Origin of the sequence: Sporolactobacillus shoreae (genome assembly GCF_004684935.1) — a bacterium.
In the GTDB taxonomy this organism is placed as follows: Bacteria; Bacillota; Bacilli; order Bacillales; family Sporolactobacillaceae; genus Sporolactobacillus; species Sporolactobacillus shoreae.
Genome location: NZ_SRJD01000012.1, coordinates 1 through 115,343, shown reverse-complemented (window position 1 = coordinate 115,343; position 115,343 = coordinate 1). Strand labels below are relative to the sequence as shown.

General features: G+C 42.8%; 119 protein-coding genes, 2 pseudogenes and 1 riboswitch. Of the genes and pseudogenes, 86 read left to right on the top strand and 35 right to left on the bottom strand.

Translation table 11 applies throughout. From position 1 onward, the window contains the following. Positions 1-440 precede the first annotated feature (440 nt). The 5 genes from rpe to E4665_RS11415 all read left to right on the top strand — a co-directional run bounded on the left by rpe (position 441) and on the right by E4665_RS11415 (position 5,875). A complete protein-coding gene (rpe, locus tag E4665_RS11435) occupies positions 441-1,100 on the top strand; it encodes a ribulose-phosphate 3-epimerase (RefSeq protein ID WP_135348918.1) in 660 nt (219 codons plus the stop codon). Positions 1,101-1,488: 388 nt separating this feature from the next. Beyond that, positions 1,489-2,241 (top strand): alpha/beta hydrolase family protein, encoded by a 753-nt coding sequence (locus tag E4665_RS11430; RefSeq protein ID WP_241654827.1) that lies wholly within the window; start codon positions 1,489-1,491, stop codon positions 2,239-2,241. A gap of 171 nt (positions 2,242-2,412) precedes the next feature. Next, complete coding sequence (locus E4665_RS11425; RefSeq protein ID WP_135348917.1) at positions 2,413-3,006, top strand: DJ-1/PfpI family protein; 594 nt, start codon at positions 2,413-2,415, stop codon at positions 3,004-3,006. 283 nt (positions 3,007-3,289) lie between these two features. Beyond that, positions 3,290-4,201 (top strand): proline-specific peptidase family protein, encoded by a 912-nt coding sequence (locus E4665_RS11420; protein WP_135348916.1) that lies wholly within the window; start codon positions 3,290-3,292, stop codon positions 4,199-4,201. Between the two features lie 285 nt (positions 4,202-4,486). Further along, positions 4,487-5,875: a L,D-transpeptidase family protein gene (locus tag E4665_RS11415; RefSeq protein ID WP_174845484.1), complete on the top strand. Its 1,389-nt coding sequence runs from the start codon at positions 4,487-4,489 to the stop codon at positions 5,873-5,875. Between the two features lie 101 nt (positions 5,876-5,976). On the opposite strand, the gene E4665_RS11410 is transcribed toward E4665_RS11415, so the two are convergent. Further along, on the bottom strand, positions 5,977-7,155 hold the full coding sequence (locus E4665_RS11410) for a CDP-glycerol glycerophosphotransferase family protein (RefSeq protein ID WP_167815191.1): 1,179 nt from the start codon (positions 7,153-7,155) through the stop codon (positions 5,977-5,979). A gap of 245 nt (positions 7,156-7,400) precedes the next feature. On the opposite strand from E4665_RS11410, the gene E4665_RS11405 reads away from it, so the two are divergent. After that, positions 7,401-9,008 (top strand): S53 family peptidase, encoded by a 1,608-nt coding sequence (locus tag E4665_RS11405; protein WP_241654826.1) that lies wholly within the window; start codon positions 7,401-7,403, stop codon positions 9,006-9,008. A gap of 69 nt (positions 9,009-9,077) precedes the next feature. Here the strand turns inward: E4665_RS11405 and E4665_RS11400 are convergent, their stop codons facing one another. Continuing rightward, positions 9,078-9,236, bottom strand: coding sequence for a Fur-regulated basic protein FbpA (locus E4665_RS11400; protein ID WP_422067257.1), 159 nt, complete (start codon positions 9,234-9,236; stop codon positions 9,078-9,080). A gap of 95 nt (positions 9,237-9,331) precedes the next feature. Continuing rightward, positions 9,332-9,435, bottom strand: a riboswitch (SAM riboswitch). Between the two features lie 184 nt (positions 9,436-9,619). Between E4665_RS11400 and E4665_RS11395 the strand changes: the two genes are divergently transcribed. Both E4665_RS11395 and E4665_RS11390 read left to right on the top strand, forming a co-directional pair. After that, positions 9,620-10,231: a flavin reductase family protein gene (locus tag E4665_RS11395; protein ID WP_135348913.1), complete on the top strand. Its 612-nt coding sequence runs from the start codon at positions 9,620-9,622 to the stop codon at positions 10,229-10,231. Positions 10,232-10,432: 201 nt separating this feature from the next. Further along, positions 10,433-12,586, top strand: a complete 2,154-nt coding sequence (locus tag E4665_RS11390; protein ID WP_135348912.1) for an ArnT family glycosyltransferase — start codon at positions 10,433-10,435, stop codon at positions 12,584-12,586. Positions 12,587-12,672: 86 nt separating this feature from the next. On the opposite strand, the gene E4665_RS11385 is transcribed toward E4665_RS11390, so the two are convergent. Continuing rightward, positions 12,673-13,326: a superoxide dismutase gene (locus tag E4665_RS11385; RefSeq protein ID WP_135348911.1), complete on the bottom strand. Its 654-nt coding sequence runs from the start codon at positions 13,324-13,326 to the stop codon at positions 12,673-12,675. Between the two features lie 172 nt (positions 13,327-13,498). Here E4665_RS11385 and E4665_RS11380 point away from each other — a divergent pair, with 172 nt between their 5' ends. The 5 genes from E4665_RS11380 (at position 13,499) to E4665_RS11360 (ending at position 16,150) form a co-directional block, all read left to right on the top strand. Continuing rightward, on the top strand, positions 13,499-13,942 hold the full coding sequence (locus tag E4665_RS11380; RefSeq protein ID WP_135348910.1) for a MarR family winged helix-turn-helix transcriptional regulator: 444 nt from the start codon (positions 13,499-13,501) through the stop codon (positions 13,940-13,942). Between the two features lie 37 nt (positions 13,943-13,979). Continuing rightward, on the top strand, positions 13,980-14,498 hold the full coding sequence (gene tpx, locus E4665_RS11375; RefSeq protein WP_135348909.1) for a thiol peroxidase: 519 nt from the start codon (positions 13,980-13,982) through the stop codon (positions 14,496-14,498). Positions 14,499-14,697: 199 nt separating this feature from the next. Continuing rightward, on the top strand, positions 14,698-15,138 hold the full coding sequence (locus tag E4665_RS11370) for a LytTR family DNA-binding domain-containing protein (RefSeq protein ID WP_135348908.1): 441 nt from the start codon (positions 14,698-14,700) through the stop codon (positions 15,136-15,138). Positions 15,139-15,150: 12 nt separating this feature from the next. Beyond that, the gene (locus tag E4665_RS11365; protein WP_135348907.1) at positions 15,151-15,603 is read left to right on the top strand and encodes a DUF3021 domain-containing protein; all 453 of its coding nucleotides are present in this window, start codon (positions 15,151-15,153) and stop codon (positions 15,601-15,603) included. Between the two features lie 115 nt (positions 15,604-15,718). Beyond that, on the top strand, positions 15,719-16,150 hold the full coding sequence (locus tag E4665_RS11360) for a CBS domain-containing protein (RefSeq protein WP_135348906.1): 432 nt from the start codon (positions 15,719-15,721) through the stop codon (positions 16,148-16,150). Between the two features lie 274 nt (positions 16,151-16,424). Here the strand turns inward: E4665_RS11360 and E4665_RS11355 are convergent, their stop codons facing one another. Then, positions 16,425-16,754, bottom strand: a complete 330-nt coding sequence (locus E4665_RS11355; RefSeq protein ID WP_241654825.1) for a winged helix-turn-helix transcriptional regulator — start codon at positions 16,752-16,754, stop codon at positions 16,425-16,427. A 131-nt stretch (positions 16,755-16,885) separates the two neighbouring features. On the opposite strand from E4665_RS11355, the gene E4665_RS11350 reads away from it, so the two are divergent. From E4665_RS11350 to E4665_RS11340, 3 genes are all read left to right on the top strand, one after another. Beyond that, positions 16,886-17,593 (top strand): SDR family oxidoreductase, encoded by a 708-nt coding sequence (locus E4665_RS11350; protein WP_422067256.1) that lies wholly within the window; start codon positions 16,886-16,888, stop codon positions 17,591-17,593. A gap of 37 nt (positions 17,594-17,630) precedes the next feature. Beyond that, the gene (locus tag E4665_RS11345) at positions 17,631-18,197 is read left to right on the top strand and encodes an NAD(P)H-dependent oxidoreductase (protein WP_135348904.1); all 567 of its coding nucleotides are present in this window, start codon (positions 17,631-17,633) and stop codon (positions 18,195-18,197) included. A 522-nt stretch (positions 18,198-18,719) separates the two neighbouring features. Further along, the gene (locus E4665_RS11340) at positions 18,720-19,988 is read left to right on the top strand and encodes an MDR family MFS transporter (RefSeq protein WP_135348903.1); all 1,269 of its coding nucleotides are present in this window, start codon (positions 18,720-18,722) and stop codon (positions 19,986-19,988) included. 34 nt (positions 19,989-20,022) lie between these two features. On the opposite strand, the gene E4665_RS11335 is transcribed toward E4665_RS11340, so the two are convergent. The 3 genes from E4665_RS11335 to E4665_RS11325 form a co-directional block, all read right to left on the bottom strand. Beyond that, a complete protein-coding gene (locus E4665_RS11335; RefSeq protein WP_135348902.1) occupies positions 20,023-20,361 on the bottom strand; it encodes an ArsR/SmtB family transcription factor in 339 nt (112 codons plus the stop codon). Next, entirely contained in the window at positions 20,354-20,773 is a 420-nt protein-coding gene (locus tag E4665_RS11330; protein WP_135348901.1) for an SRPBCC family protein, read from the bottom strand. Before E4665_RS11330 ends, E4665_RS11335 begins: the two co-directional genes overlap by 8 nt. Before the next feature lie 118 nt (positions 20,774-20,891). Next, complete coding sequence (locus tag E4665_RS11325; protein WP_135348900.1) at positions 20,892-21,584, bottom strand: hypothetical protein; 693 nt, start codon at positions 21,582-21,584, stop codon at positions 20,892-20,894. Positions 21,585-21,839: 255 nt separating this feature from the next. On the opposite strand from E4665_RS11325, the gene uppS reads away from it, so the two are divergent. From uppS to E4665_RS11270, 11 genes are all read left to right on the top strand, one after another. Then, positions 21,840-22,526 carry a polyprenyl diphosphate synthase gene (uppS, locus tag E4665_RS11320; protein WP_135348899.1) on the top strand — a complete coding sequence of 229 codons (687 nt, stop codon included), beginning with the start codon at positions 21,840-21,842 and terminating at the stop codon, positions 22,524-22,526. A gap of 218 nt (positions 22,527-22,744) precedes the next feature. Next, the gene (locus tag E4665_RS11315; protein WP_135348898.1) at positions 22,745-23,545 is read left to right on the top strand and encodes a DUF5700 domain-containing putative Zn-dependent protease; all 801 of its coding nucleotides are present in this window, start codon (positions 22,745-22,747) and stop codon (positions 23,543-23,545) included. Between the two features lie 30 nt (positions 23,546-23,575). Next, positions 23,576-24,001 carry a GNAT family N-acetyltransferase gene (locus E4665_RS11310; protein WP_135348897.1) on the top strand — a complete coding sequence of 142 codons (426 nt, stop codon included), beginning with the start codon at positions 23,576-23,578 and terminating at the stop codon, positions 23,999-24,001. Positions 24,002-24,033: 32 nt separating this feature from the next. Continuing rightward, a complete protein-coding gene (locus E4665_RS11305) occupies positions 24,034-24,543 on the top strand; it encodes a GNAT family N-acetyltransferase (protein ID WP_167815189.1) in 510 nt (169 codons plus the stop codon). A 35-nt stretch (positions 24,544-24,578) separates the two neighbouring features. Then, positions 24,579-25,277 (top strand): HAD family hydrolase, encoded by a 699-nt coding sequence (locus tag E4665_RS11300; RefSeq protein ID WP_135348895.1) that lies wholly within the window; start codon positions 24,579-24,581, stop codon positions 25,275-25,277. A 39-nt stretch (positions 25,278-25,316) separates the two neighbouring features. Further along, complete coding sequence (locus tag E4665_RS11295; protein WP_135348894.1) at positions 25,317-26,024, top strand: ABC transporter ATP-binding protein; 708 nt, start codon at positions 25,317-25,319, stop codon at positions 26,022-26,024. Further along, positions 26,011-27,150, top strand: a complete 1,140-nt coding sequence (locus E4665_RS11290) for an ABC transporter permease (RefSeq protein ID WP_135348893.1) — start codon at positions 26,011-26,013, stop codon at positions 27,148-27,150. The genes E4665_RS11295 and E4665_RS11290 overlap by 14 nt, the downstream gene beginning before the upstream one ends. Before the next feature lie 150 nt (positions 27,151-27,300). Further along, entirely contained in the window at positions 27,301-28,128 is an 828-nt protein-coding gene (locus E4665_RS11285) for a GNAT family N-acetyltransferase (RefSeq protein WP_135348892.1), read from the top strand. A gap of 108 nt (positions 28,129-28,236) precedes the next feature. After that, positions 28,237-29,091: a DUF2785 domain-containing protein gene (locus tag E4665_RS11280; RefSeq protein ID WP_135348891.1), complete on the top strand. Its 855-nt coding sequence runs from the start codon at positions 28,237-28,239 to the stop codon at positions 29,089-29,091. A gap of 118 nt (positions 29,092-29,209) precedes the next feature. Then, positions 29,210-30,073: a PhzF family phenazine biosynthesis protein gene (locus E4665_RS11275; RefSeq protein WP_135348890.1), complete on the top strand. Its 864-nt coding sequence runs from the start codon at positions 29,210-29,212 to the stop codon at positions 30,071-30,073. 64 nt (positions 30,074-30,137) lie between these two features. After that, a complete protein-coding gene (locus E4665_RS11270; RefSeq protein ID WP_135348889.1) occupies positions 30,138-30,860 on the top strand; it encodes an SDR family NAD(P)-dependent oxidoreductase in 723 nt (240 codons plus the stop codon). A 47-nt stretch (positions 30,861-30,907) separates the two neighbouring features. Here E4665_RS11270 and E4665_RS11265 read toward each other — a convergent pair whose 3' ends face one another. The 3 genes from E4665_RS11265 to E4665_RS11255 are packed head-to-tail and all read right to left on the bottom strand — an operon-like array spanning position 30,908 to position 32,554. Then, positions 30,908-31,027 carry a nuclear transport factor 2 family protein gene (locus tag E4665_RS11265; protein ID WP_135348888.1) on the bottom strand — a complete coding sequence of 40 codons (120 nt, stop codon included), beginning with the start codon at positions 31,025-31,027 and terminating at the stop codon, positions 30,908-30,910. After that, positions 31,024-31,572, bottom strand: coding sequence for a GNAT family N-acetyltransferase (locus E4665_RS11260; RefSeq protein WP_135348887.1), 549 nt, complete (start codon positions 31,570-31,572; stop codon positions 31,024-31,026). Before E4665_RS11260 ends, E4665_RS11265 begins: the two co-directional genes overlap by 4 nt. A gap of 55 nt (positions 31,573-31,627) precedes the next feature. Beyond that, the gene (locus tag E4665_RS11255) at positions 31,628-32,554 is read right to left on the bottom strand and encodes a helix-turn-helix transcriptional regulator (RefSeq protein ID WP_135348886.1); all 927 of its coding nucleotides are present in this window, start codon (positions 32,552-32,554) and stop codon (positions 31,628-31,630) included. Between the two features lie 641 nt (positions 32,555-33,195). On the opposite strand from E4665_RS11255, the gene E4665_RS11250 reads away from it, so the two are divergent. The 9 genes from E4665_RS11250 (at position 33,196) to E4665_RS11210 (ending at position 40,203) form a co-directional block, all read left to right on the top strand. Next, complete coding sequence (locus E4665_RS11250; protein ID WP_135348885.1) at positions 33,196-34,665, top strand: ATP-binding cassette domain-containing protein; 1,470 nt, start codon at positions 33,196-33,198, stop codon at positions 34,663-34,665. A gap of 119 nt (positions 34,666-34,784) precedes the next feature. Next, the gene (locus E4665_RS11245; protein ID WP_135348884.1) at positions 34,785-35,270 is read left to right on the top strand and encodes a GNAT family N-acetyltransferase; all 486 of its coding nucleotides are present in this window, start codon (positions 34,785-34,787) and stop codon (positions 35,268-35,270) included. A 25-nt stretch (positions 35,271-35,295) separates the two neighbouring features. Next, complete coding sequence (locus tag E4665_RS11240; protein ID WP_135348883.1) at positions 35,296-35,904, top strand: dienelactone hydrolase family protein; 609 nt, start codon at positions 35,296-35,298, stop codon at positions 35,902-35,904. A gap of 37 nt (positions 35,905-35,941) precedes the next feature. Beyond that, on the top strand, positions 35,942-36,649 hold the full coding sequence (locus E4665_RS11235; RefSeq protein ID WP_135348882.1) for a YjjG family noncanonical pyrimidine nucleotidase: 708 nt from the start codon (positions 35,942-35,944) through the stop codon (positions 36,647-36,649). Positions 36,650-36,684: 35 nt separating this feature from the next. Continuing rightward, positions 36,685-37,455 (top strand): HAD family hydrolase, encoded by a 771-nt coding sequence (locus E4665_RS11230; RefSeq protein WP_135348881.1) that lies wholly within the window; start codon positions 36,685-36,687, stop codon positions 37,453-37,455. A 49-nt stretch (positions 37,456-37,504) separates the two neighbouring features. Next, positions 37,505-38,359 (top strand): ABC transporter permease subunit, encoded by an 855-nt coding sequence (locus E4665_RS11225; RefSeq protein WP_135348880.1) that lies wholly within the window; start codon positions 37,505-37,507, stop codon positions 38,357-38,359. Next, positions 38,360-39,364 (top strand): ABC transporter permease subunit, encoded by a 1,005-nt coding sequence (locus E4665_RS11220; protein ID WP_135348879.1) that lies wholly within the window; start codon positions 38,360-38,362, stop codon positions 39,362-39,364. 67 nt (positions 39,365-39,431) lie between these two features. Then, positions 39,432-39,749 carry a divalent cation tolerance protein CutA gene (gene cutA, locus E4665_RS11215; protein WP_135348878.1) on the top strand — a complete coding sequence of 106 codons (318 nt, stop codon included), beginning with the start codon at positions 39,432-39,434 and terminating at the stop codon, positions 39,747-39,749. A 100-nt stretch (positions 39,750-39,849) separates the two neighbouring features. After that, a complete protein-coding gene (locus E4665_RS11210) occupies positions 39,850-40,203 on the top strand; it encodes a GNAT family N-acetyltransferase (RefSeq protein ID WP_241654830.1) in 354 nt (117 codons plus the stop codon). Between the two features lie 164 nt (positions 40,204-40,367). Here E4665_RS11210 and E4665_RS11205 read toward each other — a convergent pair whose 3' ends face one another. Beyond that, positions 40,368-41,153 (bottom strand): alpha/beta fold hydrolase, encoded by a 786-nt coding sequence (locus E4665_RS11205; protein ID WP_174845483.1) that lies wholly within the window; start codon positions 41,151-41,153, stop codon positions 40,368-40,370. A 160-nt stretch (positions 41,154-41,313) separates the two neighbouring features. On the opposite strand from E4665_RS11205, the gene E4665_RS11200 reads away from it, so the two are divergent. Beyond that, entirely contained in the window at positions 41,314-42,009 is a 696-nt protein-coding gene (locus E4665_RS11200) for an alpha/beta hydrolase (RefSeq protein ID WP_135348877.1), read from the top strand. Here the strand turns inward: E4665_RS11200 and E4665_RS11195 are convergent. Next, a complete protein-coding gene (locus tag E4665_RS11195; protein ID WP_135348876.1) occupies positions 41,960-42,466 on the bottom strand; it encodes a GNAT family N-acetyltransferase in 507 nt (168 codons plus the stop codon). The genes E4665_RS11200 and E4665_RS11195 overlap by 50 nt on opposite strands. Before the next feature lie 351 nt (positions 42,467-42,817). Here E4665_RS11195 and E4665_RS11190 point away from each other — a divergent pair, with 351 nt between their 5' ends. The 10 genes and pseudogenes from E4665_RS11190 to E4665_RS11145 all read left to right on the top strand — a co-directional run bounded on the left by E4665_RS11190 (position 42,818) and on the right by E4665_RS11145 (position 50,716). Beyond that, positions 42,818-43,270 (top strand): GNAT family N-acetyltransferase, encoded by a 453-nt coding sequence (locus E4665_RS11190; RefSeq protein WP_241654821.1) that lies wholly within the window; start codon positions 42,818-42,820, stop codon positions 43,268-43,270. Between the two features lie 133 nt (positions 43,271-43,403). Further along, positions 43,404-44,258 carry an alpha/beta fold hydrolase gene (locus E4665_RS11185; RefSeq protein WP_135348875.1) on the top strand — a complete coding sequence of 285 codons (855 nt, stop codon included), beginning with the start codon at positions 43,404-43,406 and terminating at the stop codon, positions 44,256-44,258. Between the two features lie 74 nt (positions 44,259-44,332). Then, complete coding sequence (locus tag E4665_RS11180; protein ID WP_135348874.1) at positions 44,333-44,803, top strand: GNAT family N-acetyltransferase; 471 nt, start codon at positions 44,333-44,335, stop codon at positions 44,801-44,803. A gap of 98 nt (positions 44,804-44,901) precedes the next feature. Beyond that, positions 44,902-45,510 carry a transglutaminase-like domain-containing protein gene (locus E4665_RS11175; protein ID WP_135348925.1) on the top strand — a complete coding sequence of 203 codons (609 nt, stop codon included), beginning with the start codon at positions 44,902-44,904 and terminating at the stop codon, positions 45,508-45,510. Positions 45,511-45,749: 239 nt separating this feature from the next. Then, positions 45,750-46,736, top strand: a complete 987-nt coding sequence (locus E4665_RS11170) for a S66 family peptidase (RefSeq protein WP_135348873.1) — start codon at positions 45,750-45,752, stop codon at positions 46,734-46,736. Between the two features lie 64 nt (positions 46,737-46,800). Next, positions 46,801-47,682, top strand: coding sequence for an aminoglycoside 6-adenylyltransferase (locus E4665_RS11165; protein WP_135348872.1), 882 nt, complete (start codon positions 46,801-46,803; stop codon positions 47,680-47,682). Positions 47,683-47,709: 27 nt separating this feature from the next. Next, positions 47,710-48,177 carry an ASCH domain-containing protein gene (locus E4665_RS11160; protein WP_241654820.1) on the top strand — a complete coding sequence of 156 codons (468 nt, stop codon included), beginning with the start codon at positions 47,710-47,712 and terminating at the stop codon, positions 48,175-48,177. 50 nt (positions 48,178-48,227) lie between these two features. Then, positions 48,228-49,430, top strand: a complete 1,203-nt coding sequence (locus tag E4665_RS11155; RefSeq protein WP_167815188.1) for an MFS transporter — start codon at positions 48,228-48,230, stop codon at positions 49,428-49,430. Positions 49,431-49,619: 189 nt separating this feature from the next. After that, complete coding sequence (locus E4665_RS11150) at positions 49,620-49,967, top strand: GNAT family N-acetyltransferase (RefSeq protein WP_338326007.1); 348 nt, start codon at positions 49,620-49,622, stop codon at positions 49,965-49,967. Between the two features lie 30 nt (positions 49,968-49,997). After that, positions 49,998-50,716: pseudogene (locus E4665_RS11145) on the top strand (SAM-dependent methyltransferase). A gap of 279 nt (positions 50,717-50,995) precedes the next feature. On the opposite strand, the gene E4665_RS11140 reads toward E4665_RS11145, so the two are convergent. Next, positions 50,996-51,349: a nuclear transport factor 2 family protein gene (locus E4665_RS11140; RefSeq protein ID WP_135348870.1), complete on the bottom strand. Its 354-nt coding sequence runs from the start codon at positions 51,347-51,349 to the stop codon at positions 50,996-50,998. 100 nt (positions 51,350-51,449) lie between these two features. Between E4665_RS11140 and E4665_RS11135 the strand changes: the two genes are divergently transcribed. Next, positions 51,450-51,749, top strand: coding sequence for an ArsR/SmtB family transcription factor (locus E4665_RS11135; RefSeq protein ID WP_135348869.1), 300 nt, complete (start codon positions 51,450-51,452; stop codon positions 51,747-51,749). Positions 51,750-52,032: 283 nt separating this feature from the next. On the opposite strand, the gene E4665_RS11130 is transcribed toward E4665_RS11135, so the two are convergent. Together E4665_RS11130 and ilvD are read right to left on the bottom strand one after the other, a co-directional pair. Next, entirely contained in the window at positions 52,033-53,010 is a 978-nt protein-coding gene (locus E4665_RS11130; protein ID WP_135348868.1) for a bile acid:sodium symporter family protein, read from the bottom strand. A 128-nt stretch (positions 53,011-53,138) separates the two neighbouring features. Further along, entirely contained in the window at positions 53,139-54,869 is a 1,731-nt protein-coding gene (gene ilvD, locus E4665_RS11125) for a dihydroxy-acid dehydratase (RefSeq protein ID WP_135348867.1), read from the bottom strand. An 805-nt stretch (positions 54,870-55,674) separates the two neighbouring features. On the opposite strand from ilvD, the gene ilvB reads away from it, so the two are divergent. The 12 genes and pseudogenes from ilvB (at position 55,675) to E4665_RS11070 (ending at position 68,865) form a co-directional block, all read left to right on the top strand. Next, positions 55,675-57,393 carry a biosynthetic-type acetolactate synthase large subunit gene (ilvB, locus tag E4665_RS11120; RefSeq protein ID WP_241654817.1) on the top strand — a complete coding sequence of 573 codons (1,719 nt, stop codon included), beginning with the start codon at positions 55,675-55,677 and terminating at the stop codon, positions 57,391-57,393. Between the two features lie 4 nt (positions 57,394-57,397). Then, positions 57,398-57,637 carry an ACT domain-containing protein gene (locus tag E4665_RS11115; RefSeq protein ID WP_135348866.1) on the top strand — a complete coding sequence of 80 codons (240 nt, stop codon included), beginning with the start codon at positions 57,398-57,400 and terminating at the stop codon, positions 57,635-57,637. 104 nt (positions 57,638-57,741) lie between these two features. Beyond that, positions 57,742-58,776: a ketol-acid reductoisomerase gene (gene ilvC / locus E4665_RS11110; protein ID WP_135348865.1), complete on the top strand. Its 1,035-nt coding sequence runs from the start codon at positions 57,742-57,744 to the stop codon at positions 58,774-58,776. A 187-nt stretch (positions 58,777-58,963) separates the two neighbouring features. Next, on the top strand, positions 58,964-59,932 hold the full coding sequence (gene ilvA, locus E4665_RS11105) for a threonine ammonia-lyase (RefSeq protein WP_135348922.1): 969 nt from the start codon (positions 58,964-58,966) through the stop codon (positions 59,930-59,932). Between the two features lie 28 nt (positions 59,933-59,960). Beyond that, positions 59,961-60,737, top strand: a complete 777-nt coding sequence (locus E4665_RS11100) for an ABC transporter ATP-binding protein (protein ID WP_135348864.1) — start codon at positions 59,961-59,963, stop codon at positions 60,735-60,737. Between the two features lie 587 nt (positions 60,738-61,324). Then, positions 61,325-62,470: pseudogene (locus tag E4665_RS11095) on the top strand (2-isopropylmalate synthase); the annotation flags it as partial. A gap of 33 nt (positions 62,471-62,503) precedes the next feature. Continuing rightward, on the top strand, positions 62,504-63,601 hold the full coding sequence (gene leuB / locus E4665_RS11090; RefSeq protein ID WP_135348862.1) for a 3-isopropylmalate dehydrogenase: 1,098 nt from the start codon (positions 62,504-62,506) through the stop codon (positions 63,599-63,601). Positions 63,602-63,673: 72 nt separating this feature from the next. After that, complete coding sequence (leuC, locus tag E4665_RS11085; RefSeq protein ID WP_135348861.1) at positions 63,674-65,083, top strand: 3-isopropylmalate dehydratase large subunit; 1,410 nt, start codon at positions 63,674-63,676, stop codon at positions 65,081-65,083. 16 nt (positions 65,084-65,099) lie between these two features. After that, a complete protein-coding gene (gene leuD / locus E4665_RS11080; RefSeq protein ID WP_135348860.1) occupies positions 65,100-65,690 on the top strand; it encodes a 3-isopropylmalate dehydratase small subunit in 591 nt (196 codons plus the stop codon). 697 nt (positions 65,691-66,387) lie between these two features. Continuing rightward, a complete protein-coding gene (locus E4665_RS11075) occupies positions 66,388-67,812 on the top strand; it encodes an MFS transporter (RefSeq protein WP_135348859.1) in 1,425 nt (474 codons plus the stop codon). A 327-nt stretch (positions 67,813-68,139) separates the two neighbouring features. Further along, positions 68,140-68,268, top strand: coding sequence for a hypothetical protein (locus tag E4665_RS18695; RefSeq protein WP_277752223.1), 129 nt, complete (start codon positions 68,140-68,142; stop codon positions 68,266-68,268). Positions 68,269-68,349: 81 nt separating this feature from the next. Beyond that, positions 68,350-68,865 carry a GNAT family N-acetyltransferase gene (locus E4665_RS11070; protein ID WP_135348858.1) on the top strand — a complete coding sequence of 172 codons (516 nt, stop codon included), beginning with the start codon at positions 68,350-68,352 and terminating at the stop codon, positions 68,863-68,865. A gap of 107 nt (positions 68,866-68,972) precedes the next feature. On the opposite strand, the gene E4665_RS11065 is transcribed toward E4665_RS11070, so the two are convergent. After that, positions 68,973-69,791, bottom strand: a complete 819-nt coding sequence (locus E4665_RS11065; RefSeq protein ID WP_135348857.1) for a hypothetical protein — start codon at positions 69,789-69,791, stop codon at positions 68,973-68,975. Positions 69,792-69,985: 194 nt separating this feature from the next. On the opposite strand from E4665_RS11065, the gene E4665_RS11060 reads away from it, so the two are divergent. Genes E4665_RS11060 through E4665_RS11050 form a run of 3 tightly spaced genes read left to right on the top strand, consistent with a single transcriptional unit; the run spans position 69,986 to position 72,683 of the window. Next, on the top strand, positions 69,986-71,548 hold the full coding sequence (locus E4665_RS11060; protein ID WP_135348856.1) for a class I adenylate-forming enzyme family protein: 1,563 nt from the start codon (positions 69,986-69,988) through the stop codon (positions 71,546-71,548). A 31-nt stretch (positions 71,549-71,579) separates the two neighbouring features. Continuing rightward, positions 71,580-72,065: a GNAT family N-acetyltransferase gene (locus E4665_RS11055; RefSeq protein WP_135348855.1), complete on the top strand. Its 486-nt coding sequence runs from the start codon at positions 71,580-71,582 to the stop codon at positions 72,063-72,065. Positions 72,066-72,101: 36 nt separating this feature from the next. Next, positions 72,102-72,683, top strand: a complete 582-nt coding sequence (locus tag E4665_RS11050) for a GNAT family N-acetyltransferase (protein ID WP_422067255.1) — start codon at positions 72,102-72,104, stop codon at positions 72,681-72,683. Between the two features lie 37 nt (positions 72,684-72,720). Here E4665_RS11050 and E4665_RS11045 read toward each other — a convergent pair whose 3' ends face one another. Then, a complete protein-coding gene (locus E4665_RS11045; RefSeq protein WP_135348853.1) occupies positions 72,721-73,602 on the bottom strand; it encodes a DMT family transporter in 882 nt (293 codons plus the stop codon). Between the two features lie 335 nt (positions 73,603-73,937). On the opposite strand from E4665_RS11045, the gene E4665_RS11040 reads away from it, so the two are divergent. Then, a complete protein-coding gene (locus E4665_RS11040) occupies positions 73,938-75,182 on the top strand; it encodes an MFS transporter (protein ID WP_135348852.1) in 1,245 nt (414 codons plus the stop codon). A gap of 157 nt (positions 75,183-75,339) precedes the next feature. Here the strand turns inward: E4665_RS11040 and E4665_RS11035 are convergent, their stop codons facing one another. Next, positions 75,340-76,104, bottom strand: coding sequence for a nuclease-related domain-containing protein (locus tag E4665_RS11035; protein ID WP_241654816.1), 765 nt, complete (start codon positions 76,102-76,104; stop codon positions 75,340-75,342). 525 nt (positions 76,105-76,629) lie between these two features. On the opposite strand from E4665_RS11035, the gene E4665_RS11030 reads away from it, so the two are divergent. Then, positions 76,630-77,826 carry an MFS transporter gene (locus E4665_RS11030; RefSeq protein WP_135348851.1) on the top strand — a complete coding sequence of 399 codons (1,197 nt, stop codon included), beginning with the start codon at positions 76,630-76,632 and terminating at the stop codon, positions 77,824-77,826. 136 nt (positions 77,827-77,962) lie between these two features. Beyond that, positions 77,963-78,394, top strand: coding sequence for a phage holin family protein (locus E4665_RS11025; protein WP_338326006.1), 432 nt, complete (start codon positions 77,963-77,965; stop codon positions 78,392-78,394). Positions 78,395-78,528: 134 nt separating this feature from the next. Here E4665_RS11025 and E4665_RS11020 read toward each other — a convergent pair whose 3' ends face one another. Further along, entirely contained in the window at positions 78,529-78,807 is a 279-nt protein-coding gene (locus E4665_RS11020; protein ID WP_135348849.1) for a DUF3243 domain-containing protein, read from the bottom strand. A gap of 154 nt (positions 78,808-78,961) precedes the next feature. Between E4665_RS11020 and E4665_RS11015 the strand changes: the two genes are divergently transcribed. Next, entirely contained in the window at positions 78,962-79,201 is a 240-nt protein-coding gene (locus E4665_RS11015) for an NUDIX hydrolase (RefSeq protein WP_135348848.1), read from the top strand. A 191-nt stretch (positions 79,202-79,392) separates the two neighbouring features. On the opposite strand, the gene E4665_RS11010 is transcribed toward E4665_RS11015, so the two are convergent. Continuing rightward, positions 79,393-80,643 carry an MFS transporter gene (locus tag E4665_RS11010; protein WP_135348847.1) on the bottom strand — a complete coding sequence of 417 codons (1,251 nt, stop codon included), beginning with the start codon at positions 80,641-80,643 and terminating at the stop codon, positions 79,393-79,395. Positions 80,644-80,757: 114 nt separating this feature from the next. Here E4665_RS11010 and E4665_RS11005 point away from each other — a divergent pair, with 114 nt between their 5' ends. Then, positions 80,758-81,705, top strand: a complete 948-nt coding sequence (locus E4665_RS11005; protein WP_167815187.1) for a helix-turn-helix transcriptional regulator — start codon at positions 80,758-80,760, stop codon at positions 81,703-81,705. Between the two features lie 163 nt (positions 81,706-81,868). Continuing rightward, entirely contained in the window at positions 81,869-82,804 is a 936-nt protein-coding gene (locus tag E4665_RS18690; protein WP_135348845.1) for an NlpC/P60 family protein, read from the top strand. Positions 82,805-82,996: 192 nt separating this feature from the next. Here E4665_RS18690 and E4665_RS10995 read toward each other — a convergent pair whose 3' ends face one another. Then, a complete protein-coding gene (locus E4665_RS10995) occupies positions 82,997-83,905 on the bottom strand; it encodes an AEC family transporter (protein WP_135348844.1) in 909 nt (302 codons plus the stop codon). A 156-nt stretch (positions 83,906-84,061) separates the two neighbouring features. Continuing rightward, the gene (locus E4665_RS10990) at positions 84,062-84,484 is read right to left on the bottom strand and encodes a GNAT family N-acetyltransferase (RefSeq protein ID WP_241654828.1); all 423 of its coding nucleotides are present in this window, start codon (positions 84,482-84,484) and stop codon (positions 84,062-84,064) included. A gap of 509 nt (positions 84,485-84,993) precedes the next feature. On the opposite strand from E4665_RS10990, the gene E4665_RS10985 reads away from it, so the two are divergent. The 6 genes from E4665_RS10985 (at position 84,994) to E4665_RS10960 (ending at position 89,613) form a co-directional block, all read left to right on the top strand. Beyond that, positions 84,994-85,893 carry an ABC transporter ATP-binding protein gene (locus tag E4665_RS10985; RefSeq protein WP_135348843.1) on the top strand — a complete coding sequence of 300 codons (900 nt, stop codon included), beginning with the start codon at positions 84,994-84,996 and terminating at the stop codon, positions 85,891-85,893. Next, the gene (locus E4665_RS10980) at positions 85,886-87,130 is read left to right on the top strand and encodes an ABC transporter permease (protein WP_135348842.1); all 1,245 of its coding nucleotides are present in this window, start codon (positions 85,886-85,888) and stop codon (positions 87,128-87,130) included. Before E4665_RS10985 ends, E4665_RS10980 begins: the two co-directional genes overlap by 8 nt. A 172-nt stretch (positions 87,131-87,302) precedes the next feature. Next, the gene (locus E4665_RS10975; protein WP_135348841.1) at positions 87,303-87,632 is read left to right on the top strand and encodes a PadR family transcriptional regulator; all 330 of its coding nucleotides are present in this window, start codon (positions 87,303-87,305) and stop codon (positions 87,630-87,632) included. After that, positions 87,629-88,183, top strand: coding sequence for a DUF2812 domain-containing protein (locus E4665_RS10970; protein WP_135348840.1), 555 nt, complete (start codon positions 87,629-87,631; stop codon positions 88,181-88,183). Before E4665_RS10975 ends, E4665_RS10970 begins: the two co-directional genes overlap by 4 nt. Before the next feature lie 159 nt (positions 88,184-88,342). Further along, a complete protein-coding gene (locus E4665_RS10965; protein ID WP_135348839.1) occupies positions 88,343-89,041 on the top strand; it encodes a class I SAM-dependent methyltransferase in 699 nt (232 codons plus the stop codon). Beyond that, a complete protein-coding gene (locus E4665_RS10960) occupies positions 89,038-89,613 on the top strand; it encodes a DJ-1/PfpI family protein (protein WP_135348838.1) in 576 nt (191 codons plus the stop codon). Before E4665_RS10965 ends, E4665_RS10960 begins: the two co-directional genes overlap by 4 nt. Positions 89,614-89,662: 49 nt before the next feature. On the opposite strand, the gene E4665_RS10955 is transcribed toward E4665_RS10960, so the two are convergent. The 3 genes from E4665_RS10955 to E4665_RS10945 all read right to left on the bottom strand — a co-directional run bounded on the left by E4665_RS10955 (position 89,663) and on the right by E4665_RS10945 (position 91,489). Further along, positions 89,663-90,139 (bottom strand): flavodoxin domain-containing protein, encoded by a 477-nt coding sequence (locus E4665_RS10955; protein WP_135348837.1) that lies wholly within the window; start codon positions 90,137-90,139, stop codon positions 89,663-89,665. 5 nt (positions 90,140-90,144) lie between these two features. Continuing rightward, positions 90,145-90,726 carry a TetR/AcrR family transcriptional regulator gene (locus tag E4665_RS10950; RefSeq protein ID WP_167815186.1) on the bottom strand — a complete coding sequence of 194 codons (582 nt, stop codon included), beginning with the start codon at positions 90,724-90,726 and terminating at the stop codon, positions 90,145-90,147. Positions 90,727-90,871: 145 nt separating this feature from the next. Then, positions 90,872-91,489, bottom strand: coding sequence for a LysE/ArgO family amino acid transporter (locus E4665_RS10945; RefSeq protein ID WP_135348835.1), 618 nt, complete (start codon positions 91,487-91,489; stop codon positions 90,872-90,874). Between the two features lie 179 nt (positions 91,490-91,668). Between E4665_RS10945 and E4665_RS10940 the strand changes: the two genes are divergently transcribed. Both E4665_RS10940 and E4665_RS10935 read left to right on the top strand, forming a co-directional pair. After that, complete coding sequence (locus E4665_RS10940) at positions 91,669-93,105, top strand: aminotransferase-like domain-containing protein (RefSeq protein WP_135348834.1); 1,437 nt, start codon at positions 91,669-91,671, stop codon at positions 93,103-93,105. 77 nt (positions 93,106-93,182) lie between these two features. Next, on the top strand, positions 93,183-93,755 hold the full coding sequence (locus E4665_RS10935) for a DUF2087 domain-containing protein (protein ID WP_135348833.1): 573 nt from the start codon (positions 93,183-93,185) through the stop codon (positions 93,753-93,755). A gap of 277 nt (positions 93,756-94,032) precedes the next feature. Here E4665_RS10935 and E4665_RS10930 read toward each other — a convergent pair whose 3' ends face one another. From E4665_RS10930 to E4665_RS10900, 7 genes are all read right to left on the bottom strand, one after another. Next, entirely contained in the window at positions 94,033-94,851 is an 819-nt protein-coding gene (locus E4665_RS10930; protein WP_135348832.1) for an energy-coupling factor ABC transporter ATP-binding protein, read from the bottom strand. Continuing rightward, positions 94,838-95,686, bottom strand: coding sequence for an energy-coupling factor ABC transporter ATP-binding protein (locus tag E4665_RS10925; protein ID WP_135348831.1), 849 nt, complete (start codon positions 95,684-95,686; stop codon positions 94,838-94,840). Before E4665_RS10925 ends, E4665_RS10930 begins: the two co-directional genes overlap by 14 nt. After that, the gene (locus E4665_RS10920; RefSeq protein ID WP_135348830.1) at positions 95,683-96,447 is read right to left on the bottom strand and encodes an energy-coupling factor transporter transmembrane component T family protein; all 765 of its coding nucleotides are present in this window, start codon (positions 96,445-96,447) and stop codon (positions 95,683-95,685) included. The genes E4665_RS10925 and E4665_RS10920 overlap by 4 nt, the downstream gene beginning before the upstream one ends. 57 nt (positions 96,448-96,504) lie before the next feature. After that, positions 96,505-97,113, bottom strand: coding sequence for an ECF transporter S component (locus E4665_RS10915; RefSeq protein WP_135348829.1), 609 nt, complete (start codon positions 97,111-97,113; stop codon positions 96,505-96,507). 440 nt (positions 97,114-97,553) lie between these two features. Next, a complete protein-coding gene (locus E4665_RS10910) occupies positions 97,554-98,588 on the bottom strand; it encodes an SDR family oxidoreductase (RefSeq protein ID WP_135348828.1) in 1,035 nt (344 codons plus the stop codon). Positions 98,589-98,620: 32 nt separating this feature from the next. Beyond that, complete coding sequence (locus E4665_RS10905) at positions 98,621-101,830, bottom strand: MMPL family transporter (RefSeq protein WP_135348827.1); 3,210 nt, start codon at positions 101,828-101,830, stop codon at positions 98,621-98,623. Further along, positions 101,827-102,276: a MarR family winged helix-turn-helix transcriptional regulator gene (locus tag E4665_RS10900; protein ID WP_135348826.1), complete on the bottom strand. Its 450-nt coding sequence runs from the start codon at positions 102,274-102,276 to the stop codon at positions 101,827-101,829. The genes E4665_RS10905 and E4665_RS10900 overlap by 4 nt, the downstream gene beginning before the upstream one ends. A gap of 280 nt (positions 102,277-102,556) precedes the next feature. On the opposite strand from E4665_RS10900, the gene E4665_RS10895 reads away from it, so the two are divergent. Next, on the top strand, positions 102,557-103,540 hold the full coding sequence (locus E4665_RS10895; protein ID WP_135348825.1) for a YeiH family protein: 984 nt from the start codon (positions 102,557-102,559) through the stop codon (positions 103,538-103,540). A gap of 102 nt (positions 103,541-103,642) precedes the next feature. On the opposite strand, the gene E4665_RS10890 is transcribed toward E4665_RS10895, so the two are convergent. Continuing rightward, positions 103,643-104,851: a YhgE/Pip domain-containing protein gene (locus E4665_RS10890; protein ID WP_135348824.1), complete on the bottom strand. Its 1,209-nt coding sequence runs from the start codon at positions 104,849-104,851 to the stop codon at positions 103,643-103,645. Positions 104,852-104,902: 51 nt separating this feature from the next. Next, a complete protein-coding gene (locus E4665_RS10885) occupies positions 104,903-105,490 on the bottom strand; it encodes a TetR/AcrR family transcriptional regulator (protein WP_135348823.1) in 588 nt (195 codons plus the stop codon). Positions 105,491-105,712: 222 nt separating this feature from the next. Here E4665_RS10885 and E4665_RS10880 point away from each other — a divergent pair, with 222 nt between their 5' ends. Then, a complete protein-coding gene (locus tag E4665_RS10880) occupies positions 105,713-106,429 on the top strand; it encodes an HAD family hydrolase (RefSeq protein ID WP_135348822.1) in 717 nt (238 codons plus the stop codon). A gap of 30 nt (positions 106,430-106,459) precedes the next feature. Here E4665_RS10880 and E4665_RS10875 read toward each other — a convergent pair whose 3' ends face one another. Beyond that, the gene (locus E4665_RS10875; protein ID WP_167815185.1) at positions 106,460-107,644 is read right to left on the bottom strand and encodes an MFS transporter; all 1,185 of its coding nucleotides are present in this window, start codon (positions 107,642-107,644) and stop codon (positions 106,460-106,462) included. A 293-nt stretch (positions 107,645-107,937) separates the two neighbouring features. Between E4665_RS10875 and E4665_RS10870 the strand changes: the two genes are divergently transcribed. From E4665_RS10870 to E4665_RS10840, 7 genes are all read left to right on the top strand, one after another. Then, complete coding sequence (locus tag E4665_RS10870; protein WP_135348820.1) at positions 107,938-108,837, top strand: aminoglycoside phosphotransferase family protein; 900 nt, start codon at positions 107,938-107,940, stop codon at positions 108,835-108,837. 96 nt (positions 108,838-108,933) lie between these two features. Continuing rightward, positions 108,934-109,149: a DUF6366 family protein gene (locus E4665_RS10865; protein ID WP_135348819.1), complete on the top strand. Its 216-nt coding sequence runs from the start codon at positions 108,934-108,936 to the stop codon at positions 109,147-109,149. A 148-nt stretch (positions 109,150-109,297) separates the two neighbouring features. Beyond that, positions 109,298-110,299 (top strand): NAD-dependent epimerase/dehydratase family protein, encoded by a 1,002-nt coding sequence (locus E4665_RS10860; protein ID WP_135348818.1) that lies wholly within the window; start codon positions 109,298-109,300, stop codon positions 110,297-110,299. Between the two features lie 232 nt (positions 110,300-110,531). Further along, positions 110,532-111,773 (top strand): MFS transporter, encoded by a 1,242-nt coding sequence (locus E4665_RS10855; RefSeq protein ID WP_135348817.1) that lies wholly within the window; start codon positions 110,532-110,534, stop codon positions 111,771-111,773. A 325-nt stretch (positions 111,774-112,098) separates the two neighbouring features. Beyond that, complete coding sequence (locus tag E4665_RS10850; protein ID WP_135348816.1) at positions 112,099-113,247, top strand: NAD-dependent epimerase/dehydratase family protein; 1,149 nt, start codon at positions 112,099-112,101, stop codon at positions 113,245-113,247. 21 nt (positions 113,248-113,268) lie between these two features. Then, positions 113,269-114,414, top strand: coding sequence for a glycosyltransferase family 4 protein (locus tag E4665_RS10845; protein WP_135348815.1), 1,146 nt, complete (start codon positions 113,269-113,271; stop codon positions 114,412-114,414). A gap of 121 nt (positions 114,415-114,535) precedes the next feature. Then, positions 114,536-114,961 (top strand): GtrA family protein, encoded by a 426-nt coding sequence (locus tag E4665_RS10840; protein ID WP_135348814.1) that lies wholly within the window; start codon positions 114,536-114,538, stop codon positions 114,959-114,961. Positions 114,962-115,343 lie beyond the last annotated feature (382 nt).

Below are 115,343 nucleotides of genomic sequence, written 5' to 3'. Positions count from 1 at the left end.
AGAATGGCTCAAAAGTTGTTCTGCCCGACAAACATCGTGTGATCTGTCAGAACTCCTCGGTGTGCAGGGGCCACCGTCAGTCGCTCAAATCTTACCAAAGCTGAGTACAAAAAAAGCAGCAGCTGAAACCTTGAGTGACGATCTGCCCTATCTCAAACAGTCCGCCGGGATGCCCATTTACCAAGCCTTGAAAGGTTTAGCCGGTTACTGACTTTTGACTCAGAAAGGATAACGTGGCAAGGATTGAGAGAGACATTCGATGATCCTGAGTCATTTACAAAATTCATTTTTTATCCAAAGGGATACCCACAATCGCTTGACTTACCCACTGTTTCACTGATTTTTGACATGATTCTAAGGTGAGCTTAAACTTTTTGACTGGCAACGCTTACAATTATATTGATAATTAATCAAATGAGATATGAGAAGAGGTGGCTGGTATGATTAAAATTTTGCCGTCCATTTTATCTGCCGACTTCGCTAGGCTGGCAGATGAAATTCATGAGGTGGAAGAAGATGTTGATCTGATTCATGTGGATGTCATGGACGGGCACTTTGTTCCAGAAATTACCCTTGGTGCAGGTGCCGTCCATGCTATTCATCAGTCTAATTTGGTTGCCATGGACGTTCATCTGATGGTAAACGAACCGATTCATCTTTTGCCATCCTTTATAAAAGCTGGCGCAGAATACATTTCTGTCCATGCCGAGGCATGTACCCACTTGCATAGAGTCGTGCAGCTGATCAAGGAGGGCGGTGTCAAAGCAGGTGTGGCGCTCAATCCGGCGACTCCAGTTTCGGCCATTGAACCAATTCTCAACGATATTGATTATCTGCTCATTATGACTGTCAATCCGGGTTATGGAGGGCAGACCTTTATTTATAACATGGTGAATAAAATCAAACAGGCACATGAACGGATTGTTTCACAGAATTTGCCGGTTACCATTGAAGTAGATGGAGGGATTAATTCAGAAACGCTCCCGCTATGTTTAAAGGCCGGTGCATCGATGTTTGTGGCGGGATCTGCGGTGTTTGGGCGCAAAAACCGCCATCAGGCAATCGAAGAGCTTGTCCGGTCGGCCGGTACTCACAATTAAACGGATCGCCTGATGATTAGTAAACAAGGCGCTGTTCCAAAAGGTCAGTGTGTAGCGAAAAACGAGAGGGTATTATTGAAAGTGACATGGGCACTCCTCGAAAGAAGAATACCCATGTCATTTGCTTAAGCGAATATAATATATAGGTAAATACCCCTGCTTATTTCAAAAAGCATAAAGATGGTGCTTGTGTTTCCAAGTCAGCCATTATTAATTTGCAAATAATGTGTAAAAGGGATGACAATAAAAAGTAGATGGGGAAATGCGCAATAGATAATAATATCAAATGGCAAGAAAGGTAACTCGAATTATATAGGAGGTTTTTACACTGGTATCTATTTCTTCGATTCATATATCATATGGAGACCACCCGGCACAATTCGGAGTATTGCGTATACCCGAATCGTCTGAACGTTGTCCCGTTGTTGTTACGATTCACGGAGGGTTTTGGAAATCAAAATATGGACTTGAAGAAATTGATCGACTTGATGAAGATTTAGTTCGCCGTGGTTACGCTACTTGGAACATCGAGTATCGCCGCGTCGGAGAGAATGGAGGGGGTTGGGCAGGGACATTTCATGATGTAGTAGATGCTGTTAATCACTTGTCTCAGATCGATGAACACTTTCCGCTTGATCTTTCTCGTGTGGTCATTCTTGGGCATTCAGCGGGTGGACACTTGGCCCTCTGGATGGCGTCCCGAATCAGCAAAATTCAGAGGGATGAGATGGGTAGTCCTCTGCTGATACCTATACAGGGTGTAATAAGTTTGGCAGGGGTTTCGGATTTGCAGAAGATGTGGAAAATTCATGTCAAAAAAGGAATTAGTAGTCCCGTAGCATCATTTATTGGTGGAACACCGAAAGAAGTACCTGATCGTTATCGCTTAGCTTCACCTATTGAATTGTTACCCTTGAACATCGAGCAGATTTTAGTCCATGGTGATCTTGACTGCGATGTTCCAGTCGAGTTGAGTGTTGAGTATCATCGCAGGGCGATCGAACTAGGGGATAAAGTCAATTTGGTAGTGATCCCAGGGGCGGAACACTTTAAGATTATCGATCCGTTGTCATCGGCATGGGGCTCAGTGACCGATTCACTGGAAACTTTATTATGGCGAAAAAGTCGCTCTCGTCCTTGAACCTGTTACTTTAGATATTAAATAGTAATCCGTCTTTTGAAAAAAGAAATTAATTGATTCGCCGAGTTGATGATTCTACTTCAAATCAATACTTCATAGTGCGTGTTTTACTGTGAAGTAGACGAAAACGGTGCAGCTAAAAAAATAAGGGATCAAGCGGGGGACAAAACTATGGATGTAAATATTCTTTTATTTCCAGAATTTGAAACACTGGATGTATTTGGCCCAATTGAAGTACTAGGGCATATTAAAGAGTATTCGTTGCATTATTTCTCTCTAAATGGTGGAATTATAAAAAGCAGACAAAATGGATTAGTAGTCACTGAACCAATCGAAAAAGCTGATGAATTGGGGATTATTCTAATTCCAGGTGGCCAAGGGACTCGTTCTTTAATTAATGATGGAGAGTTTATCAAACAATTAGAAAAATATGCAGCTAGTGCCACATACTGTTTGACGGTTTGTACAGGTTCTGCACTTTTAGCAAAGACTTCACTTCTAAATGGAAAAAAAGCAACCTCAAATAAAAAAGCCTTTGCCTGGGTTCAAGGTATTAATTCAAACGTAAAATGGATGAGAAAAGCCCGATGGATCAAAGATGGAAAATATTACACTTCATCTGGTGTATCAGCCGGGATAGATATGTCACTAGGCTTTGTAGCAGATCAATTTGGCCATACAATGGCAATGGATATTGCTAAAAGCATTGAATATCTTTGGAATAGCGATAAGAACAATGATCCTTTCTCAGAGAATGGTCATTGAGATACATACATTTTTTTAATACGTAATGACTGCTGCTACGTAGACAGAAGTTGAAGAGATACTCGCAAAAATGGTCCATTCGGATCAAACCAGAGAGCGCGACATCTATGATTCCAATAACAGCAACGGAGCTTCCAAGAATGAAAGGTGTGCTGATCCTAAAGGGAAAGAAACTGCTTTTTTTGAAATGATAAGTTTTTGTTACAAATTAAAGTCATTTTAATACCAATCCGATAGGAGTAAGTGATAGGATAGGAACAGAATAAAAAATCAGGTGATTATGATGAAACAAGGAACAACGATTCTCACTCTTGACAATGGCTATCACCTCTGGACGAACACTCAGGGAACAGGGGCGATCCACTTACTTTGCTTGCACGGCGGTCCCGGAGGCACGCATGAATACTATGAAAATTTTGCGAGGGAACTTGCGGCGCGGGGAATGAACGTGCAGGTTCACATGTACGATCAGTTGGGTTCATTTTACTCTGATCAGCCCGATTACTCGGATCCTGTAACAGCAGGAAAGTATCTGACTTACGATTACTTCCTTAATGAGGTTGAGGAAGTACGTCAGAAGCTGGGCCTGGAAAATTTTTATCTTATTGGCCAGAGTTGGGGCGGCGCACTTGTTCAGATGTACGCTTTGAAATACGGCAGGCATTTAAAAGGAGCGATCATTTCATCCATGACGGACAACATTAATGAATATGTCGCCAGTATTAATGCCATTCGCGAACAGGCGCTTCCTGCTGATGCTGTTGCATTTATGAAAGAGTGCGAAGCAAGGAATGATTATGATAATGAACGTTATCAGGGTTACGTCGACATTCTGAATCAGGGGTATGTTGATCGTAAACAGCCACCGGCGATTTCACATCTGATCAGCACAATGGCCACACCCGTCTATAATGTATTCCAAGGTGACAATGAATTTGTGGTTACCGGCAAATTAAAAGACTGGGATGTACGTGATCAGCTTAAAAATATCACAGTGCCGACTCTGATTACTTTTGGTGAACATGAAACGATGCCGCTCGCAGCAGCCCGACGCATGGCCCGTACGATTCCGCACGCCAGGCTGGAGACCACACCAGGTGGCGGCCATCATCACATGATTGATAATGCTCCGGTATATTTCGATCATCTGGCTTCATTCATTAAGGATGTCGACAGCGGAAATTTTAAAGATTAACAAACTTTTGATCATTAAACCAATGAGCGATGCTGAGTGATTTCATTCGCACGGCCATGAAAAAAATCGAGAGGAACCCCTCTCGACTTTTTTCATAGCTACAACCACCTCATGAGATGCAGGAGCGTCATTTTTCGATCTGCGCTGCGAGACCGTTCTTTTAACATAAATCATTCTTCAAGCTTGTTAATTATTTCCTATTCATTTATTGTGTAGTTAATTAATATAAGTCAAAGGACTTTCATATCATTAACCGTTAAATTATTATTTTTCTTTCTGAGGTGAATGACCATTCGAAAGCTTGGTATCTTTATTATTGGCGGAGCCGTTGTGCTCGTTACACTTATTATTACAGGAATCAGTTATTATCAGGCAACACATTTTAATCGTTCTGTCTCGATAAATGGTACAAATGTTGGAGGAATGACTGCTGAAACAGCGCTAAAAAAACTTCAGGCACTTGTGTTAAAAAATAAGGTTTATATCGGGAATACGCTTGTACTGAATGAAAAGGATACAAAAACGGGTTTCTCAAGCAGTGATCTGTCTGAAATAAGGGGATTATTAAAAAAACAGTGGACCTGGTGGCCATCCGCTGCCGAAAAAAGCTATGTATTGGTACCATCCAAAGTGGACCAGTACAGAAGAAAGATACTAAAAAACAAGGTTGCGGCAGAGATAGCAATGTTGGATAAAAAGCTGAAAGCGCCAAAAGATGCACAGGCACTTCTGAGTAACGGCCGAATTCTCGTTTCCAAGAGTGTAAACGGAGATCAGCTTGATCCGGTTGAACTTCTGAAGGATTACAGCCGCCAGGAATTTAACAGTGAAATCCACTTGAAGGCTGTCCGTCTGAAACCCCTCGCGGAGAACAGTCAGACAGTGGAAAACGAGAAGAAAAAATTGCAGGAACTGATGCAGCGCAAAGTGAATTACAAGGTTCAGAGTACAACATATACTCTGGCAGCCAGCCAGTTCATCAAGAATGCCGCCGTGTCAAAAAACATGAAATACAGTGTGGATCCATCTGATATTGCGTCTAAAATTACGGCGATCAATCGATCGCAATCGACGCTGAACAAGAATTTTTTATTTAAGACCCACTCAGGATCCGTTATTTCAGTACATGGTCAGTCTTACGGTTGGGCACTTGATGTCCAGGCAGAAACCAAACGTATCCGGAATGCTTTTGAAAGAGGAGAACAATCCATTTCGGCCTATAATGTTTACGGTGTTGGGTACAGCACTTATGGTATCGGGTATCATACAACGGCGAATCATGGTATCGGAAATACCTATGCCGAGGTATCGATTAAGGATCAGCGCATCTGGATTTATCAAAATGGCAAACTAAAGGTCACAACCAATGTGGTTACAGGAAGGCATAATACCCATGAGGATACGCCGAAGGGACTCTGGTATATTATGTATAAGCAATCGCCTTCAACGCTTGTAGGCAGTGAAGTCGGGAGCCCGCATTATTCGGTCAAAGTTTCCTATTGGGCGCCCTTTACTCTGAGCGGCTGCGGTTTCCACGATGCGTACTGGCGGAAAAACTGGGCGCCAGATGCTTATATCAACCAGGGATCAGGCGGCTGTGTCAATACTCCTCCTAAAGTGATGAAACAAGTGTATGATACTCTGACGCAGAACGAACCGGTTGTTATCTATTAATCTATGACATACAAAAAGCCAGGAGTTTCGTCTGAAATTAAGATGAACCCCTGGCTTTTTACAGGAATTAATGCAAGGCGTGCAGCCGTATGGACCATTCTTCATGAACGGGGTAGCGTGTACTTGATGACACGCTGGCAATTATCTGTATCGTAAAAATCAAAGTGGTCCTTTTGGCTGACCTGATGACGGTAGTAATCTTCCGGTTTTTTCAGAGACAGAATCTGATCAAGGTGTTTGACGGTCTCTTTCTCATGAAATGTGACAGAACCGAACAGGTCTTTTGAAAAATCGAGATATGCCCCACGTTTTTCAAGATACTCCGTCTGATCGAACTGGAAGAAGAGTACAGGTTTGCTCAGATAGTAAAAATCCCATGAAACGCTTGAATAATCAGTGATCAGCATATCGCTTGCAAGGATCAGCTCCTGAATATTCTGGCCCGGTCTGCAAAATGTGATCGAGCTTAAAGAACGGTTTTTTCCCGCAAACTCACTAAATACAGAATGCAGGAAGGGGTGGAGCATGACGTTCAACTGATAGCCATGTCTCTTAAGTACAGTATCCAGTTCATGGCTGTTCAAGAATCCGGAAACGTGCTGATAAAAACTGCTGGAAAAAAATGATGGATCTGCGTTCAGCCATTCCCGCCAGGTCGGCATGTAAAGTATCGTTCGGGAGGGCCGATGCATCCGCTTCAGATAAAGTGTATCGTACCGGGGCATACCGGTGACCATCAGTTTCTTTTCCGGAATTCCCCAATATTTGTTTTTGATTTGCTTTTCCCGCTCTGAAGAACAGATGAAGAAAGTACTGCGCCGCGTGTCGAAGATAAAAAGATTCCGTTTCAGCCCGTCAATCCCGTGTCCCAGATAGACCTTTGTAAGTTTTGGATTGGCTAAGCGTGTAAAATCAATTTCCGGTGCTACATCAGATTCAAGAGAGTGAGAGTAGTAACAGGCGACAGCATGATCATAAAGAAGATAGTTCCAAATCGTGCCGAGCTGGAAAACCGGACCGCCGATTGTTTCGGCAATGGGGTCATGGCGGTGATTGAGGCCAAAATACACAGTGTAGCTCGGACCATTTTTGAGCAGAAATTGATGCAATGCGGCGGCATTATCAGCATATTTTTCACCACAATGTCCTCCGATCAGTACAATTTTCTTCTTCCTGAAATAAAAATAAAAGAACGACCGCAGTATTTTCGCAAGAACCATAGCCGGTAAATAACGAATCAAGCCTTTTCTGCGGGATAGAAATGAATGTTTGGCCAGCATGTATTGTTCCATCCCCAATAGTGTTTTTTAATCAAGACCCTCCGGTGCTAAGAAGTGTTTTCCTCGGATCCTTTACTTGTATCACTCAGTATGAGTAATACAACCGCGAAAGGTCAAATAGATTGCTTGAATCGGGAAACTACTTTGTTTTAGAAGATTGAAACCGAACTACGAAAACACTTTTTACATGAAAAAATAAGAAGATTGTGATAAATTGGGGTCAAGCAAAAATGAAGGGAAGGACCATGATGAAGAGGAGTGACCAGTTGTTAGACGGAAAAGATGGACAGAAATCTTCTGGAGTACTTTTGCCGTACAGTGAGCGCTCTCAGGCGGCAGATGCTCTTAATGCGGGGCCGGCAGATCCAGAGGCAACAATGACAGTCACTGTACTTCTACGAAGACCTGCGATTAAGCATTTGCTTGAATCAGGGAATCACCTGAGCCGTGAAGCATTTGCCCGGAGTTACGGAGCAAAAGCGGAAGATATCAAAAGGGTGGAAACTTTTGCGGATGAGCATCATTTGATTGTAAAAGAGGTGAATGTTGCCGCAGGCACAGTAATTCTCTCGGGAAAAACAGCAGCCTTTAATGAAACTTTTGGCGTACACCTGCAGAAATACAAACATCCGCACTTTACCTATCACAGCCACAGCGAACCGATCAGAATTCCTGAAACGATTGCGGAAGTCATTGAAAATGTATTCGGACTGGATAATCGTCCCCAAGCGAAAACTCATTTTCAGATACGACGAAACATCGATGGTGCGGTGCAGAGCCGGCAAACGTCCAAATCTTTTACGCCGCCCCAGGTTGCACAGCTTTATCGCTTTCCCGAAGACAGCCAAGCAAGTAGCCAGTGCATCGGTATTATTGAATTGGGCGGCGGTTATCAATCGGATGAGCTGAAGAACTATTTCGCTGAATTGAACAGGGCCATGCCGGCCGTGGTTGAAGTACCGGTGAATGGTGCCGGCAATCAACCGACTGGAGATCCCAATGGTCCGGATGGTGAGGTTGTTCTTGATATTGAAGTAGCTGGCGCAGTTGCTCCGGGCGCAAAGATAGCTGTTTACTTTGCCTCCAATACGGATGCGGGATTTCTGAATGCCATCAACAAGGCGGTTCATGATTCGGTCAATAAACCGTCTGTGATTTCGATTAGCTGGGGCAGCGCTGAGAGCAGTTGGACGCAGCAGGCAATGAAAGCGATGGATCGCGCCTTTCAGGATGCACGTGTTCTTGGCGTAACCATTTGCAGTGCTGCGGGTGATCGCGGGTCGGCCGATGGCGTTGATGACGGTCTTGCTCATGTCGATTTTCCGGCGTCCAGCCCGAATATGCTGGCCTGCGGCGGCACACGTTTAGAAGGAAGTGGATCTGTTATCACAAATGAAACGGTCTGGAATGACGGTCCGGACAGCAGCACCGGGGGAGGTATCAGCCAGTACTTTGATCTGCCTGACTGGCAGAAAGCGTCTCAAGTTCCACCTTCCGCCAACCCGGGTGCCAAAATAGGACGCGGTGTTCCCGATGTTTCCGGAAATGCAGATCCGGAGACAGGCTATCAGATCTTAGTTGACGGCCAGCAGACAGTGATCGGAGGAACCAGTGCCGTTGCTCCGCTTTGGGCGGGTCTTATTGCATTGATGAACCACAAACAGGGGCACTCTGTCGGGTTCTTGAACCCAACCCTATACTCATCTGCGGCGCGGTCTGCTCTTCGCGATATTACGCAGGGAAACAATGATTCAAGCCGGGAAGCGAATGCTTATAATGCCCGGCCAGGTTGGGATGCCTGCACTGGTTTAGGAAGCCCCGACGGAACCAACCTTTCCGGAATTTTTCAGTAGGTGCCTCATGTATAATTTGAATCAAGCAAAAACAATTTATCATTCGGAGTAAAATGCGGTTTCAGATCATTAATGACCCGACTGGTTTCTTGCACGAACCAATCGATATTCACTCTCGAGTTCTTGCAGTGTCAGTTCGAATAATTGTTTGCCATCCTTTTTAAATACCTCTGCGTCAATCAATTGATCAATGAGTTCCTGACGTTTGCTCTCAAGCGTCTGTCGCAAAGCATTCAATCTTATCGTCTCCTTTGCCGGTAAAGCAAAATAAACCTTCTCTTCAAGAATAAGAAGAGAAGGCGTTTTTTTTTCGAAATCCTCTCAACTTATCTTCAAAGCAAAATGCTTATTGGAATTAGCACCGTGTCTTTATTGATCGGTTGCTGAGGCTTCATCGGGCCAATCCCTCCGCCTCTCTAGATAAGGAGAAACATTATTTATTTAACTACATAATAAACATATTAATAACATGTGTCAACTTGGATATTATTAAGGCAAACGTTTATCATGAAAATTTTCCAATGGTGTCATGTATAATAAGAATTAATTCAAAGCTGCCTCTGACTCGGAACTCATTGATCATGAGGCCATACATGATAGGAGGAAACAAATTGATCAGTATAGATCCAACAGTGCTCTCTATACGTGAGAACTACAAGTTCTTATCAGGCAGCATTATTCCGAGACCGGTTGCATTTGTAACAACACAGTCATTAGAAGGCGTATTGAATGCCGCTCCATTTAGCTATTTTAATATTGTCACAGAAGAACCGCCGATGATCTCTGTCTCCATCCAACATTTAAATGGAAAAATGAAGGACACCTCAAGAAATGCGGTAGAGCAGAAGGAATTTGTTGTCCATATATCCGATGAAACCTATGTTGATCGAATAAATGAAACAGCGAAGCCCCTCCCATCAGACGAAAGCGAGGTACAATACGCCGGACTGACTCCTGTCACCAGCACAAGGATCAGTGTCCCTGGGGTGAAAGAAGCAAGTATCAGGATGGAGTGTGTCCTTGAAAAAGCGATTCCACTCGGAGGGAAAAAGGACAGTCCTTCCTGCGATTTGCTCATCGGCCGTATTGTTTATTATCACATTCGGGATGACTTATACCAGAATGGGCGAATTGATCCCAATGGATTAAACCCTGTCAGCAGACTCGCGGGGAGCTCCTATGCAAAATTGGGCGAGATCTTTGAACTGACACGTCCTTCGTAAGTTAAAAATCGGCCGTTCGCAGTCCTTACTGTTTTCCTCCAGTCTCACGGCTTCTAGTTTTTAATCCTAGTGTGTTCCTATGCTGTCACTTGCTTTTTGCAGTGGCAGCTTTTACTTTGCCTGACAGAAGAAAAGTTAAGCTTATTTTAAGGCAAGCAGCGCACAATCAGAGTAACGGTTGGTTACGAGGAGGTACGACGATTGAACAGATTTAAAAAATGGTCCATTGACTATTATTTTGTGGGTGTTGCAGCGCTTTCCTTAATATTAAATTTTTCCTTTCTGAATCAGGCTGGAACGAATGAGTACTACACGGTAGCGGTTAAGAGCATGATGAAAAATTTCCATAATTTCTTTTATGCTTCGTTTGATCCGGCAGGATTTATCACTGTGGATAAACCGCCTGTTGCGCTCTGGCTTCAGGTCTTGAGTGCAAAGATCTTCGGTTTCAGCAATTTCAGTGTACTGTTGCCTGAAGCGGCGGCGGGAGTCATCTCATGCATGATCCTCTATCAGATGGTTAAAAAGAAAGCAGGCCTGCTTGCGGCGGTGATCAGTGGGGCAGCGCTTGCGCTGACACCGATTTTTACTACAGTTGCCAGAACGAATAATGTAGACAGCATTTTAATCCTTGCATTGATGCTCGCTGCCGGGGCGGTCATTAAGGCGACTGACAGCGGAAAAGTGCGCTGGCTGATTGTCAGTACCCTGTTAGTCGGTATCGGATTTAATGTCAAAATGCTCGAAGCATTCATGGTGCTTCCGGCTATCTACCTTTTTTACTGGCTGGCTATGAAAGTGAATTGGAAGAAAAAGATACTGCATCTGGCCGTGGCAACGATTGTGCTGGCTGTGGTGTCTCTTTCCTGGGCAGTGACCGTTGATTTAATACCGGCGAGTGATCGTCCGTATATCGGAAGCAGTCAGACGAATTCTGTGCTCGAACTTGCTTTTGGTTATAATGGAATCTCGCGTCTCACGGGGCAGCATAATACAGGATCGGCAGCGTTCACTGGTAATACGGCTAATCACTTAAGCAGGACAGGCAACACTTTATCAACTGAGACAAACGGGACTGGTACGGAAAATGGAACGCCTCCGTCACTGACGAATGCCGGGGCTGGAAACACCATGCCAAAATTCAGTCAGCGAGGCGGACAAGGAGGAGGCATGTTCGGCACAGGACAAGCGGGACCGCTGCGACTCTTTTCGGCAGCGCTCTCCGGTCAGGCGAGCTGGCTGCTTCCATTTGCCTTGTTCGGTCTTATTGGGTTGGTTGTTGATTTTATACGACGCAGAAAATTGACTCAGGAACACACTTTTGCCATCTTCTGGCTCGCCTGGCTTGTTCCGGCCATGGCCTTTTTCAGTGTCGCCGGATTTTTCCATCAGTATTATCTCAGCCTGATGGGACCGCCGATTGCGGCACTTACTGGTATCAATGCTTCGATCCTCTGGACCTATTATCTGAAAGAGCGAGATTTCTGGACGAGCCTGATTCTTCCTGTGGCCGCCTGTATGACACTGCTCTTTGAGGCACTGATATTTTATCAGAACAGCATCTCCGCGATTTGGACAACACTCACGGCGGCCGCCGGAATCCTTTCCCTCGTGTTAGGACTGGGTTGGCGGACGGGCGGGCAAAAGCTTAAGCGAGGGCTTGCACTGGCGGGCCTGTGCGCACTGCTTCTCCCACCGCTATACTGGACCATGCCAGCGGTGATGAATCAGACAAACAGTTCAATTCCATCGGCCGGTCCGGTCTCGACAACGGCCGGCGCAATGGGCGGAGGAGGACAAATGACTGGCCATCCGATGAGTTTTGCGGGAGGCACAGCTGGACGGACAGGAACGTTCAGTCAAAACGGTGAAAATAATAAGCTAAGCGGAGAAGGATTCTCTCAATGGAGGACGGGAACGGCAAAGCAGTGGATGAAAACAAATAACCGGATAACAGCCGGAAATTTTGGATCCACCATGGGTACTCAGGAAAATACCAAACTGCTCAGTTACTTGGAAAAGCATGATCATGGCCAAAAGTATATTCTTGCTGTTCAGAACGCACAATCGGCCTATTCGATTATGCTTAAAACAGATTATGCGGTCATGGCGATGGGCGGATTTCAGGGGAGTGATCCGGCGATGAATGTGGCCAAACTTGAAAACATGGTTAAGGCCGGGGAGGTCAAATATTTTCTGATATCCAGTGACCGTTTTGGCGCTCAGAATTCAAGCGTCACCGCATGGATTCAGAAGAACTGTGTCAAGGTGCCGGACAATCAGTGGTCGACTCAGAACTCTGGCAGCCAGGCGGGACCGGGCGGACAGTCCGTACTCTATGTTTATAATGGATGATTGCTAAAAAAATAGGATGTCAATAGCCCGGCCGGATTCATACGGCCGGGCTATTTTACAGGGGAAAGGTGGCTCATTTCAAACGGTTATGACTGACTTTCCAGAGGCTCCTCGATGGTCCGTGTGCGGACAGCCTGATCATATCTTGAGGAGATCATGTCCCAGTTAAAGAGGTGAAAACTATTTTTGATATATTCAGGTCTCCTGTTCTGATACTTTAAATAATAGGCATGTTCCCAGACATCGAGTCCGAAAATCGGATATTTACCAACCATCAGGGGATTATCCTGATTGTTCATACTGGTCACTCCCAGGCGTCCCTGCCGGTCTAAAACAAGCCAGGCCCAGCCAGATCCGAACTGACTTTCAGCGGCATGGGAAAACTGTTTGCTGAAAGCTTCAAATCCGTTCAGCTCACGATCCACGGCCTGCTTCAGTTTTCCCTGAGGTTCCTTTGAACCCCCCGGAATCAGAATCTTCCAGAAAAGACTGTGGTTGTAATGGCCGCCGCCATTGTTACGGACGGCTGTCCGGATATCTTTAGGAATAATCGTTAAATTTGAGAGCATTTTGGTTAAGGACAGATTGCTCAATCTGGGGTGTTTTTCCAATGCTTCATTCAAGTGATCGACATAGGCCTGATGATGCTTGGTGTAGTGAATTCTCATTGTCTCTTCGTCAATATAAGGCTCTAAGGCATTGAAGGGGTAATCGAGCGGTGGCAGTACAAACTTGACCATTTATCTTCCTCCTCATTCGTTGTCTGAATTATGATATTACACATTCCGTTTTAAGGTTCTGAAGTCCAATCAATTGACAGCTGCCATTAATATTGTGTACATTTTAATTGTGCACAATATAAATAGCCGATTGCCAGTGATTGATTTTTTGTGAGATCAAAAAAGAGGGATAATGTTGGAAAAGTTTCTGAACCTGCAGGATCATCTTTGTTTTTCTCTATACGCTTGTTCCCGTGCCATCTCGCGAATGTACCGGCCATTACTTAAAAAATTGGACCTCACCTACCCGCAATATCTCGTTTTACTTGTTCTTTGGGAGAAAGAGCAGCAGACGGTAAAAGAATTGGGGGAGCTGCTAGATCTGGACTCAGGAACCCTGACTCCGCTGCTGAAACGGATGGAAGGAAAAAAGCTGATCCGACGAGAACGTCCAAAGACAGACGAGAGGGTTGTGATGGTGAGCCTGACAGAAGAGGGAGAAGCGCTTCGGGAAGAAGCGGTATGTATCCCAGCATCTTTGTTTCAATCCAGCGGCATGTCTGCTGAGGAGATCGGAGCGCTGAATGAGACCGTCAAATCCTTGACTGAACGTGTTTCCCGGTTTAACAGCATTTAGCTGTCACGACCTGTTAAAAAATAAGGAGGAATAAAAAATGACAGAAGAACGCACTGGAGTTGCGACAATTAAAGGAAATCCGATTACATTGATTGGGCCGGAACTGAAGGTTGGCGACCAGGCTCCGGATTTTACAATTAATAAAGACCTGACAACGGGAGCGAGTTTGTCCGATTACGAAGGGAAAATCAAACTGATTTCCGTGGTGCCTTCGCTGGATACAAGTGTTTGTGACGCACAGACCCGCCGTTTCAATGAGGAGGCGGCTAAGTTGGGTGATCATGTGGCCGTTCTGACGATCTCTGTGGATTTGCCTTTTGCACAGAGCCGTTTTTGCTCCGTCGCAGGCATTGAGAATATGGACACTCTGTCAGATTATAAATTTCGCTCATTTGGTCAAAGCTATGGTGTTTTGATTAAGGAACTTCAGCTGGATATGCGTTCGATTTTTGTAGTTGATGAAAAAAACACGATCCGATATGTGGAGTATCTCAAAGAAATGACCGAACATCCGGATTATGAAGCGGCTCTGAGTGCTGTCAAAGCACTGATTTAAAAAATACTGGACCGATTTTGAATCAATGGTTAGAATCATAGCCCTGGCCGGGCTATGATTTTTTTTAATCATTTGGTACGTGGGCTCCTTGTTATCCCATGAATTTAGCCTCTGAATCTAAAAAATCAACGTGTCACAAAGAAAAGAGTTCTTATCTGTTAAAAACTGCTAAAATGCAGGTGAAGGGGGGAAGAAACCGGTGAAGTTGAATATGGATATAGACCCTGAGATCAAAGAGGAATCAGTCACAGTGCGTGCACGGCAAATAACGGAAGAAGTGGAACAGATCAGGAGAATCGTTGAGGAAGGCGGATCAATTACTAATATTCCGGTCATAAAGGAAGACAGACAATACATATTGCTGCTGCAGCATGTGTCTCATGTGCTGACTGAGAGCGGAAAGACCTTGGCTGTTTCCGGGAAAGAAAAATACGTCTATAAATATTCCTTGAAATACTTTGAAACTCATGTTGATTCGGGCTGTTTTGTACGTATCTCAAAATATTGCCTGGCCAATATCGCATGGATGGATTACTTTGAGGCGGGATTCAGCGGTAACCTGCTGCTGAATTTCAAAAATGGCTGGAAAGAGACTGTGTCGAGAAAATATGTCGCAGGTTTGAGAAAAAGACTGTTTTAAGGAGGAAAATCAATGCACTGGTTTAGTCAAATCATAAAGCTGATCAGAAATGTGATGATTGGATTTGGTATGGGTGCTATTGCCACTGCTGTTTATTTATTCATTGCGCTTCGCCTGCAGCTTCCGATGCTCAGTACGGGATTGATGCTGAAAGAATTACTTGGGTCAATGGCCTTTGGCGCTTATTGCGGAACCATCTCATTGATCTTTGAGTGGGGGATGCAGAAAGTGCGAAAAGATAATGTTGTCTCTTTCCTGTTTTGGCGGACGGCGCTGAACTTTCTATTGATGATCACCGGATTCTGGATTGCCGGAAAATGGCTCGGCTGGTTTGAAACAGATCTTTCCACGCTGTTCTGGCTCTTAGGATCGTTTTTGTTTGTCTATATCCTGATCTGGCTTTTCTCTTACCTGTACCAGAAAAAACTAGCCAAACAATTAAACGAAGGCCTGAAGAAGTTATAGTATTAAAGGCAAGCTCTCTAAAATAAAACGTTTTCATTACTAATGGACATAACGTATACTATGATTGCGAAAAGATATTAGTGTTGAGATTGATGCAAATCAGGAGTGGATAAGTATGAACGCAGCTTTTCTGATCACACCCAAAAGCGACGTCAAGTTTGTATACGACTATTGGACGGTAAGGCAGGCGCTTGAAAAGATGGAGCATTATCGTTATTCAGCGATTCCCATTCTGAATAAAGAAGGAATGTATGTCGGGACGCTGACGGAAGGAGATATTCTGTGGGAATTAAAGAAAAATGATGACCTTGATTTTAAGGATACTGAGAAAATTTCTCTGAATGATGTTCCCAGGTACCGGGATATTAAGGCGATATCCATTGATGTTGAAGTGGATGACATTATAGAGACTTCTTTATCACAAAACTTTGTGCCGATTGTCGATGATCTAGGTGTATTTATCGGAATCATCCGGAGACGTGAGATTATTTCTTATTTATTAGAACTGCGGAATAAGAAAACCTATGAAACGCTAAGTTTGGATTAATGGGAGAAAGATCTTTCAAATAAAGGCTTTGTTAAACTTGTCTGTTGTTTTTCGCTTCAAACGCTCGCTTTCCGCGGGCGATCCGTGAGCCTCCTCGCTCGGTACCCTCGCTGCGGGGTCTCACTTGGTTGCTGATCCCGCAGGAGTCTCGCGCCTTCCGCTCCAATCAACGAAGGGCAAAAACAACATTGAATTTAAACAGAGCCTAAATAAAAGAAAACGTAATGAAGCCGGAATGAAGAGTCAATTCGCATCTTCTATTCCGGCTTTTTGATTAGTTTTGAAGAGTCAGTCCAAAATTTTTTAATTCTAAAAAAATGGGTTCCAGTTTCTCACCAAATTTTGTCAGTGAATATTCGACGCGAGGTGGAACCTCCGGGTACACTTTTTTTGAAATAATATTTGACTGCTCAAGCAGTTTTAACTTGGCTGATAATGTCCTCGGACTAATACCTTCCAGATTCCTCTGAATCTCACTATATCTTAAGGTTCCGTCAATCATCAATTCCCTGATGATTAAAAACGACCATTTTGAACCAATTAAATTGAGTGATGCTTCAATCGGGCAATTCTTCGAAGGACTTCTGGTTAATCTGGTGAACAAAAAACATCCCCCCATTCATTGTTAAAATCATTTTATACAAAAAGTATACTTACTTCAATAAAAATCCATACTTTACTAAGTAAATTTTTGCGGTGATAATGACTTCATCGAGGATGAAGGAGGAATCATTCGTGAAAAATAAAAAAATTGTGATCATTGGCGGTAGCTCCGGTATCGGTTTTGAAATTGCAAAAACAGCCTTGCAAAAAGAAGCCGAGGTCATTATCGCCAGCCGAAGCCTGAATAAATTGAAGGCCGCACAGCAGCAACTGGGCAATGTGACTTATGAACAGCTTGATATTGAAGACGAGCAAGCGGTTAAAGACTTTTTTCAAAAAATCGGCGAATTTGATCACTTGGCTGTCTCCGCGGCGAAAACAGGCGGAGGCAAGTTTTTAGAGACAGACACTCATGAAGCCAAACAACTTTTTGACAACAAATTCTGGGGGCAGTTTTACGCCGCTAAATATGGAACGCCTCACATTAGAAAGGATGGCTCGATCGTTCTGTTTTCAGGAGTTGTGGCGTTTAAACATATGATTGGCGCATCCGTTTTGGGCGCGTTAAATGCAGCCATTGCAAATTTAGGGCAGACACTGGCACTGGAACTGGCACCCATTCGTGTCAATGTCATCTCTCCCGGGATCATTGATACACCCGCTCGTGCTTCGATGAATGAAAGCGAGAGAGCATCCTACTATCAAAGTGTAGCGTCAAGTCTGCCTGTTAATCGAGTGGGATTGGCTGAGGATGTGGCAAAAAGTGCGCTGTATGCCATGGAGAATGAATTTGTTACAGGAACGGTTCTTCATGTGGACGGCGGGCATCATCTTATTTAAGTTCCCGATAAAAAAAACAATTATGGAGGGTTAATGAATGAAAAGTCCGACGGTATTAATTATTAATGGAACGGACAATCAATACGATTACGCTTCCAAGGGAAAATTAAACACATTATTATCCAATACAACAGCCGAATATCTGCAAGATAAAGGGTTCGAAGTGTTGAGAACAACCGTGATCGATGGATATGAGGCGACAACTGAAGATGAAAAATGGGACAAAGCTGATTTTATCATTTTTCAATTCCCGATTTACTGGTTCTCCGCACCGGCTGTTTTAAAACGCTATTTTGAAGATGTGTATAACGGCAAGCAGTATTACAGAAGGGGGACTGAATATGGAAGAGGAGGACTTTTGACTGACAAAGCTTATTTAGTATCAACCACTTGGAATGCTCCGACTGAAGTTTTTAATAAACGAGATACATTTTTTAACGGGCAATCTGTAGATGAGGTGCTTTCGGCGTTTCATTATACGCATGAATTTATAGGATTAAAAAAATTACCGAGTATTTCATTTCATGATGTCGTCAAAAATCCTGATGCGGATGCTTATGTGCAAAAACTGAAAGAACATCTGGAAAAGGTCTTTAAACTGTAATCAAATTCAAATAATCAAGGATTTATTGAAGGGAAGCAGGCCTGCGAAGCAATGATATTCGTGGTTCTCCGCTCCCCTTTTCTGATTCTTCTTTCAAAGATCTTATCATTCGCTTATGGTAGTGATCTCTAACGATTTAATGATTGACTACTTAAATTTGCATTTCTGCTGGAGATTTAACCTCGATTTTATTTTTCGTAAAAATGCCATCATATGTTCGCCTTATGCATAATGAAGATTTACTATAATAGGAATTACCGCTTTGTTCATAGATCCGAAATTCGTTACCGGTGCTCATCTTTTTAAAGACACTAGGTGAGGGCTCCCCCGACTTGTTTTTTTCAGTGAATCACGACATGAATCAATTTTCGTATTGTTCAATGAAGAAAACAGATCCGAGGATGCCCTTTATGATATACTGGAATCTCATGACATTTGTTTTAACATCCGGTTATTCATGGAATACCCTAAGCGCTCTTAAATAATTCGATCCATCGCTTTGATGCAGAAAGAAGGCACATCATGAGATTCAGAGACTTTCACAAGAATATCAAAATAAGAATTATTGAGACGTTTACCAGCCGCTTTGTCGGCGGCATGATATTCCCCTTTATGACTATCTATCTAGCACAGCACTTTGGTGCCAAGACAACAGGTATGCTACTCTTGATCACTGTCTTTATTGGTATCGTCAACTCCTTCCTGGGCGGTTACCTGTCCGACCAGTTTGGACGCAAAAAAGTGATGCTCTGGGCGGAAATCGCACGCCTGATGGCCTTTATTATCATGATGCTGTGTAATTCGCCGTTTTTGGTATCACCGTCAATCACTTTCATGATGATGATTGTCAACAGTATTTCCTGGGGACTTGCCGGTCCGGCGAATGACGCAATGCTGATTGATGTCAGCACACCGGAGCAGCGGAAACTTATGTACTCGATTACCTATTGGGCGAATAATCTTTCCATCGCAATCGGTGGGATACTAGGCGCTTTGCTCTTTCAACATTATCTTTTTGAATTATTTGTTGCTTTGTGTATTGTTGAATGTGAAGTAGTTATTCTTGTAGCATTTTTTATTCAAGAGAGCCATAGCCGTCAGGTTGGAACCATCGGTATTTCAGAACATCTGGCTCAGCTGTTCTCGAACTACCAGACCGTTTTTCGGGATAAACTCTTTGTCATGTTTGTTATCGCAGGCGTACTCGTCTTCTCAATGGAGCTGCAGCTGACAAATTATATAGGCATCCGGTTAAGCAGGGACATGCCGACTCAGACCGTTTTATTCTGGCCGGTCAACGGACTGACGATGATGGGATTTCTCCGGAGTGAAAATACCATTTTGGTTGCGCTGCTTGTCCTGTTTGTATCAAAGCTCGGGGGCCTAATGAAAGACAAGACAACCTTAATTCTCAGTTGTACCTTATTTTCAATCGGTTACGGCGTTCTTTCCTATACCAATAATATCTGGCTGCTTATCGGATTTATGCTTATTCTTACAGTCGGTGAAGTTTTCCGGGTGCCGGTTGAGCAGTCGTATACGGCAGCCATTCCGCCGGATGATGCCAGAAGCACTTATATGGCGATTAATGGACTGAAATATAATACGGCAATGCTCATTGCATCATTAACCATCACCATTGGAACCTATCTGCCCACACTCGCGACCTCGCTTATTATTACCGGTATCGGCCTGACTGGGACAGTGATTTATTATCTGATCATTCCGAGTCTCGAGAATCGCATCGCTTTAAAAAATAGTGAACCTGGTGGGGTACAAGCGAAGGCGTAAAAGGCCTGCCTTGCTAATGAAAAAAAGAAGGAAGTCAGTCTTCCTTCTTTTTTTCATCATTTTCTACGTAATCTTTTAGAGCTAGAAGCTGCTCGTCCCAGTAGCGCTCATAGAACGAAACCCACTTCTGAATTTCATACAAAGATTCGGGCAGCAGTCTGTATCTGACTTCACGGCCTGACTTATGAGCGAGGATCACTCCTGCGTCAGTCAGAATATTAAGGTGCTTGTTCACCGCTGTTCGGGAAATTGAAAAATGCTGAACAATGCCTGTGATTGACCGCTCCTCATCTGCGAGCAGTCTGACCATTTTACGTCTGTTAGGATCGGCAATAGCCTGAAACACATCATGTTTACGGGCAAGTTTATTCATCGTGATCAACCAGTCGCGGCAGATCGACTTTTACATGGCTTTCCCAGCCTTTATCCATAAAGCTGTGGATGAGCGGATGCGGCTGTCCGAACTCTGTCTTTTTCTCTGAATCCCAACCGGAATGGATTAAGGTAAACTCAGTTTGACCGTTTGCTTCTCTTAATTCAAATGCCAGATTCCAGTCTTTGCCCCAATTAAAGCTCAGACGATGGGGTGGATCAAGTTCAGTGACTTTGCAGGGAGAATCTCCGTATTGTCCGGCTTTGAGAACGAACTCATAATCTAAGACAGGTTTGAACGTGTTGGGCATCCACCAGGCTTCAATTCCCTCGGACGTGGCGACAGCCCGCCAGACTTTTTCAATTGGTGCATCAAGGAGAATCGTCTTTCGGATATCAGCTAATTTTCCCAAGTAAAGAACCTCCTATAATTAATCCAACACCAAAAGGTGTTGAATTAATTATAGCACCATTTGGTGTTATAATCGAACAAAATTTCCATCCATTATGAATGAATATCTATTTTTATTTTCAGGAGTTTCGGTCCATCTTCCAAATGTAGGGGCAGAATAACGCTGGATTATCAGGAGAAACAAAACCGCAAATCTCATTTGCTTCTTTCTTTGAAATGGATCTGTCGAACCGATGAGACAGCCATTTCTCCATATGCGTATCAAAAAGGACAGAACTGTTTTTCACATTTTTAAATTCATAATGAAAGTCCAGCAGTAAGATCAAAAAGAGAAAGTTAGCTTTTTTATCACTGATTCCTGAAACTTCTTTTACATTTGAGATAAAAACGTTATAATCTGATGCACTCCTCAGAAGGCCGCTTGCAGAAGCGTATTTATTTTTAATAACGCCTGACAAGGAAAAAATGAAATCAGTGATTTTTTGCGGAAAGCGGTGAAGCGCTGGTTTTGCAGCGATTGCATCTTTGAGTTCTTCAGCATGACTGAGGATCCAATCCGGATTGAAATGATCGTTCCCGATCCGTTTGCTTAGTTCAAACGGCAAATTCCATGCGATTTCCGACTTTACCGACTGATCGGCGACTACCGCAATTAACAAAGCAAAACCATCATTCTCTACAAGGTGTCTGCTGGTTGGAGACATGTGAATGGCATTCAGTATGGATTCAGGCCGGTTGTCCTGGAAACTTTTCTTAAGTTCTTCTAATTCAATAGATAGCATCACACTTGCTGCTTCATTGTTACTGTTCATGTTTCATACCCCCATAGATCTATCAGCGTTATAAGAATTTTAGCACAAGAGAAAAGAAAAAATGTTTCAACAGCCATCCTGTTTGTGTGAATCTGTTAAAAAGGTAATTGAGTTGATGTTAATCTTTTTATTTACCTATGAGTACAGAAATTAACAAAAAAAAGCCTCTTTGATAAAATGAATCATTTGTAATAGACAGAAAGGGGAAATAGTGTAATAAATGAAGAGTCAAAATATTAAAAAAGGGATGACATAATGAATCACGTGCCCACTCACGTCGCTATTATGATGGATGGTAATGGCCGATGGGGAAAACAAAGAGGATTAACAAGAAGTCAGGGCCATTTTGCTGGCTCTCAGGCTTTGGAAAAAACAATAGACGCAGCAATGGATCTGGATATCAAAATACTAACTATATACGCTTTCTCTACAGAGAACTGGAAACGTCCAAAAGCTGAAGTGGACTATCTCATGAAACTTCCTGTAAAATTTCTGCATCAAAAACTATCCAAATTTGTTCAAAAGGATATTAAGTTGATTTTTTCAGGAAATATCAGTGGTCTCCCAAAACAAACGCAAGACGCTGTTAAGCTAGCAGCGGATGAGACTAGCAATAACAGTAAACTCGTTGTCAATTTTGCATTGAATTATGGAGGAAAGAATGAAATCCTGACTGCAATCAAGGTACTGATCGATGAGATCAATCATTCAACGATATCGTTTGATGATATCAGTGAAGAGACGATTGAAAAACATTTGTTTACGAAGGATCTCCCTCACCCGGACCTATTTATCCGAACTGGTGGAGAGAAACGATTAAGCAATTTCTTATTATGGCAGTTAGACAAGACAGAGTTATGGTTTACCGACATCTATTTCCCTGATTTCAACAAGCAGCTGCTCATTAAAGCAATTAATGAGGTAAATCAAAGAAGGGCATAGGAGGGCATCTATTCTCAAATTTAAGTTTTAACAGGAGTCGGTCTTCATGGAAAAAAATCGTTCTTCACTGCGAGTAAATCGGTCTTCGTGAGAAAATATCGTTCTTCCTGCGAATAAATCGGTCTTCACAGAAAGAAATCGGTTTTCGGAGATTTTTAATGATTAAATCGACTCAATCAAGTCATTGAATAATTTCAATCTTTCAGGAGATGCACGTTATGAAAATAAACGCTGCCATTGTGGACGATTATTTAAATGGTGTTTCCTCCGACAGATACTCTGATTCATGGGTTTTTAATGAAATAGAAAAAGGAGAGCATCTGTTTGATGAGCCAGACAGAGATTTAGCACCTAAAGTTCAGGAGATTCGAGATCGTGTCGATCAGGTGGTGAATTCATTCATCCCCTTCAACTACAAAATCTGGAGTGGTCTGTTTCCTGAATCACAAAAACGGTTGGAGTCTGTCTTTGTTCAATTAGTTGTAGGCTGCCCTTCCCCATATGAAGCAATGGTCAGAGAGGATCTTAATCATAGAGAAGTGATCATCTTTGATTTAATCCGATTTAACCGATATGGCAGCCTTCGCGCTTCAGAAATTGTCAGGGCGATGTTGACTCATGAGTGCGCACATATTCTGCTGCATCAGGACTATCCGGAAAATAGTGCTGCATCCTATAAGGACAAAATGAAATTTTTACTTTTTGATGAAGGACTTGCCCACTTTCTCGCACTGAGCGAAGATGTCGAACAATACGACTGGAACAACAAAGAATCAATGGCCCGTAAGAAAGAGTCATTCCACATCTTTAATGAAGTGATTCAAGAACAGGATAAGAACAGACAAAAAATTTTTTTAAGGAATGCCTGCTCAGGTCATTTCTGGGAGAAGTTTGCATGCATTACCGGGATGTTCCTATGGTCAGATACATACGCTTCTTCGGGGATTAAAGGGGTGAAAACGGTGTATGAAAAAGGGTGGAAAAACTTCAGCAATACGATCTGTTGGCGGAAATATTAAGAAAAAATTGCCTTCGAGGTGAATATTAAAATGATTAGGACGGCCAGAGTGTCTGACTTTGAAGAATTAAGTGAACTTTGCCTACAGTTAGGTTATGAAGTAAACAAAGAAGAAATCAAAAAACGACTTCAATACATTCTTGAAAATAAGGATCATGCAATCTTTGTCTATGAAGATAAAAACGGCTTAGTTTCTGGCTGGGCACATATTTTTGGTAAACATCTGCTGGAAGGCGTATACGCAGAACTTGGCGGAATAGTCGTTGACACCGGACACAGACGTCAGGGTATAGGGAAAATGCTTATCAATGAATGCGAAAAATGGTCAACGGAACAAGGATATTCAGAAATCAGAGTACGTTCTGGTGGCCAAAGGGAGAAAGCACATCAATTCTATAGTCAAATTGGTTATGAAAATACAAAATGGCAAAAAGTATTTAGGCGTTCGCTGAATTAAACTTATTGAACAGATGAGGTGTGGCTATGTGTTTGGTCGAAACTGAAAGGTTGAGGATACGAGAGTTGGCGTTAAGTGATTCATCGTTAATTTACAAATATAGTATTGAGAAGACGATGCAAGAAGAACTGCCGGATCAAGTGTACGAAAGTGAAAATGAGGCCCGGGAAGTCATCCAATTTTTAACCACAAAATACCGAACCAGCCCTCAATCCTATCCGCTCGTTTATGGAGTTGTTTTAAAAACATCGAACACGTTGATTGGTCACGTTGGTTTGAGTGAAATATCAGCCGGCATTGAGATTGGATATGCAATTGGCATGAATTTTCAAGGTCATGGTTATGCAACCGAGGCGGTCGGGGCATTTACAGAATGGGCCAGAAATAGTCTTGAGATAAACACTATTTACGGAATTGTTAAGACAAGCAATAAGGGTTCGCAAAAAGTTTTGAGTAACAACCATTTCATCTTCAAAAAGGAAGAATTCGCAAAGAGTTTTGGCGGTCAATATTTGAACAAGGTTTGCGTTCTATCGTTGTAAAAGCTTTAAAAATGTAGACAGATAGGAGGGTGCTTATGACAAATAATAACTCGGAAGTGCTGTTTTTTGATCTGTTTTTTACACTTGTGACGCCTAAGTATAGTGGAATGAGAAAAGAAAATGATGTACTAGGTCTTTCGCGTGAAGAATGGGAACGATATGCAGAGGACGATCATTTATATTTTCAAAGAGCAACCGGAAAAGTGAATCATCCACATATGATTATCCAAAGTATCATAGATAAGATGAATGTATGCGTCAGTAAAGAAACAATCTACGAAATCTTAACGCTTAGGGAAAATAGAATGGAACAGGCTTTAACTGACGTTGATCCAAAAATCCTTGAGATTCTGGAGGATTTAAAGAAAAGCGGAAAGAAATTGTGTTTAATAAGTAATTCAGATGTTATTGACGCGATGTATTGGAAAGAATCACCTCTAAGTCATTTATTTGATCATGCAGTATTCTCGCACAAAGTGGGGTACTTAAAGCCTCAGACGGATATTTACAGAATTGCGTTAGAACAAATGAATGTTTCTCCGAAATGTTGTATTTATATTGGGGACGGTGGTTCTGAAGAGTTAAGAGGCGCAAAAGAATCCGGAATCAGGACCATTTTAACGGGTTACCTGTTAAAAAGAGAAAAGACACAGCTGAGCAGGCTTAAAAAGTTTGCAGATTATTACATAGAAGACTTTGCGGAAATTAAAAACTTAGTAAATTCAAGTACATGATAGATTAACTTTTTTTGGAAAATCAGAGGAGGTCTGCTCATGCTTTTATCGGTTAATATAGATGAAGCTGGATACTCTCCAGATTCAACAGTCCTGAAAAACATTCATTTTTCAGTAGATTCCGGGGAACTGGTCGGTTTGATCGGGCCAAACGGTGCGGGTAAGAGTTCAACAATCAAATCGATTCTTGGTATTATGAAAAATGTAAAGGGGGACTGTCAGGCTAGCAATTATGCCTATATACCTGAGCGTCCCATCCTTTATGAAAAATTGACCCTCTGGGAACACATAGAATTTCTGTTGACGACGCTGCAAACGGATGAAAAATTATACATGACCCGGGCTAATGAACTCCTGAAGCAGTTCCAGCTGTCTGAGTTTATACACCGGTACCCGGAGAGTTTTTCAAAGGGCATGCAGCAGAAAGTCATGCTTGTCCTCGCTTTCCTCAGACAACCAGACTTATATATTGTTGATGAACCTTTCATGGGACTTGATCCGAGAGCCGTGAAAAGGCTTTTGCAGTCTCTGCAGAGTGAAAAAGAGCGTGGAGCGGGAATTTTGATGTCTACTCACATATTGGATACAGCTGAAAAAATCTGTGATCGCTTCGTTTTAATTTCCAACGGCCGGCTCATTGTCCAAGGAACGCTGGATGAAATTCGTGAACGCAGCGGGATAAGAGGCGGATCACTATTGGATTGTTTTGATGTTCTGACAGAGGGTGTATCCGATGTCCGGAAATAAGCTATTTATAAAAAGGTTCCTTCAGCAACTTCACGATCAGTGGAACGTCATCCGATCGGTTCTCGATTGGTCCATTATGCTTTATATCGCTATACCGGCGGCAGCTATTGCTCCCTTTCTTTACGCCGATATTTGGCGGAACATACATAGTTACTGGGATACTCACCTACCTGTTTCATTGCTTTTAACATTGATCCTTTTGCTGTCTGGCCGGGGAAACATAAGAACCTATCTCATGGATGCCGACCTGCTTTTTCTAATACAAAAAAGAAGACAGACTCACCAGCTCAAACGGTGTGGTTTTTTGACTTCGCTTCTTTCTCTTTTCTTATTTGAAATTGTGCTGTTCGTTCTGGCATTACCTGTGCTGACCCAAATCTATCATTATCCACTCGTACAGGTCTTGTCTTTGTATCTGGCTGTCAGTGCATTCAAGCTGTCCCTCATGACTATAAAAAAAATAACAGATTCGGTGATCACTCGCTGGTTATTCATTATACTGGCATACAGTTTAGCAGACATTCTGCTGCTCACTGTGGCTCCTGCTCTATGGGCCATTTGTAGCGCTTTCTGCTCTATCATCATGATTTATTTGAACGTCACTCAGTTGAAGAAAACGAATCGATGGGTCAAGGATCTGGAAATTGAAAGCACAGAGCAAACCAAATATATAAAATTGATTCTGAATTTCTCAACAGGAATTGAAAAGCCATCGGTTACTCGCAGGAAAAAGCCTCTCATTCTTTTTCACCGATCTGCACGGATTTTTAAAAAGCGGACCAAAGAAAACGGCCTACTGGAGCTCTTGCTGAAAACTTTTTTAAGAAGCGGGCCAAACGTTCTGTCATGCATTCAGCTTGTATCCGTCACCTGCATCGCAGTTTTCCTACTGCCGGTCTGGTTAAAATGGTCGGTTTATGCCCTTTTTATCTGGTTCATGAACGTTTGGCTGAAAATTCTGTTCAGAAAAATGTCTGGCAATGTTTTCTTTAACGTTGTTCGTTTTGATCCAACGATCGCCGATCCTGTCCTCCTTCGATTCCAAAGATGGCTGGCCGTTCCACCCATTATTTTTACTGGAATTGTAGTGCTTTTATCTACAATTTATAAAATCAGTCTCCGTTGAAGACTGCCTGAACACAAGGTGATGACAGAGACCATACAGGGATTACTTAATTTTTCAAAATGATAAGAATAAACCACAAAGTATAAAGGGATATTGCTTTGAGGGAATAATTTCTTAGTTGACGCATTAAAACACTTTGGAGGCAACTTGATGAGTATAAAAATAATTAATCCTCAAGAAGACCAATACGGAAATAGTAAAGAAAATATTTTTTTAGCCTTCGACGAGACAGAAAAATTTCTGGGAAGTTCATATGCGTATTCAACAATTAACTTTCATCAGACACATGAAACGCCTTACTTAATTATGATAAACGTCAGTTGTGCAGATGACTTGGAATTAACATTGAAAAATGTAGTCAGACAAAAGCTATTTGATAAAGTGCTTTCCAGAGCGAGAGAACTCCGGGAGCAAAGAGCGGATTTAAAGGCTAGAATATACGCTGGTTTTGAATATAACAGAGATAAATTGGATTTTTATATTACTAATGGATTTGACCCGGATTATAGCATTATTATGGAAGCAGATATTCCAACGAGTTTTACATATACCTTACCGAAAAATGTAAGAGTACAAGAATTAAAAATTAGTTCTGACAAAGAGTTTTTGGAATACAAGTCGATGTATGATGAAATTTTTGTGACGCCTCTTGATAGAGATGTATTTATAGAGCAAGAGAGTGAAAGGCATTTTAAAAACTTGTCCTTTTTTTCTGATGATAAGCTAGAAGGTGGATGTACTATTTTTGAAAAAGACGGATTGGGATACGTCGAAACACTATTTGTTTTACCCGAAAAGCGTGGGCAAGGATTATCAAAATGTATAGTAAAGTATATATTAAATTATTTTCTTTCAATTGGGATTGATAAAACAAGACTTGAGGTTTGGAATCTAAATAAACGAGCAGTGAAGCTATATCAATCCTTTGGTTATCATGAAATGAAAAAGAGCTTAATGTTTCCGGGGATAACCCTTTAATCAAATAATGAAGCACGTAGATGGTATGTTGTTGCACAGTATGTATTTTATTATACCAATAGGGTGTGTACAGTATCGCGTTAAATACGGTTAACTGAGGTGTCTGCTATGGAACTTAAAAATCGGTTGTTGGAAATTCAGAAGAATGGCTACGTTCTGCCGAAAGGACTCAGTGAATTTGAAGCGGTTCAGCTTGTGATGCGTTCGTTAAGTTCACCGGACGGGGAACTTCGTGATGCGTTGGGATATACTATACTGTCGAAATGGTTGGTGGAGGAACATCTTCTTAATGGTCGTCAATTAAAGGAAATTCTCAAACAGGCAGTTTCGGAAGATATGCTTTACTTCAAAATCGGCAAGTCAGAGAGTGATAGTGTCTTTCTAAGATCATTCTCTTCGCTGCTCATTGCGCTTATCCTATTTCGTGATAATCAGGAAAAATTCCTGAATAAAAACGAATTTCAAGAAAATATGAATCAATTAACACATTATTGTGAACTGGAAAAAGATTATCGGAGTTTCGTAGTTGAAAAAGGCTGGGCGCATGCTCCGGCACATATTAGCGATGCTCTTGATGAATGTGTCAGAAGCCGTTTCGCAGGTTTCAATGAATGCCAGGCGCTGTGGGGCAGTCTTCAAACGATGCTGCGGAATGCTCCAAACGTTTTTGATGCAGAAGAAGATGAACGATTCGCTATTCCTGTCCTTGCGATGGTCGAATTAAAAAAAGTTACTTTGGCTGATTTGTTTGGATGGCTGGAAAAAGTCGACATACAAGATCCTGAAGACATTCCTGTCTATTCCGCAGTAAATAGAGTGAACTTAACGAAAAGAGTAAACATGAAACATTTCATACGGTGCCTTTATATGAGAATGAAAGAAAAGTCATTGCTTGGAAAAGAACAAGTGGAGCAATTAATCCAACTTGAGCACAAATTTAATCCGTATTTCTACAATATCTAAAAATATTTTTTTCTGTACACAGGTAGAGGTATCTTTTTTTAAGGTCACAAGTGGATTTTTTAGATTTAGTTTGAACCTAAATTGGTGCAGATTAACTCGTGATAGGGGTGGGGCCTTTATGAATATTCAAGTATATACGCTCAGTGCTTTCACAAAAAATGGAAGTGGGGGAAATCCGGCCGGAGTCGTTTTAGATGGTGATTTACTCAAGAAATCAGAGATGCAGATTGTTGCTCGTAAAATTGGTTTTTCGGAGACTGCATTTGTTCAACACTCGAATCGTGCTGATTTTAAGTTAAGCTACTTCACCCCGAATAGCGAAGTTGATTTGTGTGGTCACGCAACCATTGCAACATTTTCCTTGATGTTCTCATTAAAGAGAGTACACGTGGGTTCATATAAAATAGAAACAAAGGCGGGTTTACTAGCGGTAACCATTTGTAATAACAATCAGGTGTATCTTTCTCAGGCACTTCCTGATTTTTATGAAAAACCAAATAAAGAAGAAATCATGCGTTCATTAAATCTGACCTGTTCGGATCTCGATCACAATCTTCCCATTGAGATCGTTTCGACCGGTCTAAAAGATATACTTGTCCCCATCAAAAATGTACATACTTTAAACAATGTCAAACCTGACTTTTCGAGAATTTCTGATGTGAGCAAAAAATATCGGGTTATTGGTTATCATTTGTTCACACTAAATACTGAAAATGACATGATTGCTTGCTGCAGGAATTTTGCACCCTTATATGATATTCCTGAGGAAAGTGCAACCGGGACATCAACGGGTGCACTGACATGCTATCTCTTTAAATATAATAAAATTCAAGGTAACGAGGTGTTATCATTCGAGCAAGGCTACAGTATGAAATGTACCTCGATACTCTTTTCAAAGTTAACCGTCAAAAATAGAAATATTACCCGTATAGAGGTTGGGGGAACAGCATCAAACGTTAAAAGGCAAAATATATCTTTTTAGCTTAAGCGATTTATGTTGCAGTCCGCGTTTTATACTATGCAAGTAAAATAGGGAGAGATGATCGATGCAGCTTGAGGGAAAAGTAGCGGTTATTACAGGAGCGGGGAGGGGAATTGGTAAAGCGATCGCCCTGGCTTATGCTGACAATGGGGCTTCAATTGTTTGTGTAGCCCGTACTGAGAAAGAAATTCAAGAAGTTGCAGAACAGATAGAGAACAAAGGCGGAAAAGCACTAGCCATTCCCACAGATGTGACAAATTTAGAATCAGTTAGCATTATGTTCAAAAAAGCTCATGAAAAGTTTGGCAGCATAGATATTCTCGTTATCAATGCAGGTGTAAACAAAGACAGAAATTTGGTGGAGGAAAGCCAGCCAGAAGACTGGATAGAAACGATCAATGTAAATTTAATAGGTGCCTATAACTGTGCTCATGCAGTGATCCCGTTTATGAAATTAAATGGTGGGAAAATAATAACAATAGGTTCAGGCAGAGGACACAAAGGTGCTCAGGGTGGTTCAGCATACGCATGTTCAAAAGCCGGATTATGGATGTTAACGCGGGTTTTAGCTCAAGAGCTGTGGAAGTATCAGATAAGTGTAAATGAGCTTATTCCAGGTCCTGTCAACACATCGATGGACAACAATGAGAAGTCAAGCGTTTTTAATATAGAGAGTGAATGGACAAAAGAACCTGAAGATGTGACTCCTTTGGCGCTTTTCTTAGTGACGCAGCCCGACGTGGGACCGACAGCTCAAAGTTTTAGCTTAATGAGAAGAGATAATTAAGCAATACTACAAAAGGAAAACTTTTTTCAACTGGATGTGTTCTAGAATTAATTGGGTAAGGGGCTAAGATGTTCGTGAATGAGGAGCCATTTATCCGCGTCTCTGACAAAGATATTTGTAGCTCTACCATGACCACTTGCATAGTTTCCATTGATATAGCCCTTCACAAATTCTCTTTCCGGGCATAGTAATGTGCTTTTTCAAATGAAATAGGTGTATATCCCATCCGGGTTAATGATAAAATGCGCTCCTTTGCAGTCGGAATGGCCTTTGTAAGGATGCAGGTCACGTCAAAATCTTCATAAAAATGCCGATTGGCAATTTCCAAAATGCTTTCGATAATCTGTCGGTTTTCGTGGTCACTTCGCAGATCAATTCGCAACACGCCATGTGAACCAATGCAGGCCTCTGTTCCTCTGTTGAACATTTCAATGGAACCGATTTTTTCTGAAGAGTCATTTTGAATCACAGTCCAGCGCACAAACCATTTTGTCTGATAAGATCTGTTCCAGAAATTAATCTCACTTCTCATCTGTTCCGGTGTTGTATAGTGGAAATTGTCGGGGCAATTATCCGCGTTGAAAAAAGGAACAGCTTTTTCGTCCGAATAGCATTTTAACAATTCTTCCGCGTCATCAAGAGTCGTCTGTTTTAAACTCACAGCCTCAGTATGGTAGACCGGGCATTCCTCATAGACATTTTTATCGCTCATCGTAATTCCTCCTTGTTTTTCTCTAGAATAGCAGGAGAACTACGACAACGTCTTGTCATAGTTTATTATAAAGCTGCAAAATATCCATACATTTATCGCAAAGTCGTTCCTTCAGGCTTTCCGGCTCAATAATTTTTACAAGATTTCCAAGTGAAAGCAATGTGCCAAACCAAAGCTGCTCATTTTTGGGCAGATGCAGCTTCAGAATAAAATCACCATTTTCATCTTGTGACTCAACGACACCTTTCAGGTATTCAATGGCCCGTACTTTGACTTCCGCTTTGCACAGAAGACGGATATCCATATACTTTCTGCCGCTCGTTTCTTCATATCGCTTTAAAAGATTCTCCGCAGGTTCATGCTGAAGCGACATTTTCTGGTTGGTCACGTGAATTTTTTCCATACGGATCAATTTATACAGCCGATAGTCCTCATTTGTGAGTGAATAGGCAAGCAGGTACCAGGCGTACCATTTGTAGGTCAGAACAATGGGCTCAACCGTTGGTGTGGACAGACGGTTCTCTGAATTTGTGTACTTGAAGGAGATGACACTTTTTAAGACAATGGCTCTTTCCAGCATTTTTAGTTGGTGGTTGGTTTCATTGCCTTCTTTTAAAACACCGAAATCAAGAAAAATAGTTGAATTTGATTTTTGATGCGGAGACAACGAAATCATTTTCTCAAGCGTGTCGTCAACCTTGGGGCTGTCATAAGCGGAGGCCAGCCCCCGCAAGGCAGTAATGATAAATGAGTAGTCCGTTTGCCCCGCAACCTGCCGTTCCATTTTAAAACTATCAAGAATTTCGTACCCGCCGCTCCTGCCTTGATTGGAGAAAATCGGAATTCCTGCCTGACAGAGCGTGTCTATGTCACGCTGGATGGTCCTGAGAGAGACTTCAAATCTTTCGGCAAGTCCCTTTGCACTGACCCTGCCATGATTTAATAAAAAAATGGTTATGCCCAGCAATCGATCAATTTTCATATAGACGCTCCAATGTATAAGCTATCAGTACTAGTTTACACTGTTCTGAATAAAAATGGCTTCGTATGATTGGCAAGCCTCAGATTGAACGCTTCACTTAAAAAATCGTCTCTCCATCTTTTGAATCAACAAAAGGAAATATAGCAATAAACCGTGAGTGCCTGAAGATGAAGGGAGATCTTCCTTTCAAAAGGTGGGAATTTTATTCAATAGTGAGGCTGTTTCGATTAACATATACTACATTGATAACCTGGTTGACTTCAATTATGCCAGATGTATAATGAGGCTAATAAAAACTGAAGGGATTGAGTAAGCACAATGATTTTTTGATCCTATTTTCAAGAAAAGTTTCGTTATGAATTGCGGAATTTTTTCTGATAGGATACAAATCTGTGCTTTTTTAAATCAATTCGCACAAACTGGTTCCCTATTCAGAAAAAATACTTTTCTGGATAGGATGGATTGTGTTTCTACATCATGTGAGTGATCATTACTTTATTTGCGCTGTTGATAAAGTATTCTCATACCTCCTGTTCAGAAATGGACGGGAGGTTTTTTGTGCGCTTTTTCGGCTGTCCGTTATCAATTGAAACGATTTTACGCGTTTATTATCAAATAATGCTAGAGCGAGGCGATGTACAATGTATCAGTTAATGAGACTTGTTTCAGGTAGGACAGTATGGCTTAACTTCATTTGCAAATTGATCAATAAACTTATTTTTCTGTGTTTTCCGATCGTTGAGATGCAGCTGATTGATGCGCTGGTTCAAAGAAATTTGTCGGGCATTCTCTTTTATACCTGGATATCGGTTCTTTTCTTTTTTCTCAGCCAGGGATCAAACTATGTAGTGGATTTGGCTGATGGGTATGCGACAAAGGAAGCCTGGATTTCAATCTATACCAGACTGGATCAGAAGCTCAGAAATCTGGATATCCGGCACAGTGATTTGACTGATGGTAGCCTGCAGCAATTTATGGGCCAGAACTATGAACTCGTTAAGCAGTTCATTACCAATGTTCCGATCACGATCATTATCAATGCGCTTTACATTGTCGGGATTATCTGCTGTATGCTTACCATTTCTTTTCCTATTACCTTAGTAGTCGTCATTGCCATGCCAGTGTTTCTTCTATTCTCACAGAGATTTGAGAAGAGAATGACAGTTAACGCGAAGCGAAATGTTGAAGATATGGAGCAGATGAAAGACTATGAGTCCGACCAGTTTCACCTGACAAAAGAAGAACGATTTTTAAAAGATAAGCAGTTACCGCCTGTGAATCATTTTTTTGTATCGTACATCACGCATATGAAGAAAAAGATTAGGACGGAAGCGATTTTTGACAATATTCTATCCTATGGCATGCTGAATGCCATCATTTTAATCGGCACGTTAATGAGCGCCTTTTTTGTTTACCGCGGCAATATGACGATCGGCGCTCTGTCTGCCATTCAGCTTTACACATCACGTTTCTGGGATCCGGCTGAATTCTTTGCAACGATCCGAAAGCAATACTTATCGACCAAACCGATTATTGAAAGTTTCAATCATATGCTTAATCTTCCAGTTATTGATTTTCATAGAGAATCGATTCAATCGCTTGAGATAAAAAATTACATCAGTCTCGATTCTGATGGAAAGGAGCTCCATTCGGCAATTAGCCACGTCTTTCAAAGGGGTGCGGTGAGTCTGATTCGCGGGGACAACGGCGCGGGAAAGACAACATTGATCGAATCCATTCTTGGCCTGTGTTCTCGATATAAAGGAGAAATTCTGATTAATCACCGACCTGTCAATCGGCAGCTGGCAGATATCGTCTACATCCCTGCAGACCCATATATCAGCACTCATGGCGTTTTGTCTTACAAGAATGGATCCTATGGTCAGAAGAAATTAACTCAGATCCGGCATGATCTTCAGACGGATAAGAGTGTTTACTTTTTTGATGAACCGACAAATTTTCTTGACACAGCAAATAAAGAATCGGTAATCCGCCTGATCAATGATCTTGCTGAAAAGGATAAAATAGTGATTGTGATATCCCATGATCCATTTTTTGAAGATTTAGGGAACAAATCAGAATTAGTAGTGAGTAAAACGGATAAATGGTAAAAAAATGCTACGGATATCTATGGATTCGTTTATAATATTCAGTATTAATTTTATTATTCTGTTTCAGTACATAACGTGCCCTTGATGTCACCAATTAAGGAAGAAGGGATGTTTTCTTAATGGATCTCCAGATCATCAAAATTTCCAAAGCAAAAAAGGATGTATTAAGCCATCTTATGCAGTTTTACTTCTATGATTTTTCGGAATATAAAGGGCCAGATGTACTGGAAAGCGGGCTGTATGGCTCCTACTCCTATTTTGATGATTATTGGATGGATGAGGCACACCGTTTTCCCTTCTTTATTATGACGGACGGAAAGTACGCTGGATTCGCATTGGTAAGGTACATAGAACCCGCAAATCAGTTCCCTTATTATTCGATCGCTGAATTTTTCATTATGAAGAAATATCGGCGACAGGGCCTGGGCAGAGTGGCTGCAACAACTCTGTTCGATGGGCATAGGGGCTGTCACTGGGAAGTATCCCAGGATGAGAAAAATGTTCCTTCACAGTTGTTTTGGAATCGTGTGATTCATGAATATACGGGGGGATCATTTACTGATCGGCAGGAAAATGGCAGAAGAATACAGGAGTTTTTGAACTGATGGATCAGATGATAGAGGAGGAACCATGTTTGCATATACTAAAAATCGTAAAAAGCTTGTCATTCTCGTCCATGAAATTTACGGTGTCAATAAACAGATGTGTTCTTTTGCTCAGTGGCTGGATCACCTTGGAATAGATGTCGTCTGTCCCAACTTGCTTTCCAGAAAATCACCATTTGAGGAATCACAGGATCAAGAAGCCTATCACTATTTTATGGACTACGTGGGATTCGAAAAGGGTGCTGCTGCAATTAACCGGATCATTGATCAGTTTCAAGATAAGTATGACGCCATTTACCTTATGGGTTTTAGTGTCGGGGCAACCATTGCCTGGATCTGCAGTGCGCAGAACACTTCTCTTAGTGGAGTTATTTGTTTCTACGGCTCAAGAATTCGCGATTACGATCAGCTCATCCCCAAATGCCCGGCGACGTTACTTTTTGCAAGCGATGAAAAATCCTTTGACGTCAATGACTTCATCGTTAAATTAAAAAACAGAAATTATAAAAATGTTGCTCTTTACTTATTAGATGCGAAACATGGGTTTGCGAACCCTTATTCTGAGCATTTTAATAGCCAAGCTTACCGGCAGTCCCTCGTTCTGGTGCAATCGGTGATCAAGCCTCTGAGATAACGGATTCCAATACTTTATAAGAAGGTGTTATCGGGAGATGACCCTAAAAAGATATGATGATATTCTGTTCGATGCGGACGACACACTGTTTGATTATAAAAAGGCAGAAGCGGCCGCGCTTAAAAAAACATTAGCTTATTTTGGACATGAGTACACTCATGACATCCAGACAGAGTACAGATCGATTAATCAGAATTTGTGGAATGAACTTGAATCGCAAAAAATAACTGTGGCCGAGCTGCAATTTGAAAGATTCAAGCTTTTATTTGCAAAGATAGGAATCAGAGAAAATGCAGACGAGTTCAACTCGCATTACTTGAATGAGCTGGCTGACGGTGCACAATTGATTACTGGTGCTCGGCAGTTATGTGATGACTTGAGTCAGTCCTGCAGGCTGACCATTGTGACCAATGGAATTTCCAGGACACAGCGCCGAAGATTTGAAAAATCAGTGATTCATAAGGATTTTGCGGCTCTATTTATTTCTGGAGACATTGGATTTCAAAAGCCGCAGACGGAACTATTTGATTATGTATTTAACGCTTTGAACATCTCTGATAAAAACAGGGTGCTGATGGTCGGTGATAATCTATCAACGGACATTCTTGGTGGCATTAATGCGGGAATTGAGACTTGCTGGTTTAATTGTAATGAGGTGGTCAATCAGACGAAGATTAAGGCAAATTTTGAAATCCGGTCGCTGGATGAGCTTCGCAAGATCGTTTTTCCTGATCAGATAAGATAGAATGATTGAAAAGTACATAGACAAGAGATGACAAAATGGAAATACGAATGATTGTGACGGATCTTGATGACACTTTGTTAAACCATCAGAAAATGATATCTGACTATACCGCTGATATTTTAAATCGCTGCCATCAAAAAGGAATCGGGCTTGCCTTTGCGACCGCACGTCCGGAGCGTACACTCCAACTTTTTCAAAGAAAAATCAAATGTGATTATGTTATTTCGAACAATGGAGCCACCCTGTCACACAACGGTAAAAATATCTATAACCAAAATATTTCAAGACAAATGACTAATGAACTGCTCTCAGACCTCATTTCTGCGGAGGACATAACCTGCATCACCGTTGAAGCAGGAGATTGTCTCTATACGACTTATGAAGGGACATCGTGGGAAGAAGAGTGGAAGCCTGTCTATAATGATTTTAAAACAAAACTGAAATTTGATACACCCAAAATATCAGTCGAATGCCGTAATGGTGAAACACTGCAATCCATTTTAAAAAAGTATCCGAGGCTTCGTCTGGTATCCAATTATGGCGAGGACTGGTATCAAATCGTAAGCCAAAATGCATCAAAAGTAAACGGAATTGCAGCAATCCTGAAGGAGACCCATTTAAGTTTTTCCAGCGTTGCAGCGTTCGGAAATGACTTCAATGACATCGAGATGCTTCAGAAGTGCGGTACTGGGGTGGCCGTTTCTAATGGAATAGATCGGGCTAAAAGAGCTGCAAATTTTATATGTGACAGCAATGAGGATAATGGTGTTGCCAGATGGATTGCGGCTCATGTCATAGGTCAATAAACAGTGTGTAAGATGCTTGGAATCTTTAGCTGAGAGGAGCATTAGAACTGTGGTGATTAAACAAAGTGTCAGACTTATTGCAACGTTGATCGGAATTCTTTTCGTTGGCTGTCTGCCGGCTCTTTTTCGAGGGCTGAATCTCAGTTTTTCTAATTATTTTGGCCAAATGGGTGATGTGCTCGTTCAAGTATTACACCCCGGCCAGATTGGCTTTCAGTATGAAGGAAGAATGTATCCCCTGTTTCCGGGAATTCTGAACCCGTATTTCTACTCTATGAAAATCTTTTTTGCGGCTCTGATTTTTTCTTTTTTGTTAGCTCTTGCAGGTACATATATTACTTTTTTTCTACCCCAATGGCTTCGGAAAACCGTTCTGTTTCTTGCTTTTATTGGTGAATCGCTTCCGGATATCTTTATTATGGTCGTTTTTCAAATGATCATCATCCTGATTTATCAAAAAACCGGATTGCTCCTGTTGAATACTTCCGAAGGATTTAACCAGCAAGTCTTTTTCCTGCCTGTGCTCTGCCTCTCTATTTTGCCTGCCTGTTTCTTTTATCGAATGATGATGGTTGCAGTCGGAGAACAAATGGATATGGACTATATTACTGTGGCAAAGAGCAAGGGCCTGGGGGGCTGTCAGTTACTGTTCAAGCATATACTTCGTAATATCGCAGTGCCAGTGCTCTCCTATTCCAAAACAGTTGTCTGGATGCTGCTATCCAATCTAGTCATCTTGGAATTTGTTTTTGGGATGCAGGGGCTGATGACCTTTATCTATAATAATCCGACGCCGCTTGTTTTCACTGTTTCCCTGTTTCTTATTTTTATCCCTTTCTATTTTCTGTATACATTTTTCTCCATCCTGATACGGAAACTGACCGGGAGAAGGGTGGTGATCTGATTGATAAGACGTCTTATGAAACGACCCATGTTCGTCATCGGTTTTATTTTTATTTGTGGGTTGCTTGTTGCCAGCATCTTGTACAGTCTGATATGGCACGATCATATTCCGGAAAATCTCTTTCTGATTCGTAACGGTCAAATGGTCAAACCCGCTCCTCTGTCCCCACTTGAAGCTCCTCCATTAGGAACGGATATGCGCGGCAATAGTCTGGCTGCTATGCTTCTGATCGGTGCCAAGTTTACGTTAGGGATCGCCTTTATTATCACCTTGATCCGTTTGTCCTTTGCTTCTTTTTTGGGCTGGATTTATGGCATGTATCTTTACAGATTCAGAAGAACAATTACCGGACTGCTTGACGGGATGCACTATATTCCGGTGACGATTTTAGCTTTTGTTATTCTCGCCCCTGTTCTTAAGCCAGATATTATGACCGAAATTTATATGTATTCACGGACAGAACGGGAGATTGCGGAAATCATTATTATTGCGGCCATCGGGATACCTGTAGCGGCACTGGATATCGGTAATCTGATTGGGGAAATCAAGCAACGCGATTTTATCACCAGTGCCAAGGTTCTGGGTGCCAACTCCCTGCAGATTTTCTGGAATGAAATCAGACCTCATTTTATTCCGAAATTCAGCCTGATTTGTATCCAGCAATTAATTCAGGTGATGATTCTCTTGGCTCATTTGGGCGTACTCAGCCTCTTTTTCGGAGGAACCATTTTACAGGGAAGGGGAAGTTCTATTCATTCAGTATCTGATGAATGGTCAGGCCTGATTGGTCTTGCTTTTCAGGAAGGACAGGCAACAACAGAACCCTGGCTTTTTTTCGCACCGGTCATTACGTTTACACTGGCTATTCTTGCCTTCAGCTTCATGCTGGAAGATGTTAAGAAGGTGATGGGGGAAAGAGGTGGGACTGTTCAGAAAAAAGTGAGGGATAAAAAGAGTGCCGTACCCACGGACAAAGAAACAAACTTTGACTTTCTTAATCGCTGACTGTTGCCAGCCCTCTGAATCATGAAGGTAGCTGTAGAATTTATAGAAGCGGAGCGGAGATCCAGAAATGAAATGTGATGTCTGTAAAATAGAAGTCCTTATCCCGGAAGCGTACATTGTTCCTCTTCGAGATAAATTAAATGAGTTAGGTATATTAAAAGTCGGTAAGTACGATCATGTGATTTCCTACTCAGAGGTGAGAGGATATTGGCGTCCCTTAGAAGGTGCAAGCCCTTATGATGGAGAAATTGGGAAAATTTCTTCCGGAACGGAATGTAAGATGGAATTCAGATGTCCCTATGATGCGGTCAATGAAGTGAAAAAAGTCATTCAAAGTGTTCATCCATATGAAGAACCGATCATTAATGTATTGCCGCTCCTGTGATTTTATGTAGGCGTTTTACGTGAATTTGTAGTCCGTGTTTAATGTGGCGAAGACGTATACTGAACAAAGAAAAAAGGTTGAAGGAGAACATTTCGTGACGATGACTCGTTTAAGTAATGAATCAGTGAACGCAAAAGAACTTAATGAACTTCTTGCAACGAATCATTGGGATGTCCATCCAATTGAAAACTTAGAAAGGGCAATAGAATCATCTTGGGGAAATATTTGTGCAAGAAATGAAAATAGGAAATTAGTAGGTTACGCAAGAATCTTATCCGACGGGATTCGTCATGCTTACATATGTAATGTTATTGTTCACCCTGATTATCGAAAACAGGGAATTGGAACAGCAATAATGAATGAATCTCTTAAATTGTTGAGAGAAAACAATCTGTATCCCACTTTAGTTGCGAGTCCCGGCAAGAAAAGTTATTATGAAAAAGCTTGGTTTTGAGACGGAGAGCAGTGGATTCACTGCTCTGTGTATCCGTAAACCCTTTTGAAGATCTATGTGTATTTCTGCAATAATAATCAAAATGGATCAACTTTACTGTGATTTTTAAACACTTTATTATCACAATAAGATACTTTATGCTGATGTGTGGTGATTTTTAGAAATCATTTTACTCGGGATCCATTTTGAGAACGAATAAATTGCTTGATCAAAACGTTTAATTCATGGGCTGCTTTCGTTGGAATTTGATGTTTGACGTCCCGAATCCATTTTAATTCATTATGAGGCAGCTTCTCGTACAATAATTGGGCGTAACGGAAAAAGCCCTGATCTTTGAGACCATAAACTAATAAAGCAGGGGTTTTTATTTTCTCCAACTGGTTCGTACAGTTATAGGTCAAACTGTACCGATAATACTGTTCAATGTTTTTAGGGCTTCCCTTTCGCCCTTCCTTTACCATTTTCCAGAATGAGGATCTGGTATTCATATTTGTTCCGAATATATAAAGTGATAACAACGACGTGGCTTTAAGCTTGATAAGGGTCATCGCAATATTAATTTTATTTATTAGCGGCTGATCGCTGATCTCAGAAAGCCCGCTGATCAGGATTCCGCCGTATGCCCGGTCTGCATGTGACAGGAAAAATTCCAAAGCAATGGATCCGCCTGTAGAATAGCCGCAAATAAATGCCCTTTGAATTTTTAGATGATCCAACAATTGCTTCATATCTTCTGCAATTAGCGGATAGGTCAGGGGCTGTTTGGAAAAGGAACTTCTTCCATGCCCGCGTATATCAAACGTAATAATCTGAAAGTACTTCGATAATTCCTTCATCTGATTCACAAAATTAAAATGAGTAAGCAGCGGGGGATGAACAAAAAGGATGGGAGTCCCCTGACCTTGAACCGTATAATAGAGCCTGCAGCCGTTCACCATGAAAAAAGGCACATCTGATCACCTCAACCTGTCCATACTAAGGAGTATAAAGTCATATTTATTCTTCCCGATTTCTCTACCTGTATCCGAATGAAAACATGCTTTCAATCCTATTTGGAATGATTTTGCCACCATCACTAAAGTTGATCCATGTGGTCAAAGGAGTGCTGTCATGAAGGGGGAGTTATGTATTATTATTCATGGGTTCGCGGGAAATCTTCAGGAAATTGAGCCATTGGCACACGCCCTGTTAAAAATGGATTACGAGGTCATCACTCCTTTATTGCCCGGACACAGCATAGACAAAAGGAGGATGGAGAAGGTCACTGCGCTGAATTGGCTGGAAACGATTGAAAAGATGATCAAACGTGCAATCGAAGAGGGCAAACACATTCACCTGATCGGTTTTTCCATGGGGGCAATGATCGCTTCAATCATGGCTGATCGTTATAAGATAACGACCTTGGTTTTGCTTTCTCCGGCGGTATATGTGCTGACACCCCATGTATTAAGGATGAGGCTGAGGGAACTTTTTCATTCCTTAGTATTGACGGACCGTTCAGTTCGTGGTGATCAGTTATTCATCCGTTCGATCCCCATACATAATGTCTTTCAATTTCATAAGATCGTCCGTCAGGCAAAATCGATTTTTCGGCAAATTTCTGTTCCGATCTGTATCATTCATGGCCGGAATGACGAGACGGTGGACCCGAAAAGTTCCGAATGGATTTTTCGAATTGTTTCATCAAAAGATAAAGAACTGCATTATCTTTCACACTCAAGGCATCATATTTGCTTGGGTTCCGAGAGCGGCAGCGTTATCCAAATGGTTTCTGAGTTTTTGGAAAAGCATCATTTAGAGCATTAAACGATAAATCATATTCAAGATAATTGCCCCCGTCTTTAAATCCAAAGCTGTGATAGAGCAGTTTTCCCATATTGGATGCTGTAATGGTCACTTTACCGCAATGTCTCTTTTGAGCTTCATCAATAACGGACTTTAATAGTTTTGTAGCAATTCCCCTTCGGCGATAAGGCGCTAAAGTATGCATGCATGAAAGGGTTCCAACATAGCCGGATGGATTTCCATAGTAAGGGGGCCTTTGGCTGAATGACATACCGCTTGTGGCAATCATTTTTCCATCGTCAAGAGCGATCCAGGACACAAAGCTGCCGTCTTCAAGACTTTTTTCAAAATAATCGGTTAACGGCCTTGTTATGTCGGCAGTTGGTACAGCACCTTCTTCAAGCAGCTGAAGTTTTCTCATTTCAACAAATTCCGGAATGTCTTTATTTTCAAGTCTTCTGAACAGAATAGTGCTCATCATGATGGCCTCTTTTGTTATGTAATGAGTTAAATATCACAAAAACAATGGTTGTCGAAGAAAACTTTTTTATGTTTCTCAAAGAATTGCTCCATTAGCATGGCTTATCTGATCAATAATGTTATTCCAGTCGTTAAGTTTGAACCGCTATCTTTTCTCATTTTAAGCTTTATCCAGCATAATGTCTGCAATCGAAAGAACAAAATCAGTAATCTAAGAAACACTAAAATATTTTCTTTATTGATGTGATGTAAGTGACAGATGTTAAAAATGGATTAATGAAAGTTATAATGAAGAATAGACGGAAACCACGACTTATTATTCACGTAATCGAAACGGGGGAATAATAACTTGAAGTCAATTAGAAAAATGGAACTGGATGAGTTCTATAAGTGCACCAACATTTGGGATATGAAAATGCAACAGAAATTAGCTGATAAATTCTATAATGAATTGATTGCCGGAAACAGAATTACATTTGTTTATGTAACGAATAATGAACTTATTGGTGAGGGATCTTTGGTTTTTGATATGAATGATTCAGATTATACAATAAAGAACAAACGAATTTATTTATCCAGATTAATAGTAAAAGAGGAATATAGAAATAAAGGAATTGGAAGTCAGTTTGTCAACTTTCTTATTGATTATGCCAAAAATTTAGGGTATCAAGAAATATCTATTGGAGTAGATATAGATAACCTCGTTGCAAAAAATTTGTATCGGAAACTTGGATTTACTGAGGTCGTGTATCAAGGTAAAGACGCGTATGGTGAGTATCAAAAACTTCTCAAAAAAATCTAAATTGTTTTTACTTCACAGTTCATATTTAATCTGTAACAGACGGAATCTGTGCCATGAATCCATAAAATGTGCAAGACAAATTGATGATCACTACTGTTCTGACAAATCTTAAATACGGCAAAGAGGCGCGATAATGGGGGAAACGAAGGTTTATAGAAATATTGCTCATCTGAAGAGTATAGACATGTTTTATTTTGATACTAAAACTGATGGGCCAACCATTCTTTGTCTTCATGGAAGATGGGGTAGAGCAGAAACCTGGTCTGATTTTATCCAACACTATGGCAAACAATACAGAGTCATTGCTCCGGATCAGAGGGGACACGGATTAAGCAGTAAACCGTTAGCGAAGTATACGTCTGCAGAAATGGCTGAGGACATCATTGAATTGCTGGATTCTTTAAAGATCGAATCAGTTATATTGGCAGGGCATTCCATGGGAGGATCAATAGCAGCATATTTAGCGGCAGTATATTCGAAGTACATAGAAGCAGTGGCTATTCTTGACAAATCCGCAGCAGTTGACACCTTTTTACCAGAACCTGCAGAGCACCAAAAATTACCGTTAAATGAACTTAGAGATCCTTTGACAAAAGACTGGCCATTACCGTTTTCCAGTTTAAGTGAAGCCATGCGTTTTATAAAACAAAGGATGAACTCCGATATAGGTTACCAATATTTCATGAATAGTCTGGAGGAAACTGTAAGGGGCTATCAGATGATGTTCAGTTCTCAGGCTATGGCTGCTAATATTGCCTATGATGAAAACTGGTTCCATTTGCTGCCCGGTATCAAATGTCCGACGCTGTTAATCAGGTCAGGAAGCCATGAAGCTGTTCCGGACGAAGATTTCACAAGAATGCAATCAGTGATTTCAAATTGCATGGCCCATGAAATGTCAGATCCCAACCACAATGTACATTTAAGTAACAAAGAAGAGTTTTATGGATATTTTGATGAGTTTTTAAGAAGCATTAAAAATAGGTAGGACGATTTCGAACTCCTTGCCCGGGCCTTTAACATTGGTGCCTGCCTAGGCACACTCAATCAGGTGAAAAAATAATGGAAATACGATCAGCCCATTTTGAAGATTTGGCCCAAGTGCTGAATATATTAAATACCGTTTCACAGGCTCTGAAGGAAAAGGGGATTAATCAGTGGAATGATCCTTGGAGGGCAGAACAGATAGTGGGGGAAATAGAGAACGGACAGGCTTTTGTTCTGCTCAATGAAAAAAATGCTATCGGCACTTTTTTTATCCGAGAAGTAGATAGGATCAGTGAATGGGTTGTTGAACCACACAGTATGTATTTAAATAAGATAGCCATTTTACCTGATTATCAAGGAAAAAATATAGGGTCTCAAATCATTGAGTTTGCGGTGTCGTTTTCAAGGAACTTAAGAAAAGAGATTTACCTTGACTGCTGGGCCGGCAATGATAAATTGAAAACATTTTATTCTACCCATGGCTTCAAATATGTGAGAGATGTCCCTGAAGATAACTATTATATCAGCGTGTTTCAGGGTAAATAGTTGGCTCTATAATAGAAAAAATTTATTGCCCATGAAGCACCACAGATTCGTGCAATAATTTGGGTAATGTTTTCATGGCAATGAAAGGAGTGTTCGTGGTGCAAATAATCCCAGAATCACATCTTTTAACAGACTACATGGAAGAAAGCAGTCTAATAAATTATTCTCATCCTTCAATTATAGAGGTAGGGAAACTACTATTTGTGTCAGAACAATCTGAATTAGAAAAAGCAAAAACGGCCTTTGAATTTGTTCGAGATTGTATTTATCACTCTTGGGATATACACCATACTCGTGTAACATATCTTGCTTCAGATGTCCTTAAATGGAAGGAAGGCATATGTTATGCAAAATCTCATTTGTTAGCGGCATTACTGAGATCTCAGGGCATACCTACAGGCTTTTGTTATCAGAGACTCATGTTATTTGACACTCCCGAAAAGGGTTATTGTATTCATGCACTTAATGCAGTTTTTATCAAAAAATTAAACCGCTGGATTCGCCTGGATGCTCGAGGAAATAAAAAAGGGGTCAATGCACAATTTTCAACCGATCATGAGTTTTTAGCTTTTTCAGTCCAAGAATCTTTGGGTGAGAAAGATTATCCGATGATTTATTATCGTCCTCACCCAAAAACAGTGGCAACGTTACTACAAAATGATAATGCACTCAACATGTATCTTCACCATTTACCAAGTGAACTTTAACCTTTATGGAGACAATTTATACCTTTAGTTAGCATTACGCGGTATAAGGAAACTGCGCATTTTCCATTCTCTGATTAAATTTCTAGCAGAAATCGGTCATCGTGAAAAAATATCGGTCTTCCTGCAAATAAATCAGTCTTCGATAAAAAATATCGATCTTCCTGCAAATAAATCGCTCTTCACAGAAATAAATCGATTTTCAAAGGTATAAACACTATCAAAAAAGAAGTGAAAAATAAATGTTGAAACTGAAAAAGGGCGATAAAATCGGGATCTATTCGCCCTCGTCACCCATCACGGTGACTTCTCCGAAACGCTTTGCACGGGCGAAAAATTTTTTACAAAATAAGGGTTTTGAAATTATCGAGGGCAGTTTGACCGGACAATCCGATCATTATCGTTCCGGAACCATTCAGGAAAGGGCGGAAGAACTGAATGCGTTATTGCGCGATCCTGATGTTAGAATGATTATGTCGACTATTGGAGGAACCAACTCCAACTCACTGCTTCCCTATCTGGACTATGATGCATTCAGAACTCATCCGAAAATCATGATTGGGTATTCCGATGTCACGGCCATACTGCTCGCCATTTATGCCAAAACCGGTTTCCCGGTCTATTATGGACCCGCCCTTGTTCCGTCTTTCGGTGAATTTCCACCCTATGTTGATGAAACGTACAGCGGCTTTGAACAGATATTTATGAAACAGCAGGAGTTTCCATATCGGGTTCCTAAACCCAAGTACTGGTCCGATGAGGGAGTTAACTGGGAGGAAAAAACGAGAGAAAAAGAGCGTCGAAACAATCGGTGGATCGGAATCAATGGAGGAAAAGCATCTGGAAGATTGATTGGCGGGAATCTCAATACGATGCAGGGCTTCTGGGGCAGTACTTATATGCCCGAAATACATAAGGGCGACATTCTGTTGATTGAGGATTCAATGAAACCGGCGGAACAGGTTGAAAAGAATTTTTCATTGTTAGCAGTGAACGGAGTCTTTAATAAAGTAGGCGGGATTTTGCTTGGCAAACATGAGCGATTTGATGACTCTGGAACAGGCAGGAAACCGCTCGATATCCTTATCGAGATACTGGAGGGCAGGAAAATCCCAATCATCGCGGATTTTGACTGCTGCCATACACACCCGATGCTGACAATGCCGCTTGGTGCTCAGGTTGAAATCGATGCGGATCACGCGTCTGTTACTATTTTAAAAGCTTGGTAAACATGCGGATTGAACATACCGACTCATTATCTGGGATGTATGATTTTCAAAAGGGAGTGTTATGATGCGGACGGAACAGGAAATGTTTGATCTCATACTGGGAGTTGCGAAGGGGGATCATCGGATCAGGGCCGTTTATATGAATGGCTCCCGAGCCAATCCTAATGCCAAAAAAGATATTTTTCAGGATTATGACATTGTGTATGTGGTTACTGAAACGGCTTCGTTTCTCAATGATGAGGGATGGATCAGAATTTTTGGGGATCCCATTATTATTCAGGAACCGGATAAACTGGACCAGATGCTAGGAAAAGATGTTGATTTCAAAAACAATTACATGTATCTGATGCAGTTTACGGACGGAAATCGAATTGATTTGCATCTTCAGACGATCGATGCACTTAAAGCGGAATATGGTTCAGATAAACTGACGGTTCCTCTGCTTGATAAAGACAACTGCTTACAACAGCTTCCGCCCTCCTCTGACAAAGATTACTGGGTGAAAAAGCCGACATATGGCCAATATATCAGCTGTTGCAATAACTTTTGGTGGGTCGCGCCTTATTGCGCAAAGGGGCTCTGGAGGCAGGAGATTCTCTACATGATTGATGTGCTGAATAGCTGGGTGCGGCCGGAATTAGTAACGATGCTACGCTGGCATGCGGGTATCAAAACAGATTTTAAAGTAAGCATGGGAAAAGCGGACAAGCTTTTAAAAGAATATTTGGATTCAGATACATGGACAAAACTGATGAAAACCTATGATTTGGGTGATTATGATACCTGCTGGCATGCGTTGTTATTAACCGGTGAATTGTTCGCGGAGTTCGCTCCTAAGGTTGGACATGTCTTTGAGTATGAATATAATTCAGACGAAGCTGAAAGAAGCTTTGCATTTATCAGGCATATCAAGACATTACCGAAGGATGCGAACGGAATTTGCTAAAATACGGTTTAAGACGAGGTGAAAATGATGAATCAACCTATGACTGCGGAAGCATGCTGGATGCAATTCTGTAAGACACGATCAAATCCTCCGCCACACTATGATGCGTGGTCGTTCGGTGATACCCCGGAAATGGCTGACCGTCTTGGGAAGTTAGTTGTGGATGGTATCAAAACGGCGACGGCATCTTGTTATAAACTCTACGAAATGGATGGAGATATTTTGCCCAAGCAAGGGGAATACAGTGTGATCCTCGGTGGAAGCGGACAAGCACTGTGTGTCATTGAAACAACCAGGGTTGATATCGTTCCGTTTGATCAAGTGTCAGCTGAACAGGCCTGGTGCGAAGGGGAGGGGGATCGCTCGCTGTCTTATTGGCGTGACGTACATGAGGCATTCTTCTCCAGAGAGTTGGAAGAGAAAGGCATGGCATTTGATCCCGGCATGCATGTTGTCTGTGAAAAATTCCACCTTGTTTATGTACCGGAGATTTAATATGCTGCAGATCGATTGATTGTTTTTATTCTTTGGGAGGGGAACACCAATTGATAGGGACAATACTGAAAGATAGAAATTTAGTTTTATATTTTACTGGGCGGTTTATTTCGAGCTTGGGTGATAATTTTCTGCTTTTTGCACAATCCATTGCAGCGTATTTACTCACCGATAGCTTGGCAGGAGTCGGCGCATTATGGATTGTCAGAGGTGTTGCCAGTCTGTTGCTAATCCCGGTAGGCGGCGTACTGACGGATCGGACAAACCGGAAAACTATCATTCTTGTTACAGATTTCATCAGCGGAATTCTGTCAATCAGCTATATCTTTATCACACAAGGAAATCACTATTGGCTGTTACCACTTCTGGCATTCGCCTCTCAATCAGTGAATCGGTTTTCCAGTCCTGCATTAAACGCATCTTTCAAGGATGTCTCTCAAAATACGGATCTGGAGATATCCGGATCATTCGCTGCAGTTCTTGGACAAACGGCGGTAATCATTGGCCCTGTAGTGGCGAGTATCATTTATTTTATTTTTAACGGGAAAACAGACATTTTATTTATTGCGGATGGTGTTTCATTTTTCATCAGTTTTATTTTTATGTGTGGCGTATATTTCGGGAAAAGAACAAACCCAGAGTCCAAGAAAATTCATTTTTACCGTGATATGTTTAACGGGATGAATTATGTCAAAGAAAATAAGCCTTTATTATTTCTTATCATTTTGCTGATTCCAATTGCTTTAACCGGGAAAACCTTTGAAGTTCTGGTATTAGGTATCAGTGAGATGAAATGGGGCATCGGGACCATTGGCGGTATAGGGATTTATTTATCGCTATTTGCTCTTGGTGGAATCGTCGGGTCCACTCAAATACACAAATGGAAACATTTAATGAATCGACGCCGGTTCTATGCAGTGTCTACAATGGTGTTAGGTCTGTTGTTTATTTTAATGGGGTTGCTTGACTATTTATGGGTGAGTCTGCTGATTACATTTTTTGTCGGCGTTTTTTCAAACGTCACAGTCACTATGGCCCAGATCCACATTCAAAAAACGGTTGAGAATAATTATTTGGGCAGAGTATTTTCTGCATGGACATTGCTTGCTGTCATTGGCGGAGGCGTCGGTGCCTACTTATCAGGGCTTTTTTATGATCAATTTGGACTCAGAGTGTCTTTGATTCTCTTTGGCGCGTTCATTGCAGTTCCTTATGCAATCTGTTTTTTAATAGTATGGCTCAAGCGGATATAGAACAGAGGAATACTGACGTTGTTTTGAAGTGACATACCTATTTAAAATAGAAAGGGGATCATCATGATTGATTGCCGAATAGCTTCAGCTTCTGACGCAGCACTGATTCATCAGTTAATGATTCGAGCATTTGCGGAATATCAGAATTCATCTGCACCATCCAGTGCCTAAGAGGAAACGGTCGCATCGATTCGGAAGGCCATGGAAGAAAGAGAACAGGCGATCATCGCTTTTCATGAAACGTTACCCGTGGGTATGGTTCGTTTTATTCTGAGGAGCGACGCTGTTTATTTTTACCGGTTGTCGGTCATTCCTGAGAAGCAGGGGCATGGGATAGCAAAGATCATATTAAATAATTTGGAAGAGTTCGCCAGAGAAAATGGAAAGAACAAGGCGGTTTGCCGGGTACGTAAAAATGTTGAGAGAAATATAAAACTCTATCAATCGATCGGATTTCATATTTTTGATCACGAAACCGTCCATAAATCAGGTGGAATAAATATTGAGGTTGTGAGCATGCAGAAAAAATTGAAATAGGGCTTTTGAAGTAAATAAACGGAGGAAATCATGAAACATGACAAAGATCGGATTCAGCACATTAGAGATGAAGAGAAAGAGTACCATGATCTCTGCTACAGTAATTTTAAATTATTTGAACCGGGATCTTGGTTAAATAAACCGGTGAAGATGGTTATGAATTTAATGGCTCATTTTGATGACTTTGAGAATATGTCAGTACTTGACCTCGGCTGCGGCGTAGGAAGGAACAGCATTCCTATTGCACAGAGACTGGGTGATCGTGGTGGAAAAGTAGTCTGTGTCGATTTGCTTGATTCAGCTATTGAGGGACTCATGCAGTATAGTAAACAATATCAAGTGAGTGACAAGATTTTCCCCTATAGAATGGATATTTCAGATTTTACTATTTCTGCGAACGAGTATGATTATATTGTTGCCGTCTCCGCTTTGGAGCATGTGAACTCTCTCTGGAAACTTTTGAAAATGTTCTGTGCAGTATGGCACATGGAACGAAGAAAGACGGAATAAACTGCATCATCGTGAATTCAGAAGTAGACGAGGTTGATGAGAATACAGGTGATGAGAAAGAAGCATTGATGGAAGTGAATCTGCCAACGAATCAAATGATGGCGATACTCAGAAAGATTTACAGAAACTGGGAGGAATTAATGGTGGTCATAAAACCATTGACTTTTGAGATTAGGAGACAAGGAAGGCCGGTTTTGTTGAAGACAAAGGCTATTACATTTGCTGTAAGGAAAAAGTGAAATCGTCTCGGCACAAACAGCATTCTTCCGTTGAATTAAGTAGCCATGCAAAAAATAGTTATTTACTCACACAACTGCTCCACAATTCAGTCTGAGATTTTATGACAAAAATGTCCTTTTCTATTCTATAACTAACTGTAAGAAAAAGTCTGTTGCGCGGTTGACGACTACTGCGGAATAAGGGAGGGATGAAGAGAGAATAAGTGAAAATAGTTAATGATAATAGAGGGATGCCATCTAGTACCCTAGGTTGAATAGTATATATTTTTCCGACCCAAATTAATTACTTTTAATAACCACTTTTAGGTGAGAAATGAGACCATCCTTATTCAATTTGGCATAATCATTTCCCTCTAAGCTAAACACGTGACCATCCGTTCCCAACGCAGCAACTGCCCACGTTGTTTTGTAGCCATCTTCTTGTTTCTTTGTGATCCAAATATGTCTTAATTTTACATTTTTATCGAAAAATTTATGGAAGAATTTAGTGATTTCTTCACGTCCAGTAAATGAAGAACCACTTGCAGGTTCAATAGTCCCATTTGGATCAAACAAAGCAATCAGACTATTAAAGTCATCACTATTGCTACCGGCGGTGTCAGATAACTTGAAATAGGTATCAAGTGAATTCATTTTAAATCATCCCTTCAATTATTTAGTAATTATTAAACAATTGAATTATAGAAGCTAATTGTGTAGAATGCAAATATCAAGTAATTCAGGAGATAATTCAATGCGTGAGTTTTTTCACCCCGATCTAGATGGCATTAAAGTTGAACAAATTTTATATGCTCTGAGTGACCCTATTCGCTTAACTATTGTTAAGCGCCTATATAAGTCAGGAGAGCAAAGCTGTGCTGTATTTGAGGACTTAGGAAAAAAGAGTAATTTATCTCATCATTACCGTACATTAAGGGAGTGCGGCCTTATACATATAAGACGTGATGGGCGTCATAGTTACATGACACTGCGTCAAGAAGAAATGAATCAACGATTTTCGGGACTCTTGTTGAGTATAGTAAAAGCAAAGTAAGAAACTCAATTTAGGCAAGATGTTGTACCGGTCGACCCTACTGTGCACCCTCATCTGTCCACAATAAGGGACACTTTTGTCCCGTAAACAACTTTTTTTCAAGTAAAGAATTTATTCCATGTGACGGTATTTTTTAATGTAATCCAGTAACACAAATGATGAAGAATGCAAAAAAAGGTGCAACAGACATTTCGTCTGGTGCACCTGTGAGTATTGATGAATATAAATTCAAAGAAGAGCTAGAGCTGTAAAATGTGAAAAGTTCTATCATCATAAACCCAATTCAGCTTACGACGTTTGCCGCAGTTTTAACTGCCGATTTTGCATCTGCTTTCTTGTCTTTTCCTTCCCAGTAAGAGGCCAGAACGGAACCGGACATATTATGCCAGATGCTGAATAATGTTCCCGGCACAGCTGCAATCGGTGAGAAGAAAGCCATCGCTAAGGTGACACCCAGCCCCGAATTCTGCATACCGACTTCGAATGTGATGGCACGGCTCTTCTGGTGATCCATGCCGAGCAGCCGGCTGAAGAAGAAGCCCAAGGTATAGCCAAGCAGGTTGTGCAGGATGACCACAGGAATCAGGATCAATGTGCTGGCAGTGAATAATGTCGCACTATTTGCTGCTACGACGCCACCGGCGATCATGATAATTGATACCGTCGACACAAGCGGAAGCGCTTCGGTGGCTTTTTCCACTTTCTTACCAAACAATGTGTTGACAAGCACGCCAAGAACAATTGGGATGATCACGATCTCAACAACACTGACAAATAGTGATCCTGTCGGAATTTTCACCCAGCGTCTGGCAAGCAGCCAGAGTATGAAGGGCAGCATGACCGGAGCGATGAGCGTGGAGACGGCACCAATCGATACACCCAGAGCCACATCGCCTTTTGCCAGATAGCACATGACATTGGAAGATGTTCCGCTGGGGCAACAGCCAACGAGGATGACGCCAACAGCAACGGCGCTCGGAAGATGGAACACGAGGCACAGCACGTAAGCGACAAGCGGCATGATCAGATAATGAGCGCAAACGCCAACAATAACATCTTTCGGCCGCTTAAATACTTCGGCGAAATCGGATCGCTTTAAAGTCATCCCCATGCCAAACATGACAACGCCCAATAAATAAGAAACGTAAGGCAGTACCCAGGTAATTAAACTTGGTTGAAAATAACTGATGGCTGCGGCAGCCAAAACAAACAAGGCAAAGTATTTCCCCAAAAATTTTCCCATTGATACGATCACTTTCAATGTCTTCAATCCCTTCTGTTTTTGTATATCCCTTTATTTATCTATATTGATGAAATTTGAGTATCTGAGAAACAAGATGGATGTCAGGCATATGGAAGCACCCCGTCCCTCATGATCTTCAAATATCTTCACTCAGTTAATGGTGTTGCCAAATCCGTTTTTTCTGATTCATTCGTCCATGCTTCCGGAAGCCTCATGACACCACCAGTGTGGGCAGAGGTAACCAGTGCGGCGTAGCGGGCCAGATAGCCGGTTTTGACTTTCGGAACAAAAGGTTTGAGCTGTTTCTGACGTTCAGACAGTTCATGGTCTGACACGGCAAGGTGGATCGTCCGATGGGTTAGATCAATCGTGATCGTATCACCGTCTTTAACAAGAGCAATCGGACCACCTGATGCGGCTTCCGGAGAAATGTGGCCAACAGAAATGCCGCGTGAAGCACCTGAGAAACGGCCGTCTGTGATCAGAGCGACATCCTTTCCCAGTCCCCGACCGACAATTGATGAGGTCGGCGCCAGCATTTCCGGCATACCCGGACCGCCTTTCGGGCCTTCGTAACGAATAACAACGACATGGCCTTTTCGGACGGTGTGATTATCGATGGCTTCAACTGCTTCATCATGTGAGTTAAAGCAAATCGCTTTTCCAGTAAAAATTTTAATCGACGGATCCACACCACCGACCTTAATAACGGCACCCTTTGGCGCAAGATTGCCGAACAAAACAGATAATCCACCTGTTTTGCTGTAGGCTTCTTCTAATGGATGAATGACTTTAGAATTCTTGACTTGGGCGTCTGCAACATTTTCACGAAGTGTCCGTCCGGTAACGGTGATCCGGTTTGGATGAACAATGCCACCCATATCGATGAGGGTTTTGATGATTGCGGAAATACCGCCGGCTTCGTGAACATCCTGCATGGAGAATGCTGAACTCGGGGCAATTTTTGCGAGATAAGGTACTTTTTCAGCAACCTTGTTGATACGGTTCAAATCATAGTCAATGCCCGCTTCGGACGCAACGGCCAGCATGTGCAGAACCGTATTGGTTGAGCCGCCCATCGCCATATCAAGAGCAAAAGCATCGTCAACAGCTTCAGGGGTGATAATGTCACGCGGCCTGACGTTGTTTTTCACTAAATCCATCAGTTTGGAGGCCGACTCGCGGATCAACTCACGCCTCTCTTCGGAAACAGCAAGAGCGGTGCCGTTTCCAGGAAGCGCGACCCCAAGCACTTCCATTAGGCTGTTCATTGAATTGGCAGTGAACATACCGGCACAGGATCCGCAGGTCGGACAGGCTGAAGCTTCAATGTTCAGAAATTCTTCTTTCGTGATCCGTCCCTCTTTAAAAGCGCCAACGCCTTCAAACACGGAGGACAGGGTCAGAGCCTTACCCTGTGCGGAAAGACCGGCTTTCATCGGACCACCCGAACAGAAGATGGCGGGAACATTGGTCCTCACAGCGGCGAGCAGCATGCCTGGAGTGATCTTATCACAATTAGGAATGTAGAAAACGCCGTCAAACCAGTGCGCATTGATCATTGTTTCGGCGGAATCGGCGATCAGTTCACGGCTTGGCAGAGAATAGCGCATACCGATATGACCCATAGCAATACCGTCGTCAACGCCAATCGTATTGAACTCAAAAGGCACGCCGCCAGCTTCACGGATCGCCTTTTTAGCGACATCAGCCAGTTCTCTCAAATGGACGTGGCCCGGAACTATATCCACATATGAATTACAGACTGCAATAAACGGTTTGTGCATATCCTCTTCATTTTTCACAACGCCGGTTGCTCGCAGCAGGCTTCGAGCCGGTGCTCTGTCCACACCCTTCTTAATTTCGTCACTTCTCAATTTTTCTTCATCCTTTCATCTTGTGTTGTTTGATTATAGAAAAAGCTCCCATTCATAGCCATGAATGGGAGCTTTTGCCCGGTTCCCATTCGATGTCAATGAGGACCCGGACAATCGTTAAGTTTTTCAGCGACTGCCAAGGCCCTAGTTAATAATCAAGATATTCAAGACTCGATTATCGAATGAGAACAGCATGGTAATGAACTCCTTGTATAGATCAAATTTGGTATGATCAAACATAGCACCAGCCTATAAGAAAGTCAATACAATTTTACAGATAAGATATATTTTTTTGAAAAATCATAGAATGGGGAAAAGTGATTCTGCTGCTGATCCAAGAATGAATCTGTACAGTGGCTTTCGAGTAAAATGAAGGCTCAGGAGTGTGCGATGCGATAAATTCAACGCGGGAAAAACGTGATCCCGTTAAACTGGATGATCAGGTCATCAAGCCATTGAGAGCAGCAAATCAAAAATATTTTTTTATTTCCGCTTTCGAATTTCTTCATAAGTGCCCAAATTTATCAAGTGGGAAATTTTAAAAAAATGAAAAATAAGAGTTGACTGAATTTTTCAAGAGTATTAATATTTGGGTCACTCCCTCAAAAAAGCAATCGCTTTCGTATCAGAAATTGGGTCATCTACGGATAAAGATTGCTAAGATGTTTGGGAGATGAATGGCAGTAAGTACCGGGTTACCGGCTTGAAATCAACTTTCCCCAGGCGGATCGAAAATTTAGTTAAGGTTCCAAGCTCGGGCTCCATACTTGCTTGCCTCGATATGAGGGAAAGGAGGATAAGTGGTGTGACACTGACAACGAAAACGGAGGATGAACCCAAATTCACATGGGGTACCGGTGCCGACGTCCTTGTTCAATCGATTCTTCGCGAAGGCACCGAAGTTATTTTCGGTTATCCAGGTGGGGCTGTATTGCCCATTTATGATGCCCTCTACAGGAAAAAAGTCAGGCATGTCCTAGCGCGACATGAACAAGGTGCAATTCATGCTGCAGAAGGTTATTCACGAGTGTCCGGGAAACCGGGTGTCGTGATTGCCACGAGCGGACCGGGTGCGACCAACATTGTCACCGGACTGATGGATGCGTGCATTGATTCGTTGCCAATCGTGGTTTTTACAGGTCAGGTGGCCAGACCCGTAATTAACACAGATGCTTTTCAAGAGGCAGATGTGATTGGTATTACCGCACCGGCAACCAAGCATAATTTTCAAGTGAGGGATCTGCGTGATTTGTCTCGGATTGTGAAAGAAGCTTTCTATATTGCAACATCAGGACGTCCGGGACCGGTTCTTGTTGATCTGCCGAAAGATGTGAGTGCTGAACAAATCGAGTGGAGATCGGAAAAGGTCGAAATACACTTACCGGGCTATCATGTTCCCGGGCCAGCCAATGAAAAACAGATTCATCGATTGGCTGGAGCTATTGAAAGAGCAAGGCGGCCGGTTCTGCTTGCCGGAGCTGGTGTCCTTCATGCGAAAGCATGCGACCGACTGCGATTATTTGCACAGAATCATCAACTTCCTGTGGTCAACACACTTCTTGGACTGGGGAGTTTTCCAACGTCTCATCCTCTGTTTCTGGGTATGGGTGGAATGCATGGCACATATGCTGCCAATATGGCCCTTTCGGAATGCGACTTACTAATTAACATTGGTTCTCGTTTTGATGACCGGTTGACGTGCAACCTCTCAAAGTTTGCAACGGAAGCTGAGATTGCACATGTGGATATTGATCCTGCCGAGATCGGGAAAAATGTTCCGACAAAATATCCGGTGATGGGTGACGCGGGTGTTGTCCTTGAGCAGCTTGAAAGAACAACGGGATCCTGTAAAGAGAGACAAGAATGGCTGAGACATTTGCACACTTATGCACAGCAGCATCCGCTTCATTATGAAAATCGTCCGGAAGACTCAACCATTCCGCCACAATACGTTATTGAACGTATCCGCCATTATGCCGGATCGGACGCCATTGTCACAACGGACGTTGGCCAGCATCAGATGTGGACAGCCCAGCATTATCAGTTCGAGCACCCGTACCATTGGGTAAGCTCTGGGGGCCTTGGCACGATGGGATTTGGTTTTCCCGCAGCGATTGGCGCGCAGATTGCTGAGCCAGAAAAAACGGTCGTGGCAATCGTCGGTGATGGCGGTTTTCAGATGACCCTTGAAGAGCTGGCTGTAGTCACTGAATTACACCTGCCGATCAAAATCATTATTTTAAACAATAATGCTTTAGGCATGGTACGTCAGTGGCAGGAAGCTTTTTATGAAAAAAGATACGCTCACTCCATTCCGTCCTTTCAACCAGACTTTGTCAGACTCGCTGAAAGTTATGGTGTCACCGGTTGGCGAATCACTGAACGAGACCAGATCGACAGTGTTCTGGAATCTGCCGTAAAAAACCCTGATCCTGTGTTGATTGATTGTCGCGTCAAACAAATGGAAAATGTTTTTCCAATGGTTGCTCCAGGAAAAGGACTAAAAGAGATGATAGGGGTGTGAAGTCATGAAACGGACGATTATTGCGATTGTTTCCAGCAATCCGAGTGTGCTTGGGCGTATAGCGACTCTCATGTCCCGATGGAACTTGGATATAGACTGTTTGACGATGCAAAAACTCGGGACAAAAGAAGGAACTTCCGACATAAGCATGCTCATTAATGTTGAGGAGGCGCACCAGACTGAGCAGCTAGTTAAACAGATTGATAAGTTAGTTGATGTCATTTCGGTGGCTGATATGACTTAACAAAGCATTGAAACAATAGATCAGAGATTAGATTAAGAATATACGAAAACATGAAGGTTAATGGGTATTATGTACCAAACAAATAGACAAAGGGGATATACAAAATGACAGCAACGATCTTTTACGACAAAGATATTGACGACAGCGTACTTCGGGGCAAGAAAATAGCGATCATCGGCTACGGTTCGCAAGGACATTCTCAGGCTCAGAATTTACGCGACAGCGGATTTTCGGTAGAAATCGGCGTCAGGTCCGGCAAGTCATGGGACAAAGCGGTCCGTGACGGTTTTGAAGTTAAGTCCGTTAAAGAAGCCGCTGCAGATGCGGATATCGTCATGATTCTGCTCCCGGATGAAAGACAGCCGGAGGTCTATTACAAGGAAATTGAACAAGGACTCAATCCAGGCAATGCGGTTGCTTTCTCACACGGCTTCAACATCCACTTCAAACAAATCGTTCCGCCGGATTTCGTTGACGTCTTCATGGTTGCACCGAAAGGTCCGGGCCACTTCTGTCGACGCACTTATCTTGAAGGCGGCGGTGTCCCGGCTTTTGTTGCCGTGCAGCAGAATGCAACCGGAAACGCTGAGAAACTTGCTTTTGCTTGGGCCAAAGGACTTGGGGCAGCACGCGGCGGTGTTCTGGTCACAACGTTCAAGGAAGAGACAGAAACCGACCTGTTCGGCGAACAAGCGGTTCTGATGGGCGGTCTGACACACCTGATCCAGGCAGGGTTTGAAACATTGGTCGAGGCAGGCTATCAACCGGAAAATGCTTATTTTGAAACGTTCCATGAAATGAAAATGCTCACCGACCTGATGTATGAAAACGGACTGACCGGTATGCGCTATTCATGCTCCGATACGTCGAAATGGGGTGATTTCACAGAAGGCCCGTATGTCATCAATGCTGATACAAAAGCCCGTATGAAAAAAGTGCTGGATAAAATTCAATCCGGTGAATTCGCCAAAGGATGGCTGCTTGAAAATAAAGTCGGCAGACCGATGTTCAACGCACTCATGGAAAAAGAAAGCAACTCCCAGCTTGAAAAAGTCGGCAGAGAACTGCGCAAGCTGATGCCGTTTGTCAAAGAAGGCAAGAAAGACAGCGAAGACATCACGGCCAATGTTGCTCAATAATTGAAAACAGCGTGATCTTGAACATCAGAGTTTAAAATTGTGCGGAATTTGTCACACAAGAGGATTTTAAAAACGTTTTATTAAAATGAGTTCGAAAGTGCAACGAAACGTTACGCTGCACTTTTTGAACATATGGGAGTGTGAAGACATTGGGGATTCCTTGCAACTAGCCGATGTACTGGAAGCGATGCAATGCCTGACGACGATCGTTCACCGGACACCGATAGCAGAGTCGGCAACGTTCGATAGGTTAACTGGGGCGCATCTGCATTTCAAACTCGAAAATCTACAGCGTACCGGGTCGTTCAAATTGCGTGGAGCTTTCAATAAGGTTTTTTATTTATCTGCTGAACAGGATACCAAAGGAATTGTGACGGCTTCGGCAGGTAATCATGCCCAGGGTGTCGCCTTGTCCGCCTCCAAAAAACGGATAAGGGCCCGAATATACATGCCGGAAAGTACACCGAAAACCAAAGTGCAGGCGACAACAGACTATGGTGCCGAAGTCATTTTGACGGGAGAATCCTATCAGGAGTCATATGAAGCAGCTGTTCATGAACAGGAAACGAGCGGCGCCACATTTGTTCATGCCTTTGATGACTATCAGGTGATGGCCGGACAGGGGACCGTCGCGTTTGAGATGCTGCAGCAGTGCCCACAGCTGGAGACTGTTCTCGTGCCGATTGGCGGAGGCGGACTCGCGGCGGGAGTAGCCACGTATTTAAAAAATGTCAAACCTAGTATACGTGTGATTGGGGTGCAATCTGATCACGCGCCGGCTATGTACAATCACTATCATCACCTCAGTCATAAGGAACAAGTTCACATGAGCGGTATCGCAGAGGGCATTCTTGTTAAAAAGGCAGGTCAGAAAACCCTTCCGATCATTGCTCACTATCTGGATGATCTCGTGACCGTTTCAGATCAGGAGATCGCAGATGCGATGCTCTTAATGCTTGAGCGCAGCAAATTTTTTGTTGAAGGTGCCGGAGCCGCAGCATTCGCGGCGGCACTCTTCGGCCGCGTTCCGGTTCAAGGCAGGCATGTTGGCATGATTGTTAGCGGAGGGAATGCGGATCCGGAAAAGCTTCCCATGCTGAAGCGATTGGCTTCTGCGTGCCAGGCAACAAAGCTGGTACCTGATCACCTGCTTTGACACCAGGATACAAGGAGGCATGTGCAGAATGATTATAGATGCCAGCCGCATAAGCTGGAGGAGAGAAAACAAAGAAGTGCTCAAGGATGTGACCTGGCAAGTTCGAAAAGGGGAGCATTGGTCGCTTGTCGGTCTCAACGGTTCAGGGAAAACGACTCTGTTGAAGATGATTAACGGTTATATCTGGCCGACAAGTGGAACACTTTCGGTGCTTGACCAGCCGTTCGGGAAAGTCGATCTTCGCGAGCTGCGCAAACAAATCGGCTGGGTCAGTTCGGCTCTTGCAGGCAGACTGAGACCACAGGAGAATCCAGAATCCATTGTGCTGAGCGGAAAATTCGCGTCCATTGGTTTATATGATGCGCTGACAGACGATGATCGAAGCAAGGCAAAAGAATTACTGGCGCTCCTGCACTGCAGTTCCTTTTCCGACAGGCCGTTTGGAACACTTTCTGAGGGAGAAAAACAGCGCGTACTGATTGCACGTGCCCTGATGGCATCACCTGAATTACTGATTCTGGATGAGCCGTGCAATGGTCTTGACATTTTTGCCAGAGAGCGTCTTCTGTCGATGGTACAGCAGCTGGCTTTCTCATCGGACGCGCCAACGATGATCTTTGTTACTCATCACGTCGGCGAAATTCTGCCATGCTTCGATCACACACTGCTACTGAAGGCAGGCACAGTCTATCAATCCGGATTGACTAGTCGGATTATGACTCCGGAAAACATGACGGCTTTTTATGGGGATGGAGTCATTGTTGAACAGCATGGTGATCGGCTCTCAATTGCCATCAGATCGTAAAAAAATATGATGAGCATGGGATCAAATTTCCAAAAATGTTTGACAAATTCATTCAAACGTGTAATATGTAGTGCACAAACCTGTTTCGTTGAGCAAAACCAAAAATCAGGATCATAAAAAAAATCCATGACGAGGAAAAAGCCATTGGTGAATTGCTTTCAGAGAGCCGGTGCAAGGTGAAAGCCCGGCAGCATACCCAATGACGAACTCACCTCGGAGTGCCTGTCTGAATAAAGTAGGACCGGCCGAGTGCTCCAGACACTTGTTAAAAAAAAGACATCACTCATCTGATTAATCTGATGAGGATGCCGTTGAGCTGATATTTCGCAAGAAGTATCAGAAGTTGGGTGGTACCGTGAAAAGAAGCCTTTTCGCCCCTGCATGACCGATCTTAGGATTGGTTATGGGGTGAGAAGGCTTTTTTTGTATGACTATGTTTAATTTTAATGTTGTTTTTGCCCTTCGTTGATTGGAGCGGAAAGCGAGCGCCTGAAGCGAAAAACAACAGTCAAGTTTAACAAAGTTTTTTGTATAAAAAAGATAGAGAGACTCGCATGAGGACACAAAACGAAGAGAGGAGTGGGGAAATGGAAAGGATTGAAATTTACGACACAACGCTGCGTGACGGTGAACAATCACCAGGATGCAGTCTGAACGATGAAGAAAAGATGAGGATAGCCAAGCAATTGGAACAGCTCGGTGTCGATGTAATTGAAGCAGGATTCCCTGCTTCGTCACCGGATGATTTTAAAGCTGTGCGCGACATTGCAAATGAGATAAAGGATAGCACAGTGACCGGTCTGGCCAGGTGCATGAAAAATGATATTGATGCATGCTGGGAAGCACTGAAGGGAACCGAAAACCCGAGAGTGCATGTGTTTATTGCAACATCGCCGATTCATATGGCCTGTAAGCTGAAAAAGAAACCGGAAGAAGTCCTTGAAATGGCTGTCCAGTCTGTGAAATATGCGAAGCGATTCTTCCCGCAGGTTGAATTTTCGGCCGAAGATGCTTCCCGAAGCGATATGGCCTTTTTGATAAAAGTTGTGGAGGCAGCGATCAAGGCCGGAGCAACCGTCATCAACCTTCCGGATACGGTCGGCTATGCGACACCCAAGGAATACGGAGATATGTTCCGCTACATTAGGGACCACGTTTCAGACAGCGACCGAGTGTGCTTCTCTTGCCACTGTCATAACGATCTCGGCATGGCCACAGCAAATACACTGGCCTCGGTTGAAGCCGGAGTGCGACAGATTGAATGCACAGTCAACGGGGTCGGTGAACGGGCAGGCAATGTGGCTCTGGAAGAAGCGGGTGTTGCACTGCATGTCCGGAAAGATGTGTTCCATGCTGCGACGCGGTTGAACCTGAAGGAAATCAAACGGACGAGCGACATGGTCAGCCAGCTGATGCATAGCCCGATTCAAGCTAATAAAGCGATTGTCGGTGCTAACGCGTTCGCCCATGAAGCCGGGATTCATCAGGATGGTGTACTGAAGAATCCGAGAACCTATGAAATCATGTCCCCGTCGATGATCGGACTGGACCAAACCCGACTCGTTCTGGGAAAACATTCTGGCCGGCACGCACTGGTGGAAAAGGCATCAGAATTAGGAATTCACATTCCTGATGACGCCGTAAACACCTATTTTCAAGCCTTCAAAAAAATGGCGGACAGTCAGAAAACCATTTCAGATGATGATCTTATTTCTTTTTTTAGGAAAGAAAAAATGTCTATTTGACCTGGGAAAGGGAGCAGAACGATGACAAAAACCATAACAGTGCTTCCGGGCGACGGTATCGGCCCGGAAGTCACGGATTCAGCAGTCCGAGTGCTGGACTATCTCTTTAAAACTTTTCATCATGATGTACGTTTTGTTGAAGAACGGATCGGCGGGGCGGCGATTGATGCAGAGGGAATACCGCTGCCGCAGAAAACAGTTGATCAATGTCAGGCAAGTGACGCGATTCTGCTTGGCGCGGTCGGCGGTCCGAAATGGGACCGCCAATCAACTAATGTACGGCCGGAACAGGGCTTGCTTGGTATCCGCAAAGCACTGGGACTGTTCGCCAACATACGACCGGCAAAAGCTTTCGCATCGCTGATCGACGCATCGCCATTAAAAAGTTTTTATGTAGAACCTGTTGACTTTGTCATAGTCCGTGAACTGACTGGCGGGCTTTACTTTGGCAAACCGAGTGAGCGCCGTGGGGAGCATAAGGAACAGGTCGTCGACACATTGGCCTACAGCGAGCACGAAATTGAGCGTGTTGTAAAGAAAGCCTTCCAGATGGCGGAAAAAAGAAGAAAGAAGCTGACTTCAGTCGACAAAGCCAATGTGCTGGAATCGAGCCGGATGTGGCGGGAAGTTGTCAATAAAGTGGCAAGCCAATATCCCAACGTGGAAGTCAATCATGCATTAGTCGATTCAACGGCGATGCAGTTGATCATCAATCCGGGGCAGTTTGATGTCATCGTAACCGAGAATATGTTTGGGGATATTTTAAGTGATGAGGCCTCTGTTATTACCGGTTCACTTGGCATGCTGCCGTCAGCCAGTCTTCGGACTGATAAATTAGGCCTGTATGAACCGGTCCATGGGTCGGCACCGGATATTGTCGGACAGGGGAAAGCCAATCCGCTTGCCACCATTTTATCGGCTGCTTTCCTGCTGCGATACTCGCTGGATATGGATCTTGAGGCTGCGCTAATCGAAACGGCGGTTCAAAACGTACTTAAGCAGGGATATCACACCCCAGATTTGAAAGTCAGTTCGGAGCATGCCACACTGGTAAACACTGTAGAAATGACCGATCAGGTTATCTCCGCTATTGCAGAACAAACGGCCCATGTCCATTGAATGCTTAAGTTAAGAAAATAAATAAAACAGTTTCTGTAGTCTAATAAGTAAAGAAATCGAGGGGGAAATACGATGAAGCCAAGAACAATTGCTGATAAGCTATGGGAAAATCACGTTGTGCACCGGGAAGAAGGAAAACCGGATTTACTTTATATTGATCTGCATCTCGTTCATGAAGTGACCTCACCTCAGGCATTTGAGGGATTGAGGATGAATCATCGATCGGTCAGGCGCCCGGATTGCACGTTTGCAACGGTTGACCATGATGTGCCGACGACAATGAATCGTGAGACAAAAGATCCGGTTTCCAAAATTCAGATCCGTACTCTTGAAAAAAATTGCAAAGATTTCGGTGTTGAACTTGCCGACATCTACAGTCCCATGCAGGGAATTGTCCACGTAATCGGTCCGCAGCTGGGTTTGACGCAGCCGGGAAAAACAGTTGTATGCGGTGACAGTCATACATCGACACACGGCGCTTTCGGTGCACTGGCATTTGGGATTGGCACGAGCGAAGTGGAACATGTTCTGGCGACTCAGACGATCTGGCAGAAACGGCCGAAAACCATGCAGATTAAAGTAAACGGAAAATTAGGTTTTGGTGTAGGCGCCAAGGATCTTATTCTGGCGCTTATCGCAAAATTTGGTATTGCCGTCGGGACAGGCCATATTGTTGAATATACCGGAGAAGCCATTCGAAACATGTCGATGGAAGAGAGGATGACCGTTTGTAATATGTCGATTGAAGCCGGAGCGCGTGCCGGTCTGATCAGTCCGGACCAGACCACTGTTGATTATCTGAAAGGCAGACGGTTTGTACCAAAGGGCGAGGCTTTTGAAAAAGCGGCCAAGGCGTGGCTGGCACTGGCCACGGATGAAGGTGCCGAATATGATCGGACAATTGAAATCGATGCGGATGAAATCGAACCGCAGGTCACCTGGGGGACAAACCCGTCAATGGGTGCTTCAATCGGCGATGTCGTTCCGGATCCTGAATCATTTGATTCTGAAGAAAAGCGGCAGGCTATTGAAAGGGCAGAAACGTATATGGATCTGAAACCAGGGACACCGATTCGTGATATTCCGATTGACGTGGTTTTCATCGGGTCGTGCACGAATTCACGCTTCAGTGATCTTAAGCAGGCCGCGCAGGTTGTCCGCGGGCATCATGTCCATAAAGGCGTTCGTGCGCTGATCGTTCCCGGTTCCCAGCAGATCAAAAAACAGGCTGAGGAGGAAGGCGTGGACAAAGTGTTTATTGATGCGGGGTTCGAATGGCGCCAGCCAGGCTGCAGCATGTGTCTGGCAATGAATGATGATGTGGTTCCGGACGGGAAACGTTGTGCATCGACATCGAACCGCAATTTTGAAGGTCGTCAGGGGGCCGGATCACGGACACATCTCGTCAGTCCGGCGATGGCCGCCGCCGCTGCTATCTGCGGGCACTTTGCCGATGTACGTGAGATCGTGAAAGTCCATTAAACGAGGAGGAAAAATGATGGAACCATTTCAGACATTTGAAGGGCTTGTCTGCCCGATTGACCGGATTAACGTTGATACCGATCAGATAATACCAAAACAATTTCTTAAAAGGGTCGAGCGTCACGGCTTTGGACAGTTCCTTTTCTATAATTGGCGATTTGACAGCGAGGGACGGGAAAATCCAGACTTTATTTTGAATCAACCTAAGTATGCAAACGCGTCAATTCTTGTGGCAAGAAACAATTTCGGCTGCGGTTCATCTCGTGAACATGCACCTTGGGCCCTTCAGGATTATGGGTTTAAAGTAATCATTGCACCAAGCTATGCAGATATTTTTTATAACAACTGTCAGAAAAACGGTATTCTGACTATTTCACTTGACGCGGATAAAGTGGATAGACTGATCAGTGCCAGCCAGCAGAAATCCTTGCATTTAACAATTAGTCTGGAGCGGCAGACAATAATCGGAAACGGGATTCATGATCACTTTGACATCGATCCGTATCGGAAGGAAATGCTGATTAAAGGCATGGACGATATTGCAGTGACTATGGGCTATGAAGAAGAAATTACCGCTTATGAACAGAAACACGCAATCAAGTCCTGAAAAAATTAATTTGAGGTTCCAAATTGAGATACAAGTAATAGATATTCAGAAAAACATCCATACAGATTCTGTAATTAAGTGATATATACTGGTGTTACTCAAAAAAGTGAGTTTGAAAGGTTGCTCTTACAATGAATATGATCCAACGATTGAAAAACCTACTATCTGAACGTTTGCAGGGACTAGCCGTTTTGTCTTTGTTTATTTTCATTCAATAGTAGGGCATAGCAACCATTTGTAAATTCCATATGGCGCTTGCGTGTCCTTTTCATGACCAGTAAGGGTACAGCTAAGTGCAACCGCTCAAAATCCCATTCGATCATGAATGGGATTTTTTTTAAAGATAAGAAATCTGGCCAATAAAACAGGGTCTTGGATGAGATCCAAAGCGGAGGTGCGAGACGCCTGCGGCAAGCGAGCAACCAGAGCGTCGCCGGAAGAAGACAAAACAATTCGTATCACAGGTTTTTCTTACACCTTTTTGGATTCCATTCCTTAAAAAAGTGACAGTCAGAGAAAAAATTTTCCCTTACGAAGTCTTTCCGACTTTGATTCAAAGTCAGAATGATCAAGGATCAGTAGGATTGTAAGAAGAGCGCTAGAGAAAGAAACAGGGTTTTTAGGTACCCAAAGAGATTGTTTCGAAAGGAAATTAGAATAACCGGATTCGGACGAAAACTCAAAGGAGAGAGTCTATATGAATGCAGAAGGGGTTATCAGCAATCGCAGAGTAAAGAGTCAGAGCAAAATGAATGATGAAGCAATGAAACACTATTCGGAGCGTGAAAAACAACAACTTGAGGTGCGCATTAATAATCTCCCGGTAACTCGGACGATGTACAAAGTTTTTACATTAATTACGCTCGGAATGATGCTGGACGGTTTTGATGTTTATCTAGCAGGAGGCGTGCTTGGCCAACTGGTTCAGACAGGGTGGTCCTCTGTTACCCTAAATGCCGCGTTTATCTCAACAACATTTATAGGACTGTTTATTGGATCAATTGTCACGGGATTTGTTGGTGATTGGAAGGGGCGTCAATTTGCCTATCAAATCAATCTGTTAATTTTTGGCGCAGCATCACTGGCAAGTTTCTTTGCGCCGAATATGACCATGCTGATAATACTCAGGGGCATCAGCGGGATCGGTCTAGGTGCTGAAATTGTGACTGGTTTTGCTTTATTAGGGGAATTTGTTCCGGCACATTCAAGAGGAAAATGGGTAGCAACACTTTCTTTCCTGGCCAATTGTACGGCACCAATGACAACTTTTATTGCTTACTTAGTCATTCCAAACATTGGATGGCGGTGGATGTTTGTCATTGTTGGTGTTTGCTCTGTGGTTGTCTGGTTCTTCAGGCGCAATCTGCCTGAATCTCCAAGATGGTATTTTTCACAGGGTGAATACGAAAAAGCTGAAGAAGTCGTTCATATTTTCGAAACAGAGGCTGAAGAAAAATCTGGGAACCCTTATCAGACCGATTATAAATATGCTGCAAATCAGTATCATCAGATCATGAACAAACAAAGCAGTTTCAATGAAATAATCAATAAAAGGACAGTCATCAGGTTCATCTTAGCTTGTTTTATCCTCGCAGCCATCAATACATCAGTTTATACGTTTGTAACGTGGGTACCGACACTACTCGTTAAAAAGGGCATTACGATCTCCCACTCATTGGTTTTTACCATGCTGATGATGTTTGGTGCGCCGATCGGAGCTTTTGTCGGGCGGGTGACTGTTGATAAAATCGGACGTAAGTGGAATATCGTGGGTGCATTTTTCATGACTGCCATCCTTGGCATCACTTATGCCTTTCAGACAGACTCCGTTTCCATTATGGTGACTGGCTTTTTTATGACAGTTTGCCTGTATGTGCTTATGGCAGTCGGTTTAGCTGTTTATGTTCCGGAACTTTTTCCAACACCGATCCGTCTGCGTACAAACGGAATGGCACAAGCTTTCGGTCGATTATTTACCATTGTCACACCTTATGCCGTCGCCTGGCTGCTCATTAATCAGGGTATGATTAGTATCTTTGTTCTTATGGGCATTTTTCTAGTAATTGTCGCGGTCCTTACCATAATTTGTGGCCCGGAAACAAAGCAGCAGATTTTGAAATGACAGCCGACGCTTTAACAATATGGGCAGAGATGTATTGCCGCAAACGCTGAGCGGAATCAAAGAATCCTGACCGAATAAATAAGAGCAACAGCGATCTAAAACATGCTCCAAATCTCGTGATCCTATTTGAAAACTTGAACTTGACTGCTATTTTTATTGATTGGACGGATTAGTTGAGAAAAGTGTTTTGCTTGACAGTGGACGATAAATAATAGATTTTTATCGTTCATGGCATTTTCACTTTGTTAAAATAGAAATCAATGGAAAGAGAACACATTCAACTTGAAAATTGCTGTGATTACAGATGTACACTGAAATGATCATGCTTTGAAAGCAGCGCTCTGTGAAATCGGCCGTGAGAATGTTGCGTGCATCTATTGCCTGACCGGTATCATTGCGATTGTTCAGGATACCAATGAAGTGCTTGCCGCACTCTTCGGATGTTTCACTGATTAAAAGTTCCAGAGTGACAGTTTATTTTAAAGGTTTTCCACGGCATCCAGTAATCTAAATCAGACATTTAAGGAGGAATCATGAATGTTTCAATTGACAGAGCCATCAATAGAACTGGAAAAAAGTTATAAGGACTACATCAATGAATGGGAAGCGACGGGAGAGGAAATTGTTCCGACTGCAGCGAAAAGGGATGGAAAGAGCTTTGTAGAATTGATTAAAGAGTGGGAGGCTCAAAAAACGGATCAGGTATATGAGCGGGGATGGGTTCCGGCTTCACTGTACTTTCTGATTGATGAAAATAAAAAAATATATGGTGCGCTGCAAATCAGGCATGAATTAAATCAATCTTTACTAAATATGGGCGGGCACATCGGCTATGGAATCAGGCCTTCCGAGCGGCGAAAGGGACTTGCGACCCAAATGCTCTCGCTTTCTTTTGAAAGAGTGAAAAAATTGGGCATTGAAAAAGTGCTGGTCACTTGTGACAAGAATAATATCGGCTCTGCAAAAACGATCATCAAGAATGGTGGTGTTCTGGAAAACGAGGTGGAGGGAGAAGACAGAATAACTCAGAGATACTGGATTAAAATAGATTGAGGGAATTAGGGGATGGCTGGTAACCTTATCGAAAAACGCACCGCAGGGAAAAATTTTCCCTGCAGTGCGTTTTTTTTGATCACATAGTTACCCATTTCTGCTGTCAATTATTTCATCAGAACGGCGATGGATAGTAATTTCAACGGGTCATTGATACCAGTAAGTTCATAAATTGTCTTACCTTCCTGCCACATTACATAATTCTGCCGACTGTCTGTATAGACCTGAATAGTGCCATATTGATGTGGTATCGGCAATGAGTGGATTTCCAAATAAGAAACAACCTTTTTAGCAAGCACGATTCCCTTTGATGCATCTGACGTTGGTGAAAGAGCCATTAGCGTCCAGCGGCCTTCATTCCAGGAAATTCCGGCAGTTCCTGCCCCCGCGTCCGCATACCCCGTAATCTTGTGACCAAGATTAACGGAGCTGCCGTCTGATTTTCCATATTTGTGAAATGAAATTTGTTTTGCGGCTTCGGAACTGCTAGCGTAAGTCGTTGATTTGAGTGTTGCCAGGGTCTGTGCTGCCCCCAGCGATGAATCATTAATTTTGACTGGTTGACCGGTCTGCTTAAAGGATACCGTGTACCCGGATGAAGTCTCATTTACCGTTGCGGAAGCGTATTTGCCTTTTTCAACAGTCAAAGCTCTGGGAAGCAGGACTTCATTATGATTCTTCAGACTTGTCCGTACATCTTTAAGCACTTGTTCTGGCGTACCGGTTTTTATACTCGCAGTACTGCTGCTTGGGCTGCCTGAATTACTGCTCGCTGACGAACTGGTCTGAGAACTGTCGGCCTGGCTCGAAGAGGACTGCTGAGCAGCTGAACTAGAGCCTTGGTTGTCATTTGATGAAGACTGTGAACAACCGGTTATCAGGATAGCGGAAAACAGGACTGAGAGAATGACACTCAGTTTTTTCATGATCTCACCCTCTTTTCTTCAAATTAAACCTGTCCCTCTTTATATTATCTGATAGAAACAGTGGTCATTGCAAGAGTATTTGTTATCATGTACCTGTTCGATATTAGAAAAGCCTTTATGGCTATTGGTGGGACTTTTTCATTGTCAGACTCAACTTCTTGCTGTATTTTATTTACAAAGAAGAGGGGCTGACAATGTATAAAGGAAAGAAAACATTAAGTTCATTGCTGGCACATCAGGCTGAAGCCTTTCCCAACAAGGTGCTGTTTTATTTTCATGGCGAATCTTACACCTATGGCCGCGTCAATGAAGAAGCAGCCCACGTTGCCGCAGCATTAAAAAAACTGGGGATATCCAAGGGGGACCGGGTCATTATTGGAATGACGAATTCTCCTGAAGAACTGATCGCTTTTGCCGCGGTGGCGCGAGCAGGTGCCATTTATATTCCAACACATGCTAAATTCCAAACGAGAGAAATCGCTTATTATTTGAAGGATTCTGAGGCGCGAGCAGTGATCGGAACCCAAGAATTTATTCATAAGGTTGAGGAATGCAGAGGCGAATCAGATAAGCTTCATTTGTTGATTCAGGTTGACGGCAATGCGGAGGGAGCTATCTATTCATGGGCCAGTTTGACTAAAGAGCCGGATACATGGGACGCCGGATCTTCTCCTGATGATCCACTTGCGATTTATTACACTTCCGGCACGACTGGAAAACCAAAGGGTGCGATTCTATTAAATGGCAGGTTTCTGAACAATAGTCTCCGGCTTGGTTCATCATTGCATTATACAGAAAAAGAAGTCACAGTGAATACATTACCTTATACACATGTCTTTGCGCCAATTGTTGAATGGATTCCAATGATGTTTTACGGCAGTCATTTTGTATTGCGCGATGCATTCCATCCGCGCAGCGTTTTGGAAGAGATGAACAAATACAGGGCGACATTTATTGCGGGTGTGCCCGCGATGTTTATGGCAATGCTCGAAGAGATTAAGCGGGCTCCTGATAAGTATGATTTCACAGAGTTACGTTTTGCCTTTGTGGGAGCTGCGCCAATGCCGCTTCAACTGCAAACAGAACTGGAAAATATTATGGGAGCACCGTTCATTCAGGGAAGCGGCCAGACAGAAAGCGGACCGCTTCTAACGCTTGAGCCTCTTGAAAGAACAGAGGGTATACATCCTGGGACGTGCGGGACAACAAAAATATACGAAGACATTAAAACCCGTATTATTGATCAGGATGGGTATGATGTCCCTCTTGGTGACATTGGAGAACTGATCGTTCAAAGCCCGGATATTATGGCCGGTTACTGGAGACGTCCTGAGGAGACCAGGCGAACCATTGTCGACGGATGGCTGCACACCGGGGATCTTGCGCGGGAAGATGAAGATGGCTACTTTTACTTGGTGGATCGTAAAAAAGATATGATCATTACCAGAGGGCAGAATGTTTATCCGGTAGAAATTGAAAATATCATTTACAATCTTACCGAAGTTAAAGAAGTTGCTGTGATTGGTTTGCCGGACTCCATCAGAGAAGAATCAGTGGAAGCTTTCATTGTTTTAAAAGAAGGCCGGACACTGACAGAAAAGCAGGTCAAAGATTGCTGCAGGGACAAACTGACTGATTACAAACGCCCGCGTCATGTTCATTTTGTGGATGGCTTTCCGAAAACCGTATCCGGTAAAATTCGAAAAGCACAATTCAAGAAGCAGCTGCTGGAAAAATTGAACCGGAAATTAAGATGACTTTTGTATGTCACGGTAGGGATGTGGAGTTATGGATCTGATTGTTCGTAAAGCAGTAATGGCAGATATGGAAAGAATAAGAGAAATTGCCGAGATCACATGGGGAGAAACATATAAGGGACTTATCCCAGAAGAAATACAATCTAGATTTCTTGAATTCGCCTATTCGGATCGGAACCTTGAATGGAGAATTGAGCGCACACTCTTTTTCGTAGCTATGGAGGGAAAAAAGCTTGTAGGTTTTGCCAACGCTTCCGTAAGAGATGATTTTGCTGAACTCATGGCAATTTACGTTCTTCCAGACTCCCAGAGATGTGGAATTGGAAGTATGCTGCTGAAAGTGATCACCGAAGATCTTATCGGGATTTCAAAGATGATTGTTGCTGTTGAAGCGGGAAACAAATTGGGTGAGAGTTTTTACCACACGAAAGGATTTAAAGTGGTAGAGGATTGCGAAGAGGACTTCATTGGCTATAAACTGAAAACCAGATGGATGGAACAACACCTTCAGAAATAGGAAATAGCCTGTCACTCGGAGAGGAGAATACTGCAAATGATCAGAGAATACTGCAAAAACGATGAAGAAGGTTGGTTGCGCTGCCGCGTTTTGTCTTTTTTACACACAGCGTATTATGACAACGTCTTGACGAAGAAGGAGTCTTACACTCATCCGTCAATTGAGCTAGTCGCGGTTGAATCAGGGGAAATTGTCGGCCTGATTGATGTTGAATATGAAACGAGGCCAAAGACGGTGTGTACATTGTGCTCTTCCATGGGCGGGATGATCTGGCACATCGCTGTACATCCCGATTTTCAGAGAAAGGGTATTGGCGCACAGCTGCTCCTGGCAGCGGAACAAAAATTGAAAAAGCTCGGCATTTTTGAACTTGAGGCGTGGACAAGAGATGACCCGTGGGTGAACGAATGGTACCAGAAAAACGGCTTTAGAAAAGGCAGCAGCAATCTTCACGTTTTCATTGACGGAGAGGAAGTGGATCGAGCCGTTTGCTCTTCGATCCCAGGGCTGAAGCCCCTTGAAGCTTTTGCTCACTATTCGGGAGAGAATAAAGAAAAAATAAGGAAGTCATTTAACCGAGTATATGAATGCAGGGGGTATTATAAAAAGATAAGATGATGAACAGAGGCATTGCAATTGAACCTTCTGCATCTGTTCAATTTTTGTCCTTTGATAAAAAGACTGAGATACCAGCCAGGATCACAAAAATACCGATCCCTTGCTGAAGGGTGATGCCTTGCCCCAAAATAATATAAGCAAGGATGCATGTACCGATGGGTTCACCAAGTATACTCATGGAAATGGTTGATGTGCTCATCCATTTGATGAGCCAGTTAAAAACCGTTTGCCCCAAAATCGTTGAAATAAGCGCAAGACCTGCAAACCAAACCCAGTTTAGGGTTGAATATCCAGTCAGTGTGAACCCATGGAGTAAAGAATAGGCAAAAAGAAAAATGGCGCTGCTTCCGTATCCAAGAATAGCGTAGGGAACGAGTGACAGATGTTTTCGAAGCCCCTGACCAATAAGAAAATAGGCAGTTATAACACCGGCGGCAATAAACGCGAGAATGTCACCAAAGAGTGCAGTTCCGTTGATCTGAAAATCCTGCCATCCAATAACCACACTGCCGGCAATAGCGAGAAGACCCCCAAATATGGCACGCCGTGTCAATCTTTCTCCGAATAGGAAAAATCCTCCGATGAATGCGAACAGCGGCTGCAAAGTAACGAGAACCGTTGAACTGGCTACAGAAGTGAAGCGTAGCGATTCGAACCAAAGTGTATAGTGAGCGGCGAGAAAAACACCGGATAGTAATCCGAGCAACCACTGTCTCTTTGAAAGGCCTTTTAGTTCCAACCAATTGGATTTTTTTATAATAAGAAAAGGCAGAAGTACGAGGGCAGAAAAAAGCATCCGATAACCGGCGATGATCGTCGAAGGGGCATCGGAAAGCTTGACAAAAATAGCGGACGTCGATAATGCAAAAACGCCAAAAAACAGAAGGATGTATGAGAAATTTGGATTTAAAGATTTCAAAGAAACACCCCGCGAGTTAGTTCATCACAACAACTAGCATACGCTATTGGATCATTGCCGACAATCCTCTGAAAGCTGATACCTGAGGTTTGATTGATACGTGAAGAAGATCGGTGTATATTGTAGACGTAAGTTTTTTTTTACATATTACCAGAGGTGAAAAAAGTTTATGAAATTATCCGTTGTCCGCATGTTGGTTTTTGCTTAAAACGGGAGATTTGCGCCCTTTTTAAGTAAAACTGACAGCAGGATAAGGGAGTTTGTATCTGGGCCAAATCCGGTGGGTGGGTGACACTCCTGCAGTCAGAAACAATAATGACTCAGGGGGATCATCAATGGCTTCACTTTATCAAAATAAAAATTTTGTATTATTGTTCTCAGGCAGGCTGATCAGCAACATGGGCGACAGTCTGTACTATATCGCTGCCATGTGGTTGGCCTATGATTTAGGAGGTTCCTCATTTTATTCGGGGCTTGCCGGATTTCTGACACTCCTTCCTGAATTTTTTTCATTTCTTGCCGGTCCGATTGTGGATCGGGTGGTTCTTAAAAAGGTGCTGATTGTCCCGAATTTAGTTCAGGGCATACTGGTACTGCTTGTACCACTGCTTTATTTACTCCATTTGCTCACGGTTACGGGTGTTTTGGTCATTATGCCACTGATTGCTATGTTCGATCTGTTTCCCTTTCCTGCTGAAAATGCGCTGATCCCAAAATTGATCAGTGAGAAATATCTGGTCAAAGCGAATTCAGCCATGTCCTTTGCTTATCAGGGAACAGATCTTGTGTTCAGTTCCTTAGGTGGGATTCTAATCGCTGTGATTGGAGCGGTAAGCCTGTACTTTATCGACTCTGTGACATTTTTTATTGCCGCTCTCTTATTTGCTCTTTTGCGCCTTGGAAAGAGCGCATCCCTGCAGAAACCAGAAGGAAAATCGCCCTCTTATTGGGCCGATTTATCAGAAGGCCTCCAATTTGTCCTTCATCCATTAATATTGAAGATGCTTTTTCCGTTTCTGATTAGCAATTTTGTGCTGAGCGGGGTGTTGGCTATTTTTCCCGCTTTCTCGAAACAGATCGGAGGTCCCGCTGTTTACGGGATTCTGATGAGCAGTTATACGGCTGGATTTCTGGCTGGAACTCTGCTGTCAGGATTCGTTTCACAAAAATTCAGCATGGGAAAAGCAGTCATTTATGGATATGGATGCTCAGGTATCATGTGGATCCTGATGGATCTGGCGGCACCTCACTCTGTTCCTTTGGCCTGCATCTTTTTAGCGATGGCCAACATTCCCGTTGGCGCAACCAACATTTTGTTCAGTTCTTTTTTTCAGATTGTTCCTCCATCAAATATGATCGGTAGAGTCGCTGCTGTTACTGAAAGTTTGATTGCAGCAGCCATGCCGTTAGGGTCGCTCGCAGGAGGGGTTTTAGCCTCTTGGACAGGAACTCATGCCATCATTATCAGTCAGGGAGTAGTTATTATTTTGATCGCAGTCTATTGGCTGCTGACGAAAAAACTGCGTCAACTGCCGGATATTGATCATCTTAGTACACAATTGCTCGGAATGGATTCTTAAGAATTTATGCAGCCTCTTTTTTTAGCTTGGGGCTGTATTTTTTTTGAATCAATACTCGGTTTGGAATCTATCTATTAAGTACGGAATTTATCGAGACTCACTAGGATATATCGCCCTTCGTCAGGATATATCGCCACTCATGTGGAAATATCGCTCTTCATGAAAAAATATCAATATTCATAGTATCTTTATTATTTAGCAGATCTAATGATAAATGATAAACTCGCCCTTTGTTTTCGCCTTCATAGTGTGAACTTACTGATGAAAAAATATGTTTAGCCACTGCGGATGACTCGAGCATCAGAAAGTCTCGACATTGCTTGTTTGTAATGGCTGGACCGAAAATGAGAAAGTAGTCACGAAGTGCAGCAAGATGTGCATTTTTTGAAAAATGCCCGCATTGATCACAGTACCAGTTACGCTTTTTTCTTATCATGTGAAAGTGGCTGCAGTTCGGGCATTGGACACCCTTAATAATATTTTCAGGAAATAATGACTTCATTGAGGAAAACAGATCGATGATTAACGGACGATGGCTAGCAAGTAGTTGATTCCCTATATCCCGAAGGTTTGAGTGATGAATAAAAGTTTTTGTGTGGTTTTTAATGATCCTGTCCAGTTCTTTTCCGAGGAAGGCTTTTCGGATTATTTTGGCGTGCGAAGGGTCATTGGATCCTTCTATTTGGAGTTGAGCAGGGGAAGTGATAACGACACGACTTTCACTGGGGTAATCTGGAACAATAATGTGATGATCGAGCCATTTTTGAAACTGGTCTTCCAGCCTTTCCGCCTGTAGAAGCGGATCATCAAAAACATCTGTACGTCCGTCAATTTCCCTGGTCATTTGCCACAAGCCATGATTAAGTGTTAGTTTTCCAATGATATTTTTAGCTTCAAGTATCAGAAAAAAACGTGGAGACATGATCAGCCAGTCAATCTGAAAAAATGGATTTGGTCAGGCAAGCGGAGATTGTGAAATAAGAGGAATTCTTTCTCAGGAAGATAATCAAGGAAATACTTTATCGACTGTTCGTCGCGGAAACCAGCCATACTTTTTTTGAATCGGCTTTCTATTTCATTTCTGGCGCTATAGGCAGGGAGGATCCTTTTCAAATAGGCTTCATACTGTTGAATATGGTATGGAATTTTTATTTCTTTACAATACATTCATACACCTCGATTTTTAAGATAATATTTATGTTCTCGCTAAACGGATAAATCTCCTTCCGGTTTTGTGAGAAAAAGGGAAAATTATTGTGAACAATACCAGTAAAATGTTTTACCCCTCCTTCGTACAGAAATATTGCCCTCCGTTAGGTTATTTGCCGAAAACAACATCTTTCAAAGGTGAACTTTTTACAATCTTTCGAACGCAAAACGTTATGTTTCGTCCGAAAATGATTATCTGTTAGTATTAAAGTATTGTTTTTCATCGGGAGGTTTTTCAATGAATGTCGCTGTACACACACTTGGTACGAAGCGCCAGCTCGGGGCAAAACGCCAATTAGTCAGTCTGAGCCTGACTCACTTCTTGAACGATGTCATGACGACAGGCCTTGTTCCAGCACTTTTGCCACTCTATAAAACGGCCTTTCATCTCAGTTATCTGCAGGCCGGAGTGATCCTCTTTGTATCAATGATCACATCCTCTGTTTCGCAGCCAGTATTTGGTCTAATGACAGATAAGCATCCGAAAACCTGGTTCCTGCCAATCGGCATTTGCCTGACTGGATTCGGGCTGACGGCCTCCGGATTTGCACCGGCATACTGGATCCTGCTTCTTCTAGTAGGCTTGTCCGGCATTGGTTCCGGTATTTTTCATCCGGAGGCGATGCGCGGGGCATATATGGCTGCCGGAACCGCCCGTGGAACTGCACAGGCGATTTTTCAGGTCGGAGGAAACTTCGGGCAGGCATGTGGGCCGCTGTTATTGCCACTCTTTTTAATTGCCACTGGACTCCACGGGCTTGGCTGGTTCGCTTTTGCTACATTGGCTGCTTTTGTTCTTGTTTGCTCTGTGATGCCATGGTATAAGAAAAGTTTGATTAAAAATAAGGCTCATCAGGCAGAAATAAGAGGGAAAAATCATCCGGGCGGGCTGATTCTTCTGACCATTGTCGTCATTTTCAGGTCATGGACACAGATTGGTGTTGCCGGATTTCTGCCCTTTCTTTACCTGAATCAAGGCATATCTTTGAAAAATGGTGATCTTATGACCTTTCTTTTTCTGGCAGCCGGAGCTGTGGGCACCTTTCTGGGCGGACGATTCTCCGACAGGATCAGCCACAAATGGCTGATCTTCTTTTCAATGGTTGTCACGATTCCCTTTGCCTGGCTGTTGCCGCATGTTCACGGTATCTGGTCCATTATCGTTCTGTTCATCTTCGGTCTGTTCGTCCTTTCGTCTTTTGCTGTGACTGTTGTCTACGGACAGCTGATGTTTCCGAAAAATATCGGCTTGGTTTCCGGTCTGATGGTTGGGTTTGGTATCGGCGCCGGAGGAATCGGCGCAACACTGATCGGCTGGCTTTCCGACCAGTACGGCGTTTATGCCGTCTTTAATCTTTTTGTGTTTCTGCCATTGTTCGCCGCAATCATTACCTTGTTTTTACCCAGTGAAAAAAGTTTGCGGGAAGCAGAATAAACTTCATATAGTTTCAACCGAATTAAATAAGGCCCTCCAGGGTCTTTTTTTTTGTAAATAAAATCGGAAAAAACTCGTTTGAAACGCCTTTTCAGAGACTATCAGACAAACATATACTGTAACGAACAGAATTGAGGTGACAGGATTGAACCATTATGAGCTTATTTATGGAGGAACAGCGGCACTATTAGGAGCATTGATTACTTATCTGTTCGGAAACTGGAATCCGTTATTGGGCATTCTGATTACCTTTGTTGTGATTGATTATATTTCCGGATTGACTGCTGCGGCATATCTCGGCAAACTGTCCAGTACTGTTGGATTTCAGGGAATCGCCAAAAAAGGAATGATTTTCTTTATAGTCGCTGTGGCCCATTTGTCGGATCAAATTATCGGTCTCGACCACATCGTGATGAGCGCGACCATTTATTTTTACCTGGCAAATGAGCTGATCTCAATTGTTGAAAACGCGGGAGAGATCGGTTTGCCGGTTCCTGACCGGATTAAAAGCATGATTGAGGTACTGAAAGAAAGAGGGGGACAGAATGATCATCCAAAAGATCATTGACGGTGCCGAGTCCGGATCACGGTTGTATCGGGAAGAAGCTTTTCTGAAGAAATAAACCGGAAGAGATTAACTCTTCCATTTTTATTTCTTCAGAAAAAAATCCCCGCGCCTTGCGCAGGGATCATAACAGACCATTATTTCTGCAGCTCCGGCTGTTTCTGCGATCCATTGTTTGCCACAAGCTTCATAATGAGACGGGCGATCGTCTTATGTTCGTTCTCATCAGCAACACTCCACAAGTCTGAAAGAAGTCTTTCCTGTTCATTTTTCGGATCGACATGTTCGGCAAGATACCCGCCAATCTTTGTTGCGAACTCATTAATCGTCTCGGAACTAGCACCAACGTTTTCCGCTCGGTGCATCTGATCAGCCAAAAAATCCTTCCATTGATCCCAGTTATTCAGCAATGACATTTTAAAATCCTCCCTTGGTTGAAATACAAAATTAGCCTGTATTTAAAGCTGCCATTTTATTCATGAAATAAGAAGAATCACTTGATCATTCATCTTTTTTTGCACTAAGCTAAATGAACACAACAAGAGAATCTGCTGGAGAGGTGTATTGAAAATGAGAAACAGGGGATCAGTCATTATCGGCAAAGTCCTGCAAGATGGCAATCTGTATTTTTACTCGGCAGAAATCACGAGTGGGGTATTCGGAAGTGGGAAGGGTGATGAGTATACAAATCCGAAGAAAGAAAACGGATCATACGAACCGATATGGATCGACATCGAAAGGCTTGAAGACCTGAATATATATCCACGTGAAATAGCTGAAAAAATTTTGCGGAAATTTAGACGCCAATAAAAATTTGATGGCCACTTCACAGAATAGTTTTAACCACCGCAATTACAGCGTAGTCGTTTTGCAAAAAAAGAAAAAAGCGAGAAAGACCCCTTCTGACCAGTTCATCTTTCCCGCAAGATTTTCAATCGGATCAGAGAAAATACAGATTATCCATCCGCCCTCTTCTTTAATCAGTCTCGATTATTCAGTCACTAGTGGCCAAGGTTCACACTATTATTAGGTATCCAGTGCTCCAGCACGATGAGAAACGGCACCAGCAAAATTAAAGCAGAAATAAAAACAAGAAACAGTAAGGCAGCAAGATGTAGGCTTAACGCCAGTCCTGCCAGAATGGGCCCGAGAATAGAGCCGAGCTGCCAGGATGCGTTTATCATACTGTTATACCGGCCTCTTAGGTTCTCAGAAGCGAGGTCGTTAACCAATGCGGGGAGACTCGAAAACAGGAGCGTTTCACCCACAGCTGTGATGGCAAATGAGAAGAAGAAACCTATAGAAGCAGGAGTTGGCTTGAGAAAACCTGAGATAAAGATCATTAAGTATGCTGTGGCAAAAATTAATGTGGCAATCCCTATGACACGTGTCCTTCTTACATGTTTGACCAATCTTAGGATAAAAAGCTGGCCCAACACAATGACCATGCTATTAATTCCAAAAGCGTCACCAATAGTATTTGCCGGAACATGTGCTTGAGCCGTGCTCCATTGCGGGAAAACGGTTGATGTTATGCCGGTCATGACCAGAGCAATCGTTAAGTAGCAAAATGAGAGAACACTAAGGACCTTGCCATTGGCTCCGAATTGATAAGATGAGAACGGAGACCTATGCTTTTTTCGGTGACGGTTCAGTCCATTTTGATGATCGTTTAAAATCCATTTCTGACCGAACAGGGCAAAAAGGATGAAGGTTGCTGCATCCAGCAAAAAAATGAACTGAAAGGAGAAAACGGAAAGTTTATTCACCACAATGCCGCTAGTTGCCGCACCGAGCCCTGATCCAAGATTCTGCAAAGCAAAAGCGACACCAAAAATACTGGCTTTTTGTGCTTGACCGGCAGAATCAGCTAATATAACCGACAAAGCATTCCATGCACCCGCTGCGCCGGCTCCTGATAAAAAAGCTGCGAGAAATGCGATTTCTTCATTGAAAGTAAAAGCAAATAGTATTCTCCCGGCGGCATCGAGAATCAGAGCAGACAGGAACACCTGTTTTTTCCCCACAAAGTCAGCCATAAAACCCGAAATTGGAATAGACAAAACGCCTGCCATACCACTCGCGCCGATGATCATTCCGGACAGGTTAAGTGGAATGTCCCGCAATTGATACAGATAAAGGAAAAGATAAGGCTCTGTCATACCTGTTCCAATAAGAGAAATCGTATACCCCGATAGAATCCACCGGATTCTTTTTTCAAAAGAAGGAAGAGCAAGCTTTAATCTAAACAAGTGATCACCTGTATTCTGTTTATTGACATCTGCTTTCTATTTTATTGATTAATCCTGACATCTTCTGTCATGTATCAATGCTATACTGGTAAAAAAAGTGATTGGCGGGATTCCATGCGCGCTGACAGATTGTTGTCTATTCTCTTGTCTTTGCAGACGGAAGGAATAATGTCTGCGAAGACGCTTGCTGAGAAGCTGGAGGTTTCGGAGCGAACCATTTACAGGGATGTTGATGCTTTGAGTTTTTCGGGCGTTCCGATTTATGCAATCAGAGGGTCGCACGGTGGTTTTGCCTTGGACAGACACTATCATTTTGATGTGGCAGGCCTTACCCTGCCTGAAATTAAGCAGCTGTTGATCGGGCAGTCACCGGGTCCGCTTACTGATCTGGGAATCGAATCGAAGCAGACAATAATCGATAAATTGATTATGAATTTGCCTCATTCTTATCGGAATGAAGCCCATCAATTCAGCAAACGAATTTATCTGGACCCAAGCAATTGGTTTGAAGATCATGATGAGGTTCCGAGTTTAGTCTCGATTAAAAAAGCGATTGAAGAGAATCGATGGATTCACATCAATTATCAAAAAAGAAAGGGTGAAATCATTTCAAGAGAAATCGCGCCATACGGCTTTGTTGCTAAAATGGATTCTTGGTATCTGATCGCAAAGCGGAGAGAGCAAATGCGGGTATATCGCGTGTCACGAATTCACGCGGTACAATTTACGGATCAGGTGTTTTTGTTTCCTGAGAACTTTAATATTGGTCATTTTTGGACGAAGTGGTGCCATGAGTTTGAAATGAGCCGCCCCAGTTATTGGGCAGTACTTAGTGTCGATTCAAGTGTTCTGCATGATCGGTCAATAAATGGGGGCTGGACATATAGAGAGGAAGCTCAGGATGATGAAGAGGGCAGGAAAGTCATTCGTATTCAGTTTGAAACCCATGAGCAGGCTTTGAGGGATATTTTAAGTTTGGGTTCGAAAGTAAAAGTGATTGAACCGGCTTCTTTGCTTGAAGCGGTTCGTAAAACGATCAAAACTTTGGTCGGCATGTATTAAATTCTGGACCTGCAGCGTCCTAATGTCAGAAAGATTAAATTAAAAAAATAAATCATTCGGATTGTTATAAAAATGTAAACGTGGTCATTTTGTCCATCTGATAAGATAATTTCATAAGTCATTGGTTTCGGTCACGGGATGAAATCCTTGGGAGGTATATTTCATGAAGAAACCGATCATACCGGTTGCCATTGCCGGTGGAGTTATTTTATCTGGAATAATGAATGGTCATGAAGCGATCGCTGCCGTAAATCCTGTGGATCTGGCGGAGCATTATATCCATACACCGTATCAATGGGGTCAGAATGATTGCTCGGGATTTACAAAGATGGTGTTTGCTCAATTAGGTATCAATTTACCGCACAGTTCGGTCCTGCAAGCTACCTATGGCATACCGGTCAGCAAAGGGAACCTGAAGCCAGGGGACCTTGTTTTCTTTAACACCTCAGGAAGAGGAATTTCTCATGTGGGAATCTACGTTGGTGGAGGATGGATGATCAGCGCCGAGTCTGTGGAAACCGGGGTGCGTGAAACACGTGTTTTTGGTGAAGGATCGGCAAGTTACTGGGAGCAACGATTTGTCACCGGGCGACGATTGGAGGGAAATACTAGCAGCGCAAAGACATATGTCAGAGCATCCAAAGAGGAAGCAACGATGAACGTTTCTCTCAAAAAGCAAAAACCTGAATTTCAGAAAACAGTCAATGAAGATTTCGAAAAGGAGACCTATACCGTTGCAGAAGGTGATACTCTTTCGGAAATCAGCCTCCGTGTCCACGTTTCAGTCCTTGATCTTCAATCAATGAATCAGCTGCTTTCTGATGCGATCAGTCCAGGTCAAGTGATACGAATAAAGTCCTCACCAATTGCTGCCTCTTCACTATCTGAAAAAGCCTGGTTCCTTGATTTGGCTTCTCATGAAGATCCATCAGATCATAAAATCGTCAGAAAAATACCGGTTAGTTCGAGTGTTAAAAAAGGTGAAAAAACTTTGTGGGCGATTCTGGCACAGAAAGGCATTACAGTAGTAAAATTTCAAGTACTCAGCCAACTGGCTCCCGTCTCACTTTTTCCCGGTCAGAAATTATATTTCAGATAAGTTCTCTTTTGTAGGGAGATCATCAAATGTAAAACAATGACTGACTGGGGCATCAAGAAACGTTGCAGAGATAAACAGTCGAATGAAGGTGAACGAGGATCGCCTGATGCCCAAAGAATGTATTAAAGCACGGCTATTCCGAAAAGAGCCGGATTTTGATAATGAATTGGATTTACGAAAAAAAGAAGCGATTCAACTGATTGCGATAAAAAACGGCAGATAAACAAAGCTCAAAATGGTTGTAATCGAAACGACCAGAGAAATCGTTTCAGTATCACCGCCAAACTTTTCCGCCAACGTAACGGTATTGATTGCGGCAGGCATACTCGCTTCGACAAATAAAACAGATGCAAGCAAACCATGGATTCCGAGAACAAAAAGGACGAGTTTAGTTAGCAGAGGGACTATTGCCAGACGAAGGATAACACCCAGCCATACTTTCGGGGATTTGAGACCTTTCAGTTTGGTTGTGCTCAGCTTAATCCCCAGTATCATCAGAACCAGAACGGGATAGGCTGTTCCCAGCATTTGTACAGCGGTTTCCATTCCGCCAAAAAGTCGGAAATGAAACAGATCGAGAAGGATGCCGGCGACGCACGCATAAATAAGCGGCGCCTTCAGTATATGGATCATTGCCTGTTTGCCATTCAGCTGCGAACGGGATGCGATATACATACCGAGTACATTAACGAGAATAACCTGTCCAACCACATATACTGCTCCCAAAGCAAACCCTGCACTGCCAAAAGCGAGGAGCAGAACAGGCAGCCCGTAATTGTTGGCATTGCTGAAGAGTGTGGTCAATGTGAGCCCGCGTTTCTCATTTTCTGAAAGGTGGGCAAGCTTGGCTACGACGATCGCCAGCACCCATAACAAGACAGTCATAACGATTGAGAACAAAAAAATATGAAGTATATTTTCCCCCTGAAGATGGGCGCCGGACAGAGCATAAAGAATAAGAGCGGGAGCCATGATGTACAGGCTGATATCAGCCAGCAATTTGGTGTCGACAGGCCGCCTTTTCTGAAGAGCGAACCCGCAAGCGCAGATGATAACGATTGGAATAGTGATCGACATCAGTAATTTTAAATAAGCAGACATTCAATCCCTCCAGGACACTGCAACAGTTAATGCCATTGAAAATTTTTTTGTGGAACTTCCCTTATCATATCATCCAATTGTAAATGGCCGGTTGGATTTGCCTGACTTTTTTTGCATAGTAGAATAATCCCCGGATTTCAATCGTTTTTGAACACCTTACTCGCATTTGTATTCCATTTTAAGAAACTCAAATGTGCTACCATTTGTATCTTGCATAAAAGTATCAACATCTTTAAATCCAACTTTTCTATAAACCTTTATAGCTCTTTGATTAAATGTTGCAACGGATAAAGTTATTTTTTTAGGTTCATATTTTGATTTTACAAAATCCATAGCAGCCATTAAAAATTCTTTTCCTAGACCTCGCCCAGTAAGTATAGGCTCCATTCCTAGGCCAACTTCAAAAGCAGCATCATCTATTTTATCGACACTAAGAAAAGCGATTAATTCATTATCGTTTGTAACAGCAAACGTTGAATTTACTCGCATTTCCGGATTCAAAAATTCATTTAAATCTTCTTCATCAGCCTCCATATCATAGAATGAATAGTCACCTTCATAATGCCAGTTAAACGCGATATCTTCAGCCTATTCTTGCGATATAATACGAAACGCGTACTTCATCACAAATCCCCTTCCTTTTCCTGCAAGCTTAAATTCAACAATTGGTCATATCGTGAACTCAAATAAGCCAAGTGTATCATAAGCCTCGATAATTGGTAAAAAGTTTCTTGTTTTCCGTTTAGAAGTTTTTTTGTGAAACGGAACTTTTTTGAAGGAAGCACAATAAGCATCGGAATTATTTTCACGGCTCTTTGTCAAAAAAAGATTGACATGTATATCGTTTGCCGATACAATTTTTATATCGATAGACGATATATCGGCAAACGATAAGTTCTTGGTTAGCGGTTCATGTTGATTGAGCGGAAGGTACTTGTGAAATTAGTGAGCCAAACAAGTATACGAAGCGAAAAGCAACTGACACGTTTAACAGAACAAAAATATAAGTTTCTGTTTTAACACGAACAAAGCGTTGAACTATAACGTTTTAATTCTCTTAATCAGAAATAATGGGGAAGGGTGATGGTATGACATTAACGGTTGAGCAATTGACTAAGAAGTTTGATCATTTTACCGCTGTCGATCATTTGAGCCTTGAAGCAGAGAGCGGCAAAATTTTCGGACTGATTGGCCAGAACGGCGCGGGCAAGACGACCACATTCCGAATGATTCTTAAATTGCTTGTGCCTACGGACGGAGTCATCAAATGGGGAGGGGAAACTGTAAATACTCTGGACAGGGATATGATCGGTTACCTTCCTGAAGAACGGGGTATGTATCCAAAGATGGCTGTGGAAGACCAGATTATTTTCTTTGGCAGGCTCAGGGGTAAAAATAAACGTGACCTGAAAAAAGAAGCGGATTATTGGATCGAACGATTTGGCCTTTCGGATAAACGGCGGGCACTGACTGAAACACTATCTAAGGGGAACCAGCAAAAGGTTCAGCTGATTGTGAGCATGATCCATCAGCCTTCACTTCTGATACTCGATGAGCCGTTCAGCGGGCTCGATCCTGTCAATGCCGAATTGCTGAAGAAAGCCATACTTGAGCTAAAAGAGCGGGGAGCCACTATTATTTTTTCAAGTCACAGAATGGATCATGTTGAAGAGCTGTGCGATCATCTTTGCCTTCTCCAAAAAGGGAAATCACTGTTCAGCGGAGCCATTCACGAGTTGAAATCCCAGTTTGGCAAGATCAATCTGACACTCCGTGGCCCATTTATGGAGGCGCAGCTCGCCAAAATGCCCGGCGTGCTGTCAGTTTCCTGTCAGAATGACACGTTTCGGCTTTTGCTCTCCAATGAGCAGGACGCAAAGACTATTTTTAATGAAGTAACGAAAAATGGCTTTATTGAACGATTTAGTCTTGACTACCTCTCCCTGGAAGATATTTTTAAACGAAAAGTAGGTGATGGGAATGTCTAAGTTCGCGATTCTCTTTTCACAGTCATACTTTAGCAAATTGAAAGCCAAATCCTTTATTATCACAACACTGATCTTTCTGTTGGCCATTCTCGCGCTGTTTATGTGGCCGACAATCAGCAGCTGGTTTTCATCCAATGACCGTCCGCTAAAAATTGAGATTGTAGACCGTACGGGTCTCAACGCCGGACTGTTGATGAAGGGAAACAGCAAGATAAAATATAGCCTCTTTTCAGGCAGTCTGGCCCAGTCTGACCAAGCAGTGAAAGACAAGAAAGCGGATGGCGTACTATTACTGACTGCTGCAAATGGCGTTCAACTTCAGGCTCAGATGCGTACAGCAAGTGGAGCATTGACACTCAATGATCAGCAGCTGATTGGTCAGCAGCTCCAAACAGCGAATCAGCTTTTCACAATCCAAGGATTGAAATTGTCCCCGGAGCAGGCGCAACGCATTTTGACGGCACACATTTCTCTGGAACAGAAGACGATCAATAATGAGTCAAACGGCAAATCAGCTGATCATAAAACTCAGGCCGCTTTTATCTCCTATGGCATTGCGTTTTTCATTTATCTTTTTGTTATTTCCTACATGTCAATGATCTCATCGGAAATAGCGGCTGAAAAGGACTCCCGAATTATGGAAATCATCATTTCCAGTTCATCGCCGGTTGCCCACCTTCTTTCACGCACCACGGCTATTCTAGCGCTGGGATTCACTCAAATCTTCATACTATTCGGATCTGGACTGATTATGGCTTATTCTTTTGACGGAGGCAAGTACTGGCATCTCGCCGGGGACGCCATTACAGTTGTCTCTTCCTCTTATCTTATTTTTGCGCTGCTTTTCTTTATACTTGCCTGCATTCTTTATACACTGCTTGGCGCCGTCCTTGGATCACTGGTCAGCAAGGTTCAGGATGTCGGTCAGGCGATTATGCCTGTCACCATGATTCTGATGATCGGTTTCTTTATCGCAATCAGCGGATTAGGTAATCCGGACACACTGCTGATCAAGATTTTTTCATATATTCCATTTACGGCATCCATGATCATGCCAATGCGCATCGGCGCAACAGAAATGGGCATCTGGGAGGCGGTCCTTTCGCTTGTGATTCTCGCAGGGACGATTGTATGGCTGTTCCAGTTTAGCCTGAAATTCTATCGCGGTTCCGTGCTCACATATACATCAGGATCCTTCTTTAAAAAAATGAAACAGGCCCTTTCATTATCCAAATAAGAACCGGTCCTTGATGTTCGAAATGATTAGCAGCCAAAGGGAGCACGTAATGGCTCTCTTTTGGTTTATAATAATCCGGAATGTTTACATGGGAAAATGATCGAGGTGACGATCCATCGCATTGCACCATCAGATTTAACACAGTCACCCATTAAGAAAGGAGTGTATTGGTTTGCCTGAAAGCAGCGAACGAGGGGCATTGACAGAAGCCGTCTTTTACATTCTTCTTTCACTCTATACACCCATGCATGGATATGGAATCATGCAAAATGTGAAACAGATGAGTCAAGATCGCGTGGATCTTGGTGCCGGCACGCTTTATGGAGCGATTAACACGCTGCTTCACAAAGGGTGGATTGAGCCGGCGGCTACTTCCGGTTCATCGAGGAAAAAAGAATACAGGATTACACGCTTGGGGAAATCCACGGTTCTGGAAGAATTGGAACGATTAAAAGAATTACTGGCAAATGGCGAAAAAATTGTAGGGGAGGATCCAAAATGAAACGCGTCATTTACAGAGCCTTCTGGGATTATGAAAAAGAAGAGAAATGGCTGAACACGATGGCTGAAAAGGGTTGGGGACTCGTTCGCTACACTTGGTGCCGCTATGTATTTGAAGAAAGCGCCAAGGGCGAGTATATCTACCGAATTGAATTATTGAAGAAGAGGCCTTCACACCCGGAAAGTAAGGACTATCTTCATTTTCTTGAAGAAGCAGGGATCACATGCATCACAACGTATATCAGTTGGGTCTATTTAAGAAAAAAAGCTAGTGAAGGCGGATTTAATTTATACTCAGATGCAGAATCCCGAATGGAACACTACAAAAGAGTGAACAGAATCTGGATCATTTTCGGATTTATTGAAGGGCTCATCGGGTTAGCCAATATTCTCCTTGGAATAATGAATGGGCAGGCAGATTACCAATCAAGACTATTGAATGTTGGTTCAGGTCTGGCGGCTCTCGTGATCGCGGTTTGTTTTGCTAAGTTCAGTCTGTCGCTCTTCAGGAAGATTAATCGATTGAAGTCTGAGAGGATGATCCGGGAATAAGTAAAATTAATCTGTTCAGCTATTACAATAAGATTGAACATATTTTGCGAGTACTCTTTGCGCTAGATGTTAATGCCTTAGCGTACAGAATCAAAAAAGGGATTGCGCGATTAAAGGAGTGTTATCGTTAACAGAGACATGGTTTGAAGGAGAGGGAAAATGTTTCCAGAACATTCAAATACCATTTGGGGTACACATTGCGGCGAGTGTGGCAATGAATGCAGTGTTCTCCAAAATACGCATCATCCGTGGGATCGTACATCATTCACAATAAAACTTGAGTGTCTAGCCTGTGGACATGAAGTGACGATTGATCAGAAAGCAGCTGAAGACTTCTATAATCAAAAAATTTATTCATATTTTACAGGTTTGTCTGGCCATGTGATTGATCTGGGCTGTGGCAGCGGATTTTTGAGCCGTTTCCTGCTTCAAGAGGATCGTATTGAAAGAATTTATGGATTGGATAAAGATACGGACTGTCTTCAAGCGACCCAAGATCTCGCGGAAACAACAAAGAAATTCAAGTTTATTCAATCTGACTTGAGTGAGATCAGCCTTCTGTTTCCGAAAAGAAGCATTGATTTCTTTGTCAGCCGGAATGTCTTCATGTTTATCGAGGACACCGACCGTTTCTTTGATGATGTGTCAGCCTTAGTGAATAAAGGTGTTCTTCAGATGGGCTGGTACATGAAAGAGAATCAAAGGATGAAAAACAAAGTGGAGCCGCAGAAAATCGCAGAGAACTATAAAAAAAGAGGGTGGCAGGTCACTCTTGAGTACTTAGATTGGTACAAAAGCGGTTATTTCATTAAAGCTTGGCGCTCTGACTTTGATAGAAAGATGGAGGCTGAAAGGTGAAAAAAATATTGTTCTTCGTCTATCCGCACTTTGCTGATTTTGAAATTGCGCACACGTTATTCTTACTCCGGAAACTGGGAAACTCTGAAATTGTTACTGTTTCCATAGATGGAAAAGCAGTTGAAAGTCTTGGAGGACTTTTTGTTCAAGCGAAATATGCCTTGAACGAGATTGAAGTCGATGCATTTGACTTAGTCCTAGTTTCCGGAGGCGATGGTGTTGATCAACTCATAGATAATAGCGCTGTTGTAAAAATGTTTACAAGTGCTCATCAATACCATATTCCAATTGCTGCGATGTGCGCTTCTGCTCTATTAATGGCTAAAGCCGGAGTGCTGGATGATAAAAAATTTACCTGTCTTCCGCATACATATCGCAACCACAAATCGCTCTTCAAAAATTCGATTTACACCGGAAATGATGTTGCGATCAGCGAATCAATCATAACAGCCAAAGGCACTGCATTTGCAGAGTTTGCCGTTTCAGTATGTAAGCTCATTGGTCTATTGAGTGATGACAAGCAATACAGTTCGATGCTGAACTTTTGTAAGGGAATAACTGAGCGTTCATAAGAATACTGCCCCGTTTGGTATGTAAAAAGGAATGAATCAATAGGCATGATTAATTCAAAGCTTTTGCAAAAGCGTCGATCCGATCATCATAAAATTCGTCAGTACTCACTTTATTTCCTGTGACTTTGCTCAATATCATCCGGTCTAAGAAGCCCATTTTCTCATAATTAAGGGCATAGCCCAAAACATCCTTAGCAATAGCTTTCTTATACAGCGATTCCGGATAATTGTTTTTCAATTCGTCTTGTCTGGTTTTTTCATCTGGATGCCCGGCGCAGAGAAAGAGGGCTGTTTTCTTAGTCAGCAGCTCTTCAAGATGCCCAGTGATATAATGCGACAGCTTTTTTTGAATTCTTCCCATATAAATGGAACCGCCGAGGATGACCGTTTCATATGAATCGAGCGGGGGGACATTGTCTTTCATCACGTTGAACAGTTCACAATCTTGTCCCATGACTTTTTTCAGACGTTGAGCAACTTCTGCCGTACTGCCGTATTTTGTCGCATAGATGATTATCTTTTTCATTACGTTCATCTTCCCCTTTTTTCAATAGCGTTCACGATCAGTTCAACCGTCTGGTTGATCAGACGTTGCTTTTGTTCCTCGTTCACATGCTCAATCATCATCCTCAAAGACAACCCAAAAAGAGTGCTCCAAATCACTTGAACAATCGTTTCCACATCTGAATCACTGCGCTCGGAAAGACTGCGAAGTTCCCTCAATGCATGGTAGAGCATTGCCAAGGCAGGCCGTTCAGTTGCAGCGCCTTTGTAGAGCACAGCTGAACGAACAAGCATAGCCGGCGCATCGCTTAACATGACTTTTTTATACAAGTCTCCCATTTCAATTGCTAAATTGATGTAGCTTGCGATATTGCTCTTCAAAGCCTCGCCCAGTGACTCCCTTGCAACCGGATGAGCGGATAGAGTATCAATCATTCGATCATAGTCTTCAGTGATTAACTCTTCGACGATCTGCTCCTTGCTGTCGAAATAGTGATAGATCGTAGCTGGGGAATACTCGATTAATCGGGCAATTTTTCTGATTGAAATGCCTTCTACATTTTCTTCGCGTATCAATTTTCTTGCAGCGCCAAGTATCTTTCTCCGCATGTCCATTTTCTCTTTTGCTTTTCTTTCTGAAATACCTATGATGGAACATCTCCAAATTTAAACGGTGATAAAAAAGTAAACATCGTTCACTATTTGCTTCTAATATATCGGATAATTAGTTTTTGGTCAAGTCAGAAGGAGACTTTTATGTACGAAGCAGAACAAAGCCTAAATATAATGCGATCCCCCAAATGATAAGTGCTGAAACTTTGTTGATCAGAACGAGTGACCTGCTGCGGCTAGCCAATCGTTCTGTAAGAAAATGCCCTGCAAGTGAAAGTCCTGAGAACCAGATCCATGAGACAGTCGCACAGGAAGCGGCGAATGCCCATTTTGTGCTTCCAGAGTAGTGGAGGGCATTCGTGCCGATAATCCCAATCGTGTCCATAACCGCGTGCGGATTGAGCAGTGAAACGGAAAGAGTGAACAGAATTTGTTTTTTTATGGAGAGACGCTGACTTTGATTCTTTTTGTCAGCCGAGGGATTTTTCCATATGGTCCAGCCGATCAGAATTAAGAAAATAAGTCCGATCACTAGAAAAATGTTCTGAAGCAAAGGGAATGAGCGAATCAGTAAAGAAACGCCGGCAACGGCAAGAAAAATGAGTAGTGTATCTGAGAGGGAAGCAGCTAGGATGGACGGCAATGCTTCCGTAAAACGTTTCGAACGTGCCCCTTGATTAAAAATAAAAATGTTCTGTGCACCAAGCGGCAGAATCAAACCTAATGCGAGAAAAAAACCGTGAATGATTGCTGGTAACATCGAATAAGCCTCCCGAGACAATTAGATCCATTCGTACTTCTCTATTTTCCTGAATTAACAACCGGAAGTCACCAGCCAAATTATCAAAAATGAACCAGCCAAACTGTGCTATCATGGATAAAAAAGTAGCATACGTTTTTTTTAACCAACCAAACTATTGAGCGAGAGGGGTATACGTAATGATTCTGGACCGGCAATCATCTGTTCCACTGCACGTGCAAGTAACAGATTACATAAAAGAAAAGATTCGAACCGGCGAATGGGTGGTTGGCAGTAGGTTACCCTCACAGCGAAATTTGGCGGAAGAATTGTTGGTTAACCGTAGTACGGTGATAGCAGCCTTTGAGGAGCTTGCCGCGCAGGAATTGATTGAAGGAAATCGCGGCGGCGGTACAATGGTTGTAAACAATACATGGGGGCTGATGGCAGGAAAACAAATGGTTAATTGGGAAACATATGTGGAATCCGGTCAATACAAACCCAATTTACCCATGATTCGGAAAATTAATGAAGCCGAATTTGATCCCGCCATCATTCGTATAGGGACAGGCGAACTTAGTCCCGATCTTTTGCCTTCCGATACATTTGCTGATTTGCTCAGAAAAACGCCTGCCCAATCACTCGCTCTGGGTTATCAGGAACCCAAAGGCGATTTACATCTCCGGGAACAGGTTTCTCAATATTTGAAAGGGATTGGCATTGCTGCCGGTTCTTCATCGATTCTTGTCGTCTCGGGAGCACTTCAGGCTTTGCAGCTGATTTCGAACGGATTGCTTGACCGTGGGTCGGCCATTATGCTGGAAAAGCCTTCTTATTTATATTCTGTTCATGTTTTTCAATCAACAGGCATGCGTTTTGTCAGTTTGCCAATGGATGCGGAAGGCCTGCATCCAGGAAAATTGGCTGATTATAAGAGAGAATATCATGGGACGACTGTCTACACCATCCCGTCTTTTCACAATCCGACTGGAACGCTTATGAGTGAAAACAGAAGGAGACAGTTGCTTTCTGTTTGTGAGAAAGAACGTCTGCCGATTATTGAGGATGATGTCTATCGTGATCTTTGGTTCGAAGCGCCGCCACCGCCTGCGTTGAAAAGTAGGGACAAGACCGGGAATGTGCTCTATATTGGCAGTCTTTCAAAAGTACTGAGCCCAGGACTCCGAATCGGCTGGATTGTGGGGCCGCAACCGGTCATTGATCGGCTGGCCGACATTAAAATGCAAAGTGACTATGGCGCGAGTTCGCTGTCACAATGGGTGGCCGGAGAATTTCTGAGAACGGGGTTATATGAGAAGCAAGTTTCTTTGGTTCGGGAGCAATTGAGAAAAAGACGCGATGATCTGATTGATTTGCTGCATACTTATTTCTCAGATATTGGAAGATGGCGTGTTCCCAAGGGGGGATTCTACATTTGGCTGAATCTAGTTCCAGCGATCGATCCACGGCAATTATTTGAACGGGCTTTGAAAAAAAGCATTTTGCTTAATCCAGGGATATTGTATGACCGCGGTGCACGGCAATATTTACGTTTATCTTATGCCTACGCTTCACAGAAGGAGATGGAGCAAGCCATCCGCATTTTGAGAAAATTAGTGATTGAATCGGGAAGATAAGATTCAGTACTTGTATATAATTAATAATTATACTAATATCTAATTAGACAATTGATAAACATCCTAGAGGTGCTACAATGCAAATTAACCGAATCGTCGAATTTCATAAAGCACTGGGTGATTTAACGCGAATTCGTATTATTGCCCTGCTACAGCAGGGACCGCTTCATGGCCAGGCGATTGCCGGAAAACTTTCTCTTAAGCCACCAACGATCACCCATCACATGGCGAAATTACGTGAAGTAGGCTTGATCAAGGAACGTCGTGATAAAAACACCATTTATTTTTCACTTGACACTAAGGCTCTGGAGAGCAGCACCCAAGCCATTTTATTCTTGGGTAAAAAAGAGGGGGATTCCGAAATGTCAGTTACAGAAGCAGAACGGGCAGCTATTCTCAGCAACTTTTTTACACCTGAAGGCAAGCTGAAGAACATTCCGGCACAGCGTAAGAAAAGACTGGTTATCTTATCCCACATCATTAAAGGACTCGAATTTGGGAGAATCTATCCGGAAAAAGAGATCAGTGAATACTTACAGCAATTTCATCCGGATTATGCGACACTGCGCAGAGAACTAATTATCACTCAGTTCATGTATCGAAAAAACGGTGAGTATGAGCTGAACCCGAGGGAATTGTGGGATATATGACCCAACAATCATTAAAAAAGATGAGGAGGTTTATAATGGAAGGGATCAACTACCAGACTGATTGAGAATGCATTCCGAACGACGTTCAGAAAGCGTCTCATTGATTGATAGTGATCCTCGGACTTTTCTTCAGCTTTTTTCTGAAACGAAGCGGCTGCCAGTAAAGAAGGCAGCCGATGTGTGAGATACACGATTATAGATTTTTGAGAGTAAAATAAGGTAGAGAGATAACCACGTACTACGTTTCCGCCTTATTGTTACTCCTCATTCCATCTGCTTATTGCTTAAATTCTTCCCTTTTCCGGAGACTGTCTTTCACGAATTGCTCTGCGGTCAGATAGGTTTCTGTATAACCGAGCCGATTGCCCAGCTGAGTGACATGCGGTGGTTCAAGATATGCCCTCCGGACTGCCTCGGTTTGTGAAAAAACAGATTTTGTGTCGTTATCCATGGTGACTTTGCCGTTTTGAAAGACCAGAGTTCTCGTAAATGTCTCCGCGACAAAGTCCATATCGTGAAGTATGGAAATGACAAGCCGTCCCTCACCCTCAAGCTTTCTGACCAGCCCTTGAATCAGCTGTTTGCCGTAATCATCCTGTGCAATTGTTGGTTCATCAAGTAATACAATCTGGGTATTCATAGCCAGAATAGAAGCAATGCTGATCAATTTGCGCTCTGAGAACGAGAGGTCATAGGGATTGTCGTTTACTTTGTTTTCGAGTCCGACCTCTATCAGAGCCTTTTTCGTGCTTTCATCTGCCTCGTCTTCGGGAATCCCAATGTTATGCGGGCCGAAAATAACTTCGTCGTATACACTGCTTTTGAAAATCTGGTCACCGGGGTTCTGAAACACCAGTCCAATGTGAGCAGCAAGTTTGGCGACACTGATTTCCTTAGTGTTAACGCCATTGATCAGAATATCACCGGAAACAGGTTTCAGTAGGCCTTTGAGAAGCTTGACGAATGTCGTTTTTCCGGCACCATTTTGTCCGATTATGGCGGTACTGCGGTGATCGAATGCAAGATCAATTCCTTTTAACAGTTCAATGCCTTCCGGATATGAGAAATGTAGGTTTTGGACATCAATCAGATTCATTAAATTTTTGCACCTCGTTCACTGCCTCAGAAAGGGTTACTGGATAGAGGCCCGATAGGTCACGGATGCCCAGGCCCTTGCAGACTCTCGTAAAAACTGGTGGACGCAGGCCGTGTTCCTCCAGATGATTCATTGAAAATACGTTAGTCGGTGTATCAAAAGCAACGATCTTTCCGTTATCCAGAAACATTACTCGATCAGCGTATTCAGCAATCTCCTCAATCTTATGCTCAACCATGATTATTGTCATACCTTGATTGCTCAGCTTTTTGATCGCTCTAAAGACTTCGGCTGTGCCCTGTGGGTCAAGTTGGGAAGTCGGTTCATCGAGCACGAGCAGTCCGGGATGCATCACAAGAATACTGGCGATCGCGACGCGCTGCATTTGCCCTCCGGAAAGTTCAAGAGGATTTTTATCGCGTAAGTGATCAATTTCCAGTAGGTTCAGTGCATCCTCAATACGTCTGAGCATTTCCAATTTTGGCACGCCGAGATTCTCCAGGCCAAAGGCCAGTTCCTCTTTCACCGTTTCTTTGGCTCCAGTCATCTGTGTAAAGGGATTTTGAAAGACAATGCCGACTTCCCGGGAAATATAGCTTAATTTACTTTCTTTGACGTTAATCCCGTCTATATGGACCGAACCGCCGTACGCACCTTTAAAAAAATGTGGAACTAATCCAGTCAGAGCAGCGCAGAGTGTCGATTTTCCAGCCCCATTCCGACCAATGATACCAATTAGTTCACCTTGTTCAATTTCAAATGTAAGGCCGTTGATTGCAAGATTTTCAGTCAATGGATATCTGTATTTCAGGTTGTTGACGACGACTTTACTCATAATACCCTCCAAATGATAGAAACAACCAACAGTAGAAGCAAGATGATTCTTACCGGAGTCTTGTACCGGTACTTCATTTCTTCATGAAAATAGGTTCGTTTCGCGTCTGCGCTGAATGCCCTCGCTTCCAGTGCCATAGCACGCTCGCGGGTACCTACTAAGGAGCTAATCACAACCGGCCCGATGAGCGGCAGGAAGGCTTTGACTCTGACAAAAAGATTCCCTTCTGTTTCCATACCTCTTGAGCGCTGGGCGTCTGAAATGGTTTTCATCGACGAGACCATTTGTGGAATGATCTGAAAGATTGAATTGATCACGTATCCCATTCGATGAGAAAGGCCCTTGCGCTGAAGTGTCTCCACAATATCAGAAGGCCGCGTCGTCAAAACAGTCAGCGAGGAAACCAGAAGGATATCCAAAAAACGAACGATAATCAACGAAGCATGGATCAGGCCTTCCTGATAGAAGTGAACAGGGCCTAATGAAAAAAACACGATGTGATAACCAGGTATAAATGCAGCCTGCACAATAATAACAGACAGAAGAACAAAAAGAGAAAGCGCAACTATTGGAATCAACTTTTTCAGAACGCCTGCACAGGTATGTAGAATCAAGCTTATCAGTATAGCAAGCAAACCGATGATTACCGACCCTGATATAATGGGAATCGCAATAAACACAAAGATATAGATCAGCTTAGTTAAAAAATCTACATCGTGAACAAAGGATTTTTTATTGACATAGAGCGAGATATTCTGCAAAACGATTTCTCCTCACCATATTTCAGAAGGATAGAGTACTAGCAGCGTGATTCTGACTTAGTCAAGAGTTGTTGTTTCCTGACTATTATCGAAAAGAGTAATCAATCTCTTAGGCAGAACACTGAAAACGGCAAAAGCGACAATGGAGCTGACAATCTTGTCAGGGGCATCCACTGATATATTATCGATAAATGATGACAGGATAATATTAACATGGTGAGCATTTAAAAATGCAAAGGCGGCATCTCCCCAGACATTGCCTGTCTGGCCGCCATAGTAAATATAGTTCAGCGGAACTGAGACAATCGAGGATACAAAAGCGACGATTACTCCGAAAATAATAACCTTCCACAGCTTACCTACCATTCCGTAATAAGCAAGAAGGCCGGATGCAACACCTATGGCTATGCTCGCGATGCCATATACTGCAGAAGCGGGACTTACAGTCAGACCATAAATAACGTTATTTATCAGGCCGGAAAGTGCACCAAGAATGGGTCCGCCAAGGATGCCTGCAAAAATTGTTCCAATTGAATCCAGCCATAGCGGAAGCTTTAGCGTTTCAGCAAATAACTTACCAATATAATTGATGGCTACTGCAGCCGGTATTAATGCAATTGAAGCTGTGTTAAGTTTTACCATCCACAAGGATCTGTTCTTTTTCATGAATGTCTGCGCCTCTTTTTTTACTGATTATGTCGCTTTTTGGTAAACGAAGATATGAACACAATAAGTCGCTTGTTCCGGATTGATGTACGGTTTAGCTCTGCATTCTGATGCCTGAATTAAGTGGTTATTTTTGATGATCGAAGTCGTTGTTACCTCCTCGAGACAGAGAAAATTATGGAGTAAAGATCCATTTTGATTATTGAAATATCCATTCGTTTGACACGCAAACGTTTCATCTTTACACCTGTCTTGACACATATCATGTCATAATTTGAGAGTAATAGCAAGTACCTGAACCCGGTACTTACCAATGGATTGTATAAAAAAAGCAATTCACTTTTGCGGGTGAATTGCTTCCAAAAACGATTGAAATTAGTTCATTGAGTACATTGGGCTGATTTCATTGTAGAAACAATAGATATGACTCTATTGTTTCTTTAAATTATTTTGTCACGCTCCAACTGTTCCTTCTGATCAGTCAGAGTTTTTTCAAGATTTTTGTAGGACATCCCCAGTTCTCCGACACTTTTCCCGTTGTTAAACCTAAGAGGATATCCCGCATTCCTTGAAACCACTTTTCTCGAATAGCCAAACAGTGGCGCGATCAGCCAGAAAAGGAATTTAGGAACAACGCGTCTTGGTAGAGGATATTGGCCTGGAAAGCATTTTTCTAGGGTTGCAGCAATTTGCGCTAAAGAGGCTTCTCCTGCGGAAAGCACGTATCTTCCAGAAGCATCTTCTGTGAACGCTGCAGCTATCTCCGCTTTCGCAACATCGCGAACGTCAACGTATCCGGTTGAAAAATCCGGGACACCTGACTTATATTTGCCGCTTAGAAAATCGACAATCGTTGAAATACTTGTGGAATCTTTCCTTGTCGTCAGAGACGGACCAAGGAGAAATGAGGGATTGATTGTTACCAGATCCCATTTATCCTGTTTTTTGCACATCTCCCAAGCTTCTTTTTCAGCGACTGTCTTAGAAAAGCTGTAGGGCTGGTGACTGGGACTGCTTGTTTCATTCCAGTCGGCCTCAGTAAAAGCAGTTTTCCCTTTAAGTTCACAATTGTCGCTATAGATGGCGGCGACACTGCTGGTCAGCACAACTCGTCTGACAGTCCTCGCTCTGTTTACCGCATTTAAAACATTCTGTGTTCCTTTTTTTGCAGGTTCAATCAGATCTTTTTTAGCATCTTTTATTCCGGCGATAAAGAAGGGGGACGCCGTGTGAAAAACAACGTCACATCCTTGGGCAGCTTCGTTAAAACTTCCGTCCTTAAGCAAATCTGCTTCATAGACGGACAGATGGCCTTCTGTTGCCTTTTCAATATGAAGCAGATGCTCATATTTTTTTACATCAGCCTTATTCCTGACGGTGATTCTGACATCATAACCTTTTTCCAGAAGCCCTTTGACGATCCAGGAAGCCAGATAACCGGTTCCCCCGGTAACGAGTACTGTTTGATTTACCATTTTTCCCTCTCCCTTATTGGAAATTGGTGATTTCAGTCCGCATGATTTTCTTCAGATGATAATGGGTTTGATTTTCGTTCGATAAAAGGCCACCAGTTCCCACGTCCGAAGAACTTAACCATAACGGGTACAAAGAGCGGGATGACAACCGCCGCGTAGAGCGCCAGGCCGATGATTGTCGTTGTCGCAATTTCCATCAACGAAAGCATACCTGAGGGGAGCATCGCGGCAAATGTCCCGGCCAGAATAATTACAGCGGAAAAGATGACGTTACCCATGTGCCAGAGTGTCAGAAGCATTCGCTTCTTTATTGCCATATTGGCATATTCATTAAAGCGTGTCATGACGAAGATTGAGTAATCAATCCCCAGAGCCATGAGAATGATGAAGGCAAAGAAAGGTGTTGTCCAGCTCAGGCCGGAGTAATGAAAGAGTTTTGTGAAAATCAGTTCGCTGAATCCAAGTGAAGCGAGATAGGTCAGCAGCAGTGAAGCCATCAGATAGATCGGCATCGTCAGAGATCGAAGGACAATGACGAGCGCGATGAAGACGCCGATCAGAACGAAGGTCAGTGCGCGGGAATAGTCTGAACTCTCCATTTTTTGGGTGTCGCTGTTTGAACTTGCGATACCTCCAATTCCGATATGTGCATTCTCAAGCTTCGTTCCTTTAAGCATTGAGGGAAGCTGATTCTTCAACGACTGGAAGTTGCTGATGCCCTTGTTTGAATAGGGATCGTCCTTCATGATCACGCTGATGCTAGCGACCTTGCCATCTTTGCTCATATATTGATCGAGTGATTTTTTGAAATCATTGTTGGAGAAAATGGAGTCCGGTACATAGATCCCTGAGTTATCGTAGGACAGATGTGTCCAGTTATCTATGAAACTATTGGCGGTGTTAATGCCATTTTGAATCTTGCTCGCCCCATCGGAACCTTGGGCCAATCCAGAAGACAGCGTGCTCATCTGGCTCTGAACCTGCCCGAATCCTGTTTTCATCTGATTCTGGCCGGAAGCAATCTGATTCAGCGCATCCGTAATCTGCGGCATTTTGGCAATGACTTGATCCTGGCCGCTTCCAGCCTTGTTCAGCCCATTTTCAAGCTGGCTCAGCCCTGCATTGATCTGCGACATGCCGGTTTGGAACTGGTTCAGCCCGCTGGAGATTTTAGCAGATTGATTGTTTAATTGGTTCATGGCATCAGCCAAAGATTGGATACCGGTGTTTAATTGGTTGATTTGAGCCTGTGCTTTTTGTGTTTGCTGAGTAATGGCTGTTTGGATAGCATTCATTGAATCGGAAAGCTGGGAAAAATCGGACTCAATTTTTAAAAAGGAAGGATCCTTACTTACCCCTTGATGCGTAGTAGCGTAATAGGTAAGATCTTTCATTATTTGATTTGAAATATTGGTCAACTGTGAAGTATCAATCGCCGGTTGGCTGCCTGATGAAGAGAACTGTTTCAGCTGATCCGAAATTCTCTGCAGATTCGCAGCGACCTGCTGGTAGCCGTTCTGAATCTGGCTTTCTCCGGACTGCAGCTGAGCCAGCTGGCTCTTCGCACTCTGAATATTTTTCATAATCTCAGACGTGCCTGATGCGCCTGATTTGACACCGCTCGAAATCTGGGAGAGGGCACTTTGCATGCTGCTGATCCCACTGTTCGTTGCCTTCGTTCCTGCCTGCAGTTTGCCGATATTCGAGATCGCGCTGTTCAGCTGGGGCTGGGAAGATTTTATTTTTTTACTTGTATTACTCAGATTACTTTTTATTTGACCTAATCCGTTGGATGCACTGGCTAGTCCGCTATGCAAGGTACCTGCCTGATTTTTGACATAGATGTCGCTAAGACGGCTTCCAAGCGGACGCGACACACTTAGCACTTTATCCACATGCGGATCCTTTGAGATCTGTTCAGAAAGACGCTCCATCAAAGCAACGTAATCAGTTGACCTCATGTTTTCATCGTTCTGAAAATAAATGGTTGCTGGTGAAATATTCCCTGCGCCGAAATCTTTTGAAACAACGTTAAAGCCGGCTTTTGACGCGTAGATATTTGGTAGTTCTTCGGGTGAATTGAATGACGGCTGACCATGGTAAGTGATGATCGGAGGAACCGTGAACAACGCGACGATCAGCAGGGCAATAATCGGTCGTGTAAATGCAAGATTCCCGGCCCAAGCCCAGATTCCACTCTTGGATTGTTCAATTTTCTTATTCATTGGCCAGAAAAGCTTGTTACCGAGCGTAACTGTGAACAGAGGAAGAATCGTAAACAGGGCAATCAACAGAAAGACGACACCGACGCCGACAGCCACAGCACTGCGATACAGGGAGAACTGGACAAAGGCAAGTGAAAGAAATGCGATAAAAACGGGAATACCGCTGTGCAGGACAGTGATTCCGGCTGTTTTGAAGGTATTTAGTGTCGCTTCATACTTATCTTTTCCGTTTGCCAGTTCCTCCTTGAATCGGCTCAGCAAGAGGATACAGTAATCGGTCCCAATGCCAAACATGATTGCGACCATAAAAATCTGTGTGAAGTTTGAAATTGGGAAGTTAAAATATTTGACCAGAAAAGCTACGACAGATTGAGCGACGACATAGCTGATACCCACGGAAACCAGTGGAATAAACGGTGCGACTACCGAACGAAAGACAAGAAGCAACACGACAAGAATAAAAACGACCGTGATCCATTCTGTTTTTTGCAGTCCCGCCTGAGCGGCAGTGCTCATGTCGTCATTGATCAACTGTTGTCCGGTGAGGTAGGTCGTGACACCATTCGTTTTTATTTGCGCGTCAATCGCTGTACGTTCCTGGTGAACCGAAAGATTCTTATTATTCTCAATCTGAAGCATTGCCATCAGGGTCTTATTATTTTTGGACACCAATTCATTCTTCAAGCTCTTGTTATCGAAACTGTCAGTGATGCTTTGGATATGCAATGAAGCTTTGTTGTTTTTAACCTTCTGAAGGGTTTGCTGAATCGCGTCCATATTCTTTTGAGAAAGACCCTTTTCGGAGTGGAAAACCGCCAGGTAAGTCGTACCGTTGCCGCTCCCACCGATCTTTTTCTCCAGATTGCCGGCAATACTTGAGGAATAATTGTCCGGGAAAGAGTAGCCGCCTTTCTCACGTACCAGCTGATTCATATCAGGGGATGTCATAATAAGTGCGATAAGGCCGACAATCCAGACGGCCAGAAATACCCAGCGGAGAGAAATTATTTTTTTCATTTTTCAGCCCTCAATCTCGTGATGATCGTGTTAATTTTCTTGTAGATGCGTATAAATTCGCGGCTGTCCTGTTCGCCAAGCTCTTGAATCCATTTTTCAACAAGTGACTGTATTTTCTTTTCTCCTTCATTGAAAATGGCGTGACCTTTTTCAGAATTATAAAGGCCGAAACTTCGATTATCTATTTTTCTTTTCTCGATAAATTTCTTGTCGAGCAACCTGCTGATCCGGATGCTGACGCCGCTCTTATTAATGTCGAGCCTCTCTGCAATCTGGATCGGACTGATTCCGGGGTGCTGTTCAATCAGCCGCATCATGCAAAACTGTTCAAAAGTGATGAAATGTTCGCGGGTCATTTCTTCGACTGTTTCGCGCACCTGATTTTTTGTAAAAACAGAAAGCTCCAGGTAGTCCTTGATTAATGTCTGAATCGAGTCTAATTCCATAAATACACGGATCCTTTCCTAGAATAGGTAACTGTGTTAACTGTTTTGTATTCTAACAATAAACAGTTAACTGTGTCAACTTTATTTGTACGAAAAAAAACTCAAACAGTGCAGTTTTTATACAAAAAAGAGCCCTTAAAAAGGGGCGTGATGAATATTCGTAGATGTCTGAATGTCACAGTTCATCATCCATAACTAATTGCTTATTATGATTATAAAATAATAATATTTTAATGATCTATGCGCAAGTCTTATAATTACCGACATAAGGAGTGATCATGTGAAAATATTCACAATTAAATTGCCAGGTATTATATTAGCGGCAGTTCTTGCAATACCCGCTTGTCTGATCGGGACCTTCTTCCCGCTTGTCGGCAGCCCGATTCTGGGTATATTATCAGGCATGCTGCTATCCGTTTGGAGAAGGCCCGTCTTGTTCGAAGAAGGAATCAAATATACTTCAAAAAAGGTGTTGCAATATTCTGTAGTCCTGATGGGCTTTGGACTAAATTTGTTTAACATTATAAAAGTAGGAAGCCAGACGCTTGAGTTACTTGTATTTACTCTGGCAGCCGCATTTCTGACCGCTTATATCGCCGGGAAACTGTTGAAAATTGAGGGGAAAACGCAGACCCTTATTGGAGTTGGCACGGCCATTTGCGGGGGATCTGCGATCGCTGCAGCTGCCCCCGTGATTCGTGCAGATGAAAAGGAAGTGGCCCATGCGATATCCACCATTTTTCTCTTTAATGTGATTGCAGCGTTTTTATTTCCTTTTCTCGGACATGTAATGGGTATGAGTAACCAAAGTTTTGGACTTTGGACAGGGACGGCGGTTAATGATACATCGTCGGTTGTGGCAGCAGGATATACATTCAGTCATGCCGCGGGTAATCTCGCAGTGATCGTCAAGCTGACCCGGACACTGATGATCATACCTGTTACACTGGTTCTTTCCTTTTACTATTCACGAAAAACAACGCAGAAAGGCCAGGGTGGGTATCACTTTTCAAAAGTATTCCCGTGGTTTGTGCTTGGTTTCGTTACGGCTTCCGTGATCAGCACTTTTCTGCCGCTCCCGGTGGCAGTGATCAATTTCCTCGTGCAATGCGGAAAATACCTGATTGTGATGGCCATGGTTTCCATTGGTTTGAACACCAACGTCGTGAAGCTTGTGAAGAATGGCGGTAAACCAATAGTGCTCGGATTTATTTGTTGGGGTGTTTTGTCAATAGTTTCACTTGCCGTACAGTGGTGGCTGTAAATAAAAATAAGACTGTTTCTAATAACATCAAGAGTATCTCAGAAACAGTCTTATTTTTTATTTTATTTGAAGTGGGTGGTTTAGAGTTGCTCAGAACAATAATTATTGTTCTGTTTGCCCAGTTAATTCATCAAGTTCGCTGGTCTCAGACAATTGAGTTCTCTGAAACAAGACTCTCACAGCCGCTATAAGTAGTGTTATTGCGGAAACGGCAAGCAGGAGCGATGTATCATTTGGAAGACTGACACCGCCAAAGATGACTGTGTAATATCCATCGGCAACGTAGGTAGCCGGGAGAAGCGAACCCAAAGTCTGATAAAAATCAGAAAGCATCACCTTCGGAACGATCACGCCTGAAGTGACGAGCTGCAACGCCATTGAAAGAATGTTGAACAGCATGCCGGCCGGTCCGAAAAGAATGACAAACATTTGCGTGAGGCTGAGAAATGAGAAGTAGACAAGTGTCTGAAAGGCCCACGTTTCCAGCAAGGGTGTATGGAGATCAATCTTAAAGATTGCCATAAAAATGAGTGAGATAACGGCCAGAAGAACAGCGGCACCTACATTAATCATCTGTCTGGAGAGAAAAACGGACCATTTATTAAACGATTGCCTCATTTTCATGGCGGCACCATTCAAGTTCAGGCTCATGATCATCGAACCGACAAATGAAGCAAGAACAACTAATAAGGGAACCATGGTTGCCGGAAAACCACTCACATTATTTGTTTTGATAATTGAAGAATGAATAGAGTGAAGCGTCAATGATTGCATCGCATGTGAAATACTTGCCGAAATATTTTGGGCGAGCTCCTGTGAAGGAACTGCTGTACTCAACTGCTTGGATAATTGGGAGAGAATGACTTTTTGTTTATAAGCATATATGTTGTCGTTAATCGTGCTGGTGACATCCTGGGCAGTGCCTTCCATGATTTGCTTGGCGAGAGAGGCATTCGCTTGATTAATAAAATAGTTAATCTCTGCACGGCCGCTTGTCTGCAATTGTTCTGAGAAAGTGGCTGGAATCTGAATGACCATGTCCAGATTTCGACGATTCATTTCCTGCTTTGCGGTGTCGACTGACTGATATGTTTTTACGTCAAATGGCAAGTTCTTCTTCAAATTATCTTCGATGGTGGTCCCCATGTTCTGATCCTGATTTGTAACGCCTATTTTCAGTTGATTCACCCGATCTGAAACGCCGTTATACGCCGTCATCCACACAGAGAAGAAAATAAGCATAAAGACAAACGCTGTGGCTATCCCAAGCCATGTTTCACGATACTTGAAAAATTGCTTCAGTGATTTCATTTTTGTTCCTCCTTTAAAGTAAGTGCTTACTTGCTTTTACTTCTAAAAAAATCAGGGGGTTAATCCCCTGGCGAAAAGCTGGACGCTATAAGTCAGAAAATCTTTTTTAGGTCTTGATATAATGCCATCACCAAAACGACTGAGTGATAAAAAGTACCCGAAATTCAACCAAAGAAAGTTCATTGCCTGAAGTTCAATATCCGTGTCAATGAGCTTGCCTCGCTCATGCATGTTCGTGAAATAGCCCATCAGGATCTTTTTCAGTTGCAACGGAATACCCAGGACAGCTTCATCAAACTCCGAGAACATGCCTGATTCCCGGATGCTGATCCATATTAAATCGCCTATTTTTTCGGAATACTTTTGATAACTGTCCGCGATAATCAGCAGATCGTGTTCCAGATCCCAGGTTATCTGTTCATCAATCACTTTCTCCAGAAATGGGCTGTACGAAATGGATTGGGAGACAGCTTCCAGAATGCCCTTTTTGCTCCCGAAATGCCGGAAGATCGTCACCTCATTCACACCGGCACGCCCGGCGATCGCACGTGTTGTCGTTCCCTTGTAGCCATAATCCCGGAACAGTTCAATAAAGGCGTTGATGATTCGTTCAGATGTGTTATCTTTTCGCTCAACCATGGTTATCAGACCTTTTCATATATGCAAGTGATCACTTACATTGATGAGAATATACCAGATCTTTGAAAATGTCAAATGTGCAGAAACTATTTTTTAGACCTATACCATTTTAGTCATTTTTGCATCGTATTTTATTCATTTACATTTGCGACACTGTGTTGATACAATTTGCGGATATAATCAATGGGAAAACAAATTTATAAGTCATGCTGGTGATGCTGAATGATTAAAGGCATTCTTTTTGACAAAGACGGTACTTTGGTGACTTTTAGTGAGAAATGGGCTGAAGCCACTTCCGTTATCGTCGAAAACTATTGCAAGGGGATTCCGTCAGAAAAACGTACGCAAAAAAATAGTATTCTGAAGCAACTGGGTATTGTGAATGGAAGGGTGATCGAGGGCGGGGTGATTGCCGAAGGGAGTTTAAAAGACATTGCGGTCATCATCAGTCATGCGACTGACTTCCCGGTACAGGAGGTTACGGAAGATGTCAAAGTGCAATACTTACAGCAATTGAAAAGGGATTCGACCTTTATCACGCCGATTGGTGACGTTCATGGTCTATTTTGCAGGCTGAAAAAACTGGGCTACATCATTGGTGTGGCTACCGGTGATGATTATATGCCTTCCGTCTTCACAATGGAGGCGATCCATGTCATGGATGATCTAAGTTTTATCGCGACATCTGACAGATACCCGCAAAAGCCTGCTGCAGACATGGCGTCTGCTTTCTGTGAGCGGTTCAGCCTCCTTCCCAAAGAGGTAATCTACGTAGGTGATACCGAGACCGACATGCAATTCTCCAAGCATGTGGCTTATGGTGTTGGTGTTCTGTCAGGAATCGGTACAAAGCAGACACTATCGCGTTATTCGGATTTTGTCGTTCCGACCATTCATGGTCTGCTGGACGAGAATGGTTGTTTGCTGGGATCGAATTAATGGGAAAGAAGACTTTGATTCACTCGCAAGTCAATCAGTAATCAAAGATGAGATAAAGGGCATTGAAGTGAAGCCGAGCAAAGTGAGTATGATGACACATCCATAGATCAGGTCCGGATGTCCCGACTGAATACAAATGCCGCTGATCGTCGGGCCGAGGAAGAATCCAAGGAATGTAAATGTCTGCAGTATTCCATTGGCCGCTCCACGATTTTCGGGTGGAAACAGGTTGTTGATATACGAAGGCAGGATGGTTGTCATGCACATATATCCGGTGATGACGCATATAGCCGATAAGAACACGGCAGGCAATGACTGCCACAAAAGCACCACAAATCCTGAACCCAGGAGGAGCAAAGAGACCAGAGCAACTTGTTTAAAATGCCCGCTATCCGCGGTATGAGTGCCAAGCATCATCGTGAACATGCCGATAGCCAGTGCGGGAGCAAAAACAAGCCACAAATGACCGATGCTCATATACGTGCTGAACTTCTCAGGCAATATAAAGAAGAGAGAAGCCATGATAAAGTTATACGCAATGCCAAGATAGCTGATGAGAAGGAGATTCCTGTTTCTGAGGACACGACTGAACAGCTTCCAAGAGTGGTCCGGGATATCTGCGGCATTTGGCATTTCATGTGTGAAGAATAAAACGAGCAGGATGGCCAGGCCGACAAGGCATGCCGCTCCGAGAAACATCCATTTCAGGCTGATCCACTGATAAAACATCGGACCGAGAACAAATGCGATGACTGCAGAAGGGGCTACAATCATACCGACAAATCCCATGGCCTGATTGCTTTTACCGATGGGAGACTTGTCACCTACCCATGAATACGCAATGCCCATAATGGCGCCGCTTCCCTGAAGTGCACGTGCAACGATGAAGACATAGATGTTTGACGTAAGCCCGGCGATAAGCAAACCTGCAAATAATTGAAAAAGGCCAAGTAGCATGAACTTTTTTCTGCCCTTGGTATCACTCAAAATACCATACGGTATCTGGAAAAAAGCATTGGTCAATCCGTAAATGCCCAGGGCGATACCCGCCAAAAAAGGGGTACTGTACATCAGCTGCTTTCCAAATGTTGAAATAAACGGGTTCAGCATGGTCATTGATAATTCCCTAAGACCCATCACTAAGCCAAGTAGGATTAAAAAGTGCTTATTCACGTGTCCTTTTTTATTGCCGTGTGAAAGTTCTTGACTCTTCAACTGATTCTTCTCCATCTCTTAAGATCAATCGTTTCTTTCTGAATATAATAGTACCACCGGTCAGACTTAGATCACAAGTAAAGCAGTTATAGTAAAGAGAATGGAAAAACAAGGGTAGGGGCATTACAATGTAATTAATGTTACGTGCGAGTTTTTGCTGATGAAGGAAACCATCTGCAAGACTTCGTTCAAAAAACTGATCGGCTGGTTAACGAAGTTCACTTCGCCATCTCTGAAAGGATAACAATTATTAGAGGTATCTGTCGACTCAGCAAAAGAGGCTAACTAAATCAATGCTAAAAAAAGAAATGTTAAGATTCGTCGAGGACGTTTTGCCTGATTTAAATATAAATGAAGTTCAGACAATTAATCAGGGCTGGGATAACGACATCTTAATTATTAATAAAGAATTAGTCTTCAGATTTCCTAAGTCAGAGCAATTTCTGACTCAGGTACAAGATGAATGTATTATTTTAGAACAATTGGCATTGAAAGAACCCGTGTTAAAAATACCTCGATATGAAATGTTGTATTCGGGGGGCAAACTAAAAGCCGTTAAATATTCTTTTTTACAAGGCAAATCATTGAACGAAAATTCGATTAAAGATATAAGCAAGAATCCGGAAAACGCAAAAGTAATAAGTGACTTTCTGTCCAAATTGCACAGTATCAGTCCATCAGAACTAAAAAAAACGCAGCTGCATACTATTCACACTCTTAATTATTGGAAAACATTGTATGCATCGGTTAAAAATCATGTATTTCCAATTTTAAACAGTCAGCAGCATGATGAAGTCAATGAGGTATTTATTAATTTCATCAGTAATTACCCCAAATTTTCTTATAAAAAAGCTGTCATACATGGCGATCTTTCTGCATCCAATATGCTTTATGATGAGGAGGACGGGTGCTTGAGCGGCATTATCGATTTTACAGATGCCCAGATTGGGGATCCGGCTTTCGATTTCGCAGGTTTGTATTGGAATTTTGGACCTGATTTTACCAAGAAAGTATTGTCTTACTACTGTACCAATGAATCAAAAGGTTTATTGTTCGATAGAGTAAGTTCTTTCTATGGACTGCAGCCTGTTTTTCACGAATGGCTGCATGCAATCAAAACAAATCAAAAGATGGATTGGAAATCTACATTTGAAAAATTTTCTGGGCTTAGAAATGGTGCTAATAACTTTTGAGCCTGTTTTCTAAAAGAGTGCTGTTTTTTACATGAAAATAATAAACCATTAAGACAAGATTTATTTGAAGAGGATGAAGAAAATGGGGGTGTGGCAATGGGTGAAGACAAAGAAACACCTGAAAGAAGAAGAGAAAGACTAAGACAAGAAGAATTAAAAAGAAACCCAACTGGAAATGTGAACGATGCATTTAATAGGGCTAAAAATGGAAACCTTGCTGATTTGGCAGGCAGTTTAGGCTGGAAAGGTATTGGAATACTTATCTTTGTCATTATAATAGGCTTTATAGTTGCATCAGTATTCCTAAAGTAGGAGACCTCTGTTTGAGGTCTTTTATTTATGCGCTTCTGTAGCATGGCTGTTGTTTTGTAAAAAGAAGTCAGTCTTCTTATAAATTTCAGGATTTGTGTAACTCATCGTGTAAAAAAAACGTTTATTTTAGAAAAGAGGTGCTGAATCTTTGAGAATTCTTATATTAGGCGGAACCGTTTTTCTGGGAAGGCATCTTGCTGAGATTGCCAAAAAAAGAGGCCATTCAATGACGCTATTCAATCGTGGGCATCATCCAGAAGTATTTTCAGACATTGAACAGCTGCATGGAGACCGGGACGGAGACCTGGAAGTTTTAAAAAACAGAAGATGGGATGCAGTGATCGATACATCGGGATATGTTCCGAGAATTGTCCGTCAATCCGCGCAGTTGCTCTCTCAGTTAACCGATCATTATACCTTCATTTCAAGTATTTCTGTGTATCAGGATTTCAGCAAGTCAAATATCACTGAGCAAGCAGAGGTAGGAAAATTAGACGATGAAGCAGTTGAAGATATTGGAAAAGATAATTACGGCCCGCTTAAGGCGCTTTGCGAGTCAGTCGTTCAGGAAGTCATGCCTGGGCGGTCACTGGTTATTCGTCCGGGCCTGATCGTCGGGCCACATGATCCGACGGACCGTTTTACCTATTGGGCTTGGCGGATTAGAAAAGGCGGAACGGTTCTCGCACCTGGGAACCCTGAAGCGCCCGTTCAATGGATTGATGTTCGGGATCTAGCCTCATGGATTCTGGATATGGTCGAGAAAAAACAGACAGGAGTCTACCATGCAACGGGTCCGAAAGAACCTCTGACGATGAAAGCTTTTCTTGAATCGAGTGTCACATCATTGAGTTCACAAACGCAGCTTCAATGGGCGGAGGAAGATTTTTTACTAAAACAAGATGTCGGCTACTGGATGGAAATGCCTCTCTGGATTCCGGAGAAAGAAAATATGTCAGGATTTCAGATGGTTGATAACAGAAAAGCGGTCAAAGCAGGGCTCTTGTTTCGTCCGATTCAAGAGACAATCCGGGATACAGCTGAATGGGCGAGCGGGCGACCGTCTGACTATGAGTGGAGAGCAGGAATGAGTGCGGAGCGTGAGCAGGAAATTCTCAGAAAAGCAAGAAATGGGCAAGCCAATCTGTGAATGCTTTGAACTTGATCCATTAATTTTCCTTGTTCGTGATGAATAATCCTGCTAAAATTCAATTATTGTCAGGTACGATTCAAAAGGGGAAATCTCAAATATGTAATTGTCATTGTATTAGACTCCAGTAAAAAAATATGAAAAAGTAAGCGTACGAAATGGGTGGACAACATCATGTATCCGCTTGTTTTCCTGTGGTTACTTTCTCACAACAATGAGGAGAAAAAATACAATGGCAAAAAAATATTCTTTCCGATTTCTCTGGATGGGCCAGTCTCTGGCTAATTGCGGGGACGTCTTTTATATTGTCGGGCTAATGACTGAAGTCTACGCACTGACAAAGTCTGCTTTCTATATGTCACTTGTCCCTTTTTTTACTACTTTTTCCCGCTTTATCAGCGGACTGCTGGCTCCGCTTATTCTTGATCAGATCGGTCTGAAGGGATCGCTCGTCCGTTCACAGATGGGCAAAACCTTTCTCTTATTGGTTCTCGCTGTTCTTCTTCAAACCCATTTCGTTGCTCATTTTTTTCCACAGTTGTTTCTTTTCGTAGTATTAATCAGTTTTCTGGATGGCTGGGCGACGCCTGCACGTAATGCCATGGTTCCCATTCTCATCGACAGAGAAGGACTAGTGAAAGCCAATGGTTTTCTGGCGATCATGGATCAGTCTATAAATATGAGCGGTTGGGCGCTCGGAGGAGTCCTAGCTGCTTTTTTAGGCGGATTTAGCATGATTGGAATCACTTTTCTACTGTTCATTGCCTCAACAGCTTTAATGATGCTGATTGAGGAACAACCCGGGATGTGTTTCAATCATGGAAAAGTGAAACCCGGAAATAAGATGGATGGAATGAAGGCCGGCTGGATCGCTATTTGGCACATACCGGCATTACGGATCATCAGCGTTGTAGAAGTCATAGGCTCAGTGGCTTCAACCGTATGGATGGCGGCCATTGTCTATATTTTTGTCAATCATGCGCTGCATGTCAATGAATCATGGTGGGGGTACATCAACTTTACCTACTTTGCGGGCCTGATCATTGGCGGATTTCTAACGGTTTCCAGTGCTACTTTTATAGATAAGCATCTGATTCTTACTTCTCTCGTTGGTTTATTAGCGACATCCTTTTTAACGCTCTTTTTTGGCTGGAATTCAATCCCGCTTTCTGCACTTCTGATTTCCCTGATGGTTGGTTTATTCGAACAACTGAAGACCGTTTCATTTGAAACCATAATTCAAAAGAGTACAAAATCCGATGTTCTGGCAAAGGTCTATTCTGCAACAGATACGCTGTATGCCTTTTCTTACGGAGCAGCCACCCTGGTGATTGGTTACATGACGGATCAAATCGGTGTGAAGTTCATCTTTACACTGTCAGCTTTTCTTTTGTTCCTTTCGTCTCTGTATGCGATGTCGAACAGAAGGAATCTAGCTGTAGATTATGAAATGAGAAAAAAGTCTAATCTTTAATAAAAAATCAAATTCATATCTTAACAGCCGCGGTTTTTGGGTAATTGCCAAAAGACCGCGTTTTTCTTGATGCATATATATTCAGAAGTAGGCATCTATTGATGAACACCGCTTCATTTGGACCCCATATTTTCTATATTTCAGAAAAACGAGCCCGTGCTTCTGAGAAAACCTTAATCTTCTATTAAGCAAATTTTCATGTTGGGTTGATATAATGACAATGATTGCCGAACACTGTTTGTCCTTTCAGTTACAAGTAGTGGTTTCAGATAATTTCACTTGATTCATTGATCATTCAATGTTTCCAGAATAGGAGTGTCATGGGATGAAAATTATTATTGCCGGTGGAGATGGGTTTTGCGGATGGCCGACCGCATTGTATCTTTCAAAAAAAGGTCATGATGTAGCAATTATCGATAACTTTTCCAGAAGAAAATGGGATGATGAATTGCATTCCAATTCACTGACTCCTATTCTGACTTTAAAAAAGAGAGTTGAGAAGTGGAAAGAGCTCACAGGGAAAAAGATTGAAGTATTCGACGGTGATTTAAATCATTATGATTTCCTGAGTCAGGTACTCAAACATGTATCTCCCGACGCCTTTGTCCATTTTGCGGAGCAGCGTTCAGCTCCATATTCAATGATTGACCGTGAACATGCGGTATTTACCCAGGTGAATAATGTGGTTGGAACGCTTAACGTGATTTACGGCATTAAAGAGTTTGTCCCGGAATGCCATTTGATTAAACTGGGAACCATGGGTGAATACGGGTTCCCAAATATTCCGATCGAGGAAGGGTACATCCGTATACAGCATGAAGGCCGTGAGGATGTTCTGCCCTATCCGAAACAGCCGGGTTCGATGTACCACTTGTCAAAAGTGCATGACAGCCATAATATCATGTTCGCCTGTAAGACATTTGGCCTCCGTGCGACAGACTTAAACCAGGGCATTGTGTACGGCCTGTATACGGATGAAACGGCGCTGGATACTGCGCTGACCAACAGACTCGATTATGACGGCGTCTTTGGGACGGCGCTCAACCGTTTCATCATTCAGACGGCCGTGGGACATCCGCTGACTGTGTACGGAAAAGGCGGACAAACACGGGGATTTCTGAATATAAAGGATACCGTAAGATGCATTGAACTTGCTGCGGAACATCCGGCGGATTATGGGGAGTTCCGTGTTTTCAACCAGTTTACAGAAGAGTTCTCTGTGCTCGACCTCGCTGAAAGAGTGCAGAAGGTTGCTGCTGAAGAAGGAATGCCCGTTTCAATTGATCATCTTAAGGATCCAAGGGTTGAGCTTGAAGAACACTTTTTTCATGCGAAGCACACGAAGCTGGAAAAACTTGGCCTAGAACCTCATCTACTTACAGAGGATGTCATCAGGGATATATTGCATACGGTTATAAATTATAAAGACCGGGTTATCCCAGAAAATATATTGCCGACGGTGAACTGGCGATAAAGTCTTTGGGAGGAGCTTCGTATGAAAATAGCGATTATTACTGAGACGTTTCTTCCATCAACAGACGGAATTGTCACGCGTTTATGCGAGACGATCAAGTGGCTTGAATCCCAAGGCCATCAGGTCATGGTGGTGGCTCCGGAACTCGGTGTTAATGAATATTGTGGCGCTGAAGTGAAGGGGGTTCCCGCCCGACGGCTTTTCTTTTATCGGACCAAACAATTTGCATTACCGTCCAGGCTTGTGAAAAAATATCTGGAAGCTTTTCAACCGGACCTGGTCCATGTGGTCAATCCGGCTCTGCTGGGATTAGCCGGTATCTATTATGCACGCAGGCTAGGCATCCCACTGGTCGCTTCTTATCACACAAATGTCGCGCAATACATGGATTATTATCATCTCGGTTTGTTTAAGCCGCTAATTTGGCACTATTTCCGCTTCATACATAATCAGGCTGAGATAAATCTCTGCACATCACTGACGGTTAAAAAAGAATTAGATAAAAGAAAATTTAAAAATGTTCAGTTGTGGAAAAGAGGGGTCGATCCTGAGACCTTCTGCCCGGAGAAGAGAAACACCGATGTTCGGCGCAGAATCACTCAGGGTCATCCGGATAAAAAAGTCCTCCTTTATGTTGGGCGGCTTGCCGCGGAAAAGGAGATTGAGAAAATCAAGAATGTTCTCGATCGGTCTCCAGAATTATGGCTCGTGATAGCGGGTGACGGGCCCTATCGAAGAGAGTTGGAAAATTGCTTCAGACGGGCCAATGTGACGTTTACAGGGTTCTTGCATGGGCAGGACCTGGCTGAGGTCTACGCGTCCTCGGATATTTTTGTGTTTCCTTCCACAACAGAGACCCTGGGACTGGTCATACTTGAAGCTATGGCTTCGGGGCTGCCTGTGATTGCAGCCGATAGCGGTCCATCGCGTGAACAGATTGAAGATGGGAAGAATGGTTTGTTTTATCAGCCGAGTCAGCCGGATGACTTGAGCAGAAAAGTCCTTTCTCTAACGTCCGGAGAACTGGATCTCAGAACGATGGGTAAGGCTGCAAGACAGACGAGTATTGATCTCGGATGGAGTCGTGCGTCAAATCAGCTCCTTGATTTCTATCTGATAACACAAGATGATCTGAAAATCGCTACGGAAGAAAAAGGACTTGTCTGAAACAATCAATAAGGCCTGCAGAAAGCGAGCACCTGAAGCGAAAAAACTGCAGACACGTTTTAACAAAAACTTCAATAAATGAACCGGGATATTGGTGTGAGAATCAGAAGGGAGCCGGTCCATGTTTCAATTTACACAGTTTTCTTTGATCGGGATGATCAATGCAGTCATAGATCTTGGTTCTTTGAATATCTTGATTATCCTTTTCCCGACAAAAGTTCATGCGCTCCTTGTCTTTTACAATACGATAGCGTATGGGCTGACCATGATCTGCAGCTATCTACTTAATTCAAGGATCACCTTCAAAACGCATTCCGATCAGACTCTCAGACAGAAATTATTATTCCTGATCGTTGTGTTAATCGGTTTTGTTGTCAGCAATTTAATCTTTATTTCCGGCCTTTATATCACCGATGATGTTTTGTCCAACCGTATAGTTGCTCAGAATGTCTCAAAACTGCTCTCAATGGCAATTTCATCATTGACCACGTTCTTTTTATTGAAGCATTTTGTATTTAAGAGAAAACAGCAGCAAAGCCGGATTTAGGCATCCCAGGATTAGCTGTCTCTAATTATGAAGCGGGCTTATCATTTCATAAAGACAACATCAGGTATGCGTCAAGCTGATTCTTTGATTATTTGAGCCAATTTTAGTTATTCTATAATTGGTTTTTTTTTTCGTACGTTAAGAAAGCATAGAGCGACCGAGCAAGGTCGTGCCTTATAGCGGGTGGGAAGCCCGTCGGGAAAGAGCTAGCCACTCATCCGTAGCGAGTCTTGGAGAACGGAAGGCAACTTTGGTTTTTAAGCGTAGACAGCGAGCCAGTGGGCCGTAAGCCAAGTGGTTGAAGGGATTGAGCCTCGAAAACTTATGAAATGGGAATGCCGATGGCGTTATACTTCCAGAAGGCAACACGCCAGACATCGTT

Bases quoted from the DNA above. Each gene is read 5' to 3' on its own strand.
- rpe (WP_135348918.1), top strand. From the start codon at position 441: ATGATTAAAATTTTGCCGTCCATTTTATCTGCCGACTTCGCTAGGCTG.
- E4665_RS11425 (WP_135348917.1), top strand. From the start codon at position 2,413: ATGGATGTAAATATTCTTTTATTTCCAGAATTTGAAACACTGGATGTA.
- E4665_RS11420 (WP_135348916.1), top strand. From the start codon at position 3,290: ATGAAACAAGGAACAACGATTCTCACTCTTGACAATGGCTATCACCTC.
- E4665_RS11415 (WP_174845484.1), top strand. From the start codon at position 4,487: ATGACCATTCGAAAGCTTGGTATCTTTATTATTGGCGGAGCCGTTGTG.
- E4665_RS11410 (WP_167815191.1), bottom strand. From the start codon at position 7,155: ATGCTGGCCAAACATTCATTTCTATCCCGCAGAAAAGGCTTGATTCGT.
- E4665_RS11405 (WP_241654826.1), top strand. From the start codon at position 7,401: ATGATGAAGAGGAGTGACCAGTTGTTAGACGGAAAAGATGGACAGAAA.
- E4665_RS11385 (WP_135348911.1), bottom strand. From the start codon at position 13,326: ATGGTCAAGTTTGTACTGCCACCGCTCGATTACCCCTTCAATGCCTTA.
- E4665_RS11380 (WP_135348910.1), top strand. From the start codon at position 13,499: ATGTTGGAAAAGTTTCTGAACCTGCAGGATCATCTTTGTTTTTCTCTA.
- tpx (WP_135348909.1), top strand. From the start codon at position 13,980: ATGACAGAAGAACGCACTGGAGTTGCGACAATTAAAGGAAATCCGATT.
- E4665_RS11365 (WP_135348907.1), top strand. From the start codon at position 15,151: ATGCACTGGTTTAGTCAAATCATAAAGCTGATCAGAAATGTGATGATT.
- E4665_RS11360 (WP_135348906.1), top strand. From the start codon at position 15,719: ATGAACGCAGCTTTTCTGATCACACCCAAAAGCGACGTCAAGTTTGTA.
- E4665_RS11345 (WP_135348904.1), top strand. From the start codon at position 17,631: ATGAAAAGTCCGACGGTATTAATTATTAATGGAACGGACAATCAATAC.
- E4665_RS11340 (WP_135348903.1), top strand. From the start codon at position 18,720: ATGAGATTCAGAGACTTTCACAAGAATATCAAAATAAGAATTATTGAG.
- E4665_RS11335 (WP_135348902.1), bottom strand. From the start codon at position 20,361: ATGAATAAACTTGCCCGTAAACATGATGTGTTTCAGGCTATTGCCGAT.
- E4665_RS11325 (WP_135348900.1), bottom strand. From the start codon at position 21,584: ATGAACAGTAACAATGAAGCAGCAAGTGTGATGCTATCTATTGAATTA.
- uppS (WP_135348899.1), top strand. From the start codon at position 21,840: ATGAATCACGTGCCCACTCACGTCGCTATTATGATGGATGGTAATGGC.
- E4665_RS11315 (WP_135348898.1), top strand. From the start codon at position 22,745: ATGAAAATAAACGCTGCCATTGTGGACGATTATTTAAATGGTGTTTCC.
- E4665_RS11310 (WP_135348897.1), top strand. From the start codon at position 23,576: ATGATTAGGACGGCCAGAGTGTCTGACTTTGAAGAATTAAGTGAACTT.
- E4665_RS11300 (WP_135348895.1), top strand. From the start codon at position 24,579: ATGACAAATAATAACTCGGAAGTGCTGTTTTTTGATCTGTTTTTTACA.
- E4665_RS11295 (WP_135348894.1), top strand. From the start codon at position 25,317: ATGCTTTTATCGGTTAATATAGATGAAGCTGGATACTCTCCAGATTCA.
- E4665_RS11290 (WP_135348893.1), top strand. From the start codon at position 26,011: ATGTCCGGAAATAAGCTATTTATAAAAAGGTTCCTTCAGCAACTTCAC.
- E4665_RS11285 (WP_135348892.1), top strand. From the start codon at position 27,301: ATGAGTATAAAAATAATTAATCCTCAAGAAGACCAATACGGAAATAGT.
- E4665_RS11280 (WP_135348891.1), top strand. From the start codon at position 28,237: ATGGAACTTAAAAATCGGTTGTTGGAAATTCAGAAGAATGGCTACGTT.
- E4665_RS11275 (WP_135348890.1), top strand. From the start codon at position 29,210: ATGAATATTCAAGTATATACGCTCAGTGCTTTCACAAAAAATGGAAGT.
- E4665_RS11270 (WP_135348889.1), top strand. From the start codon at position 30,138: ATGCAGCTTGAGGGAAAAGTAGCGGTTATTACAGGAGCGGGGAGGGGA.
- E4665_RS11260 (WP_135348887.1), bottom strand. From the start codon at position 31,572: ATGAGCGATAAAAATGTCTATGAGGAATGCCCGGTCTACCATACTGAG.
- E4665_RS11255 (WP_135348886.1), bottom strand. From the start codon at position 32,554: ATGAAAATTGATCGATTGCTGGGCATAACCATTTTTTTATTAAATCAT.
- E4665_RS11250 (WP_135348885.1), top strand. From the start codon at position 33,196: ATGTATCAGTTAATGAGACTTGTTTCAGGTAGGACAGTATGGCTTAAC.
- E4665_RS11245 (WP_135348884.1), top strand. From the start codon at position 34,785: ATGGATCTCCAGATCATCAAAATTTCCAAAGCAAAAAAGGATGTATTA.
- E4665_RS11240 (WP_135348883.1), top strand. From the start codon at position 35,296: ATGTTTGCATATACTAAAAATCGTAAAAAGCTTGTCATTCTCGTCCAT.
- E4665_RS11235 (WP_135348882.1), top strand. From the start codon at position 35,942: ATGACCCTAAAAAGATATGATGATATTCTGTTCGATGCGGACGACACA.
- E4665_RS11230 (WP_135348881.1), top strand. From the start codon at position 36,685: ATGGAAATACGAATGATTGTGACGGATCTTGATGACACTTTGTTAAAC.
- cutA (WP_135348878.1), top strand. From the start codon at position 39,432: ATGAAATGTGATGTCTGTAAAATAGAAGTCCTTATCCCGGAAGCGTAC.
- E4665_RS11210 (WP_241654830.1), top strand. From the start codon at position 39,850: ATGACTCGTTTAAGTAATGAATCAGTGAACGCAAAAGAACTTAATGAA.
- E4665_RS11200 (WP_135348877.1), top strand. From the start codon at position 41,314: ATGAAGGGGGAGTTATGTATTATTATTCATGGGTTCGCGGGAAATCTT.
- E4665_RS11195 (WP_135348876.1), bottom strand. From the start codon at position 42,466: ATGAGCACTATTCTGTTCAGAAGACTTGAAAATAAAGACATTCCGGAA.
- E4665_RS11185 (WP_135348875.1), top strand. From the start codon at position 43,404: ATGGGGGAAACGAAGGTTTATAGAAATATTGCTCATCTGAAGAGTATA.
- E4665_RS11180 (WP_135348874.1), top strand. From the start codon at position 44,333: ATGGAAATACGATCAGCCCATTTTGAAGATTTGGCCCAAGTGCTGAAT.
- E4665_RS11170 (WP_135348873.1), top strand. From the start codon at position 45,750: ATGTTGAAACTGAAAAAGGGCGATAAAATCGGGATCTATTCGCCCTCG.
- E4665_RS11165 (WP_135348872.1), top strand. From the start codon at position 46,801: ATGCGGACGGAACAGGAAATGTTTGATCTCATACTGGGAGTTGCGAAG.
- E4665_RS11160 (WP_241654820.1), top strand. From the start codon at position 47,710: ATGAATCAACCTATGACTGCGGAAGCATGCTGGATGCAATTCTGTAAG.
- E4665_RS11140 (WP_135348870.1), bottom strand. From the start codon at position 51,349: ATGAATTCACTTGATACCTATTTCAAGTTATCTGACACCGCCGGTAGC.
- E4665_RS11135 (WP_135348869.1), top strand. From the start codon at position 51,450: ATGCGTGAGTTTTTTCACCCCGATCTAGATGGCATTAAAGTTGAACAA.
- E4665_RS11115 (WP_135348866.1), top strand. From the start codon at position 57,398: ATGAAACGGACGATTATTGCGATTGTTTCCAGCAATCCGAGTGTGCTT.
- ilvC (WP_135348865.1), top strand. From the start codon at position 57,742: ATGACAGCAACGATCTTTTACGACAAAGATATTGACGACAGCGTACTT.
- ilvA (WP_135348922.1), top strand. From the start codon at position 58,964: ATGCAATGCCTGACGACGATCGTTCACCGGACACCGATAGCAGAGTCG.
- E4665_RS11100 (WP_135348864.1), top strand. From the start codon at position 59,961: ATGATTATAGATGCCAGCCGCATAAGCTGGAGGAGAGAAAACAAAGAA.
- leuB (WP_135348862.1), top strand. From the start codon at position 62,504: ATGACAAAAACCATAACAGTGCTTCCGGGCGACGGTATCGGCCCGGAA.
- leuC (WP_135348861.1), top strand. From the start codon at position 63,674: ATGAAGCCAAGAACAATTGCTGATAAGCTATGGGAAAATCACGTTGTG.
- leuD (WP_135348860.1), top strand. From the start codon at position 65,100: ATGGAACCATTTCAGACATTTGAAGGGCTTGTCTGCCCGATTGACCGG.
- E4665_RS11075 (WP_135348859.1), top strand. From the start codon at position 66,388: ATGAATGCAGAAGGGGTTATCAGCAATCGCAGAGTAAAGAGTCAGAGC.
- E4665_RS11070 (WP_135348858.1), top strand. From the start codon at position 68,350: ATGTTTCAATTGACAGAGCCATCAATAGAACTGGAAAAAAGTTATAAG.
- E4665_RS11065 (WP_135348857.1), bottom strand. From the start codon at position 69,791: ATGAAAAAACTGAGTGTCATTCTCTCAGTCCTGTTTTCCGCTATCCTG.
- E4665_RS11060 (WP_135348856.1), top strand. From the start codon at position 69,986: ATGTATAAAGGAAAGAAAACATTAAGTTCATTGCTGGCACATCAGGCT.
- E4665_RS11055 (WP_135348855.1), top strand. From the start codon at position 71,580: ATGGATCTGATTGTTCGTAAAGCAGTAATGGCAGATATGGAAAGAATA.
- E4665_RS11050 (WP_422067255.1), top strand. From the start codon at position 72,102: ATGATCAGAGAATACTGCAAAAACGATGAAGAAGGTTGGTTGCGCTGC.
- E4665_RS11040 (WP_135348852.1), top strand. From the start codon at position 73,938: ATGGCTTCACTTTATCAAAATAAAAATTTTGTATTATTGTTCTCAGGC.
- E4665_RS11035 (WP_241654816.1), bottom strand. From the start codon at position 76,104: ATGTCTCCACGTTTTTTTCTGATACTTGAAGCTAAAAATATCATTGGA.
- E4665_RS11030 (WP_135348851.1), top strand. From the start codon at position 76,630: ATGAATGTCGCTGTACACACACTTGGTACGAAGCGCCAGCTCGGGGCA.
- E4665_RS11020 (WP_135348849.1), bottom strand. From the start codon at position 78,807: ATGTCATTGCTGAATAACTGGGATCAATGGAAGGATTTTTTGGCTGAT.
- E4665_RS11015 (WP_135348848.1), top strand. From the start codon at position 78,962: ATGAGAAACAGGGGATCAGTCATTATCGGCAAAGTCCTGCAAGATGGC.
- E4665_RS11005 (WP_167815187.1), top strand. From the start codon at position 80,758: ATGCGCGCTGACAGATTGTTGTCTATTCTCTTGTCTTTGCAGACGGAA.
- E4665_RS18690 (WP_135348845.1), top strand. From the start codon at position 81,869: ATGAAGAAACCGATCATACCGGTTGCCATTGCCGGTGGAGTTATTTTA.
- E4665_RS10995 (WP_135348844.1), bottom strand. From the start codon at position 83,905: ATGTCTGCTTATTTAAAATTACTGATGTCGATCACTATTCCAATCGTT.
- E4665_RS10985 (WP_135348843.1), top strand. From the start codon at position 84,994: ATGACATTAACGGTTGAGCAATTGACTAAGAAGTTTGATCATTTTACC.
- E4665_RS10980 (WP_135348842.1), top strand. From the start codon at position 85,886: ATGTCTAAGTTCGCGATTCTCTTTTCACAGTCATACTTTAGCAAATTG.
- E4665_RS10970 (WP_135348840.1), top strand. From the start codon at position 87,629: ATGAAACGCGTCATTTACAGAGCCTTCTGGGATTATGAAAAAGAAGAG.
- E4665_RS10965 (WP_135348839.1), top strand. From the start codon at position 88,343: ATGTTTCCAGAACATTCAAATACCATTTGGGGTACACATTGCGGCGAG.
- E4665_RS10955 (WP_135348837.1), bottom strand. From the start codon at position 90,139: ATGAAAAAGATAATCATCTATGCGACAAAATACGGCAGTACGGCAGAA.
- E4665_RS10950 (WP_167815186.1), bottom strand. From the start codon at position 90,726: ATGCGGAGAAAGATACTTGGCGCTGCAAGAAAATTGATACGCGAAGAA.
- E4665_RS10945 (WP_135348835.1), bottom strand. From the start codon at position 91,489: ATGTTACCAGCAATCATTCACGGTTTTTTTCTCGCATTAGGTTTGATT.
- E4665_RS10940 (WP_135348834.1), top strand. From the start codon at position 91,669: ATGATTCTGGACCGGCAATCATCTGTTCCACTGCACGTGCAAGTAACA.
- E4665_RS10935 (WP_135348833.1), top strand. From the start codon at position 93,183: ATGCAAATTAACCGAATCGTCGAATTTCATAAAGCACTGGGTGATTTA.
- E4665_RS10930 (WP_135348832.1), bottom strand. From the start codon at position 94,851: ATGAATCTGATTGATGTCCAAAACCTACATTTCTCATATCCGGAAGGC.
- E4665_RS10925 (WP_135348831.1), bottom strand. From the start codon at position 95,686: ATGAGTAAAGTCGTCGTCAACAACCTGAAATACAGATATCCATTGACT.
- E4665_RS10915 (WP_135348829.1), bottom strand. From the start codon at position 97,113: ATGAAAAAGAACAGATCCTTGTGGATGGTAAAACTTAACACAGCTTCA.
- E4665_RS10910 (WP_135348828.1), bottom strand. From the start codon at position 98,588: ATGGTAAATCAAACAGTACTCGTTACCGGGGGAACCGGTTATCTGGCT.
- E4665_RS10905 (WP_135348827.1), bottom strand. From the start codon at position 101,830: ATGAAAAAAATAATTTCTCTCCGCTGGGTATTTCTGGCCGTCTGGATT.
- E4665_RS10900 (WP_135348826.1), bottom strand. From the start codon at position 102,276: ATGGAATTAGACTCGATTCAGACATTAATCAAGGACTACCTGGAGCTT.
- E4665_RS10890 (WP_135348824.1), bottom strand. From the start codon at position 104,851: ATGAAATCACTGAAGCAATTTTTCAAGTATCGTGAAACATGGCTTGGG.
- E4665_RS10885 (WP_135348823.1), bottom strand. From the start codon at position 105,490: ATGGTTGAGCGAAAAGATAACACATCTGAACGAATCATCAACGCCTTT.
- E4665_RS10880 (WP_135348822.1), top strand. From the start codon at position 105,713: ATGATTAAAGGCATTCTTTTTGACAAAGACGGTACTTTGGTGACTTTT.
- E4665_RS10870 (WP_135348820.1), top strand. From the start codon at position 107,938: ATGCTAAAAAAAGAAATGTTAAGATTCGTCGAGGACGTTTTGCCTGAT.
- E4665_RS10865 (WP_135348819.1), top strand. From the start codon at position 108,934: ATGGGTGAAGACAAAGAAACACCTGAAAGAAGAAGAGAAAGACTAAGA.
- E4665_RS10855 (WP_135348817.1), top strand. From the start codon at position 110,532: ATGGCAAAAAAATATTCTTTCCGATTTCTCTGGATGGGCCAGTCTCTG.
- E4665_RS10850 (WP_135348816.1), top strand. From the start codon at position 112,099: ATGAAAATTATTATTGCCGGTGGAGATGGGTTTTGCGGATGGCCGACC.
- E4665_RS10845 (WP_135348815.1), top strand. From the start codon at position 113,269: ATGAAAATAGCGATTATTACTGAGACGTTTCTTCCATCAACAGACGGA.
- E4665_RS10840 (WP_135348814.1), top strand. From the start codon at position 114,536: ATGTTTCAATTTACACAGTTTTCTTTGATCGGGATGATCAATGCAGTC.